113 protein-coding genes, 4 tRNA genes and 1 pseudogene (2 of these 118 only partly in view) are annotated in these 110,231 nt (G+C 69.6%); 48 read left to right on the top strand and 70 right to left on the bottom strand.

All coding sequences use genetic code 11. The features are described from left to right. Positions 1-601 carry the 3' portion of a glycosyltransferase gene (locus MRBLMI1x_RS04335; RefSeq protein ID WP_363456455.1) on the top strand. The gene continues 389 nt to the left of window position 1, outside the view, so 601 of the gene's 990 nt are visible here — the last part of the coding sequence; the start codon falls outside the window, past its left edge; it ends in the stop codon at positions 599-601. 17 nt (positions 602-618) lie between these two features. Next, complete coding sequence (locus MRBLMI1x_RS04330) at positions 619-1,407, top strand: glycosyltransferase family 2 protein (RefSeq protein WP_363457811.1); 789 nt, start codon at positions 619-621, stop codon at positions 1,405-1,407. Between the two features lie 65 nt (positions 1,408-1,472). Here MRBLMI1x_RS04330 and MRBLMI1x_RS04325 read toward each other — a convergent pair whose 3' ends face one another. The 5 genes from MRBLMI1x_RS04325 to MRBLMI1x_RS04305 all read right to left on the bottom strand — a co-directional run bounded on the left by MRBLMI1x_RS04325 (position 1,473) and on the right by MRBLMI1x_RS04305 (position 4,961). Then, a complete protein-coding gene (locus MRBLMI1x_RS04325) occupies positions 1,473-2,018 on the bottom strand; it encodes a dihydrofolate reductase family protein (protein ID WP_363456452.1) in 546 nt (181 codons plus the stop codon). Positions 2,019-2,027: 9 nt separating this feature from the next. After that, positions 2,028-3,227: a glycosyltransferase family 4 protein gene (locus MRBLMI1x_RS04320; protein ID WP_363456449.1), complete on the bottom strand. Its 1,200-nt coding sequence runs from the start codon at positions 3,225-3,227 to the stop codon at positions 2,028-2,030. After that, positions 3,224-4,066, bottom strand: a complete 843-nt coding sequence (locus MRBLMI1x_RS04315; protein ID WP_363456446.1) for an ATP-grasp fold amidoligase family protein — start codon at positions 4,064-4,066, stop codon at positions 3,224-3,226. Before MRBLMI1x_RS04315 ends, MRBLMI1x_RS04320 begins: the two co-directional genes overlap by 4 nt. A gap of 38 nt (positions 4,067-4,104) precedes the next feature. Then, positions 4,105-4,440 carry a hypothetical protein gene (locus MRBLMI1x_RS04310; RefSeq protein ID WP_363456443.1) on the bottom strand — a complete coding sequence of 112 codons (336 nt, stop codon included), beginning with the start codon at positions 4,438-4,440 and terminating at the stop codon, positions 4,105-4,107. Between the two features lie 62 nt (positions 4,441-4,502). Further along, complete coding sequence (locus MRBLMI1x_RS04305) at positions 4,503-4,961, bottom strand: GNAT family N-acetyltransferase (protein WP_363456440.1); 459 nt, start codon at positions 4,959-4,961, stop codon at positions 4,503-4,505. Positions 4,962-5,050: 89 nt separating this feature from the next. On the opposite strand from MRBLMI1x_RS04305, the gene MRBLMI1x_RS04300 reads away from it, so the two are divergent. After that, positions 5,051-5,254: a hypothetical protein gene (locus MRBLMI1x_RS04300; RefSeq protein ID WP_018185693.1), complete on the top strand. Its 204-nt coding sequence runs from the start codon at positions 5,051-5,053 to the stop codon at positions 5,252-5,254. Between the two features lie 21 nt (positions 5,255-5,275). Here MRBLMI1x_RS04300 and MRBLMI1x_RS04295 read toward each other — a convergent pair whose 3' ends face one another. Then, positions 5,276-6,664, bottom strand: a complete 1,389-nt coding sequence (locus MRBLMI1x_RS04295) for a cytochrome P450 (RefSeq protein WP_363456436.1) — start codon at positions 6,662-6,664, stop codon at positions 5,276-5,278. Positions 6,665-6,735: 71 nt separating this feature from the next. Further along, positions 6,736-7,434, bottom strand: a complete 699-nt coding sequence (locus MRBLMI1x_RS04290) for a hypothetical protein (protein ID WP_363456433.1) — start codon at positions 7,432-7,434, stop codon at positions 6,736-6,738. A 95-nt stretch (positions 7,435-7,529) separates the two neighbouring features. Here MRBLMI1x_RS04290 and MRBLMI1x_RS04285 point away from each other — a divergent pair, with 95 nt between their 5' ends. From MRBLMI1x_RS04285 to MRBLMI1x_RS04250, 8 genes are all read left to right on the top strand, one after another. Continuing rightward, positions 7,530-8,480, top strand: coding sequence for a phosphodiester glycosidase family protein (locus MRBLMI1x_RS04285; RefSeq protein WP_363456430.1), 951 nt, complete (start codon positions 7,530-7,532; stop codon positions 8,478-8,480). A gap of 4 nt (positions 8,481-8,484) precedes the next feature. Then, positions 8,485-9,624 (top strand): bifunctional glycosyltransferase family 2/GtrA family protein, encoded by a 1,140-nt coding sequence (locus MRBLMI1x_RS04280; RefSeq protein WP_363456427.1) that lies wholly within the window; start codon positions 8,485-8,487, stop codon positions 9,622-9,624. Then, positions 9,621-10,202 carry a DUF4956 domain-containing protein gene (locus tag MRBLMI1x_RS04275; protein WP_363456424.1) on the top strand — a complete coding sequence of 194 codons (582 nt, stop codon included), beginning with the start codon at positions 9,621-9,623 and terminating at the stop codon, positions 10,200-10,202. The genes MRBLMI1x_RS04280 and MRBLMI1x_RS04275 overlap by 4 nt, the downstream gene beginning before the upstream one ends. Then, complete coding sequence (locus tag MRBLMI1x_RS04270; RefSeq protein ID WP_363456421.1) at positions 10,199-11,014, top strand: polyphosphate polymerase domain-containing protein; 816 nt, start codon at positions 10,199-10,201, stop codon at positions 11,012-11,014. The genes MRBLMI1x_RS04275 and MRBLMI1x_RS04270 overlap by 4 nt, the downstream gene beginning before the upstream one ends. Continuing rightward, entirely contained in the window at positions 10,999-12,783 is a 1,785-nt protein-coding gene (locus MRBLMI1x_RS04265; RefSeq protein ID WP_363456418.1) for a carbohydrate-binding domain-containing protein, read from the top strand. The genes MRBLMI1x_RS04270 and MRBLMI1x_RS04265 overlap by 16 nt, the downstream gene beginning before the upstream one ends. A gap of 74 nt (positions 12,784-12,857) precedes the next feature. Further along, the gene (locus tag MRBLMI1x_RS04260) at positions 12,858-13,586 is read left to right on the top strand and encodes a response regulator transcription factor (RefSeq protein ID WP_336125757.1); all 729 of its coding nucleotides are present in this window, start codon (positions 12,858-12,860) and stop codon (positions 13,584-13,586) included. After that, positions 13,583-15,022, top strand: coding sequence for a sensor histidine kinase (locus tag MRBLMI1x_RS04255; RefSeq protein WP_363456415.1), 1,440 nt, complete (start codon positions 13,583-13,585; stop codon positions 15,020-15,022). Before MRBLMI1x_RS04260 ends, MRBLMI1x_RS04255 begins: the two co-directional genes overlap by 4 nt. Positions 15,023-15,099: 77 nt before the next feature. Next, the gene (locus MRBLMI1x_RS04250; RefSeq protein WP_363456412.1) at positions 15,100-16,344 is read left to right on the top strand and encodes a phosphotransferase; all 1,245 of its coding nucleotides are present in this window, start codon (positions 15,100-15,102) and stop codon (positions 16,342-16,344) included. A gap of 25 nt (positions 16,345-16,369) precedes the next feature. Here MRBLMI1x_RS04250 and MRBLMI1x_RS04245 read toward each other — a convergent pair whose 3' ends face one another. Both MRBLMI1x_RS04245 and treS read right to left on the bottom strand, forming a co-directional pair. Continuing rightward, positions 16,370-16,639: a DUF3072 domain-containing protein gene (locus MRBLMI1x_RS04245; RefSeq protein ID WP_018185705.1), complete on the bottom strand. Its 270-nt coding sequence runs from the start codon at positions 16,637-16,639 to the stop codon at positions 16,370-16,372. Positions 16,640-16,694: 55 nt separating this feature from the next. Beyond that, positions 16,695-18,983 (bottom strand): maltose alpha-D-glucosyltransferase, encoded by a 2,289-nt coding sequence (gene treS / locus MRBLMI1x_RS04240; RefSeq protein ID WP_363456409.1) that lies wholly within the window; start codon positions 18,981-18,983, stop codon positions 16,695-16,697. Between the two features lie 196 nt (positions 18,984-19,179). Here treS and MRBLMI1x_RS04235 point away from each other — a divergent pair, with 196 nt between their 5' ends. After that, entirely contained in the window at positions 19,180-20,286 is a 1,107-nt protein-coding gene (locus MRBLMI1x_RS04235; protein WP_018185707.1) for an NAD(P)-dependent alcohol dehydrogenase, read from the top strand. A gap of 89 nt (positions 20,287-20,375) precedes the next feature. Here MRBLMI1x_RS04235 and MRBLMI1x_RS04230 read toward each other — a convergent pair whose 3' ends face one another. After that, positions 20,376-22,895 (bottom strand): polynucleotide kinase-phosphatase, encoded by a 2,520-nt coding sequence (locus MRBLMI1x_RS04230; protein WP_363456405.1) that lies wholly within the window; start codon positions 22,893-22,895, stop codon positions 20,376-20,378. Further along, a complete protein-coding gene (locus tag MRBLMI1x_RS04225) occupies positions 22,892-24,244 on the bottom strand; it encodes a 3' terminal RNA ribose 2'-O-methyltransferase Hen1 (RefSeq protein ID WP_363456402.1) in 1,353 nt (450 codons plus the stop codon). The genes MRBLMI1x_RS04230 and MRBLMI1x_RS04225 overlap by 4 nt, the downstream gene beginning before the upstream one ends. Positions 24,245-24,395: 151 nt before the next feature. Between MRBLMI1x_RS04225 and MRBLMI1x_RS04220 the strand changes: the two genes are divergently transcribed. Then, a complete protein-coding gene (locus MRBLMI1x_RS04220; RefSeq protein ID WP_363456399.1) occupies positions 24,396-24,776 on the top strand; it encodes a hypothetical protein in 381 nt (126 codons plus the stop codon). A 47-nt stretch (positions 24,777-24,823) separates the two neighbouring features. On the opposite strand, the gene MRBLMI1x_RS04215 is transcribed toward MRBLMI1x_RS04220, so the two are convergent. Then, positions 24,824-24,914, bottom strand: a tRNA-Ser gene (locus MRBLMI1x_RS04215). Positions 24,915-25,056: 142 nt separating this feature from the next. Here MRBLMI1x_RS04215 and MRBLMI1x_RS04210 point away from each other — a divergent pair. Genes MRBLMI1x_RS04210 through MRBLMI1x_RS04200 form a run of 3 tightly spaced genes read left to right on the top strand, consistent with a single transcriptional unit; the run spans position 25,057 to position 27,796 of the window. Next, positions 25,057-25,350, top strand: coding sequence for a DUF429 domain-containing protein (locus tag MRBLMI1x_RS04210; RefSeq protein WP_363456396.1), 294 nt, complete (start codon positions 25,057-25,059; stop codon positions 25,348-25,350). 59 nt (positions 25,351-25,409) lie between these two features. After that, positions 25,410-26,789, top strand: a complete 1,380-nt coding sequence (locus MRBLMI1x_RS04205) for an MFS transporter (RefSeq protein WP_363456393.1) — start codon at positions 25,410-25,412, stop codon at positions 26,787-26,789. 53 nt (positions 26,790-26,842) lie between these two features. After that, complete coding sequence (locus MRBLMI1x_RS04200; RefSeq protein WP_363456390.1) at positions 26,843-27,796, top strand: L-lactate dehydrogenase; 954 nt, start codon at positions 26,843-26,845, stop codon at positions 27,794-27,796. 10 nt (positions 27,797-27,806) lie between these two features. Here the strand turns inward: MRBLMI1x_RS04200 and MRBLMI1x_RS04195 are convergent, their stop codons facing one another. Together MRBLMI1x_RS04195 and MRBLMI1x_RS04190 are read right to left on the bottom strand one after the other, a co-directional pair. After that, entirely contained in the window at positions 27,807-28,457 is a 651-nt protein-coding gene (locus MRBLMI1x_RS04195) for a trimeric intracellular cation channel family protein (RefSeq protein WP_363456387.1), read from the bottom strand. A gap of 30 nt (positions 28,458-28,487) precedes the next feature. Continuing rightward, a complete protein-coding gene (locus MRBLMI1x_RS04190; RefSeq protein WP_311868864.1) occupies positions 28,488-29,180 on the bottom strand; it encodes an alpha/beta fold hydrolase in 693 nt (230 codons plus the stop codon). 142 nt (positions 29,181-29,322) lie between these two features. Between MRBLMI1x_RS04190 and radA the strand changes: the two genes are divergently transcribed. Further along, the gene (gene radA / locus MRBLMI1x_RS04185) at positions 29,323-30,681 is read left to right on the top strand and encodes a DNA repair protein RadA (protein WP_018185714.1); all 1,359 of its coding nucleotides are present in this window, start codon (positions 29,323-29,325) and stop codon (positions 30,679-30,681) included. Positions 30,682-30,723: 42 nt separating this feature from the next. Here the strand turns inward: radA and MRBLMI1x_RS04180 are convergent, their stop codons facing one another. From MRBLMI1x_RS04180 to MRBLMI1x_RS04170, 3 genes are all read right to left on the bottom strand, one after another. Further along, positions 30,724-31,125, bottom strand: a complete 402-nt coding sequence (locus tag MRBLMI1x_RS04180; protein ID WP_018185715.1) for a hypothetical protein — start codon at positions 31,123-31,125, stop codon at positions 30,724-30,726. 307 nt (positions 31,126-31,432) lie between these two features. Beyond that, positions 31,433-32,161: a hypothetical protein gene (locus tag MRBLMI1x_RS04175; RefSeq protein ID WP_363456382.1), complete on the bottom strand. Its 729-nt coding sequence runs from the start codon at positions 32,159-32,161 to the stop codon at positions 31,433-31,435. 46 nt (positions 32,162-32,207) lie between these two features. Further along, the gene (locus MRBLMI1x_RS04170; RefSeq protein ID WP_363456379.1) at positions 32,208-32,720 is read right to left on the bottom strand and encodes an amino-acid N-acetyltransferase; all 513 of its coding nucleotides are present in this window, start codon (positions 32,718-32,720) and stop codon (positions 32,208-32,210) included. An 86-nt stretch (positions 32,721-32,806) separates the two neighbouring features. Between MRBLMI1x_RS04170 and MRBLMI1x_RS04165 the strand changes: the two genes are divergently transcribed. Both MRBLMI1x_RS04165 and MRBLMI1x_RS04160 read left to right on the top strand, forming a co-directional pair. Beyond that, positions 32,807-35,317, top strand: a complete 2,511-nt coding sequence (locus MRBLMI1x_RS04165; protein WP_363456376.1) for a circularly permuted type 2 ATP-grasp protein — start codon at positions 32,807-32,809, stop codon at positions 35,315-35,317. Further along, complete coding sequence (locus MRBLMI1x_RS04160) at positions 35,314-36,195, top strand: transglutaminase family protein (protein WP_363456373.1); 882 nt, start codon at positions 35,314-35,316, stop codon at positions 36,193-36,195. Before MRBLMI1x_RS04165 ends, MRBLMI1x_RS04160 begins: the two co-directional genes overlap by 4 nt. A 45-nt stretch (positions 36,196-36,240) precedes the next feature. On the opposite strand, the gene MRBLMI1x_RS04155 is transcribed toward MRBLMI1x_RS04160, so the two are convergent. From MRBLMI1x_RS04155 to MRBLMI1x_RS04130, 6 genes are all read right to left on the bottom strand, one after another. Beyond that, positions 36,241-37,725 (bottom strand): hypothetical protein, encoded by a 1,485-nt coding sequence (locus tag MRBLMI1x_RS04155; RefSeq protein WP_363456370.1) that lies wholly within the window; start codon positions 37,723-37,725, stop codon positions 36,241-36,243. Between the two features lie 161 nt (positions 37,726-37,886). Next, positions 37,887-38,600, bottom strand: a complete 714-nt coding sequence (locus MRBLMI1x_RS04150) for a FadR/GntR family transcriptional regulator (RefSeq protein WP_363456367.1) — start codon at positions 38,598-38,600, stop codon at positions 37,887-37,889. Then, the gene (locus MRBLMI1x_RS04145) at positions 38,597-39,370 is read right to left on the bottom strand and encodes a 3-oxoacyl-ACP reductase (RefSeq protein WP_116227981.1); all 774 of its coding nucleotides are present in this window, start codon (positions 39,368-39,370) and stop codon (positions 38,597-38,599) included. Before MRBLMI1x_RS04145 ends, MRBLMI1x_RS04150 begins: the two co-directional genes overlap by 4 nt. A gap of 19 nt (positions 39,371-39,389) precedes the next feature. Beyond that, the gene (locus tag MRBLMI1x_RS04140; RefSeq protein WP_363456363.1) at positions 39,390-40,745 is read right to left on the bottom strand and encodes an aldehyde dehydrogenase family protein; all 1,356 of its coding nucleotides are present in this window, start codon (positions 40,743-40,745) and stop codon (positions 39,390-39,392) included. Beyond that, entirely contained in the window at positions 40,742-41,512 is a 771-nt protein-coding gene (locus tag MRBLMI1x_RS04135; RefSeq protein WP_116227979.1) for a gamma-glutamyl-gamma-aminobutyrate hydrolase family protein, read from the bottom strand. The genes MRBLMI1x_RS04140 and MRBLMI1x_RS04135 overlap by 4 nt, the downstream gene beginning before the upstream one ends. Next, positions 41,493-42,848, bottom strand: coding sequence for a glutamine synthetase family protein (locus MRBLMI1x_RS04130; RefSeq protein WP_336125723.1), 1,356 nt, complete (start codon positions 42,846-42,848; stop codon positions 41,493-41,495). Before MRBLMI1x_RS04130 ends, MRBLMI1x_RS04135 begins: the two co-directional genes overlap by 20 nt. Positions 42,849-43,019: 171 nt before the next feature. On the opposite strand from MRBLMI1x_RS04130, the gene MRBLMI1x_RS04125 reads away from it, so the two are divergent. Next, complete coding sequence (locus tag MRBLMI1x_RS04125; protein WP_363456357.1) at positions 43,020-44,564, top strand: amino acid permease; 1,545 nt, start codon at positions 43,020-43,022, stop codon at positions 44,562-44,564. Between the two features lie 109 nt (positions 44,565-44,673). On the opposite strand, the gene MRBLMI1x_RS04120 is transcribed toward MRBLMI1x_RS04125, so the two are convergent. Continuing rightward, positions 44,674-45,159 (bottom strand): GNAT family N-acetyltransferase, encoded by a 486-nt coding sequence (locus tag MRBLMI1x_RS04120; protein ID WP_018185727.1) that lies wholly within the window; start codon positions 45,157-45,159, stop codon positions 44,674-44,676. An 81-nt stretch (positions 45,160-45,240) separates the two neighbouring features. On the opposite strand from MRBLMI1x_RS04120, the gene MRBLMI1x_RS04115 reads away from it, so the two are divergent. Beyond that, positions 45,241-45,669: a GNAT family N-acetyltransferase gene (locus tag MRBLMI1x_RS04115; protein WP_363456354.1), complete on the top strand. Its 429-nt coding sequence runs from the start codon at positions 45,241-45,243 to the stop codon at positions 45,667-45,669. Between the two features lie 53 nt (positions 45,670-45,722). Here the strand turns inward: MRBLMI1x_RS04115 and MRBLMI1x_RS04110 are convergent, their stop codons facing one another. Next, positions 45,723-48,248, bottom strand: a complete 2,526-nt coding sequence (locus tag MRBLMI1x_RS04110) for an ATP-dependent Clp protease ATP-binding subunit (protein WP_026302767.1) — start codon at positions 48,246-48,248, stop codon at positions 45,723-45,725. Between the two features lie 171 nt (positions 48,249-48,419). Between MRBLMI1x_RS04110 and MRBLMI1x_RS04105 the strand changes: the two genes are divergently transcribed. The 4 genes from MRBLMI1x_RS04105 to MRBLMI1x_RS04090 are packed head-to-tail and all read left to right on the top strand — an operon-like array spanning position 48,420 to position 50,743. Then, positions 48,420-49,163 (top strand): hypothetical protein, encoded by a 744-nt coding sequence (locus MRBLMI1x_RS04105; protein ID WP_363456351.1) that lies wholly within the window; start codon positions 48,420-48,422, stop codon positions 49,161-49,163. A gap of 1 nt (position 49,164) precedes the next feature. Then, positions 49,165-49,932: a hypothetical protein gene (locus MRBLMI1x_RS04100; RefSeq protein WP_363456348.1), complete on the top strand. Its 768-nt coding sequence runs from the start codon at positions 49,165-49,167 to the stop codon at positions 49,930-49,932. After that, entirely contained in the window at positions 49,932-50,516 is a 585-nt protein-coding gene (locus tag MRBLMI1x_RS04095; protein ID WP_363456345.1) for a hypothetical protein, read from the top strand. The genes MRBLMI1x_RS04100 and MRBLMI1x_RS04095 overlap by 1 nt, the downstream gene beginning before the upstream one ends. Further along, complete coding sequence (locus tag MRBLMI1x_RS04090; RefSeq protein WP_018185733.1) at positions 50,513-50,743, top strand: helix-turn-helix domain-containing protein; 231 nt, start codon at positions 50,513-50,515, stop codon at positions 50,741-50,743. Before MRBLMI1x_RS04095 ends, MRBLMI1x_RS04090 begins: the two co-directional genes overlap by 4 nt. A gap of 344 nt (positions 50,744-51,087) precedes the next feature. On the opposite strand, the gene MRBLMI1x_RS04085 is transcribed toward MRBLMI1x_RS04090, so the two are convergent. From MRBLMI1x_RS04085 to MRBLMI1x_RS04075, 3 genes are all read right to left on the bottom strand, one after another. Continuing rightward, on the bottom strand, positions 51,088-51,993 hold the full coding sequence (locus tag MRBLMI1x_RS04085) for an endonuclease domain-containing protein (RefSeq protein WP_363456342.1): 906 nt from the start codon (positions 51,991-51,993) through the stop codon (positions 51,088-51,090). A 91-nt stretch (positions 51,994-52,084) separates the two neighbouring features. Next, on the bottom strand, positions 52,085-53,554 hold the full coding sequence (gene cls / locus MRBLMI1x_RS04080) for a cardiolipin synthase (protein WP_363456339.1): 1,470 nt from the start codon (positions 53,552-53,554) through the stop codon (positions 52,085-52,087). Between the two features lie 27 nt (positions 53,555-53,581). Next, complete coding sequence (locus MRBLMI1x_RS04075; RefSeq protein WP_020097796.1) at positions 53,582-53,782, bottom strand: hypothetical protein; 201 nt, start codon at positions 53,780-53,782, stop codon at positions 53,582-53,584. 129 nt (positions 53,783-53,911) lie between these two features. Here MRBLMI1x_RS04075 and MRBLMI1x_RS04070 point away from each other — a divergent pair, with 129 nt between their 5' ends. Next, on the top strand, positions 53,912-55,006 hold the full coding sequence (locus MRBLMI1x_RS04070) for a DUF4192 family protein (RefSeq protein ID WP_363456335.1): 1,095 nt from the start codon (positions 53,912-53,914) through the stop codon (positions 55,004-55,006). Positions 55,007-55,040: 34 nt separating this feature from the next. Here MRBLMI1x_RS04070 and MRBLMI1x_RS04065 read toward each other — a convergent pair whose 3' ends face one another. The 7 genes from MRBLMI1x_RS04065 to MRBLMI1x_RS04035 all read right to left on the bottom strand — a co-directional run bounded on the left by MRBLMI1x_RS04065 (position 55,041) and on the right by MRBLMI1x_RS04035 (position 63,742). Next, on the bottom strand, positions 55,041-57,047 hold the full coding sequence (locus MRBLMI1x_RS04065) for a hypothetical protein (protein ID WP_363456332.1): 2,007 nt from the start codon (positions 57,045-57,047) through the stop codon (positions 55,041-55,043). A 100-nt stretch (positions 57,048-57,147) separates the two neighbouring features. After that, on the bottom strand, positions 57,148-58,215 hold the full coding sequence (locus tag MRBLMI1x_RS04060; RefSeq protein ID WP_336126457.1) for a glycosidase: 1,068 nt from the start codon (positions 58,213-58,215) through the stop codon (positions 57,148-57,150). 2 nt (positions 58,216-58,217) lie between these two features. Continuing rightward, positions 58,218-59,057 carry a carbohydrate ABC transporter permease gene (locus MRBLMI1x_RS04055; RefSeq protein ID WP_018185740.1) on the bottom strand — a complete coding sequence of 280 codons (840 nt, stop codon included), beginning with the start codon at positions 59,055-59,057 and terminating at the stop codon, positions 58,218-58,220. Then, positions 59,054-60,037: a carbohydrate ABC transporter permease gene (locus MRBLMI1x_RS04050; RefSeq protein ID WP_363456327.1), complete on the bottom strand. Its 984-nt coding sequence runs from the start codon at positions 60,035-60,037 to the stop codon at positions 59,054-59,056. Before MRBLMI1x_RS04050 ends, MRBLMI1x_RS04055 begins: the two co-directional genes overlap by 4 nt. 1 nt (position 60,038) lies before the next feature. Next, complete coding sequence (locus MRBLMI1x_RS04045; protein WP_363456324.1) at positions 60,039-61,322, bottom strand: extracellular solute-binding protein; 1,284 nt, start codon at positions 61,320-61,322, stop codon at positions 60,039-60,041. Positions 61,323-61,341: 19 nt separating this feature from the next. Further along, the gene (locus MRBLMI1x_RS04040; protein WP_363456321.1) at positions 61,342-62,400 is read right to left on the bottom strand and encodes a LacI family DNA-binding transcriptional regulator; all 1,059 of its coding nucleotides are present in this window, start codon (positions 62,398-62,400) and stop codon (positions 61,342-61,344) included. A gap of 97 nt (positions 62,401-62,497) precedes the next feature. Beyond that, positions 62,498-63,742, bottom strand: a complete 1,245-nt coding sequence (locus MRBLMI1x_RS04035) for a sensor histidine kinase (protein ID WP_363456318.1) — start codon at positions 63,740-63,742, stop codon at positions 62,498-62,500. A 155-nt stretch (positions 63,743-63,897) separates the two neighbouring features. Between MRBLMI1x_RS04035 and MRBLMI1x_RS04030 the strand changes: the two genes are divergently transcribed. After that, a complete protein-coding gene (locus tag MRBLMI1x_RS04030; protein ID WP_018185745.1) occupies positions 63,898-64,557 on the top strand; it encodes a response regulator in 660 nt (219 codons plus the stop codon). Positions 64,558-64,572: 15 nt separating this feature from the next. Here the strand turns inward: MRBLMI1x_RS04030 and MRBLMI1x_RS04025 are convergent, their stop codons facing one another. Further along, entirely contained in the window at positions 64,573-64,773 is a 201-nt protein-coding gene (locus MRBLMI1x_RS04025) for a hypothetical protein (protein WP_018185746.1), read from the bottom strand. Positions 64,774-65,085: 312 nt separating this feature from the next. Between MRBLMI1x_RS04025 and MRBLMI1x_RS04020 the strand changes: the two genes are divergently transcribed. The 5 genes from MRBLMI1x_RS04020 (at position 65,086) to MRBLMI1x_RS04000 (ending at position 69,208) form a co-directional block, all read left to right on the top strand. After that, positions 65,086-65,280, top strand: a complete 195-nt coding sequence (locus MRBLMI1x_RS04020; RefSeq protein WP_018185747.1) for an aureocin A53 family class IId bacteriocin — start codon at positions 65,086-65,088, stop codon at positions 65,278-65,280. A gap of 84 nt (positions 65,281-65,364) precedes the next feature. Next, positions 65,365-66,297 (top strand): ATP-binding cassette domain-containing protein, encoded by a 933-nt coding sequence (locus MRBLMI1x_RS04015; protein ID WP_116227964.1) that lies wholly within the window; start codon positions 65,365-65,367, stop codon positions 66,295-66,297. Beyond that, the gene (locus MRBLMI1x_RS04010) at positions 66,275-67,039 is read left to right on the top strand and encodes an ABC transporter permease (RefSeq protein WP_363456313.1); all 765 of its coding nucleotides are present in this window, start codon (positions 66,275-66,277) and stop codon (positions 67,037-67,039) included. The genes MRBLMI1x_RS04015 and MRBLMI1x_RS04010 overlap by 23 nt, the downstream gene beginning before the upstream one ends. A 178-nt stretch (positions 67,040-67,217) precedes the next feature. Further along, positions 67,218-67,736, top strand: coding sequence for a PH domain-containing protein (locus tag MRBLMI1x_RS04005; protein ID WP_363456310.1), 519 nt, complete (start codon positions 67,218-67,220; stop codon positions 67,734-67,736). Beyond that, a complete protein-coding gene (locus MRBLMI1x_RS04000; protein ID WP_363456307.1) occupies positions 67,733-69,208 on the top strand; it encodes a hypothetical protein in 1,476 nt (491 codons plus the stop codon). The genes MRBLMI1x_RS04005 and MRBLMI1x_RS04000 overlap by 4 nt, the downstream gene beginning before the upstream one ends. On the opposite strand, the gene lysS is transcribed toward MRBLMI1x_RS04000, so the two are convergent. The 13 genes from lysS to tilS all read right to left on the bottom strand — a co-directional run bounded on the left by lysS (position 69,201) and on the right by tilS (position 81,003). Next, positions 69,201-70,724, bottom strand: coding sequence for a lysine--tRNA ligase (gene lysS / locus MRBLMI1x_RS03995; protein ID WP_363456304.1), 1,524 nt, complete (start codon positions 70,722-70,724; stop codon positions 69,201-69,203). The genes MRBLMI1x_RS04000 and lysS overlap by 8 nt on opposite strands. A 213-nt stretch (positions 70,725-70,937) precedes the next feature. Beyond that, positions 70,938-71,681: a formylglycine-generating enzyme family protein gene (locus MRBLMI1x_RS03990; RefSeq protein ID WP_363456301.1), complete on the bottom strand. Its 744-nt coding sequence runs from the start codon at positions 71,679-71,681 to the stop codon at positions 70,938-70,940. Further along, a complete protein-coding gene (locus MRBLMI1x_RS03985) occupies positions 71,678-72,382 on the bottom strand; it encodes a DUF2520 domain-containing protein (RefSeq protein ID WP_363456298.1) in 705 nt (234 codons plus the stop codon). The genes MRBLMI1x_RS03990 and MRBLMI1x_RS03985 overlap by 4 nt, the downstream gene beginning before the upstream one ends. Further along, positions 72,379-74,067 (bottom strand): PH domain-containing protein, encoded by a 1,689-nt coding sequence (locus MRBLMI1x_RS03980; protein WP_363456295.1) that lies wholly within the window; start codon positions 74,065-74,067, stop codon positions 72,379-72,381. The genes MRBLMI1x_RS03985 and MRBLMI1x_RS03980 overlap by 4 nt, the downstream gene beginning before the upstream one ends. Then, positions 74,064-74,636 carry a PH domain-containing protein gene (locus tag MRBLMI1x_RS03975; protein ID WP_363456292.1) on the bottom strand — a complete coding sequence of 191 codons (573 nt, stop codon included), beginning with the start codon at positions 74,634-74,636 and terminating at the stop codon, positions 74,064-74,066. Before MRBLMI1x_RS03975 ends, MRBLMI1x_RS03980 begins: the two co-directional genes overlap by 4 nt. Continuing rightward, positions 74,581-75,072, bottom strand: a complete 492-nt coding sequence (locus MRBLMI1x_RS03970) for a DUF3180 domain-containing protein (RefSeq protein WP_018185756.1) — start codon at positions 75,070-75,072, stop codon at positions 74,581-74,583. Before MRBLMI1x_RS03970 ends, MRBLMI1x_RS03975 begins: the two co-directional genes overlap by 56 nt. After that, positions 75,069-75,605, bottom strand: a complete 537-nt coding sequence (folK, locus tag MRBLMI1x_RS03965; RefSeq protein ID WP_376716528.1) for a 2-amino-4-hydroxy-6-hydroxymethyldihydropteridine diphosphokinase — start codon at positions 75,603-75,605, stop codon at positions 75,069-75,071. The genes MRBLMI1x_RS03970 and folK overlap by 4 nt, the downstream gene beginning before the upstream one ends. After that, positions 75,602-75,970 carry a dihydroneopterin aldolase gene (gene folB / locus MRBLMI1x_RS03960; protein WP_116227958.1) on the bottom strand — a complete coding sequence of 123 codons (369 nt, stop codon included), beginning with the start codon at positions 75,968-75,970 and terminating at the stop codon, positions 75,602-75,604. The genes folK and folB overlap by 4 nt, the downstream gene beginning before the upstream one ends. Then, positions 75,967-76,776: a dihydropteroate synthase gene (gene folP / locus MRBLMI1x_RS03955; RefSeq protein WP_363456288.1), complete on the bottom strand. Its 810-nt coding sequence runs from the start codon at positions 76,774-76,776 to the stop codon at positions 75,967-75,969. Before folP ends, folB begins: the two co-directional genes overlap by 4 nt. Continuing rightward, a complete protein-coding gene (folE, locus tag MRBLMI1x_RS03950) occupies positions 76,773-77,363 on the bottom strand; it encodes a GTP cyclohydrolase I (protein WP_311858672.1) in 591 nt (196 codons plus the stop codon). Before folE ends, folP begins: the two co-directional genes overlap by 4 nt. 10 nt (positions 77,364-77,373) lie before the next feature. Then, a complete protein-coding gene (ftsH, locus tag MRBLMI1x_RS03945; protein ID WP_363456284.1) occupies positions 77,374-79,377 on the bottom strand; it encodes an ATP-dependent zinc metalloprotease FtsH in 2,004 nt (667 codons plus the stop codon). Positions 79,378-79,446: 69 nt separating this feature from the next. After that, positions 79,447-79,998: a hypoxanthine phosphoribosyltransferase gene (gene hpt, locus MRBLMI1x_RS03940; protein ID WP_018185762.1), complete on the bottom strand. Its 552-nt coding sequence runs from the start codon at positions 79,996-79,998 to the stop codon at positions 79,447-79,449. Positions 79,999-80,007: 9 nt separating this feature from the next. Next, positions 80,008-81,003 carry a tRNA lysidine(34) synthetase TilS gene (gene tilS, locus MRBLMI1x_RS03935; protein WP_363456280.1) on the bottom strand — a complete coding sequence of 332 codons (996 nt, stop codon included), beginning with the start codon at positions 81,001-81,003 and terminating at the stop codon, positions 80,008-80,010. A 172-nt stretch (positions 81,004-81,175) separates the two neighbouring features. Between tilS and MRBLMI1x_RS03930 the strand changes: the two genes are divergently transcribed. After that, the gene (locus tag MRBLMI1x_RS03930; protein ID WP_018185764.1) at positions 81,176-81,709 is read left to right on the top strand and encodes an inorganic diphosphatase; all 534 of its coding nucleotides are present in this window, start codon (positions 81,176-81,178) and stop codon (positions 81,707-81,709) included. Between the two features lie 66 nt (positions 81,710-81,775). Here MRBLMI1x_RS03930 and MRBLMI1x_RS03925 read toward each other — a convergent pair whose 3' ends face one another. After that, the gene (locus tag MRBLMI1x_RS03925; protein WP_018185765.1) at positions 81,776-83,239 is read right to left on the bottom strand and encodes a M23 family metallopeptidase; all 1,464 of its coding nucleotides are present in this window, start codon (positions 83,237-83,239) and stop codon (positions 81,776-81,778) included. Positions 83,240-83,451: 212 nt separating this feature from the next. Here MRBLMI1x_RS03925 and MRBLMI1x_RS03920 point away from each other — a divergent pair. The 3 genes from MRBLMI1x_RS03920 to MRBLMI1x_RS03910 all read left to right on the top strand — a co-directional run bounded on the left by MRBLMI1x_RS03920 (position 83,452) and on the right by MRBLMI1x_RS03910 (position 83,774). Continuing rightward, positions 83,452-83,524 (top strand) — tRNA-Glu (locus tag MRBLMI1x_RS03920). Positions 83,525-83,545: 21 nt separating this feature from the next. After that, positions 83,546-83,619: transfer RNA gene (locus MRBLMI1x_RS03915), tRNA-Asp, on the top strand. 82 nt (positions 83,620-83,701) lie between these two features. Next, positions 83,702-83,774: transfer RNA gene (locus MRBLMI1x_RS03910), tRNA-Phe, on the top strand. A 389-nt stretch (positions 83,775-84,163) separates the two neighbouring features. Here the strand turns inward: MRBLMI1x_RS03910 and MRBLMI1x_RS03905 are convergent. Further along, a complete protein-coding gene (locus MRBLMI1x_RS03905; RefSeq protein ID WP_363456276.1) occupies positions 84,164-84,424 on the bottom strand; it encodes a hypothetical protein in 261 nt (86 codons plus the stop codon). 153 nt (positions 84,425-84,577) lie between these two features. Here MRBLMI1x_RS03905 and MRBLMI1x_RS03900 point away from each other — a divergent pair, with 153 nt between their 5' ends. Beyond that, positions 84,578-85,018 (top strand): zinc ABC transporter ATPase, encoded by a 441-nt coding sequence (locus MRBLMI1x_RS03900; protein ID WP_363456273.1) that lies wholly within the window; start codon positions 84,578-84,580, stop codon positions 85,016-85,018. A 15-nt stretch (positions 85,019-85,033) separates the two neighbouring features. On the opposite strand, the gene MRBLMI1x_RS03895 is transcribed toward MRBLMI1x_RS03900, so the two are convergent. The 8 genes from MRBLMI1x_RS03895 to MRBLMI1x_RS03860 form a co-directional block, all read right to left on the bottom strand. Continuing rightward, positions 85,034-85,381 (bottom strand): hypothetical protein, encoded by a 348-nt coding sequence (locus tag MRBLMI1x_RS03895; RefSeq protein ID WP_363456270.1) that lies wholly within the window; start codon positions 85,379-85,381, stop codon positions 85,034-85,036. Next, positions 85,378-86,130: a DUF7662 domain-containing protein gene (locus MRBLMI1x_RS03890; protein WP_363456267.1), complete on the bottom strand. Its 753-nt coding sequence runs from the start codon at positions 86,128-86,130 to the stop codon at positions 85,378-85,380. Before MRBLMI1x_RS03890 ends, MRBLMI1x_RS03895 begins: the two co-directional genes overlap by 4 nt. A gap of 286 nt (positions 86,131-86,416) precedes the next feature. Continuing rightward, complete coding sequence (locus MRBLMI1x_RS03885; RefSeq protein WP_363456264.1) at positions 86,417-87,538, bottom strand: tyrosine-type recombinase/integrase; 1,122 nt, start codon at positions 87,536-87,538, stop codon at positions 86,417-86,419. Further along, on the bottom strand, positions 87,528-87,770 hold the full coding sequence (locus MRBLMI1x_RS03880) for a helix-turn-helix transcriptional regulator (protein ID WP_363456261.1): 243 nt from the start codon (positions 87,768-87,770) through the stop codon (positions 87,528-87,530). Before MRBLMI1x_RS03880 ends, MRBLMI1x_RS03885 begins: the two co-directional genes overlap by 11 nt. Next, positions 87,767-89,170: a replication initiator gene (locus MRBLMI1x_RS03875; protein WP_363456258.1), complete on the bottom strand. Its 1,404-nt coding sequence runs from the start codon at positions 89,168-89,170 to the stop codon at positions 87,767-87,769. The genes MRBLMI1x_RS03880 and MRBLMI1x_RS03875 overlap by 4 nt, the downstream gene beginning before the upstream one ends. After that, positions 89,157-89,402, bottom strand: a complete 246-nt coding sequence (locus MRBLMI1x_RS03870; RefSeq protein ID WP_363456255.1) for a hypothetical protein — start codon at positions 89,400-89,402, stop codon at positions 89,157-89,159. Before MRBLMI1x_RS03870 ends, MRBLMI1x_RS03875 begins: the two co-directional genes overlap by 14 nt. A 179-nt stretch (positions 89,403-89,581) precedes the next feature. Then, entirely contained in the window at positions 89,582-90,991 is a 1,410-nt protein-coding gene (locus MRBLMI1x_RS03865; RefSeq protein WP_363457808.1) for an FtsK/SpoIIIE domain-containing protein, read from the bottom strand. After that, positions 90,991-91,389 (bottom strand): plasmid replication, integration and excision activator, encoded by a 399-nt coding sequence (locus MRBLMI1x_RS03860; RefSeq protein WP_363456252.1) that lies wholly within the window; start codon positions 91,387-91,389, stop codon positions 90,991-90,993. Before MRBLMI1x_RS03860 ends, MRBLMI1x_RS03865 begins: the two co-directional genes overlap by 1 nt. Positions 91,390-91,522: 133 nt before the next feature. Here MRBLMI1x_RS03860 and MRBLMI1x_RS03855 point away from each other — a divergent pair, with 133 nt between their 5' ends. Further along, positions 91,523-92,068 (top strand): hypothetical protein, encoded by a 546-nt coding sequence (locus MRBLMI1x_RS03855; RefSeq protein ID WP_363456249.1) that lies wholly within the window; start codon positions 91,523-91,525, stop codon positions 92,066-92,068. Between the two features lie 130 nt (positions 92,069-92,198). Here MRBLMI1x_RS03855 and MRBLMI1x_RS03850 read toward each other — a convergent pair whose 3' ends face one another. The 3 genes from MRBLMI1x_RS03850 to MRBLMI1x_RS03840 form a co-directional block, all read right to left on the bottom strand. Further along, complete coding sequence (locus MRBLMI1x_RS03850) at positions 92,199-93,566, bottom strand: restriction endonuclease (protein ID WP_363456246.1); 1,368 nt, start codon at positions 93,564-93,566, stop codon at positions 92,199-92,201. A 63-nt stretch (positions 93,567-93,629) separates the two neighbouring features. Then, on the bottom strand, positions 93,630-94,703 hold the full coding sequence (locus tag MRBLMI1x_RS03845) for a DNA cytosine methyltransferase (protein ID WP_363456243.1): 1,074 nt from the start codon (positions 94,701-94,703) through the stop codon (positions 93,630-93,632). After that, a complete protein-coding gene (locus tag MRBLMI1x_RS03840; RefSeq protein ID WP_363456240.1) occupies positions 94,700-95,896 on the bottom strand; it encodes a DNA cytosine methyltransferase in 1,197 nt (398 codons plus the stop codon). The genes MRBLMI1x_RS03845 and MRBLMI1x_RS03840 overlap by 4 nt, the downstream gene beginning before the upstream one ends. Positions 95,897-95,975: 79 nt before the next feature. On the opposite strand from MRBLMI1x_RS03840, the gene MRBLMI1x_RS03835 reads away from it, so the two are divergent. Then, positions 95,976-96,992 carry an HNH endonuclease gene (locus tag MRBLMI1x_RS03835; RefSeq protein WP_363456237.1) on the top strand — a complete coding sequence of 339 codons (1,017 nt, stop codon included), beginning with the start codon at positions 95,976-95,978 and terminating at the stop codon, positions 96,990-96,992. Between the two features lie 16 nt (positions 96,993-97,008). Here the strand turns inward: MRBLMI1x_RS03835 and MRBLMI1x_RS03830 are convergent, their stop codons facing one another. The 6 genes from MRBLMI1x_RS03830 to MRBLMI1x_RS03805 all read right to left on the bottom strand — a co-directional run bounded on the left by MRBLMI1x_RS03830 (position 97,009) and on the right by MRBLMI1x_RS03805 (position 101,509). Then, on the bottom strand, positions 97,009-97,596 hold the full coding sequence (locus tag MRBLMI1x_RS03830) for a hypothetical protein (RefSeq protein ID WP_363456234.1): 588 nt from the start codon (positions 97,594-97,596) through the stop codon (positions 97,009-97,011). Positions 97,597-97,625: 29 nt separating this feature from the next. Further along, positions 97,626-98,522, bottom strand: a complete 897-nt coding sequence (locus MRBLMI1x_RS03825; RefSeq protein ID WP_363456231.1) for a hypothetical protein — start codon at positions 98,520-98,522, stop codon at positions 97,626-97,628. 332 nt (positions 98,523-98,854) lie between these two features. Then, entirely contained in the window at positions 98,855-99,001 is a 147-nt protein-coding gene (locus MRBLMI1x_RS03820) for a hypothetical protein (protein WP_363456228.1), read from the bottom strand. 41 nt (positions 99,002-99,042) lie between these two features. Then, positions 99,043-100,290, bottom strand: coding sequence for a GmrSD restriction endonuclease domain-containing protein (locus MRBLMI1x_RS03815; RefSeq protein WP_363456225.1), 1,248 nt, complete (start codon positions 100,288-100,290; stop codon positions 99,043-99,045). Positions 100,291-100,477: 187 nt separating this feature from the next. Further along, complete coding sequence (locus MRBLMI1x_RS03810; protein ID WP_363456222.1) at positions 100,478-101,233, bottom strand: MBL fold metallo-hydrolase; 756 nt, start codon at positions 101,231-101,233, stop codon at positions 100,478-100,480. Between the two features lie 12 nt (positions 101,234-101,245). Continuing rightward, positions 101,246-101,509 carry a hypothetical protein gene (locus MRBLMI1x_RS03805; RefSeq protein WP_363456219.1) on the bottom strand — a complete coding sequence of 88 codons (264 nt, stop codon included), beginning with the start codon at positions 101,507-101,509 and terminating at the stop codon, positions 101,246-101,248. Between the two features lie 47 nt (positions 101,510-101,556). Between MRBLMI1x_RS03805 and MRBLMI1x_RS03800 the strand changes: the two genes are divergently transcribed. Together MRBLMI1x_RS03800 and MRBLMI1x_RS03795 are read left to right on the top strand one after the other, a co-directional pair. Next, entirely contained in the window at positions 101,557-102,171 is a 615-nt protein-coding gene (locus tag MRBLMI1x_RS03800; protein WP_363456216.1) for a class I SAM-dependent methyltransferase, read from the top strand. A 7-nt stretch (positions 102,172-102,178) separates the two neighbouring features. Then, positions 102,179-102,838: a DUF4304 domain-containing protein gene (locus tag MRBLMI1x_RS03795; protein ID WP_363456213.1), complete on the top strand. Its 660-nt coding sequence runs from the start codon at positions 102,179-102,181 to the stop codon at positions 102,836-102,838. Position 102,839: 1 nt separating this feature from the next. Here MRBLMI1x_RS03795 and MRBLMI1x_RS03790 read toward each other — a convergent pair whose 3' ends face one another. Beyond that, positions 102,840-102,974 carry a hypothetical protein gene (locus tag MRBLMI1x_RS03790; RefSeq protein ID WP_256335408.1) on the bottom strand — a complete coding sequence of 45 codons (135 nt, stop codon included), beginning with the start codon at positions 102,972-102,974 and terminating at the stop codon, positions 102,840-102,842. Positions 102,975-103,018: 44 nt separating this feature from the next. On the opposite strand from MRBLMI1x_RS03790, the gene MRBLMI1x_RS03785 reads away from it, so the two are divergent. From MRBLMI1x_RS03785 to MRBLMI1x_RS03760, 6 genes and pseudogenes are all read left to right on the top strand, one after another. Next, positions 103,019-103,771 (top strand): DeoR/GlpR family DNA-binding transcription regulator, encoded by a 753-nt coding sequence (locus MRBLMI1x_RS03785; RefSeq protein WP_363456210.1) that lies wholly within the window; start codon positions 103,019-103,021, stop codon positions 103,769-103,771. Between the two features lie 61 nt (positions 103,772-103,832). Next, entirely contained in the window at positions 103,833-105,875 is a 2,043-nt protein-coding gene (locus MRBLMI1x_RS03780; protein ID WP_363456207.1) for a bifunctional aldolase/short-chain dehydrogenase, read from the top strand. A 41-nt stretch (positions 105,876-105,916) separates the two neighbouring features. Next, the gene (locus tag MRBLMI1x_RS03775; protein ID WP_116227947.1) at positions 105,917-107,161 is read left to right on the top strand and encodes an alpha-hydroxy acid oxidase; all 1,245 of its coding nucleotides are present in this window, start codon (positions 105,917-105,919) and stop codon (positions 107,159-107,161) included. A 22-nt stretch (positions 107,162-107,183) separates the two neighbouring features. Then, on the top strand, positions 107,184-107,591 hold the full coding sequence (gene arr, locus MRBLMI1x_RS03770) for an NAD(+)--rifampin ADP-ribosyltransferase (protein WP_363456203.1): 408 nt from the start codon (positions 107,184-107,186) through the stop codon (positions 107,589-107,591). Continuing rightward, complete coding sequence (locus MRBLMI1x_RS03765; protein ID WP_363456200.1) at positions 107,591-107,914, top strand: hypothetical protein; 324 nt, start codon at positions 107,591-107,593, stop codon at positions 107,912-107,914. Before arr ends, MRBLMI1x_RS03765 begins: the two co-directional genes overlap by 1 nt. A gap of 38 nt (positions 107,915-107,952) precedes the next feature. After that, positions 107,953-108,795 (top strand): annotated as a pseudogene (locus MRBLMI1x_RS03760) (NAD-dependent epimerase/dehydratase family protein); the annotation flags it as partial. Positions 108,796-108,805: 10 nt separating this feature from the next. On the opposite strand, the gene MRBLMI1x_RS03755 reads toward MRBLMI1x_RS03760, so the two are convergent. Continuing rightward, positions 108,806-109,639, bottom strand: a complete 834-nt coding sequence (locus tag MRBLMI1x_RS03755; protein ID WP_363456197.1) for a hypothetical protein — start codon at positions 109,637-109,639, stop codon at positions 108,806-108,808. A gap of 135 nt (positions 109,640-109,774) precedes the next feature. Between MRBLMI1x_RS03755 and MRBLMI1x_RS03750 the strand changes: the two genes are divergently transcribed. Then, positions 109,775-110,231 carry the 5' end (the start) of a glycosyltransferase family 2 protein gene (locus MRBLMI1x_RS03750; protein ID WP_363456194.1) on the top strand. 677 nt of this gene lie beyond the right edge of the window, so only the first 457 of its 1,134 coding nucleotides appear in the window; it begins with the start codon at positions 109,775-109,777; the stop codon falls past the right edge of the window.

Genomic DNA, 110,231 nt, shown 5'->3' with positions numbered 1-110,231 from the left:
GCCGCACATGCTCGGATTCGCGGCCGCCGACACCGTCCTCGCGCCGTGGGCCCGCGGCATCCTGTCGCCACCGCACCTCGAGGCGCTCGGCGAGAAGGTCGTGCACACCGGCGGGATCAGCCGCTTCGCCGCGCGCGGGGCCGGCGGAACCCGCACCGACGAGGTCGTCCTGTTGGCCGGGTCGGGCGGGTCGGCCGTGGGACCGGCGGCGATCCGGGATGCCGAGAAGGCGACCGGCCGGCGGTGGCGGGTGCTCGGCGAGGGCGGCGCCTGGGCGGAGGACCCGTGGGAGGCCCTCGTCTCGGCGGCGGTCGTCGTATCCTTCGCTGGGCAGAACGCGGTAGCTGACCTCGCCGCCGCACACGCGCCGGCGATCGTCGTGCCCCAGGAGCGACCGTTCGAGGAACAGCGCGAGACCGGCCGCGCGCTCCGCCGCGCGGGGCTCGCGCAGGTGTCGGACGAGTGGCCGGATGCCTCCCAGTGGCCGGGCCTGGTGGAGCGTGCCGCGACCGCGCGCCCGGAGTGGGCCCGCTGGGAGGTCGCGGGAGCGCCGCAGCGAGCCGCCGCAGCGATCGCCGACACGGTGCGCGGCGACCGATGAGCATCGCCGTCGTGAGCATGTGCTCCACCCCGCGGGTCGACCATCTGCGCGCGCAGTTGCGCGGGCTGGCGGGCGTGCCGGACGTCCGCCGCGTCGTCGTCTGGATCGGTGAGGACGAGCCGCCCGAGCTGGACGCCGACGTGATCGTCCGCATGCCGCCCGGACCGGACGGACTGCGGCTGGCCGCGGGCCGGAACGCGGGGGCCCTCGCCGCCGGCGACGCCGACCTGCTCGTCTTCCTCGACGCGGACTGCATCCCCGGTCCCGACCTGCTGCGCCGATACCGGGATGCCGCCGCGCGCCATGCTGGCGCCGTGCTGTGCGGACCGGTGACCTACCTCGCCGAGGGGATTGCGGCATCCGACCCCGCCGACCTCGTCGCCTTCACCTCTCCCCATGCGGCACGGCCGATGCCCGCGGACGACGCGGAACGCGCAGCGGGACCCGAGGATTACGCGCTGTTCTGGTCGCTCTCGTTCGCGCTGACACCGGACACGTGGCGCCGGGTCGGCGGGTTCGACGAAGAGTACGAGGGATACGGCGGCGAGGACACCGACTTCGCGTTCCGGATGCGATCGCGCGGCATCCCGCTCGTCTGGACGGGCGGCGCGCACGCGTACCACCAGTACCACCCGACGACCTCGCCGCCGTGGCAGCACGTCGACGACATCCTCCGCAACGGCGCCCTGTTCCACCGCCGGTGGGGCGAGTGGCCGATGACCGGCTGGCTCGAGGCGTTCGAGCGCGGCGGTGCGGTGGTGCGGGATGCCGCCGGATGGCGCCGTGCCGACGGCATCCGTTCGTAGATCCGACCCTCGCCGACACGGAGCGCCTGCCCTGTCAGGGCGCGCGGCGTCGGGACGGGGGCCGCTCAGCCCTTCGGGACGTAGGTCTCCGCGACCACGCCCGAGGCGAACGAGACACGATCGACGAGCTCGAGATCGAGCGGCCCCGCCAGCCCGTGGAACAGTCGCGGGCCGTGGCCGGCGATGCGCGGGTGGACGACGAAGGTGTATTCGTCGATGAGCCCCCAGCCGGCGAGCGTCGTCGCGAGCGTGACGCCCGCTGTGTACAGCCCTTCCCCCGGCATCGCCTTGAGTCGCTCGACCTCGGCGCGCAGGTCTCCCGACACGAGCTCCGCGTTCCAGTCCACGGACTCGAGCGTCGACGACACGACGTGCTTCTTCGCGGCGTCGATGGTCCGGGCGAACGGCTGCGTCCACTCCGGCATCGCATCGGATGCCGGTGGCCGCCAGGCGTCCTCCATCATCCGGTAGACGGTGCGACCGAACAGGAGGGCATCGGCGCGGGCGATCAGCTGCGCCGCATGCGCGTGGGTCTCGGGGTCGGGGACGCCGGCGAGGTGGTCGACGCACCCGTCGAGGGTGACGTTGATGGAGTAGCGAAGGGGGCGCACAGCGCGAGGCTACGCCCGGACTCCGGCCCCACGCATCAACCGATCGACCGCCGCCCGGAGGTCGGCGGCGACGGGCGCGGGATCGAAGTGAGCGACTCCGACACCGGCACGCCGCGCCCGGGCGAGCGCATCACCGGGATCGTCGAAGATCCGCATCACCGCACCAGCGAGCGCACGCGGGTCGCCCGGCGGCACCATGAGGCAGTCCACTTCATCGACACAGGAGTCGTCGAATCCGCTACCCGAAGTCACGACGAGCGGCACTCCGACGGCCTTAACCTCGACGGCCACGTTGCCGAACCCTTCCCACCGCGAGGGACACATCACGACATCGGCTGCCGCGGTCGCGCCGTAGAGATCGTCACCGGCGACGTGTCCGAGGAACGTCACCCGATTCCGCGCCGCCTGCGGCACCCTCTCGAGCAGCGCCGCGCGGGACGGCTCGAACCTGTCGTCGCCGCCCGCGCCCGCGAGCACGAGGCGGGCCGTTGGATGCCGTTCCGCGATGTGCGCGAATGCGTCGACACCGTCGATCACCCCTTTCCGCCGCTCCGCGCGCCCGAGGAAGAGGACGATCGGTCCCTCGCCACCCGGCCATCCCCGCGGACGACCGGCCCAATCGGCAGCGCGCCGGATCGCCCCGACGGCCACGCAATTGCGCACGACCTCGACCGCGGGCAGACGCCCCCAGATCCGCTCAGACCGTTCGGCCATCGCTCGTGAGATCGCCACCACTCCCGCCGATCGTCTCACCTGCCGCGCCTCCAGCGCCTCCTGCAGTCGCACCGCCGGCCGACTCCACGCGGGGAAGTCCAGCAGCCGCAGCCCCGACACCTCGTTCGCGAGCCGCATGCCGGTCGCGAGGTTCGTCACGAGCTGCGCATCCCGCGGAAGCCCAGCGCCGAGGCCCATCCACTCGGGCAGGAACACCCGGTCGTACGCGCCGCGACGGTAGGCCCGGCGCACGACGCGTGCCCGGTGGATCAGCGCGGCCAGGCGCGGCATCCCATCGGTCCGGTGGACGAAGAGCCGACGGATGCCGGGAGTCGCTCGCGCCTGTGCGGCACCGTCCGCGAAAACCATGAGGTCGATGTCAGCCCCCTGCGCCGCGAGCGCGGGAAGCAGCGCCGCGTAATGACGTCCGATGCCCCCGCTGTAGGCGGTCACCCCGGCGTACTCGGTCGTGGCGACGAGCCACCGCTCGGTCATCGGTATCGCTTCGGCACGGCCCAGTGGCTGCCGAACTCCGTGTTGAACGACTCCGGATGGAAGGGGCTGTCGCCACCTGCCGGGAAGCTCGTGAGCTCGCCGAACACGATGCGGCCATCCACGTCGTACAAATCGACGCGTACGAAGTCGGTCTCGGCGGCGAGCGCCTCGGCGATGCGGATCATCTCGCCGAGGGCAGCGGGGCGCGGCGGGGTCGGGTCGCCCCAGGGCGGACCGCCGCTCAGCGGCAGGTGGTTCCAGGATCGATCGAAGAAATCCTGCGTGCGGCCCGCGAACCGGCCGGCATCCACCTGGACGTACTGCACGCGGCCGTGGAAGACGAAGAACTTGTCGTCGTCGGGGATGCGGTCGCCGGCACCTCCCAGCATCTCCTCGACGATGATCCGGCGGGGCACCCTGCCGTAGACCCACTCACGGTTGGGACCTTGACCATAGAGCTGCGAGACCCAATCCGCCGCGATGCGGACGAGCTCTTCCCGAGGAGCGTGTTCGGGCCGCACATGGCGATACACCCAGCTGCCGTCCTTCGGCAGTCGGGCGTCGACGGGTGCCGACGGCGACACGATGATCGCGGCACCGCTGCCGTGCGTCGGTTTGAGCACGAAGGCATCGGGCAGCTCCACCGTCAGCAGCTCCGCGGGTGCGTCGACCACGACGGCGTGGGGCAGGTACTGCGCGCCCACACGCTCGGCGACGTAGTCGCGCACAGCCGCCTTGTCGGCGAAGGTGACCACGAGCGGACGGTGATCGCGGAGCATCTTGTAACGGACCTTCTCGCGGAAGGTGACCGGATGCTGCGTACGCCAGAGTCGCCCCAACCGGACGAGGCGGCTGCGCTCCCGCCACCGAGCGCGCTTCAGAACGACTCCTCGAACCAGGGGTCGTCCTCTTCGAAGGGGTACTCCCCGGGCGACGCCGGGGGATGGAGGAGCCGATCGTTGCGGCTGAGGAGGTCCATGACCGCGGACTCGTCGTCCAGCCGGACCGCGAAACCCGTGTGCGGCGTCGTGTAGAGCTGGCTCGCCGGGCCGATGAGCATCAACGAGGTCGCCGCGCCCTCGGTGGTCGAGATGGGGACGGTGATCAGGTCCGAGGCCTTGTGCTCCGCGAGGCTCTTCGCGTACCGCATCACCGCATCTGCGATCGCGTGCGTCGTCACGACGTAGCCATCGGAATAGTGCAGTTCGAGCATCACTCGATGGTGTGGCCCGTTCTCGTCACGCAGATGGGGGTCGCGCCCCCGGCATCCGTCTCTTACAATTCGGCGTCTGTGGGACGGGTCATCGGCACATGCGGGATACGGTCTTCCACGAAAGACGGCCCGCTCACGACGAATCCGAATCGGCCGTACCAGTCCGCGAGGTGCTCCTGCGCGTCGAGGACGAACGGGCGAGACGCATCCTGCGCGAGGGCGTGGTCGATCGCGAGGCTCATGAGGTCGGCGCCGACACCGCGGCCTCGGGCGGGAACGCTCGTGACGACGCGTCCGATCCGCCACCGTGTGCCCTCGTCGAGCAGACGGAGCGTCCCGAGGACCTCGCCGTCCTCCTCCGCCCACGCGAGGAGCGCACCGGGTTCGATGTCGCGTCCGTCGAGCTCGGGGTAGGCGGCCTGCTGCTCGACGACGAACACGCTGACCCGCAGCCAGAGGATCCGGTAGAGGGTCGTCGCCGGGATCTCGGCGAGCGGGGACAGATGGATGCCGACGGTCACCGCTCAACGCTACGCGAACCGGACCACCACACTCGCTCTACGCTCGCAAGCCCCTGCCCACGGCGTCGCCGGAGTCCGACCGTGGGGACATGAGCGAATCCGACGACATCCGACAGCCCCTGGACCACCTGCCCAAGAAGGAGGACCGCGACCGAGCGATCGAGATCGAGGAGCCGTCCTATCCCGGCACCGATTCCCCGCACGGCGCGTCGGCAGCGTCCCCGGCGACCGCCGCGGAACCGGACGAGCCCGCCCGCCACGGCATCGCGAAGCTCCCGCCCACCGGCCGCTGAATCGGGCGGCTGCTGCCAGCCTCAGGCGCGGTGGAAGGGGCAGCGCGCGCCACCCTCATCCCGGCCGGCCCCGCGGACGCGCCCGCCGGAGCGGGGCTTCGTCGGCATCCGGCGCTCGTTCACGTCGAGGCCCGTCGGAAGGATCGTCAGCCGCGGGTCGCTCATCGCGCTGATGGATGCCGCGAGTCCGGCGATCGCGAGCTTCTCGCCCGGGCATCGGTGCCCCGTCGTGACGTCGGCACCGCCGTGCGGGACGAACGCGGCGATCGACTCGTAATCGCGGACACCCACGAAATGCTCCGGGTCGAAGGTCCCGGCGTTCTCCCACGATCGCTCGTCGATGTCGGTCCCGAGGATGTCGAGCACGATGCGTCCACCGGCGCGGACGATGCGACCGTCGACCTCGATGTCCCGCGTCGCGAACGCGGGAAGCATCGGGATGAACGGCGACGTTCGGCGGATCTCCTGCGCGAACGCGGTCGCGAGCGGGCCGTCGACGAGCGAGCCGCGCTCGGCGACCTCGGCCGCGATCCGCGCCCGCCACTCGGGGTGCTCGTGAAGACGCTTCGCCGCGAAGGCCGTGAACCGGGCGACGGCGATCATCGGCCGGAAGCTGTTCTGCAGCTCGATGCCGGCGAGGCGCGCGGGCAGCAGTTCCCCGTCTCGGTTGCGGTGCCAAGCCCAGGCGTTCAGCGCCGTGTCGGGCTGCGCGTCGAGGCGGCCCGCGCGCACCGCTCGGATCAGGCGCTCGGCGTGACGGTCGGACCAGCGTCGATTCGCGAACGCCAGCAGGTACTCGGGCGAGTACGGCACCCCGAACCCGTCGACGATCTGCGCCTGTCGGCACGCCCACCGCGTCTTGGCGTCGCCGGTTCCCGGCAGCCCGGCCCACCGCATCACGGCCCGTCCGAGAGCGCCGACCGCCGCGTCGTACGCCGACTGCTCGCCGCCTGCGATCCAGGCGTCGACCTCGTGTCGCCACTCCCGTTCGAGGTGCGGACGCAGCCGCGCGACCTGCTCGTCCTCGTACAGCGCCGAGACGAACGTCGCTTTGCGGTGTCGATGGTCGTCGCCGTCCAGGCTGTGCACCGAGTCGTGCCCGAAGAGGGTCTCCTGAATGAAGGGCGGCATCGCGCCGTGCCGGGCGACGCGCTCCTCGTCGTAGAACGCCGCGACGCCCTCGGCGCCCCGGACGAGCAATGCATCGGAGAAGAGCAGACGCATGGGCGCCGAACGCGAGCCCTTCGGAGCACGCCTCCAGATGCGCTCACCGAACCGGTATCCGCGGGTCAGGAGGGCGGCGGAGTCGTCGCGCCAGAACGGTCGCGAGACGACTCCGAGCGAGGGGTCCGCGGAGCGCTCCGCGCGGGTCGCGGGGATGGAGGTCGAGGGCTCACCAGTAGTCGGCATGTCCCGACGCTCTCAGCGCGCTGCGGGCCCGGCCAGGGGCGTGCGTCCGCCGAGGCCGTGTGGTACCGGCGTCAGTCGCAGTCGCTGCGCGCGCCGTCGGAGTACCAGATGCCGGAATCCTCGGGCGATGCGACGGTGCGCTCCACGCCGAGCGCCGAGACGGTCACCCGGGGCGGCCTCGGCATGAAACCGGAGCACTGTTCGTAGCCGGCGGCATCCTCAGCGTTCGCCTCGAGGATGACCGTGAAGGACTGCTGATCCCCGGCGGGCACGGGCATGCCCTCGATCGCGAAGACCGCCGCGTCGTCGATGTCGGCGAGCCTCATCTGGCCGTTCGGATTCACCATCGTCGGCCGGATGAGGGAGACGAAGTCCTTCTGCATCCCCGGGAGCGCGACGGCCCGGGCATCGACCTCGCTCCAGCCGTCGTTGACGACGAAGAACCGGACCCCGCAAGTCATCCCCGGCTCGACCCCCACGACGGGCGAGTAGAACGTCTCGTCCCCCGCGAAACCGCCGTCGCTCAGGAACTCGTCCGACGCCCCCGGCGGGTCGAGCGTCACCTCGGCACCCTCGCAGGCGACCGGACGGGCGTCGTAGACGATCCGCACCGCGCCGAGCGCCGTCCATGCGGCGATCTGCCACCCGGCGACCACCACGGCGATCGCCCCGACCGCGATCGCGGCGATCAGCAGCGCCCGACGACGCGGTTCCCGTCGCTTCTTCTCCGGCACCGGCTCGAGTCGCTCCGCGACCATCGTCTCCCCCATGGCTCGATCATGGCAGTCGGCCGGCGCCGCCACCGTTAATGCCGTTCTCAGGATCGGTCAACGTCCGCCCGATGCCGCATCCGTATCCCTGAGGGATGCCGCACATCACCAGACCCCGCCGAGTCCGCACCGCCCTCCTCTCCGGCGGCCTCGCCCTCGCGCTCGCCGTCGGCGGCGCGACGGCGTGGGCCGCAGACCGCTTCCTCATCGAACACGTCGAGATCTCAGACATCTCGGCCTACGAGGCCGAGAACTCGACCGCGACCCCGACCACCGGGTCAGCGTCCACCGCCGGGACCGTCGACGGCGACACCTACTCCGACGGCGAGACGAGCGTCACCGTCTCGCAGGTCGTGACCGGCTCGGGCGACGACACCCTGACGTACTACGTCGCCGACGTCGTCCTCGCGGATGCCACCCGCCTGCGGTCCGCCTTCGCGAAGGACCAGTTCGGCGAGAACATCACCGAGACCACGAGCGGCATCGCCGAGGACAACGACGCCGTGTTCGCGATCAACGGCGACTACTACGGGTTCCGCGACACGGGGATCGTCATCCGCAACGGCGTCGTCTACCGCGACTCCCCCGCCCGGACCGGGCTCGCCTTCTACGCCGACGGCACCGTCCGGGTGTACGACGAGACCACGACGAGCGCCGACGAACTCCTGGCCGACGGCGTCTGGAACACCCTCAGTTTCGGTCCTGCGATCGTCGAGGACGGCGCGACCGTGGACGGCATCGAGGACGTCGAGGTCGACACCAACGTCGGCAACCACTCGATCCAGGGCGAACAGCCGCGCACCGCCGTCGGCGTCATCGACGACAACCACCTCGTCTTCGTCGTCGTCGACGGCCGCGCCGACGGATACAGCCGCGGCGCCACCCTGACCGAGCTCGCCGACATCATGACCGGACTGGGCGCCGAGACCGCATACAACCTCGACGGGGGCGGCTCGTCGACGATGTACTTCGACGGCGACGTCGTGAACCAGCCCTCCAACGGCGGCGAACGCGGCACCAGCGACATCCTCTACATCGGGGAGTGAGCCGGTGGTCGTCCTCATCCCCGCATACGAGCCCGGCGATGCCCTGCTCGACCTCCTCCGCGATCTCGCGTCCGCCGCACCCGGCACCCCGATCATCCTCGTCGACGACGGCAGCGGGCCGGCGTACGACGCCGTCTTCGCCGAGGCGGCATCCCTCGGCGCGACCGTGCTCGGCCACGTCCGCAACCGCGGCAAGGGAGCGGCCCTGCGCACGGGCCTGGACCATGCCGCGCAGGCCTTCCCCGGCGACGCGGTCGTCACCGCCGACGCGGACGGCCAGCACACCGCGCGCGACATCGTCCGCGTCGGTCACGCGACCGTCGCTGCCGAAGCCGGCGGCGACCCCGCGATGGTCCTCGGATGCCGCGAGGTCGATCGCCCCGGCAACCCCCTCCGCAGCCGGATCGGCAATCGGGCAGCGCGCGCCGCGTTCCGGGCGTCGGCCGGCTGGAGCCTCTCCGACACGCAGACGGGGCTGCGCGGCATCCCCGCCGTCATGCTCCCGTGGCTGCGCGCGCAGCGGGGAGACCGTTTCGAGTACGAGCAGAACATCCTCCTGCGCTGTCGACGGGACGGCTGGCGGACCCTCGAGGTCCCCATCGAGACCGTCTATCTCGCCGGCAACGCGTCGAGTCACTTCCGCCCGATCATCGACACCCTGAGGGTCGGGATGCCGCTGGTGCTGTTCGCCGCATCGTCGCTGGCCTCGTTCGCCCTCGACGCCGTCCTCCTGCTGGTCTTCCACGCCGTGACCGGCGCACTCGCGCCCTCGATCATCGCGGCCCGCGTCGTGAGCGCGAGCGTGAACTTCGCCGTCAACCGGCGGGTGGTGTTCCGAGGCGAGGCGCGGGGACCGCTGCTGCGACAAGCCGGTCGTTATGCCGCGCTCGCAGCCGTGCTCCTCGCCACGAACGTCGCGTGGATGAGCGGCCTCACCGCGCTCGGGCTCGGACTCGTGCCCGCCAAGGTCGCGACCGAGGCCGCCCTGTTCGCCCTCGGCTACCTGATCCAGCGCCGCGTCGTCTTCTCCCGCACTCCGGCGCCCGCACCGCTCGAATCGGCGGTGAATGCGCCTCTTATGAACGGTGAAGGTGCGGCGACTCGGATGGAGATCGTCACCACACGTCCTCGGAGGAACCCATGACCATCCCCTCGATCCTGCTCATCGCGATCGACATCGCCGCCGCCCTCGTCCTCAGCCTCGGGCTCTACTACCGACGCCACCGGCGCCGCGACCTCGTGGTCGCGTTCCTGGGCGTCAACGTCGGCGTCATGGCCGTCGCGAGCGTGCTGGGGACGGCGGAAGTCGCGCTCGGCCTCGGCCTCGGACTGTTCGGCGTGCTGTCGATCATCCGACTGCGGTCGTCCGAGATCTCGCAGCGCGAAGTGGCGTACTACTTCGCCGCGCTCGCGATGGGTCTCATGGCGGGGCTGCCGACCACCGACATCCGTCCCGTCACGGCGCTCATCGCCCTGATCCTCGCGGTCCTGTGGGCAGCCGACCACCCCCGCATCCTCTCGCGCAGCCGGCACCAGATCGTCCGCCTCGACCGCGCCGAGTCCGATGAGACCACCCTCCGGACGATGATCGCGGAGCGCGTCGGCGGCGAGGTCACCTCGCTGACCGTGCAGGAACTCGACTTCGTGAACGACACCACGCTCGTCGACGTCCGCTTCCGGGCGACCGCCGACGTCCGCCTCACCGCGGGAGTCGCACGATGACCGCGGCGGCCGACGCGCTCACCCGTTTCGGGGCGGTCGAGCTCGACGAGATGGTCGCCGAGGCGGCCCTGCTCGCCCGGGTGGACCGCAAGTACGTGATCCCGCAGCCGGCCCTGGAGGACCTCCTCGCCCGCGTCGACGATCGCACCCGGATCCTCGAGATTGGCGGAGCGCGCCGCTTCGCCTACGAGTCGGTCTACTTCGACACCCCCGATCTGCTGAGCTTCCACATGGCGGCCCGTCCCCGGCGCCGGCGGTTCAAGCTGCGGACCCGCACCTACATCGACACGGACGCCGCGTTCCTCGAGATCAAGACACGCGGCGCGCGGGGGACAACCGTCAAGGAGCGGTCGGAGTACGACATCGCCCACCGAGCGGTCCTGACTCCCGACGCACAGGACGACGTCGCCGCGGCATTCGAGGCGATCGGCGTCGACACCCGTCGCGTGGACGAGCTCGGCGCCACCCTGACCACGCGGTACGCCCGTGCGACGCTCCTCGCCCCTGACGGGGCATCCCGCGCCACGATCGACACCGATCTCCGGTGGGATCGCCCCGACGGGAGCGGATTCACGCTCCCCGGCCTCGCGATCCTCGAGACGAAGTCGCCCTCGTCGGCATCCGCGGTCGATCGCCTGCTGTGGCGCGCCGGACACCGTCCGGTCTCGGTCAGCAAGTACGCCACGGGGCTCGCCGCGCTCAGCCCCGACCTCCCCCGCAACCGCTGGGGTCGACTCCTCCGCGGCCCTTTCGCCGCCTCATCCCCCACCATCACCTTCCACACCGAGGAGCTGCCATGCGCCGCCGCCTGATCCTTCCCACCATTCCGCTCGCTCTCGCCGGCCTGTTGCTGACCGGATGCGCCGTCACCGGTCTGACGACGACGGGCAGCGACACCTCGTCGTCGAGCGGCGACGCGACCTCGACGACTGCCCAGGTGACGGTCGACTCCGATCTCGACGCGACCGCTGTGCTCGCCGCGGACGACGAGGCGACCGTCGTCGCCGACGACGACTGGACGGCCGACGACGCGGTCGAGATCACTCTCTCGGGCTCGACCGCCGAGGCCTCCGGCGACGGCGTCGAGGTCTCGGGCAGCACGGTCACGATCGGCGCAGCCGGCGTGTACCGCCTGAGTGGAGACCTCGACGGGTCGGTCGTCGTCGCCGCCCCCGACGACGCGCAGGTCGTCCTCATCCTCGACGGTGTCGACATCGCGAACACCGCGGGGGCAGCGATCTCCGTCACGACCGCCGACGACGTCGTCATCTCCCTCGCCGAGGGGACACAGAACACGGTGTCGGATGCCTCGTCGTACGACGACGCCGCTGCAGCCAACGCCGCGATCTACGCCGACGCGGACCTCACCCTCACCGGCTCGGGATCGCTCGACGTGACGGGGAACGGCAACGACGGCATCGCGAGCACAGACGACCTCGCGATCACGTCGGGGACGATCACGGTGGATGCCGCCGACGACGCGCTCCGCGGAAAGGACGCGCTCGTGATCTCGGGGGGCACGCTCGATCTCACGGCCGGCGGCGACGCGCTCAAGAGCGACGATGACGAGGACGCCACCCGCGGGTACGTCTGGATCTCGGACGGCACGGTCTCCGCGACCAGCGGCGACGACGGGATCTCGGCGGCGACCGATGCGGTCGTCACCGGCGGGACGGTCACGCTCCGCGCCCAGGGTGCAGCGGATGCCGGCTCCAAGGGGATCAGCGCCGGCGTCGTGGTCGCGATCGGCGGCGGGACCGTCGACGTCACCGCGACCGATGACGGGCTGCACTCCGACGGGTCGATCGGCATCACCGGCGGCACCGTGACCGTCGCCGCGGGGGACGACGGCGCGCACGCCGCGAACACCCTGGACGTCGCCGCCGGCAGCCTCACGATCGCCGAATCCACCGAAGGACTCGAGGCCACCGACATCCTCATCCGTGGCGGCGAGACGGTGGTGACGTCATCCGACGACGGCCTCAACGGCAGCGGCGACGCGGGCTCGGGCTCGACGGCCGGCGGCGGGGGCGGCGGTATGTCCGACACGGGCGAGACGATCACGATCTCGGGCGGCACTCTGACGGTGGATGCCGGTGGTGACGGCATCGACTCGAACGGATCGGTCACCGTGACCGGGGGCGACATCGTCGTCTGGGGTCCGACCATGCAGGGCAACGGCGCGCTCGACAGCAACGGCGGCTTCTCTGTCAGCGGGGGCACCCTGCTCGCCGTGGGCAGTGCCGGCATGGCCGAGACGCCCGACGCCGACGCGGCGCAGGCGTGGATCGCCGCGACGATCAGCGGGTCTGCGGGAGATGAGATCGAGATCACGGATGCCGACGGCACCGTCATCGCCTCGGCGACGGCCGCGAAGCAGTTCGAGACGGTCGTGTTCTCGTCCTCCGAGGTCGCCGCCGCCGGCACCTACACCGTGACGGTGGCGGGAGAGTCGGTCGAGGTGACCGCCGGCGAAGCCATCGCCGGGGGCATGGGCGGCGGCGGCATGGGCGGACCCGGTGGGATGGGTCAGCCCGGCGACCGGAGCGGCGCCCCGTCCGACGGCGGCGAGAACTCCTGACGCCCTCGACCGTGCGGCGTCCCCGTGGACGCCGCACGGTCGCATTCCCTCTCCGAACCAGGAAAGCTGACACCATGAACCCTTCCCGTCCCGCGCCCCTCACCCGCGTAGACGGTTCCCCCGTCCGCGTGCTCGTCGTCGACGACGAAGCGAACCTGAGCGATCTGCTGCGGATGGCGCTGCAGAACGAGGGGTGGGACGCACGCACAGCGGCAAACGGGCAGGAAGCCTTGAACCTGGTGCGGGAGTTCGCCCCCGACCTCGTCGTGCTCGACATCATGATGCCGGGGATCGACGGTATGGAGGTCCTCCGGCGCCTCCGGAGTACAGGCAACGACGTTCCCGTGCTGTTCCTGACCGCGAAGGACGCCGTCGAGGATCGCATCGCCGGCATCAGCGCCGGCGGTGACGACTACCTCACCAAGCCGTTCAACCTCGAGGAGGTCGTCGTACGGCTGCGCGGGATGGCCCGTCGACACGTCGCGGCGGCCGCAGCGGCCGAGACGCGACTGCGCGTGGGCGATCTCACGCTGGATGAGGAGACGTACGAGGTCGTGCGGGGCGGCATCCCGATCAAACTGACCGCGAAGGAGTTCGACCTGCTGCGCTACCTCATGCAGAACCAGCGCCGCGTGCTGACCCGCTCGCAAATTCTCGACCAGGTGTGGAGCTACGACTTCGGCGGGACGTCGAGCGTCGTCGAGATCTACATCTCGTACCTCCGCAAGAAGATCGACAGTCTCGGCGAACCCCTCATCCACACGGTGCGCGGCGTCGGCTACACGATCAAGTCCGCAGAATGACCGCCCGCCGTTGGACGCTGCGCCGGACGCTCGTCGTCGGCACCGGCGCCCTCGTCGCGATCGCCCTGCTCGTGACGGGCCTCGCGACGTCGCTGGCCCTCCGCACCTTCGTGTACGAGCGCCTCGATGCGCAGGTCGTCGAGTCGTTGCAGATGGCCCGTCTCGGCAGCGGCATGCAGACCGCGCCCAATCCGACGGGCGGCGACCGGGGCGACGGTCCTGCGCCGCGGGTCGGTTCGCTGTTCGTCCTGTTCGACGGCGACGGCACGGTCGTCTCGAGCTACACCGGCGACGACGGAGAGGAACGGTCCCTCGACGCCGGGCAGCTCGCCGCGGTGACGCAGGCGGATCTGTCGGCGCGGACGCCCGTCACCGTGGACGTCGGCGGCGGGCTCGGCGAGTTCCGCCTCGCCGCACGCGAGCAGAACGGTCAGAAGGTCGTCGCCGGGATGTCCGTCGAAGAGGTGACGGCCACGACCTCGGCCCTCACCGTCATCCTCGTGAGCGTCGCGGGCACCGCCCTCGCCCTCGTCCTGCTGGGACTGTCGTTCTTCGTGCGGCGGTCGCTCCGCCCGCTCGAGCGCGTCGCCGTCGTCGCCGACCGCGTCGCCGCGCGCCCCCTCTCCACCGGGGAGGTGGAGATCCCCGAGCGGGTGGACGCCTCCGACACCGATCCCACGACCGAGGTCGGCCGCGTCGGACATTCGCTCAACGTCCTCCTCGCGCACATCGAGTCGGCGTTGTCATCCCGACAGCACAGCGAGGACCAGCTGCGGCGCTTCATCGCCGACGCGAGCCACGAGCTCCGCACGCCCCTCGCGTCCATCCGCGGGTACGCGCAGCTCTCCCTCGGTGAGAACGCCCCGATGACGCCCACGCAGGAGCGCGCCTTCGACCGGATCGCGTCGGAGTCCACGCGCATGGCCGACCTCGTCGAGGACCTGCTGCTCCTCGCGCGCCTCGACGCAGGCCAGCAGCTGCGGCGTGAGCCCGTCGACCTGACGATGCTCGCGATCGACGCCGTGAGCGACGCGCATGCGTCCGACCCCTCGCGCACGTGGCTGCTCGACCTGCAGGAGGACGACGCGGTCGACGTGCTCGGCGACGAGAACCGCCTGCGACAGGTGGTCGCCAACCTGATGCGGAATGCGCGCACCCACACGCCCGCGGCGACCACCGTCACCCTCACGCTCCGGCGAGAGGGCGACGTCGCCGTCATCGAGGTCGTCGACGACGGCCCCGGCATCGTCCCCGAGATCCGCGACCGACTCTTCGAGCGTTTCGCCCGCGGTGATGTGTCACGCAACCGGGATGCCGGGAGCACCGGCCTCGGGCTCTCGATCGCGCAGGCGATCGTGGTCGCCCACGACGGTGCGATCGATGTTCGGAGCGAGCCCGGCCGCACCGCGTTCACCGTGCGCCTGCCCGCGAACTGAATCGCACGCCCCTACCGTCCGCACGAATCCCCGTCCACCCCTTCCGCGATCGAGTACCGGCACGTCACAGTGATCGTGTGCGATTCGACGACGACCTCGGCGCCTGGGTGGCGCGACAACGCTGGTACGCGGGCAAGAGCCACGACCCGCGGTTCCGCATCCTCGACTCGGAACCGGCGCCCGGTGGTGCCACGCGTTACCTGCTCATGGACGACGCCGGCGCCCTGCCGACGCTCTACAACGTCCCCCTCGCCGACGCGACCGACGCGCAGGCCGAGGAGGTCGTCACCACGACCGAGGACGGACGTCCCCTGGTCGATGCGACGCGGCATCCCGGGTTCACGGTCGGCCTCCTGGCCGAGATGGGCGTCGACACGAGCCGTGTCACCGGGTCGCGCGTGCTGACCGGCGAGCAGTCGAACACCTCGATCGTCTACGACGTCGACGGGTCGCCGACGATCATCCTCAAGCTCTTCCGGACGCTCCACCACGGCGAGAACCCCGACGTGACCGTCCAGCGCGTCCTCAGCGACGCGGGGTCCCCGTACGTGCCGACGTTCTACGGCAGTGCGGATGCCGAGTGGCCCGACGTCGGCCGCGAGTCCGGCACCGCGCAGGGCACGCTCGGGTTCGCGCAGGAGTTCCTGCCCGGTGTCCGCGACGGCTGGGCGATCGCGCTCGATGCCGCCCGCGAAGGACGCGACTTCACCGACGCGGCGCGCGACCTCGGGGTAGCGGTCGCGGGCGTGCACGGGGCCCTCGGCGACGCCCTCGAATCAGCAGATGCCACACCCGACCAGGCCGAGGCCGTGGGGCGCGCGTGGCGCCGCCGACTGGCGATCGCCTCGGCGGAGGTCCCCGCGGTCGCCGACCGGCTCGCCGCGATCGACGCCGTGTACGCGGAGGCCCTCGAGCGCCCGTGGCCGCGGCTGCAGCGGATCCATGGCGATCTGCACCTCGGTCAGGTGCTCGCCGTGCCGAACGGCGGCTGGCGCATCGTCGACTTCGAGGGCGAGCCGCTCCGGCCGATGGCCGAGCGCGCGATCCCCGACCTGCCGCCGCGCGACGTGGCCGGCATGCTGCGCTCGTTCGACTACGCGGGCGCCGTGGGAGCGGGACCGGATGCCGCGGCCTGGGCGGCGGCATGCCGGGCGGCTTTCCTCGACGCCTACGCGACGGCTCCCGGTGCGATCGACCTGGACCCTGCGCTGCTGCGAGCCCTCGTCCTCGACAAGGCGGTCTACGAGTCGATCTACGAGGCGCGGAACCGTCCGGACTGGCTGCCGGTGCCGCTCGCCGGCATCGACGCCGCCCTCGCCTGATCGGGCGAGCGCGGCGTCTGCGCGGTCAGTTCGAGGCGCCCCGACCCGTCGCCTGCTGCAGGCGGTCGATGTGCTCGGACGCCTCGGCCTTCGTGATGTTCGCGGGGATCTCCTCGCCGGCCTCGCGCGCGAGGGTGTCGAGGTAGCTGCGCTGCGCGCCCGTCATCGGCTCATCGCCGGTGACCCACTGCTCCGGGTCCTTCACCGCCGTGTCGCCGCTCGGGCCGCCCAGCATCTCGGGCGCATCGGTGTCGGGTGCGGAATCGTTCTCGGGGACGTTGCTCTGATCGGTCATGCCAGGACCGTACGCGCGGCACCCGACATCGCGCGGGGGCTTGCGTTCGCCCCGATCAGTCCTCTTCGATCTGCGGCTGCAGGACCAGGAACCGCGCACCGTAGGCGGGCAGCGACACCGAGAAGCTCTGCAGGTCGTCGACGCGTCCGACGATCTCGCCCTGAGCGGCGTCGAGGACGTCGCTCTGCGGGGTGAGGTGCTCGGAGCGCACCGTGCCCTCGATCGGCTCGGCCGAGAAGTTCAGGACGGTGACCTGGAGCGGCGCGTCGGCCTCCGGCATCCCCTCGTCGAGGCGGTGGACCAGCACGAGCATGCCCGCATGGGCGACTTCGGGGATGTCGACCGCCGACGCCGTCGCGATCCCGTACTCGCGGCGGAGGTCGAGGATCGCCGACAGCCTCGAGGCGAACGACTCGGGGTCATCGAGCTGGGCGGGGAGCGGGCCGTACAGGGCGCGGCCGCGCGGCATGCCCGAGATCGAACGCGTGGCGGCGGGGTCGACGTCGAGCAGGTCGTGCGCGCCGCGCTCGATCCAGCGGGTGTCGCCGACGCGGATGAGGTCGGCCACCTCGTCGCCGGGGAGCGTCAGCATGCCGACGAGGTCCCAGCCCGAGAGGGCGAACACCCCCGGCTGCCAGGCGTTGTAGGCGCACAGCAGCAGGTGCGCGTCGCGGATCGTCGGGATCTCGGCGTCGGTGATGTCGTCGAGGGTCGGGATGCCGCGGGTCGCCGCGATGAGCGACGTCGTCGTGCAGGCGATGCCGTTCTGCGTGAAGACGCGGTTGTAGTCACCGGCATCCACCAGCTTCTCGGTCAGCTCCGCGCGGACGACCTCGGCGAGGTCGGCACCCGTGATGGTGTCACCGCGGAAGCCGTACTCCTCGTCGGCGTGCCGCGTCGCCCAGTGGACGAGCTCGTAGGTGAGCTCGTCGTGGTTCTGCAGACCGTGCACGAGCTGTACCGGCGCGACCCCGAGCGCGAGCGACGACGTGAGCGCGAGACGCAGGAACTCGGTCTGTCCGGTGGCGAGGGCGTGGTGGTAGCCGGGGCGCCCGATGAAGTCGTACGACAGGTCGGCGCCGACGGCACCGGTGTCGCGGATGTCCTCCATCGTGAGGTTCAGCTCCTGGAACGTGAACCCACCGACCTTGCGCACCATCCCGGCGATGATGTGGTTGGCCGCGTGCGAGAGCGGATGGCCCTCCGACCACGCCGGCAGGCCCTCGGCGCTCTTCTCCACCCCGAGGAAGCCGTTCGCGTCGAGGCGCAGCGCACTCGTGCCGAGCTCGCCGAGCGAGTGCAGGGCGTCGCCGATGACGAGGCGCATGCCCGCGAACGTCGGGTCGAGCCAGTTGATCGAGGGCTGGCCCTGCTTGAAGTAGTGCAGGTACACCCAGCGGCGGGTCACGCCGTCGGGGCCGATCGACGGCGCCGTCGCGCTCCAGTTCGTCTCCTTCACGCCGGGCGTGTAGAAGATGACGCGCTGCAGGGCGCCGATGATGTAGCCGTGCTCAGCCAGGGTGTGCTCGGTCGCCGGGTCGAGGTTGACACTGTCGTAGCCCTCCGGCACGTCGGGCAGCAGGTGCCAGTCCTCGGGCGGGATCGCCACCATGTGGTAGATCCCGGGGTAGTCCTTGAAGCCCATCTCGGCGAGGCGGAAGTCCGCTCCCTTGCCGGTGTGGCCGGGCACGATGTCGTCGATGATGCTGCCGCCGTGCGAATCGGCGACGTCGCACAGGGCGCGGAACTCGTCCTCCGTGCCGAAGGTCGCATCGATCGCGGTGCTGATGCGGTCGAAGTGACCGTCGACGCTGGGCGTCTCGCCCCACCCTTCGATGCCGCCGGCCCGCTTGACGGGGCCGGTGTGGACGGCGGTGATGCCGATGCGCTCGAACACCGACCACAGCTCCTCGTCGCCGAGGGCTGAGAGGAACGACTGCCCCGGCCGCGTGATGAGCGAGATCGGGTACGCGGTGAACCACACGTCGCTGGTCGCGATGGCGCGACGCGCATCGGGACGCGCGTACGCGTTCCGCCACATCGTCGGCTGACCCGACAGCTGACGGGCGAGCACGTCGGCATCCTTCAACATCGACTGCCGCACCAGCCACTCGACGTACGACGGGTTCGTGCCGTTTGCGGTGCGCGGGTCGGTGCGGATGCGGCGCACGCTGCTGCCGCGCAGATTGTCGCGCGGGCGCAGACGCCGCGGACGTGCCGGGTAGCGCTGCTCGTCGTAGCTGATCTCGGGCATCTCGAGGTCCCCGTCTTCGGCTGCGGCGAGCGCAGCGAGGTCGATGGGTCCGGTGTAGAGATCTTCGGGTCGATCGTCGTCACGCGCCATGGAGTCCACGCTACGAACTCCGCACGCCCGGCAGGAAGGGGTGGTGCCCAGATTCTCAAAGCGTTATGGGATGCGGCATTGCCACGCCATCGGATGCGCGTCAACCCGCGGCCCCGGGATGGATTCACGTGCATAGGCTGGGGACATCCCTACGGCCCCATCGCCGCACGGGCGCGTATCGAAAGGACCATCACCCATGACCACGACCGCCCACGCCGCCGTCCTCCACGACCAGGACGCTCCGTTCACCTTCGAGGACGTCACCCTCGACGACATCCGCCCGAGCGAGATGCTCGTCAAGGTCGCCGCGACCGGCCTCTGCCACACCGACCTCGCGGTCCAGCACGGCGACATCCCCGCTCCCTTCCCCTACGTCCTCGGCCACGAGGGCGCCGGGATCGTCGAGCAGGTCGGCGACGCCGTCACCGGTTACGCCGTCGGCGACAAGGTGGCCGTCTCCTTCGCCTCGTGCGGCCACTGCGCCAAGTGCGTGAGCGGCCAGGAAGCCTACTGCCGCAACTTCATGGCCCTCAACTTCGCCGGTGCGCGCGAGGACGGATCGTCGACGATCACCGCAGCCGACGGCTCGGCCGTCCACGGCTCGTTCTTCGGACAGTCGTCCTTCGCGAGCCACCTCATCGTCGAGGCTCGCAACGCCGTCAAGCTGCCCGAGGACGCCGACGTCGAGATCGCCGGCCCCCTCGGCTGCGGTGTTCAGACCGGTGCGGGCACAGTCCTGAACTCGCTCGACGTCCCCGCGGGCGCCTCGATCATCGTCAGCGGGACCGGTGCCGTGGGCCTCTCGGCCATCATGGGCGCGAAGGTCGCCGGCGCGACGACGATCATCGCGGTCGACATCCTGCCCGAGCGTCTCGCCTTCGCAGAGAAGCTCGGCGCGACCCACACGGTCAACAGCAAGGACGAGGACGCGGTCGCCCGCATCCACGAGATCACCGGCGGCATCGGCGCGGACTACGCCGTCGACACGACCGCCGTACCGGCCGTCGTCGAGATGCTCGCCGCCGCGACCGCCTTCGGCGCGAAGATCGCCCTCGTCGGCGTTCCGAAGCCCGGTGTCACGATCCCGCTCGGCTCGATCTCGGGCGCGGGCAAGAGCTACATCGGCGCCATCGAGGGCGACGCCGTGCCGCAGACCTTCATCCCCGAGATGCTCGCCCTCCACGCCGCGGGCCGCTTCCCGTTCGACGAGCTCATCACCAAGTATGCGTTCGCCGACATCGAGCAGGCGATCGCCGACACGCAGTCCGGTAAGGCCGTCAAGGCCGTCCTCGTGATGCCCTGACACCTGTCCCCGCGTCGAGACGTCGCAGATGGTCACTCTCCTCACCGAAAGTCGACCATCTGAGACGTCTCGACGTCGTTACGGGGGGGTTAAAGGCGCGGGTCGATCGGGTCGGATTCCAGGGCGAGGACGCCGAACACCGCCTCGTGCACGCGCCAGAGCGGCTCGCCGGCGGTGAAGCGGTGGAGCGACTCGATTCCCAGCGCGTACTCGCGGGCGGCGAGCGAGCGCTTGTGCGCGACGTTGCGGTCGCGCAGGCGCGAGAGATTCGCGGGGTCGGTGTAGTCGGGCCCGTAGATGATCCGCAGGTATTCACGGCCACGCACCTTGATGCCCGGCTGCACGAGACCCTTCTCGGTGCGCGTGAGGTTGGCGAACGGCTTCACGACCATGCCCTCCCCGCCCGCGCCGGTCAGCTCCTCCCACCACGCGACCGCCGCGGTGACGGATGCCTCGTCCCCGAGATCGATCCGTCGTCGCTGCGTCGACGCCACGAGGTCGGGCGCGGCTTCGACGAGCCGGTCGGCCACCCCGAGGTGCCACCCGTGGTCGCGTGTCTCGAACGTGGCATCCCCTGCGGCCAGCACCTGGAACGGCGCGACGCGCGCGATGGACTCGTCACCGACGTACCGGCGGTAGGCCGCACGGAATCCGCGCGCACCCTCGCCGCGTGCCCGGTTCCGCGAGGCGAGGGCGCTGACATCGATCCCGGATGCCGCGGCCCGGGCCAACACGGCACCGGCGGCATCCGTCGCGGTCTCGGCCGCCGCGGCCACCGAGGCGTAGAGGTCGCGGATGAGGTCACCGGCCTTCAGCGACCAGGGCAGGATCTCGGCGTCGAGGAGGATCCACGACGAGTCGAGCTCGTCCCAGAGGCCGGCGCGCTCGATCGCCGCATCGAGACGCGCGAGCATGTCAGCTTCGACGTCGGGCGAGAAGAACGGGCGACCGGTCCGGGTGTGGATCGCGCCGCGCCATCCCTCGGGCGCCGAGAACCGCGCGGGATCGCGCGCGACAAGCACAAGGGCGCGCGAGCCCATGTGCTTCTCCTCGGCGATGAGATCGGTGACGCCGTTCGCCCGGTACGTCGCGAAGGCCTCGTCGGGGTGCTCGAGGTAGCCGTCGCGTGCCGACGTGTTCGGCGGCGACATCGTCGGCGGCAGGTGGATGAGCCAGCGCGGATCGGTCGCCCACCGGCTGATCGTCTCGAGACCTCCGGCGGACTGCTCCTCCTGGATGCCGACGCGGCCGTGCAGGCTCGTGTGGACGATGAGCCTGCCCTGTACGTCGGCGAGGTCGAGCACACCGGGGGCGCGCACGGGCGCGGCGGGCGCGAGCGGACGGATCGGCTCGTACCAGACCTGCTCGGCCGGCACCGAGACGACCTCGCGCTCGGGGTAGCGCATCGCCGAGAGGGCCCCGCCGAAGACGCAGCCGGTGTCGAGGCACGCGGTGTTGTTCACCCACTCCACCGTCGGCACCGGCGTGTGCCCGTAGAGGACGACGGCCTTACCGCGGTAGTCCTGCGCCCAGGGGTGGCGCACGGGCAGCCCGTACTCGTCGGTCTCGCCGGTCGTCTCGCCGTACAGGGCGAACGCGCGCACCCGCCCGGATGCGCGCCCGTGGTACTGCTCCTTGAGGCCGGCGTGCGCGACGACGAGCCGCCCCTCGTCGAGGATCAGGTGCGACACGAGGCCGTAGCAGAACGCCTCCACCTGCTCACGGAACTCCGCGCTCTCGCCGGCCAGCTGGGCGAGCGTCTCCTCGAGACCGTGCGAGACGGTGACCTTCGCGCCGCGGAGCGCTCGGACGAGCTTGGCCTCGTGGTTTCCCGGCACGGCGAGCGCACTGCCCGACGCGACCATCCCCATCGCAAGGCGCAGCACGCCGACGACGTCGGGCCCGCGGTCGACGAGGTCGCCGACGAAGACGACGCGACGCCGCTCGGGATGCCGCGCGTCGACCGCCCGGCCCTGCTCGTCGTGCACGAGCTCGTAGCCGAGGCGTCCGAGCAATGTCTCGAGCTCGCTGCGGCATCCGTGCACGTCGCCGATGACGTCGAACGGGCCGCGCTCGTCCGTGCGGTCGGTGAGAAGGCGCGTGCGTTCGATGGTGGCGTCCGCGACCTCGTCGGGGGTGCGGAGCACGTGCACCTTGCGGAAGCCCTCGCGCCCGAGGTGACGGAGCCCCCGGCGCAGCTGGTCGTTCTGCCGCTTCACGACGCCCGCGGGGATGTGGCGATCGGTGCGCGCCGCGTTGCGCTCGACCGAGACCGCCTCGGGCACGTCGAAGACGATCGCGACCGGCAGCACGTCGTGCGCCTTCGCGAGTTCGACGAGCTTGCGCCTCGCCTCGGGCTGCACGCTCGTCGCATCGACGACGGTGAGCAGGCCCGCGTCGAGACGCTTGCCGGCGACGTACTGCAGCGCGTCGAAGGCGGCGGCGGTCACCGACTGATCGGACTCGTCGTTGCCGACCAGTCCGCGGAAGGCGTCGCTCGAAAGCGTCTCGTACGGGCCGAAGTGCTCCCGCGCGAAGGTCGACTTGCCCGACCCGGATGCCCCGACGAGGACCACGAGCGAGAGGGCGGGGATGTCGAGGACGGTCATGCCGCGACCTCCTTCCGGAACAGGGCGAGCTGCGTGGGGGCGCCGTGGTCGGCATCCGCCTCACCGACGGGACGGTACGAAACGGTGTAGCCGTGACGGGCGGCGACCCCCTCGGCCCAGTCGCGGAACTCGTCGCGCGTCCACTCGAAGCGGTGGTCGTCGTGACGGAACGCGCCCACGGGCAGGTCGGGGTAGAGGACGTTGTAGTCCGCGTTGGGCGTCGTGACGACGACCGCGTCCGGCGCGGCCGACGCGAAGACGGCGTCTTCGAGCGCGCCGAGCCGCGACGGGTCGACGTGTTCGACGACCTCCATGAGCACCATCGCGTCGAAACCGCGCAGCCGCTCGTCGCGGTAGACGACCGAGCCGTGGAGCAGCTCGATGCGCTCCCGCTCGGCATCGGATGCCTCTGCGAGCCGCAGCATCCGTGCGGCCTGGTCGAGCGAGCGGGCCGAGACGTCGACGCCGACGATCTTGGTGAAGGAGCGGTCCTTCGCGAGGCGGGCGAGGAGGGCTCCGGGGCCGCAGCCCATGTCGACGACGCGGTGCGCGCCGACGTCCGCGAGCGCGGCGAGGACAGCGTCGGCGCGGTGCTGGCGGAGCGGTGTCGGGCGGTCCTCGCCCTCGACGGGATCGGCGAGCAGCGCGCGCTGGTGCACGAGGTAGCGCCGCGTGATGAGGTCGCGCTCAGGATGGCCTGCGAGCCATCCCTCGCCGGCGCGCTCGAGCTTGCCGATCTCGTCGTCGCCGACCCAGTAGTGCTTCGCGTCGTCGAGGACGGGCAGCAGGACGTAGAGCTGGCGCAGCGCCTCGGCCAGTCGGACCTCGCCGGTCAGGACGACCGAGCTGTACCGGGAGTCGCCCCACTCGGGGTGGTCCCCGTCGAGCGCGATGCGGGTCTGTTCGACCGACCAGCCGCACGGCTCGAACAAGCGACGCACGAGGTCGTCGTCGCCGCGGGCGGAGACCACGGGGATCTCGATCCGCAGCGGCAGAGCGGATGCCGCCAGCTCGGGGTACGAGTCGCTGCGACCGGTCATCGCGGTGCGGAACACCGTCCCGAGCGCGACGGCGAGCATGCTCGAGGCGACGTACGGGCGGTCGTTGACGTAATGGCCGAGAGCCCCGGCATCCCCCCGGAACCGCTTGTTGCGGACGAGCGCGATCGGATCGACCTCGAGCATGACCGCGACGGTCGTGCGCTCGGGGGTCGCCTCGGGATAGAAGACGTGGATGTCGCCGACCGGCGCCGAGAAGGTCTGCACCTTGGCGGGGTGTTTGTGCACCAGGAAGCCGAGCGCGGTCGCATCCTGATCGTCCGTCGGCGCATAGGTCACCGTCGCGAGCATCGTCGCCTCCCCCGTCGTGGCATCCGACTCACTCTAGGGCGGCGTGCCTGGTCTCGACCCGACGCGATGTGCGCTGACCGTGCGCGGATGGATGCCGTTCGCGTCGGCTCGCCCTGGTCCCGGCCGGGAGCACGCCGCTAGGGTCGGGGCTATGACCGCCGTCACCGCGTCCGAGGCCCGTCCCGTCGCACGCCGTCGCTACCGACCGACCCGGTGGACCGTTCTCGTCGCCGGCGTGGTCGTCGTCCCGCTCGCGCTGATGCTCGTCTTCAACAGCTGGGGCCCGCTGACGGAGGAGTCCGCCGTGCGCATGGCCTTCGCCCAGGTCGCGGGCCAGACCGTCGCGATCCTCAGCGCTCTCGCCTTCGTCGTCCTGACGATCCGCCGCGGCCTCGATTGGGCCGCCACCGCGGGTGCCCTTCTCGTCGCGGCTCTCGTCATCTCCTGGTCGGCCGCCGCGATCGATCGCGCGGCAGGCGACCTGGTCGATCGGGTCGCCACCGTCCAGAGCGTGTCCCTGCTGGACGACTGACGTCCGCCCGGAGAAACAGAAAACCCCCGCATCAGCAGGGGTTTTCATGGCGGTGACGGTGGGATTTGAACCCACGGTAGGGGGTTACCCTACACAACTTTTCGAGAGTTGCACCTTCGGCCGCTCGGACACGTCACCGTCGTCCAGCTTACGACACGAGAGCGGATGCCGCGAACCGAGCCTCGTCCTGCCTCGCCGAAGCGTCGCAGATGGCCGCTTGCCGCCCGGTTCGGCGACCATCTGCGACGTCTCGACGCACCGGCGGACGGGTAGCGTCGCGGTGTCCGGATACAAGACGGATGCCTCGGCCCGTTCGACGGCGACGGCGAACCTCCTCGCCGCAGCCCCGCGGCTCGCCGTCACCCCCGGCAATCGTGCGCTGATGGAAGCCTCCGACGACGCGTTCGACGCCGTCGTCGCCGCACTCATCGCCCGCGCACACGCGCTGGGCGCAACGCACCCCGTCCCGCCCGCCGCGCTCGACCGCGCCCGCCGGGAAGGCTGGATCGCCCTCCCCTCCACTCCCCTCGCCGGCCTCGACCCGACGCGACCTGCCGCTTCCCCGCCCGAATGACGACCGCTCCCGTCGGCTCGAGCCCCCGCTGACCTCCTCCCCGGGCGTAACGTGAGCCTGTGAGCGCTCCGACGACATCCCCCCGGTTCGGGCTGATCGTCGCGATCGCAGCGCTCGCGTCGGCTGTCGCGTTCCTCGACGGCACGGTCGTGAACGTCGCGCTCCCCGCCATCCGGGACGAGCTGGGCGGCGGCTTGTCCACGCAGCAGTGGGCGGTGGATGCCTACCTCCTCACCCTGAGCTCGCTCATCCTCTTCGCGGGGTCGGTGAGCGACGCGTTCGGTCGGGTGCTCGTCCTCCGCATCGGCCTCATCGGCTTCGGGATCGCGTCGATCGGCGTCGGCCTCGCTCCCGACCCGGTCGTCCTCATCATCGCCCGCGCGCTGCAGGGCGCGGCAGGTGCGTTCCTCGTACCGAGTTCGCTCGCCCTCATCACGTCGCTGTTGAACGGCCCGGCGCAGGCGCGGGCGATCGGCCAGTGGACGGCGTGGACAACGGGCGCGAACCTCGCGGGACCCCTCATCGGCGGCCTGTTCGTCGACCTGCTGTCGTGGCGCTTCGCCTTCCTCGTCAACATCCTCCCGATCGCCGTGACCTTCGTCCTCCTGACGCGCCTCGGCGACGTCGACCGACGGCGCGACGACGCGCACATCGACCTCGTCAGCGCGGCCCTCTGCACACTCGGCCTCGGCGGCATCGTCTTCGCGCTCATCGAACAGCCGAACCTGGGGTGGGGGCATCCGGCGATCTGGATGCCGCTGACTGCCGGCATCCTGCTGTTCGCGGCGTTCTTGCTGCGTCAGCGCACCGTGCGCTCGCCCATCCTGCCGCTCGGGATCTTCCGCGTCCGGAACTTCTGGACCGGCAACCTGGCCACCTTCTTCATCTACGCGGCCCTCTCGCTCAACGGCTTCGTCGTCGGGGTCTACCTGCAGCAGGGCGCGGGCCTCAGCGCGACACTCGCCGGGCTCTCGAGCCTGCCGACGACGCTCGCCCTGATCGCGCTCAGCTCGGTCGTGGGCGGATGGGTGAACCGGTTCGGTCCGCGCCTGTTCATGACCGTCGGCCCTCTCGTGATGGCGGTGGGAGCGCTGATGCTCCTCGCCGTCCAGAAGGACTTCGATTACTGGACGCAGGTCCTGCCCGGTCTGATCGTCTTCGGCCTGGGGCTCGGCGTCACGGTGTCGCCGCTGACCTCGACGATCCTGGGCGCGATCGGCGGCGAGCGCTCCGGCATCGCCTCGGCGACGAACAACGCCGTCTCACGCATCGCCGGACTCGTCGTCATCGCGCTGCTCGCTGTCATCATCGGCGGATCGCTGGATCTCGACGGCTTCCACCGTGCCGCGCTGATCACCGCGATCCTCATGGTGGCGGGCGCGCTCGTCTCCTTCCTCGGGATCCGCCGGCCCGCGGCGGCCGACGCGCAGCCCATCTGATTTGCACGGCTGGATCCGGGCCGCCGGCATCCGTCGACTGCCACACTGACGGTATGAGCGTCATCGAGAACTCGAAACTGACCGTCGTCGGCGCGGGCGCCGTCGGATCGAGCGTCGCCTACGCCGCGCTGATCCGCGGATCGGCCCGACACGTCGCCCTTTACGACATCGCCGCCGAGAAGGTCGAGGCGGAGGTCCTCGACCTCGCCCACGGCGCGCAGTTCACCGGGTCGAGCGACATCTCCGGCGGGTCCGACGTCTCGGTCGCCGCGGGTTCCCACGTCGTCGTCATCACCGCCGGGGCGAAGCAGAACCCCGGGCAGACCCGCACCGAGCTCGCCGGGGTGAATGCCGGCATCCTGAAGCGGATGCTGCCCGAGCTGCTCGAGGTCGCCCCGAACGCCGTGTACGTCATCGTCACGAACCCGTGCGACGTGCTCACCGTCATCGGCCAGGAGGTCACGGGGCTCCCGCCCGAGCGGATCTTCGCCTCGGGCACCGTGCTCGACACGTCGCGCCTGCGCTGGAAGCTCGCGCAGCGCGCAGGGGTGTCGACCTCGAGCGTCCACGCGTACATCGTCGGCGAGCACGGCGACACCGAGTTCCCGCACTGGTCGCGCGCGACGATCGGCACCGTCCCGATCCTGGACTGGCAGCCACTGGACGGCCAGCCGCCCTTCACGGCCCTGGAGCTCGACCGCATCGCCGTCGATGTGCGGGATGCCGCCTACACGGTCATCCGCGGCAAGGGAGCGACGAACTACGCGATCGGCTTGTCGAGCGCACGCATCGTCGAGGCGATCCTCGGCGACCAGCACGCCGTCATGCCCGTGTCGACCGTCCTGAGCGACTTCCAGGGCGTCGACGGCATCGCACTCTCGGTTCCCTCCGTCGTCAGCAGCGCGGGAGCCCGCCCGATCCTCGAGACCTCGTTCTCGGACGACGAGCTGGCGCTCTTCCACCGCTCCGCCGACGCCCTGAAGGCGGTCGCCGCCTCGCTGCGCTGACCCGAGAGGGTCAGGCCGCGCGCGAGCGTCGCAGCGAACCGGGCTCGGGGAACGTCCATACGAACGCGACGGCGACGACACGTACGGTCACCGTGACCGCGATGCAGGCCAGTCCGGAGACGAGAATCGGCACCGCGAACGCGTTCAGCACCACGAGCACGGTCACCCCCGCTGCGGCGGCGACGGCGTACAGCGTGCTGACCTGCAGGAAGGAGAACGGCAGGTTCAGTGCGACGTCGCGCAGCATCCCCCCGCCGATCGCGCCGATGACCCCGACGACGACCGCGCCGACGGGGCCGACATCGAGAGCCAGGGCCTTCGACGCCCCGATGGCGCCGAACATCCCCATGACGATCGCGTCGAGGACGGTCAGCGGCCACGTCAGTCGCGAGACGACCGCCTGCAGCCCCATCCCCACCAGAGCGCCTCCCGCCGCGACCAGCAGATACCAGTTCTGCCAGATCACGACGGGAGGCTGATTCAGGACGACGTCGCGCAGCAGGCTTCCCCCGAGTGCGACGAGAAGACCGATGACGAGCACGCCCCACACATCGATGCGCTGGTGACGGTGCTCCGCCGCGACGAGGGCGCCCTGCAGCCCGCCCAGCCCGGCGGCGAGGAGCTCGACCCACAGGGGGACGGCGAACAGGGCGACACTCATCAGACTCCTCCTCGATTCGGCAGGCGCGGATCAGCGCACGGAGCCCGCGGCATCGGTGATCACTCGAGCGACCGTCTCGGCCTGCGAGATGAACAGTGCGTGGCTGCCGGGGACGTTCGTGATCTGCGCTCCGACGCGCGAGGCCATGTGCTGGAGCATCGCCTGGTCGAACGCCTTGTCCTCCGTGGCGATGACGGCCCAGCTCGGCTTGTCGCGCCACGCCGCCGCCGTGACGGGCTCGGCGAAGACCGACATGTTGACGGGCACCTGGCTGTCGGCGAGGAAGGCGGCATCCGCTTCGGCGATGTCGGCGGCGAACCCGGCACCGAAGTGATCCCGGGCGAGGTAGCCGTAGCCGTCGTCCCGCACGTCGATGACGAACTCGGGGGTCGCGGCGAAGCCCTCGTACTGCTGACCGGAGGACTCCCCCGCATCGGGGATCAGCGCCGAGACGTACACGAGACCCGCCACGTTCGGGTGGATCCCCGCCTGCGTGATGACGGTGCCACCCCACGAGTGGCCGACGAGGATCGCTGGGCCGTCCTGCTGGTCGAGGACGCGCGTGGTCGCGGCGACGTCGGCCTCGAGCGAGGTGAGCGGGTTCTGCACGATCGACACCCGGAAGCCGCGGGCGGTGAGCAGATCGTAGACGCGGCGCCAGCCGGATCCGTCCGCGAAAGCGCCGTGGACGAGGACGACGTTGGTGATGTCTGCAGTGGTCATAAGTCTCTTCCTTCTCTGTCGGTGACCCCCAGTCGAGGTCTGGTCGAGGTAACGCCAGCGATACGCAATATATTGCATATCTATTGGACGAACAAGAGCGGTGCCCGCCGGCGATGTCGGATGCCGTGATTAGCCTGAGGACATGGCTTCACGACGACCCGCACCAACCGCGGCCTTCCGCTGCACCGAGTGCGGCTGGACGACCGCGAAATGGGTCGGCCGCTGTGGCGAGTGCCAGCAGTGGGGCACCGTCGTCGAAGCCGCCACGCAGACGGGGATCACGGCATCCGTCACCCCGATCGCCCCGACGCGGAGCGCGCGTCGCATCACCGAGATCGACACGCGTGAGACGCCGCGCCGCTCGAGCGGCGTCGGGGAGTTCGACCGCGTCCTGGGCGGCGGCATCGTCCCCGGCGCGGCGATCCTGCTCTCCGGCGAGCCGGGGGTCGGCAAATCGACCCTCCTGCTCGAGGTCGCCGCGCAGAGCGCGCGCGCCGGGCGGCGCGTCCTCTACGTCAGCGCCGAGGAGTCCCTCGGCCAGGTGCGCCTGCGCGCAGAACGCACCGGCGCGCTGCACGACGAGCTCTACCTCGCCAGCGAGACCGACCTGGCCACGACGCTCGGGCACATCGACGACGTGCGACCAGACCTGCTGATCGTCGACTCGGTGCAGACCGTCTCGTCAGGGCTCATCGACGGGGCGGCAGGGCAGCCGAGTCAGGTGCGGGAGGTGGCATCCACCCTCATCCGCGTCGCGAAAGAGCGCGACCTGCCGGTCGTGATCGTCGGACACGTCACGAAGGACGGTCAGGTCGCGGGGCCGCGCATCCTCGAACACCTCGTCGACGTCGTCTGCCACTTCGAAGGCGACCGGCAGACGTCGCTGCGCTTCGTGCGGGCGCTCAAGAACCGTTTCGGCGCCACCGACGAGGTCGGCTGCTTCGACATGGCCGGCGACGGCATCGCCGAGGTCCCCGATCCCAGCGCACTCTTCCTCAGCACGCGTCCCAGCGAGCCCGGCACGTGCGTGACCGTGGCCCTCGAGGGTCGTCGTGCGCTGCCCGTCGAGGTGCAGGCCCTGACTCTCCACACGTCGGCTCCGAACCCTCGCCGGATCGTGAGCGGTGTCGACGGTGCCCGTGTCGCGATGGTGCTCGCCGTGCTCGAGAAGCGCGCCGGCATCAAGCTGTCGGACCAGGACGTCTACGTCTCCACGGTCGGCGGGGTGCGCCTCACCGAACCGGCCGCAGACCTCGCCATCGCCCTCGCCATCGCGAGCGCTGCAGCCGAGCGGCCGAACCCCGCGAAGCTCGCGGCGATCGGCGAGCTGAGCCTGTCGGGCGAGATCCGCCGCGTCACCCAGCACGACCAGCGACGGTCCGAGGCGGCGCGACTGGGGTACAAAGCGGTCATCGATGCGAGTGCAGGCACGCTCCGGGACGCCCTCAATCAGCGAGCACGGCACCACGCACCGACGCGGGACGACCGGCCCGACTTCTGAGTCGGGTCAGGCTTCTGAGGCAGGTCGGGCTTCCGAGGCGGATCAGGCGTCGAGCGCCGCGATCAGGTCGGCCGGCGACGCCTGCATCGCGTGCGGACCGGCGATGTCGAAGAATACGGTCGTGATCTCGTCACCGTAGGTGCCGAGGAACGCCCGCAGCCACGCCGGAGACTGCAGCCCGACACCGGGCGGCAGCGATGCGGGCTTGTTCGCGGCATCGCTGAACAGGAGGAGCGCGACGTCGCCGGTGGCCGGATCGCGGTACGTCCAGACCTCACCCGAATCACGGGGGTCGTCGCGGGCGCCGGGGCGCAGCAGCGGCACGACCGTCGGTCCGTGTCGAAGGGCGAACGCGAGGGCAGCCATGTCCTGCGTCTGGAGCGCGTCCGCGAGTGCGGTGTTGCGGAACTCGAGCGGCTTCTTCTCGCGCTTCTTCCCGGCCATCCCCCCAGCCTAAGCGGGATGCCGCGCGCCGCCGATCCGCGCATCGCGGGCGCCGGCGAGCACGAAAAAGAAGGGGGCCCTCTCGAACTCCCCATTGGGGACTGGAGAAGTCGAGAGGGCCCATCGCTCGCCGGCGACCCGGGGGATCCGACGTCCCGCCTGGGGGGGGGTAGCGGGACTCCGCTGCTGGGGACCAGTGGAGGAGAGCCGCCGTGAGCTGAACCCCAGGGTACGCACACTCGAGCACCGCGGGACAGCCCATCTCTCATGAGAAATTTCTCAGAAGACGCTGTGCCGGAGCCCCTGCTCAGCGGAGGGTGAACGAGGCCGGCTCGGCGGAGCCGATCCCCCCGATCGTCACGGCCAGGTTGTACCAGCCGGGCAGGGCCTTCTGTCGGTCGCCGTCGCAGGTGTCGACGGCCGATCGTGTGCGGTCCCAGACGATCGGAGCCGAGCTCTTCACGGTCTTGCCCGCGTCGAGCTGCACGATCTGATCACTCGGCTCGGTCTGGCAGTCCGTCGACCGCCACCAGGTATCGGTGCCGCTGGTGATCTCGAACGTCTGAGCGGCCGTCCCCACGTTGATGAGACAGGGCTGGTCCGTGTCGTTGACGAGCGTGATCGAGAGCTTCGGCAGCTCACCCGTGCCGTAGGACGTCTTGTCGGTGGTGGCGGTGACCGTCACATCGCCGGTCGTGCAGGCGGGCACGTCACTCGCACTCCCGCCGTCGTCGTCACCGGGCGCACCGGTGTCGCCGTCCGCCGACGAGGTGACGCGCGGGCTCGGCGTACCCGACGGCACGGGGGTGACACCCGTCGCCGTCGGCAGCGGCGCGTCGGACGACGCGGTCGGGCCGGCGGATGCCGCCCCTTCGCCGGAGGGCCGCGATGCGGCATCCGTCATCGCCCGCCAGGGCTGACCCACGACGAGCGCGACTATGCCGCCGACGATGAGCACGGCGAGCAGCAACACGGCGAGCCGACGTCGTCGGTACACGGCCGGCGACGGCCGGCGACGAGGGGTCTGGCTGCTCACGCGTCCCAGGGTAAGCGCGGCCTCGGCGGTGGACCGTCCGGCGCGCCTACAACTGCTTGAGCATGCGGGTGTTGCCCAGGGTGTTGGGCTTCACGTGCGCGAGGTCGAGGAACTCGGCGACGCCCTCGTCGGCGCTGCGGAGCAGCTGCGAGTAGACATCGGGGTCGACGACCTGTTCGCCGATCTCCGCGAACCCGCGGCGTGAGAAGAAGGGCACCTCGAACGTGAGGCAGAACAGCCGGCTGAGACCGAGCGCCCGCGCGTTCTCCTCGAGCAGGTCGACGACGGCCCCGCCGACCCCGCGGTGCAGCCAGTCGTCGGCCACGATGAGCGTGCGGATCTCGCCGAGGTCCTCCCACATCACGTGGAGGGCGCCGCACCCCACGAGGCGGTCGCCCGCCTCGGCGACGACGAACTCCTGGACGGTCTCGTAGAGGGTGACGCGCTCCTTGCCGAGCAGGATGCGCCGCTGGACCCACGGCTCGAGGAGCTCTTGGATGCGGGGGACGTCGGATGTCCGCGCGGGGCGGACGGCGAAGGTGGAGTCCGGTCCCGTCATGCGTCCCACTGTATTCGCGTGCGACCGGTCGCACGCGCGGATCGACCGGTCGCGTGCCCCTACGCTTGACCCAGGAAGGTGACCCCGTGAGTGTGCTCCGTGACTATGCCGCGGCCGTGTCGCAACCGACGCTGTCGCTCGCGTCGACAGCGCCACGCTACGACGAGGTCGTCGACGGCGACGGCGCACTGCGTCCCGCCTGGCAGGGGCTCGCCTCACTCGCCCTCGGCCTGACCCGCGAAGAGCTCGAACGCGTCGACGGCGAGATCTCGCGGTTCCTCGCCGACGACGGCGTCTCGTACGCACGTGCGGGAGACGACCTGCGACCGTGGCAACTCGACCCGATGCCCTTCGTCCTGGATGCCGCGGGCTGGGCACGCCTCGACGTCGGCCTCGCGCAGCGCGCCGAGCTGCTGAACGCCCTCCTCGCCGACCTCTACGGACCGCAGGTCGTGCTGCACGAGCGGATCGTGCCGGCCGCGGTCATCCTCGGTCACGCCGGGTTCCTCCGCGCGATGGCGCGCGCCGGCGACGAGAACCCGCCGCCCGACCTGCTGCTCTCGGCGACCGATCTCGGTCGCGACGCCGCCGGCGAATGGCACGTGCTCGCCGACCGCGTGCAGGCGCCGTCGGGCCTCGGGTACGCCGCCGAGAACCGGCGCGTCATCTCGCAGGTGCTGCCCGACCTGCTCGACGAGGGCACCCTGCACCGCATGGACCCTTACTTCGCCGCCCTCCGTGCCGCGCTCATCGCTGCGGCCCCCGAGGGGGCGAGCAGTCCCCGGATCGTCGTCCTCTCCCCCGGCCCGCTGTCCGAGACCGCGTTCGATCAGGCCTTCCTCGCCAACGCGCTCGGCTTCCCTCTCGTACAGGGCAGCGACCTCGTCGTCCGTGACGGCGCAGTGTGGATGAAGCCCGCCGGCTGGCCGCAGCGCGCCCCACGCGAGCGCGTCGACGTCATCCTCCGACGGGTGGATGCCGAGTGGTGCGACCCGCTCGAACTCCGCTCGGGATCGCGGCTCGGCGTCGCGGGCCTCGCCGAGGCGGTGCGCCGCGGGCACGTGCGCGTCGTCAACGGACTCGGCGCCGGGGTGCTCGAGAACCCCGCGCTCCTCCCCTACCTGCCCGCCGTCTGCGAACGGCTCCTCGGTGAGCAACTGCGTCTGCCGTCCGTCCCCGCCTGGTGGCTCGGCGACCCCGACGCCCGTGCCGACGCCCTCCCGCGCCTGACCGCCGGCGACCCGACGCTCGAACTGCGCCACATCGACGACCCCCGTCGCCGCCTCGACGCGGCCGACCCCGAGCTGCGCGCCCGCCTGGTGCGCGAGCCGCACCGGTTCGCCGCGGTCGAGCAGCTGGCCCTGTCGCAGGTCCCGGTGTGGGATGCCCGTGGCGCGGCATCCGCTCTGCCCGTCACCCTGCGGGGTTTCGCGATCCGCTTCGGGTCGACGTACCGTCCGCTCGTGGGCGGCCTGGCGACGGTGCGGTCCGCACCCGAGTCGGCGCCCGTCACGAAGGACGTGTGGGTGTTGAAGTCGGACGAGGCGGAAGCCGACCAGGGGATCGTCGACGTGGCATCCCTGCCGACGACCAGAAGCGACCCGACCCTCGCGCCGCGCGCGCTGTCGGACCTGTTCTGGACGGGCCGCTACGCCGAGCGCGCCGAGGATCTCCTGCGTCTCGTGATCTCGACTCAGGCGGCGCTCGACCAGCCCGGCGCCCACCGGGCGGGCCAGGCGGGCGAGAGCGTGCGCGTGCTGCTCGCAGCGATACACACCCTCGCCGGCACGCGGGCGAGCGAACCCGAGGCGGAGTTCCGGTCGCTGCTGCTGGATGCCGCGCGTCCCGGATCGGCGGCGCACTCGATCGCGCGCCTCCGCGACGCCATGGAGGGGGTGCGCGATCAGCTCTCAGGCGACACGTGGCGCGTCTTCTCGAACATCGAACGCGCGGTGCGCGCGCTCCGGACCGCGCCGCATCCGCACCGGACGGCGGAATCCGCGGGACGGATGCTCGCCTCGATGCTGTCTCTCTACGGCGTGACGGCCAACATGATCCGCGACCCCGGCTGGCACATGATGGAGGCCGGTCGCTACCTGGAGCGCGGCCTGCAACTGACGACCCTGCTGTCGTCGGCGTTGTCGGCCAGTCGCAGTCCGCGAACCGACCGCGAAGTGCTCGAATCGCTGCTGCTGACGGCCGAGAGCGTCGTGACGCACCGCCGCCGCTACCGCGGTGCGATGCGAGCGGCCGATGTCGCCGAGCTGCTGCTGCTCGACCGCGGCAACCCTCGTTCGCTCGCGTTCTCGCTGCAGACCCTGCGCGGCCACCTGGCCGCCATGCCCGCCTCGACCGGCTCGTCGCGTGCGGAGCGTCTGCTTGACCAGCTCGAGACCGAGCTCGCCGAGATCGAGGTGCTCGAGATGACGGCGGTCGTCGGGGGACGCCGCGAGCGGCTCGTCGACGGGCTCGAGGGCGTCCGCGCTCAGCTGGAGCAGCTATCGGACGCGATCGGCGACCTGCACTTCGAGGCCGGCCCGCCGGCGGTGTCGATGACCGAGCTGTCGCTCGTCGAGCTGATGGGTGCGCGCGCATGACCCGGTACCGCGTGTGGCATCGCACGGCGTACACCTACAGCGACGCCGTGCAGGACAGCATCGGCCAGTTCCACCTGCGCCCGCGCGACCTGCCGTGGCAGCGGATCGCCGGTTCCGAGGTGACGGTCGACCCCCTCCCGGGCGACATCTCCCCCCGCACCGACTGGTTCGGCAACTCGTCGACGTACTTCCACGTGACCGATCCGCACGAGGCGCTGACGATCGAGGCGTCGAGCGAGGTGACGGTCGCGGTGCCCGAGTACGACGCCGAGGCGCTCGCGCAGTCATGGGAGCTCGCGCGGCCGCTGCGGCATCCCGAACTCGACGGCGCCGTCGAGGCCACCGAGTATGCGCTCGAGTCCGCCCGGGTCGCGCACCACGAGGCAGCCCTCGCCTACGGGGCCGAGTCACTGATACCGGGGAGGCCGATCGGTGAAGCCGCGACCGACCTGATGCAGCGGATCTTCCGCGACTTCGACTACGACAAGACCGCGACGACCGTGACGAGCACCGTGGGCGATGCGATGACGAAGCGGGCGGGCGTCTGCCAGGACTTCGCCCACGTCGCCCTCGCCTGCCTGCGCGGTCACGGCATCGCGGCGCGCTACGTCTCGGGGTACCTCGCGACGCAGCCGCCGCCCGGCAAAGCGCGCGTCTTCGGGGCGGATGCCTCGCACGCGTGGCTCGCGGTGTGGCTGCCCGGCACCGACCAGTGGCTCGCGATCGACCCGACGAACAATCAGTGGGCGAACGATCGGTACGTCACCGTCGCGTGGGGCCGCGACTACGGCGACGTCTCACCGGTGACGGGCATCATCTTCACCGAGGCGAAGACCTCGACCCTGCGCGTGCAGGTCGACGTCGCACCGCTCGACTAGCGCGCCGCGCGTTCGCCGATGCACCGGGCACCGCCGACGCCGGGCTCAGTTGCGGGGGTCGCCCAGCGGCAGCACGCGCGAGCCGAAGTCGAGGATCGTGTAGCGACCACAGCGGACGGGCGTCGCGTCGAACGTCGAGACACCGGCGAAGGGGACGGTCGCGGCATCCTGGATCAGGAACGTCACCGGTCCGCGACGTTCGGCGCGGTTGACGAGCCAGTCGTAGGGGCGCATCGTGTTGTCGACCTGCACCAGGCGCGACGAGTCGGTGAGGGCGAGTTTCGGCGCGCGCACGGTCCAGAACTGCCCCGCACCGGTGCGGCCGGATGCCTCGACCCAGCGGGTGACGCACGCGAGATCGGCGTCCGGGCGGCCCGCGGCGGCGACGGTCACAGGAACCGCGGCGACGGCGGCGATAGCGAGCACGCCGGCAAGACTCGCGCTCAGGGCGCGAGGGACCGACAGGACGGGTGGCGCCACCGCGAGCACCACCACCGGCAGGAACACCCACGGCTGCAGATAGCGATCGGCGTCGGTGCCGGCCACGACGACGAGGGCGGTCGCCGCGATCGGCGCGACGACCGCGAGGACGCAGACGGCCGCGACGACGCCGTCACGCCGACGCCACGACCGCACCGCGACGACGACGCTCGCCGCGAACAGTGCGAGCACCACGGCGAGCCAGAGGAGTCCGTTCACGGAGACCACCGTGTCGCCGAGCACGCCGGAGAGACGGGCGAGCGCGGCACCCGCCTGGTCGGGGCGCAGGTAGTCGCTGCCGGCGGCGACGATGTTCGCCGCGAAGAACCCCCGCAGCAGGTAGCCGACCGCCGCCGCGCCCGCGACCGCGAGCAGCGTCACGAAGGCGAGACGCGGCACGATCCTGCGCCCGACAAGCAGGATGCCGACGGTCACCGCGACCGGTCCGACGCACCACACGACGAAGAGGGGATTCGTGAGGGTCGAGATCGCGACGACGCCCACCATGACGGGCACGACACGAACGGCCGGCGCGCCGTCCAGCAGCCGCCGGAACAGACCCACGGTGACAAGAGTGCCGACGACCGTCGCGGAGTAGTAGGTCGTCGTCGCCGTCAGCAGCGCGAGGTGGAACCCCGGCATCCCGTCGGGTCCTTCGAGGAGGACCAGCGCGACGAACGCCGCGAACGCCAGAACGCTCCCCGTCACGGGCCGCGAGCCCGGCCGGGAGCGCCCGGCGACCAGGCGGATCACGCCGTACACGGCGAGGAGGTTGACCACGGCGTTGAGCGTGAGCGTCCCTGTCGTGCCGAGCCCCAGGAACGACAGCGCCGCGTAGACCGTGGTCTCGGGCAGGAAGAGCACGGGTGACAGCGCCCAGTCCTGCGAGTCCCCGCGCCGCAGTGAATCCGCCATGAGCGCGACGACGACCGAATCCCCATCGCGGTACAGCAGCCACGAACTCGTCGAGGCGACGACGGCCACGGCGATGAGCGCGAGAGCCAGCGCCGCACCCCATCCGGCCGCCTCGGCGGCACGCCGCTGAATCATCCCGGGCCGCATCATCACCGCTCAGCACACCAGATTCGCCCCGGCGGCACCAGTCGGAGCGTGACGGATGCACGGCGGCCGGTGCAGACGTGACAAGACGCGGCCCCGAACGCCACATCGCCCCCAGCGGCCGGACATCCGTCACCGTGCGGGCCGCGACCTCAGCCCAAGAACCCTCGCAGCAGCGCCTCCGACCCGGCGAGGTGCTCGAGCACGGCGGCCTCGGCCGCGTCCGCCCGCCCCGCCAGGATCGCCGCGACGATCCGCTCGTGCTGCGCGTCGGAATGCTCGATGTTGCGCGGCAGCAGCGGGAACGTGTCGAGCCAGGCGTTGATGCGCGCCCGGTTCTCGACGACCAGGGGCAGCAGCGACGGGATGCCGCTTGCCTCCGCGATGGCCAGGTGCAGCAGCGAGTCGAGCCGGCGGTACTCCCCCTCTGCGGCTCCGACGGTCGCGCGGTGATGCTGCTCGAGCGCGGAGCGGGCGGCATCCGTCAACGCTTGCGACGCAGCGGCGCGCGCGGCGCCCGCTTCGAGCACGCGGCGCAGGCCCAGGATGTCTTCGAGTTCGGCCGCGTCGACCGGGCCTGCGGGCACGGGGAGGGGATCGGCCACGAACGTGCCGCCGTATCGCCCCCGCCGCCGCACCACGTAACCGGCGTCGGCGAGCTCGCCGATCGCCTGCCGCACGGTGTCACGGCTCACGCCGTAGCGCTCGGCGAGCTCGCGCTCCGAGGGGAGGGACTCCCCCGGCGCGACCACGCCGAGCCGCACGGTCTGCACGAGCCGTGCGACGGTGTCCTCGAGCGCGTTGCCGCCGCGCACCGGTCGGTAGACGGTGCGGCCGAGATCCGGCGACGACGCGGCCGCGATCACAGCGGCGTCACGTAGGCGTTGGTGATGCCGCCGTCGACGACGAACGCGTTCGCGGTGATGAACGAGGCGTCGTCCGAGGCGAGAAAGGCGACGGCGGCGGCGAGTTCTTCGGGCTCGGCGAAGCGGCCCATCGGCACGTGCACGAGCCGTCGCTGGGCGCGCTCGGGGTCGGCGGCGAACAGCTCCTGCAGCAGCGGCGTGTTCACCGGTCCGGGGCAGAGCGCGTTGACACGGATGCCCTGCCGGGCGAACTGCACGCCGAGCTCGCGGGTCATCGCGAGGACGCCGCCCTTGGAGGCGGTGTACGAGATCTGCGAGGTGGCCGAGCCCAGCAGTGCGACGAACGACGCCGTGTTGATGATCGAGCCCTTGCCCGCCGGCACCATATGGCGCAGCGCGGCGCGCGAGCAGAGGTAGACGCTCTTGAGGTTGACGTCCTGCACCTTGTCCCACGCGGGCAGCTCGGTGGTCTCGATCGAGTCGTCATCGGCGGGAGAGATGCCGGCGTTGTTGAAGGCGATGTCGACCGAACCGAGGTCGGCGGCGACGCCGTCGAAGAGCGCGTCGACGGATGCCTGGTCTGCGACGTTCACCTGGCGGAAGACGCCGCCCACCTCGTCGGCGGCCTTCTGGCCGGTCACGGGGTCGAGGTCGGCGATGACGACGCGGGCCCCCTCGGCGGCGAACCGCCGCGCGGTCGCGAGGCCGATGCCGCTGGCACCGCCGGTGATGATGGCGACGCGGTCGCGCAGGCGCTGGGTGAGATCCATTCGGGGAAGTCCTTCCGGGTCAGGAGGTGGCGTAGAAGACGTTCTTGGTCTGGGTGAAGTGCTCGGCCGCGTCGGGTCCGAGCTCGCGGCCGAGACCCGAGGCCTTCATGCCGCCGAAGGGGGTCGTGTAGCGCACCGACGAGTGCGAGTTCACGGACAGCACGCCGCTCTGCACGCCTCGGGACACGCGGATGCCGCGACCCAGGTCGCGCGTCCAGATCGAGCCCGCGAGCCCGTAGACGGTGTCGTTGGCGAGAGCGATCGCGTCGGCCTCATCGGCGAACGGCAGCACCGCGACGACGGGTCCGAAGACCTCTTCCGTCGCGATGCGGTCGCCCCGCCCGGCGAGCACGACGGTCGGAGCGAACCAGAACCCGGCACCCTCGGGGGCGGCGCCGCGGAAGGCGACGTCGGCACCATCGACGTACCCGGCGACGCGATCGCGCTGTGCGGCGGAGATGAGCGGGCCCATCTCGGTCGACTCGTCGTTCGGGTCGCCGACGCGCCATGCGGCGACGGCGGGCTCGACGAGCTCGAGGAACCGGTCGAACACCGAGCGCTCGACGAGCAGGCGGCTGCGGGCGCAGCAGTCCTGCCCGGCGTTGTCGAAGACCGAGCCGGGGACGGCCGCGGCGGCCGCCTCGAGGTCGGCGTCGGCGAACACGATGTTGGCGCTCTTGCCGCCGAGCTCGAGCGTCACGGGCTTGAGCTGGCGCGCGCAGCCCGCGGCGACCTCGGTTCCGACGCGGGTCGACCCGGTGAACACGACCTTGCGGACGTCGGGATGCGTCACGAACCGCTCCCCGACGACGGGACCGGCGCCGGGGATGACGGTGAAGACGCCGTCCGGCAGCCCCGCCTCGAGTGCCAAGTCGCCGAGGCGCATCGCGGTCAGCGGGGTCATCTCGGCGGGCTTCAGCACGACGGCGTTCCCGGCGGCGAGCGCGGGCGCGAAGCCCCACGCCGCGATCGTCATGGGGAAGTTCCACGGCACGATGATCCCGACGACCCCGTACGGCTCGTGGTAGGTCACGTCGAGCCCGCCGGCGACGGGGATCTGGCTTCCGATCAGGCGTTCCGGCGCACCGGCGTAGTAGTTGAGCACCTGCGCGACGTGCGAGGCCTCCCACCGGGCGGACGAGATCGGATGCCCCGCCTCGAGCACCTCGAGCTGGGCGAGTTCCTCGACGTGGTCCTCGACCACGCGCGCGAAGTTCCGGAGCGCATCGGCGCGGGCGACGGGGGCCAGCTCGGCCCACGCGCGCTGCGCGCGGACGGCGCGGGCGACCGCGGCATCCGTCTCCTCCACCGAGGCGAGCGCGACGTCGCGGACGGCGGCGCCGGTCGCGGGGTTGAGGACGGTGAAGGCGCTCATGCGGAGACTCCCCGGTGCGAGGCGGCGTAGGCGTCGGCGGCGGCGACCAGGCCGAGGAAGAGGCGCCGATCGGCGGAGTTCTCCTCGGGGTGCCACTGCACCGCGACGAGGTAGTCGTCGCCCGGTGTCTCGAACGCCTGCACGAGCCCGTCGTCGGTGCGGGCGGTGACGACGAGCCCCTCGCCGAGGCGGTCGACGCCCTGGTGGTGGTAGCTGTGGACGCCGTAGGGACCGGCGCCGATGAGGCCCGCGAGCTTCGTGTCGGCATCCACCTCGACGGTGTTCTCGGCGAAGACACCGCCGCCGATCTTGTAGCGCTCGGTCCCGACGGCTTCGGGAAGGTGCTGATGCAGCGTGCCGCCGTAGGCGACGTTGATGAGTTGCAGTCCGCGGCAGATGCCGAAGACCGGGATGCCGCGCTCCCGCGCGCCGGCGAGCAGGGCGAGCTCCCACTCGTCGCGGTCCGCGCGGGCAGGGTCGGTGAGCGGATGCCGGGGCGCACCGTACAGCTCGGGCTGCACGTCGAGTCCGCCGGTCAGGATGAGTCCGTCGAGTCCGTCGAGCACGACCGCCGCCGCGGCCTGGGCCGACGGCTGCGGCGGAAGCAGCACGGCGACGCCGCCCGAGGCGGTCACTGCGTCGAAGTACTGCTGCGGCAGGAAGCTCGCACGGACGTCCCACACCCCCTGCACCGCGCGCTCGAGGTAGGTGGTGAGTCCGATGACGGGGCGGCGACCGCCCGCGGGATCAGAGACGTTCGAAGCCACGGATGCGCTCCCAGTCGGTCACGGCGGCGTCGTAGGCGAGGACCTCGACTCGCGCCTGGTGCAGGTAGTGGGCCACGACCTCGTCGCCGAACGCGGCGCGGGCGATCTCGGAGGCCTCGAACAGGTCCGCCGCCTCCCGCAGCGTCGTCGGCAGGTGATCGACGTCGGAGTCGTAGGCGTTGCCGGTGAGCGGTGCGGGCAGCTCGAGCTCGTGCTCGATGCCGTGCAGACCGCCCGCGATGATCGCCGAGATGGCGAGGTAGGGGTTGACGTCGCCGCCCGGCACGCGGTTCTCGACTCGCAGCGACGGCCCCTTCCCGACGACCCGGAGCGCGCACGTGCGGTTGTCGACGCCCCACGCGATGCCCGTGGGGGCGAAGGAGCCCTTCGCGAAGCGCTTGTACGAGTTGATCGTCGGCGCGTAGAGCAGCGTGAACTCCTTCAGCGTCGCGAGGATGCCGGCGATCCAGTGCTCCATGAGCGGGCTGAACCCGTGCTCGCCGTCGCCCGCCATGACCGCTTCGCCGTCCTCGCCGCGGACCGACAGGTGGATGTGGCAGCTGTTGCCCTCGCGCTGATCGAACTTGGCCATGAAGGTCAGCGACTTGCCGTGGGCGTCGGCGATCTCCTTCGCACCGTTCTTGTAGATCGTGTGCTGGTCGGCCGTTTCGAGCACCTCGGCGAAGCGGAACGCGATCTCCTGCTGCCCGTCGTGGCACTCGCCCTTCACGCCCTCGCAGTAGAGCCCGGCACCCTCCATGCCACGGCGGATGTCGCGCAGCAGCGGCTCGAGACGGGTCGTGGCGAGCAGGTTGTAGTCGACGTTGTAGTCGGTGGATGCCTGCAGTCCGACGTAACGCTTGGCCCAGGCATCCCGGAACGAGTCGTCGAAGACGATGAACTCGAGTTCCGTACCCGAGTAGGCGACGAGTGCGCGGTCGGCGAGGCGCTGACGCTGCGCGTTCAGGATGCCGCGGGGCGACTGGATGACCGCGCCGCCGCGCACGTAGTCCAGATCCGCCATGACGAGCGCGGTCGCCGGCTGCCAGGGGATGCGGCGGAGCGTCGCCATGTCGGGGCGGAGCACGAGGTCGCCGTAGCCCTTGTCCCAGCCCGACATCTCGTAGCCGTCGATCGTGTTGACGTCGACGTCAACCGAGAGGAGGTAGTCGCAGACCTCGGCGCCGTGCCCGGCGACCTCGTCGAGCCAGAAGCGGCCCGCGACGCGCTTGCCGACGAGGCGTCCCTGCGCGTCGGGGAAGGCGACGATCACCGTGTCGATCTCGTCGGCAGCGATCGCATCGGCGAGTTCGTCCACCGTCAGGTTTCCGGGCATCCGTGGTCCTTCCGTCGTGCACTGTGCGGGATCGTCGTGGGGCTGTAACGAGAACGCTACATCCCAAAGGTAGACATGGCGTACCAATAGACGCCACACTCTTCCGCAAGGCGTGAGCCAGCGCGCCGACCCGACGGCGCGCCTCGCGCCGACCCGCAGCCAGGAGGTCTCATGACGAATCCGAGCACCACTCCCCCCGCGACCGGCGGCGTGCGCTACGCCCGAGCCGAAGAGGGCTACTTCGAGAAACGCACCCTGAAGCGCTCCGCTGGAGTCTGGGGGCTCTGGGGCCTCGCCGTCGCCGCCGTCATCTCGGGCGACTTCTCGGGGTGGAACTTCGGCATCGACTTCGCCGGTTTCGGCGGCATGCTGATCGCCTTCGCCGTGCTCGTGCTCATGTACTACGGACTCACTTTCTCGATCGGCGAGATGGCCGCCGCGATGCCGCACACCGGCGGTGCCTACTCGTTCTCGCGTTCCGCGATGGGGCCGTGGGGAGGGCTCGCGACCGGTCTCGCGGAGACGATCGAGTACGTCGCGACCACTGCCGTCGTCGTCTACTTCTCCGGCTCGTACGCCGACAAGGCGCTGAACCTGCTCACCGGTGTGAGCCTGCCGCCGTGGCTGTGGTGGGTCATCCTGTACGCGCTGTTCATCGGCCTCAATGCCGCCGGCGCGGCCGTCTCGTTCGGCTTCGCAATCGTCGTCTCGGTCATCTCGATCGGCATCATCGTCGTCTTCGGCGTGATGGCCCTCGCGTCGAACACGTTCGACTGGAACTCGCTCTGGAACATCACCCCCGATCCTGCAGCATTCGGCTCCTCGGAGTTCCTGCCGCACGGCATCGGTGCGGTGCTGCTCGCTCTGCCGTTCGCGATGTGGTTCTTCCTCGGTATCGAGGAGCTCCCGCTGGCTGCCGAAGAGTCGCACAACCCCGCCCGCGACATCCCCCGCGCCGGCCTCTGGGCCCGTGGCACGCTGATCGTGACGGGCCTCATCGTCCTGTTCCTCAACACAGGCGTCCTCGGCGCCGAGGCCACGGCGCCGTCTACGGAGCCCCTGCTCGAAGGGTTCCAGGCGTTCCTGCCCGATCAGGCCGCCGCGATCTTGTCATTGTTGGCCCTCATCGGCCTGTTCGCCTCGCTGATGGGCATCATGTTCGCCTACGGACGCAACATGTACTCCCTCTCGCGGGCCGGGTACTACCCGCGCTGGCTGTCACTGACCGGCAAGCGTCAGACCCCGTGGGTCGCGCTCACGTTCGGTGCCGTGCTCGGCTTCATCGCTCTCGTGATCCTGCAGGCCGCGGGCGGCGACGCGAGCCCGGCCGGCGCGATCGTGCTGAACATCGCGGTGTGGGGCGCCGTGGTCGCGTACTTCCTGCAGATGGTGTCGTTCATCATCCTGCGCAAGAAGTTCCCGAACGCCGCGCGGCCCTACAAGAGCCCGTGGGGGTTGTTCGGCGCTTATTCGGCGGGCATCATCGCCGCGATCGTGTTCATCGGGCTGCTGTTCAACGAGGCGTTCCTCCTCGCGATCATCGCGATCATCATCGTCTACGTCGTGATCTTCATCGGCTTCGCCGTCTACGGCCGCAAGCGCCTCATCCTCTCGCCCGAGGAGGAGTACGCGCTCTCCGGCGGCCTGCACGGAGACCCGCAGCGCGAGGGCTACGACGCCATGGAGAAGGACGTCTTCGGAGACACGCGCTCCTGATCGACCCGGACGGGCCGGGTGCTGCTGAGGGCGCACCGGTCCGTTCGCACGTGCGGCCACGTTCGGATGCCTCGCGGCGCCGGCATCCCTCGCATCCGACGACAGCGGGTCAGAGCACGAGGCGGAGGCACACGAGCCGATCGCGCGACTCCCATGACGGCGCCTCGACGAAGCCCTGCCGCGCGTAGAGGGCGAGCGCGTCGGCACGCCAGTCCCAGACCGACAGGCGAAGTCCGGTCGCACCGACGGCACGCGCGCGGTCGGCGGCATCCGTCAGCAACGTCGACCCGGCGCCGGAGCGACGCCCCGCGGGCGCGACCCAGAGCCGCTTGATCTCGAGATCCGATCCCGACCGGTGCAGCACCGCCATCCCGATCGCGCTGCCGTCGCGCTCTGCGACGATCACCTCGGCGCCTGCGAAGGCTGCCGCAGGGTCGCGCACCTCGGCCGCGTAACGCTCGGGCAACGGGCCCCGCTCGGCGAGCCCCTGTTCGACCTTCTCGCCCTCGGTCTGCGCGTGATAGTCAGCCAGCATCGCAGCGACCAGGCCGAGATCGGCACCGTCGAGGACGGCCGGGCGAACGAGGAGAGGCACCCGACCATCCTCGCCTGTCAGCGGAGGCGACGAATCGCACGCGATATCTCGGCGTCGCGCCCGCCGGGGTTGAATGGACGGATGCGCTGGACGACCCGACCTTCGACGCCCGCAGACGCGACGTGGATTGCTGAACTCCGCGCCGTCGTCATGCGCCCCGACCTCGAACGCCTCGGCGTCTTCAGCCCCGAACGAGTCCGTCAGCGCTTCCTCGCCGCGTTCGACCCCGCCCTCACCCGGGTGATCGTCGTCGACGGGGCGGATGCCGGTTGCGTCGCCGTCCGCTCGGCCCCGGACGGTACGTGGATCGAGCACTTCTATCTGGACGAGCGTGTGCAGGGGCACGGTGTGGGGACGCAGGTCCTGCAGTCGGTCCTCGCCGAAGACCACCCGAGACCTTGGCGCATCAATGTCCTGCAGCAGAGCCCGGCCCGCCGCCTCTACGAGCGTCACGGCTTCATCCTCGACAGCGAGGACGAGGTCGACGTCTTCCTGGTCCGCCGGGACTGAACGACGAAGGGGTCGGATGCCTCTCGGCATCCGACCCCTGTCGTTCGTGTCGCTTACGACCCGGCGATGATGTCCGGGCTCGCGGTGATCTCGCCCGCGGCGCCCACACCGACCGCTTCGCGGCCTTCCTGGCGGGTCGTCGCGAAGACGAAGGCGTTGTTCTGGACGTCTACCGCGACGTGGTCGCCGGCGTTCAGCTCGCCACGGAGGATGCGCTCGGAGAGCTGGTCCTCGACCTCGCGCTGCATGGCGCGGCGCAGGGGCCGGGCACCCAGGGTCGGGTCGAACCCGATCTCGATGAGGCGGTCCTTGGCGGCATCCGTCAGCTCCACCGTCATGTCACGGTCGAGCAGACGCTCGCTGAGGCGCTTCGTGAACAGCGTCACGATCTGGCGCAGCTCGGCCTTGTTGAGCTGCGGGAAGACGATGACGTCGTCGACACGGTTGAGGAACTCGGGCTTGAAGTGACGCTTCAGCTCCTCGTCGACCTTGCCCTTCATCCGCTCGTAGGTCGTCTGCGAGTTGCCCTCGACCTGGAAGCCGACCGGACCACCGGCGATCGCCGACGAACCGAGGTTCGTCGTCATGATGATCACGGTGTTCTTGAAGTCGACCACGCGGCCCTGACCATCGGTCAGTCGACCCTCTTCGAGGATCTGCAGCAGCGAGTTGAAGATGTCCGGGTGGGCCTTCTCGATCTCGTCGAAGAGGACCACGGAGAACGGCTTGCGGCGCACCTTCTCGGTGAGCTGGCCGCCCTCTTCGAAGCCGACGAACCCGGGAGGGGCACCGAACAGTCGCGAGACCGTGTGCTTCTCGCCGAACTCCGACATGTCGAGGGAGATCAGCGCGCCCTCGTCGTCGAAGAGGAACTCGGCGAGCGCCTTGGCGAGCTCGGTCTTACCGACGCCCGTGGGGCCGGCGAAGATGAACGAGCCCGAGGGGCGGTTCGGGTCCTTGAGTCCGGCACGCTGGCGACGGATCGTGCGGGAGAGGGCCGCGATGGCCTCCTCCTGACCGATGACGCGCTGGTGCAAGGCCTTCTCCATGAAGACGAGACGGCTGGTCTCCTCTTCGGTGAGCTTGAAGACGGGGATGCCGGTGGCCTGCGCCAGCACCTCGGCGATCAGACCCTCGTCGACGACCGCGTGCGACGCGACGTCACCCGAGCGCCACTGCTTCTCGAGGCGCAGACGCTCGGCCAGGAGCGACTTCTCCTCGTCGCGCAGGGAGGCTGCCTTCTCGAAGTCCTGCTCCTCGCTGGCGGCTTCCTTGTCCTCGCGGACCTTGGCGATCTTCTCGTCGAATTCGCGCAGCTCCGGCGGGCTGGACAGGATCGACAGACGCAGGCGTGCGCCGGCCTCGTCGATCAGGTCGATGGCCTTGTCGGGCAGGAAGCGGTCCGAGACGTACCGGTCGGAGAGGTTCGCCGCGGCGACGATGGCGCCGTCGGTGATCTGCACCTTGTGGTGAGCCTCGTAGCGGTCGCGCAGGCCCTTCAGGATGTTGATCGCGTGGGGAAGGCTCGGCTCCGCCACCTGGATCGGCTGGAAACGGCGCTCCAGCGCGGCATCCTTCTCGAAGTGCTTGCGGTACTCGTCGAGCGTCGTCGCACCGATCGTCTGCAGCTCACCGCGGGCGAGCAGCGGCTTCAGGATGCTGGCGGCGTCGATCGCGCCCTCGGCGGCACCCGCACCCACGAGGGTGTGGATCTCGTCGATGAAGACGATGATGTCGCCGCGCGTGCGGATCTCCTTGGTGACCTTCTTCAGGCGCTCCTCGAAGTCACCGCGGTAGCGGGAACCGGCGATGAGCGAACCGAGGTCGAGCGAGTAGACCTGCTTGTCCTTGAGCGTCTCGGGAACTTCGCCCTTGACGATCGCCTGGGCGAGGCCCTCGACGACGGCGGTCTTGCCGACACCGGGCTCACCGATGAGGACGGGGTTGTTCTTCGAGCGGCGCGACAGGATCTGCATCACGCGCTCGATCTCCTTCTCGCGCCCGATGACGGGGTCGAGCTTGTTGTCGCGCGCTGCCTGCGTGAGGTTGCGGCCGAACTGGTCGAGGACGGCGGAGCCGCCCTGCGCCGTGGCCTGGGCCTGCTCGCCGGCGCCGGAAGCGACGCCCGCGGGCTCCTTGCCCTGGTAGCCGCTGAGCAGCTGGATGACCTGCTGGCGCACCTTGTTCAGGTCGGCGCCGAGCTTGACGAGAACCTGCGCGGCGACGCCCTCACCCTCGCGGATGAGCCCGAGCAGGATGTGCTCGGTGCCGATGTAGTTGTGGCCCAGCTGCAGCGCTTCGCGCAGCGACAGCTCGAGCACCTTCTTGGCACGCGGCGTGAACGGGATGTGACCCGTCGGCTGCTGCTGCCCCTGCCCGATGATGTCCTGGACCTGCTCGCGCACGGCGTCGAGCGAGATGCCCAGGCTCTCGAGGGCCTTGGCGGCGACGCCTTCACCCTCGTGGATCAGGCCGAGGAGGATGTGCTCCGTGCCGATGTAGTTGTGGTTCAGCATCTTCGCCTCTTCTTGGGCGAGCACCACCACACGACGTGCACGGTCTGTGAATCTCTCGAACATCGTCTCCACCTCCACTCGACGCACTGGCGGCGTCTTACGTAGAGGCTAACGACGGCGGGATGCCGGTATGCCCGTGTTCGCCGTGGGCATACGGGATGCCGGGGCTTGCGGCCGCGGCATCCGTGGGCATAACGTTTGTCGATAACAACGAATGTCGTTATGGGGGCGGGAATGGTTTCTGGGACGGACATGCCGAGCGTGCTGTTGTGGGGCGCCATCGGGCTCGCGATCGTCGCGGCGATCGTCGGGCTGATGGTGTGGGATGCGCGGCGCCGGAAGTCTCCGTCGGTCCTGCTCGACGTGATCGCTGCGATGGCCCGCGTGTGGGTGGCGATCGTGGTGCTCGGGATCGTCGTGACGACCATCCGCTGGGTGTCCGGCGGCCCTTACGACCTGACTCAGATGCCTGTCACGCTCAGGTGGCCGACCGAGCTCCCGTGCCAGTCGCGCGGCGGCGGGATCACAGGTGAGGGCGCTGTGCTGCACTGCGCGGTCGCCGATTCGGCAAGCGCCACGGTCAGTGGCCTCGACGGCGGACTGCGTGCGCTGCTCGGCTTCGGGAGCGTCCTCTCTCTGCTCGTCGCGGCGGTCCCAGGAGTAGTGATCGCCGTCCTCGGCCAGCGCGCCCTGACACGAGCGCCGTTCGCCGCTCGCTCCGCGCGGTGGCTGCTCGTGAGCGCGATCGTCGTGCTCGTGGCCGGCACGCTCGGGTCTCTCCTCAACGACGTCGGCTCGTTCCTGGTTGCGCAATCCGTCCTGGCGGAGCCGATCGCCGACTCCCCGGTGACGGCGCCGAGGGCGTTCAGCCTGAACCCACCGGCATGGCCGCTCGGTGTGGCGCTGGGGCTCGGGGCGCTGAGCGTGATCTTCCAGCAGGGCGCGAGGTTGCAGCGCGAGACCGAAGGGTTGGTGTGACGTGGGCGGATTCACCTGGATGATCGGCATGGCCGCGATGCTCGTCGTGATCCTGATCGCGGCGATGATCCTCGCGTTCGTCCTTGCTGCGGGTGAGCGTCGACGCGAACAGAAGGACCCGACGTCCTTGGTGCGCGTCACCCAGATCGTGGCTGTCGTGTGGGCCGGAGTGTCGGCCGTCGGCGCACTCGTCACGCTCCTGTTCATCCTCCTCTCGCCGACAGTGTCGATCACCATGCCGATTCAAAGCTTCTGGCCAGAACTGCCCAGCCAGGTCCGTGCCGAGCCGACGGAGGCCACGCGCGTGAGCGGCGGCTTCGATTCCGTGACGCTCGACGTGGCGGGTCTGAACCCTGCCGCACGGATCACCTGGGCGATCAGTCAGGTCGCTGCCTGGCTGGTGCCCGCGTCGATCGCCGCTCTTGTCGCCGTTGCGTGCTCCCACCTCCTGTCCGGCCGCGGATTCGCTCCGGTGGTTGCGCGGATGGCTTCGGTGGCGGCCGTGTGCGTCACTGCCGGCGGCACTCTTGCGCAGGTATTCGGAGACATCGCGGGAAGCGTGGCGTCGTCGCAGGTATTCGAGGTGACGGGCAGATCCTGGAAAGACATTCCCGGGATCGAAGACCCTTTCGCCGCCTGGGTTCCGCAGGCCAACCTCCTCATCACCTTCCCGTTCTGGCCCATCGCGGCAGGCCTCGGCCTCGCTGCTCTGGCTGCGTTCTTCCGCTACGGCTCCCGCCTCCAGCGGGACGTGACGGGGCTCATCTGATGGCCGCCGGGACCCGGACCACGGGCGCGTTGGACCTCGTCGTCTACGGCGTCGCCGCCTCCCTCGCGGCGGTGGCCGTCGCTGTGTTCCGCATCACCGAGATCCTTGGCCCCGAGGGCCCTGCCGTGACGGTCGGGGCGGATGCGGCATCCGCTGCACTGGGACTCTCGGTGGGGGCGACGGTGGATACCGTGAGCGTCCGGGCGCCCGATCTCGGCGTCGGCGGCCGTTCCTGGATGATCGCGGCGGTCCTGCTCGTCGCCGTCGCGAGCGTGGTCGTGGCCGCAGCGCTCATGCGCGTCGCTCTCGCCGTGCGCCGGGGACGCGTGTTCGCCGGGGGCGCCACCCGTGCGCTTGCGGTGATCGCCGGAACGCTGACGGCGGCCGTGTTCGCGTGGCCGATCGTCGACGGGATGGGGCGACAGCACGCGATGCAATCCCTCGGAATCCGGTTCGAGACGCTGTCGATGCTCGATCTGCTGCCCCTGCTGCCGATCCTGCTGGTCGCCGTCGCCGCGGCCGTGCTGGCGAGCACCTTCGCGCAGGGCGAGCGACTGCAGCGCGACACCGAGGGGCTCGTGTGAGTCCGACCGAGGAGGACGAGCTCACCGGCATCCACTGTCGACTCGACGAACTGCTCGCGGAGCGTGGGATGACGCTGACGCGCCTGTCCGAGATCGTCGGGGTGTCGGTCGTGAACCTGTCGATCCTCAAGAACGACCGCGCCCGCGCGATCCGGTACTCGACCCTGTCGGCGATCTGCCGTGCCCTCGACTGCGAGGTCGGCGAGCTGCTCGTGCGCGCGGACTGAGCCCGCCGCGCGTCGTGTGGCGTTGCGCGTTCGGTCGCGCCGAATGGCGACCTCCGCGTCCGTGTATCCGCCATACGGCGCGACTGAACGCACGCCCCGGGATTCACTCGCGCCATGTCGCGACCTCCGCACCCGTCTACCCGCCATACGGCGCGACTGAGCTCGGGCGAGCACACCCGCACCCGCATCTCGCATGCCCGGGCAACCCACACATTCACTCGCGCCATATGGCGACCTCGAGGCTCGCGCACCCGCCATTCGCGCCCGCGCACCCGCCATTCGGCGCGACCGAACGCCCGCGCCGCGCGACCGACCACGCACCGCCGCGCACCCAGCCGCACACCTCAGGCCAGAGCCCGCCCCAGTCGCGCGAGCAGGTCACGCGGGTCTCCGAACACGTCGCCCTTCGTCACCCGCAGCACCCGCCACCCGGCCTCGACCAGTCGGTCGTAGCGCGCGAGGTCGGCGGCCCACTGCGCCGGATCGGTCAGATGATGCTCGCCCTCGTACTCGAGCGCCACGCGCCGAGCCGGGTACGCGAGATCCACCTGCGCCAACCACATCCCCCGAGCGACGACGTCATGGTTCACGGCCGGAGGCGGGAAACCGGCGTCCACCACGATCAGGCGCAGCCACGTCTCGGGCCGCGACCTCGACCGCACCGAGACCCGCGGCAACGCCTCGCGCAGACGCGCGGCGCCGACACGGCGGCCAGCCGCCACCGCCCGCTCGAGCTGCGTCCGCGTCGTGAGCGGCGGCGGATCGGCCGGGTGCATCGGCTCGCGCACAGCGGCATCCGCGGTCGCGACCAGATCGCGCACGTTCCCGAGCGCACCCCCGAGCATCGCCCAGGTCGTCGCGGGCGACGTCACCGGCACCCCGAACAGCGGATGCCGCACCACCCCCACCATCGACGGGTGCACCGCGTGTCCCACCACACCGGCCCCGGCTGGCGCGCGATGCGGCGCGCGCACGGAGACGTGCAGCGGCCCACCCGCGGAGGAGGGAAGCGGCATCCCCCACAATTCCGCGGCCGTCACGTGACTGAAGAAGACGTGCGGGCTCATCGCGCAGGCGTAGGCCGCGACCATCTGCGCAAGGTCGCCGTCGGGAACAGCCGTCGACCGTACGCCGTGGAACGGACGTGTCAGGTCCGCGGCCCGCAGTCGCGACCGGTTCACTCCCGCCGCGCGCGCCTGCGCGACCGAGAACGGCTCCCCGAGCCCGTCTGTGAGGGATCGCGCGCGCATCCCGTCACGGTCGCTGATGCGAATGGCAAACGGATGCCGCGCCCCGCCCTGTGTGCGCAACGGCGGAAATTCGCCCGCCGGGGAGGAACCCCTACTGCAGCGCCGACGTCAGCCGGGCGAGGTTGTCGAGCACGACCGATCGCATAGGCCGCTTCTCCCATTCAGCGATCGTCAGCTCGCGCGACATGCCGCGGTACTGGTCCTCGACCGTGCGGAGCTGCTCGACGAACTCCGCCCCTCGGACGAGCATCGTCACCTCGAGGTTGAGGCCGAACGAGCGCATGTCCATGTTGCTCGACCCGACCACGGCGACCTCTTCGTCGATCGACATCGACTTGGAGTGCAGGATGTAAGGCCGCTTGTACATCCAGATCTTCACACCGGTCGCGAGCAGCTGCTCGTAGTAGCTGCGCTGCGCGTGGTAGACCATCGCCTGATCGCCCTCTTCGGACACGAACAGCTCGACCTCGACGCCGCGGTGGCAGGCGGTCTGGATCGCGAGGAGCAGTCCCTCGTCGGGCACGAAGTACGGGCTGACCATGACGATCTTCTTCTTCGCGCCGAAGATGAGGCTCAGGAACAGCTTCAGGTTGTTCTCGTATTCGAACCCCGGCCCGCTCGGGACGATCTGGCAGTCGAGGTCGCCGGTCCCGGCATCCATCAGGAAGTCGGATTCGACCGCGAACACCTCGCCGGTCTCGCCGTACCAATCCGAGACGAACACGGCCGAGAGGGATGCCACGACCGGCCCGTCGACGCGGACCATCAGGTCGACCCACTGCAGCCCGCGGCGCAGGTTCGTCTTCAGGTTGTAGCTGCGGTCGGTGACGTTCTGCGAACCGACGTAGCCCACGACGCCGTCGATCACGAGCAGCTTGCGGTGGTTGCGCAGGTCGGGCCGCTGGTACTTGCCCTTCAGCGGCTGCACCGGAAGCATCAGGTGCCACTCGGCGCCCATCCGCTCGAGGCGCGCGAGTGTCGCGTGATAGTTCGGCTTCCAACGGTTCGCCCAGTGGTCGAGCAGCACTCGGACCCTCACCCCGCGGGCGGCCGCGCGCTCGAGGGCGGCGAAGAAGCCGTCGGTGGCGCCGTCGGACTGCAGGATGTAGAACTCGACGTGGACGTAGCGCTGGGCGCGGTCGATCTCGGACGCCATCGTGTCGAGGCTGCCCTGGTAGTCCGAGATGATCTGCGCCCCGTTGTCCCCGGCCATGGGGAGAGCGCCGAGCTTGCGGTTCAGGCCGACCAGCTGCGTGAACCACTCGGGGGCGTCGGGGCGGAGCGTGCCGAAGTCGAGACCCTCGCTCGCGGCACGGAAGGCGTCGTTGATCGACTCCTGCTCCTTGCGGCGCTTGCGCGGAAGACGCGGGTTGCCGATGAGGAGGAAGAGGAGGATGCCGAAGACCGGGATGAAGTAGATCGCCAGCAGCCAGGCCATCGCCGCGGTCGGGCGGCGGTTGCGCGGGATGATGAAGACCGCGATGGCGCGCACCGAGATGTCGAACAGGAGGACGAGGACGATCCACCACGTCCACGTCCAGTCGACGCTGATGCTGATCACGAGGCCCCCAGAGAGTGTGGGGTCAGCCTATCGTTTGGCGGATCGACCGGCGGTTTCGTCGCGGGGAGGAAGACCTCGCTTGCTCCGCTCCTCGGCCTCGACCTGCGCGTAGAGCTTTCGCTCGGTGCGGTCCATGCGAAGGATGCTGCGGATCACGAAGGCGAAGAGCCCGGCCACCACGATCGTGGGGATCAGTCCCCAGATGACCGCGCTCCAGACCTCATCCATGTCTCCATCGTAATGTGCCGGTGCGGCCGGACGGCGCGGAGCTCCCCTAACCGGGGGCATCCTCGGCGGATCGTCCACAGCCTCGCATCCTCGCGCCCGCGAGGGGTCCCGCCCGACGACCGTGGGGCCATGTCGACCATCGTCACCGCCGCGGATTCCGCGCACTTCCTCGCCCTCGTCCCCCGCCTGCTCGGGTTCACCCCCACCGAGAGCCTCGTCGTCGTCCCGATGACCCGCGGGCGCAGTCTCGGCGCCCTGCGCATCGACCTGCCACCCCGGGGCGCTCCGCTCGATCCCGTCGCGTCGACCGTCGTCGGCATGATCTGCCGGGTGTCGGATGCCGATGGTTTCACCGCGGTCGTCTACACGGCGGCATCCGCTCGTCACCGACTCCCCCACGGCGACCTGGCCGAGGCGCTCGAACGGGCGGCGGCGACCTGCGGACTCGGGATCGTCGACGCGCTCACCGTCGCCGGGGACGGCTGGGGCTCGCACTACGACGAGCGGCTCCCGCGCGGCGGCCGCGCGCTCGCAGAACTCGAGCGTCACCTGCCCCGCCTCGACCACGACCAGCACGACGGCGCCGCATTGCCGACCGCGGACCCCGCCATCGTCGCGGACGTCGCCGCCGCGCTGCAGTCGCTCGAGTCGGCGCTGGCCGTGCTGTGCGGCATCCCGGCTCTGGCGGATGCCCCGACGCGCATCGATCCGGCGGCGCTCGAGGCTGGCTGCGCGCTCGACGACCTGCCCGCCCTGTTCGAGACCTGCCTGACGTGGGATGCCGCACACCTCGACCCGATGCGGACGGCCGTGCTCGCGTGGTGTCTCGCACGTCCGTCGCTTCGGGACGTCGGGATCGTGCAGTGGGCGACCGACCGGGCCGGAGGGGATGCCGCCCTCGACGCGCAACGCCGGTGGGAGGACGGCGAGGAGTACCCCGCCGACCTGGCGTCGGTCATGTGGGGCGAGAGCCAACGGCCCGACCCGACCCGGCTCGAGGCGGCGCTCGAACTGGTGCGCCACGTGGCCGCCCGCACTCCCGAGGCCCACCGGGCGGGCCCGCTGGCGACGGCCGCGTGGCTCGCCTGGTCGCTCGGACGCTCCACCCACGCCGACCGCTATGCCGCGGCGGCGCTGCGCCTCGAACGCGAGCACGGACTCGGCGAGATCGTGCGATCGTTCGTGGCGCACGCCCACCTGCCCGACTGGGCCTTCCGGCGATGACCGGGCCGCGGCATCCCACGGCCCGGTCGGATCGTCACCGATCGACGATCGCGAAGCCGCCGGCGGGCAGGGTGAGGACGCCCGTGCGGTCCTTCTTGGCGCGCACTTCGCGCCCGCGGTCGTCGTAGACCGCGAGGTCGCCGGCGCCCACCCTGACCTTCTGCGGCGAGCGCGCCGCCGAGTGCACGAGTTCGGTGCGCGCACCGCCGTCGCCCTCGAGCACGAGGCGGGAGACGAACGGCCGGACGAGGATGCCGTCGAGCTGCACCTCGCCGCGCGTCGACACGACGCGCAGCTCGTCACGCGAACCGGGCAGGGCCTTCTGCAGCGTGTGCGGATGCATCGCACCCGGTGTCGGTGAGATCCCCTGCCGAGGACCGGTGAGCTGCAGGCTCCCCAGTCGGCCGCGGTCGCTCGTCCACGTCGACGACGTACGTTCGCCGACCTCCGACCAGACCACGGGCTCGATCCACCGATCCGTGCCCGCCGTACCGACGTCGAACACCGCGGTCTCACCGCGCGACAGCGTCAGCTTGTCGCCCGACCAGCTCGACTCGCCCGTCCACGACTCCGGCGTCGAGATCTCACCCGTCGTGCGGGCGGCATCCTCCGCCTCGATCCACGTGAGCCCCTCGCGGTCGCCGACCTCGGTCAGCGAGAGGGCCTGACGCCGGACGTCCGGGTGGGCGTCGAGCGCGAGCGCGGTGAGCAACCCGTGGATCGTGGACTCCGCACCACTGTTGCGGTTGACGGTGCCGTCCGGCTGCAGACCGTCGTAGGTGACGCCGGTCGCCGGGTCGTACATGCGCTGACCGGCGTGGTTGGCGCCGAAGAACCAGGCGGCCTGCATCGCCGCGAGGTCCTCGAACCCCTCCGACCCGGTCGCGTCGGCGACCGCCAGGACCGACTGCACCCGCGAGTCGGCCCCATAGGCGATCTGCACCCGGTCGACCGGGCTCGGGTTCCACCCGTTGTCGGGTCCACCCGCCGTGAGCAGGGTGGTCGTGAAGCTCGTCGCATCCGCGACGGCGGGACGAGCGAGCGCATGGTCCTTCAGGACAATGGATGCCGCGGCCAGCGCCGCCGGCATCTGCGAGCCCCACGCGTGCCAGATCGCCGGAGACTCCGCCCACGGCAGCACGGCTCGGTACGGCCACTCCCGCGTCGACCCGTCCGACATCGCGGCGATGCCCTTCGCGAGCTGGCGGAGCGCCGTCGCCGAGGCCCGGTCGGGACTCGCGGCGACACGCGCCGCCAACCCGAGCACGGCCTCAGCCGAGGCATCCGCCCCGTTCGTGATGAGCCAGGCCGGCACGCGCTTGCCGTCCGAGACCGTCCAGGTGCCGTACCTGGACAGGACCTGGCGGTTCAGCGCGCCGAGAGAGAGGTCGAAGCGGTCGTCGAGGAAGGCGGCGAAGGCGGGGTCCTCGTCCTTGAACGCGGCGTAGCCCTCGCCGAGCGCCCACAGGGTGCGGGCGAGCCAGTAGCTCGGCCCGCTGTCGGACGGGTCGGGGAGCTCGACGGGCTCGGGAGAGGGATTGAAGGTGCCGTCGGGCTGCATCCAGAGGACGACGTTGCCGGCATCCGGACCATCGGTCGTCTGGAAGTACGCGACCGAGCGGAGCAGTTCATACGCGGTGTCGCGACTGTCGTCGTCGCCGGTGAGCTCCCAGTGGCGGATGTAGACCACGGCGGCACGGGTGATGTCGTCGGCGTTGTAGGCCCCCTGGCCCCAGTAGCCGGTCTCGGGGTCGAGGGGTCCGCCGCCGACCCGCTCGAACGTTCCACCGTCCCGGGCATCGGCATAGGTCCACGGCATGACGAGCGCGGGCTCCTCGGCCTGTCGGTAGGTGCTGTGCCCGTCGACGTCGGCGGGCGGCGTCGCTGCGTCGAGCAGGAAGTCGAGGTGCGCGAGGTTCGTGACGGGAGGGTCGGCGGGCGCCGCGGCAGCGGCGGTGACGCCGAGCGGGACGGTCAGGGCGAGCGCGGCGAGCGCGGTGAGGCCGACGGTCCTCGCACGACGGTGTGCGGAGGTGTTCACGGGGGGATTCCTTTCGTTGCGGTGCCGAGTGCAGGTCCAGAGTCGGATCGGAGCGCTTCAGGGCGCCCGATGGCCGAGGGGACCTGCACTCGGCACGCGATCAGTCGGTGCGTTCGAGCAGGGCGACGCCGATCTTCGAGTCGGCCATGCCGTAGAACACGAACAGGCGACCGTCGACCTCTTCGATCGCGGTCGGGAAGACGACGTTCGGCACGATGCCGCTCCGCTCGTCGTCTGTCTCCGGTGCCAGCAGCGGCTCCGGAGTGCGGGCGACGACCGTCGAGGGGTCGTCGGCGTCGAGGATGAGCGCCCCGGCGGCGTAGTTGACCTTCTGCTGCTGCGCGAAGGCGCTCTCGAGCACGCCCGTCACACCGTGGTGCAGGACGAGCCAGCCTTCCGGGATGCGGCGCGGCGGCGGTCCCCCGCCGATCTTCAGCGCCTCGAACGGGAACTCCGGGCCGGCGACGAAGCGGTGCTGCTCCCACAGGGTCAGCGCCGCGAGGTCGTCGCGGACGTCGGCGAGGGGGATGTAGCTGATCCAGATCGACTGCCGTTCGTCCTCGACGCCCGCCGGGACGCGGACGCCCTGGCCGGGCTTCGTCTCGCCGAGGTCCCACATGGGGCGGTGGAGGACGGCGAGCGCCTGCCGTCCGTCGGGCGCGGTGACCGGCTCGGGGAAGAACACGGTGTCCTTGTTGTGGAACAGGTTCAGGTCCATGTCGAGGTCGTCCTGGTACCGGAACAGCGCCGGCCCGAGTCGGCGCCACTCGCGCAGGTCGCTCGACACCGCGATCGCCGTGCGCGGGCCGAGGGGCCCGTAGGCGACGTAGGTCATGACGTGCAGCCCGAGCGTCTCGATCCAGGTGACCCGGGGGTCCTCGACGCCGGCGTTGCCGACCCCGAGCTCCCACCCCCGGTCGGGTTCGAGGACGACGCCCTCGCGTTCGACGCGGGTCGGCACCCCGTCCTCCACGACGACGCGGGCCAGGCCCACGCGCGACACGTTGCCGTCGGCCACGAGTCGCGGCAGCAGGTAGAGCTCCCCGTCGGGGCCGCGGCCGGAACCGGGGTTCAACACCCCCTCGACCTCGTTCGGATCGCCCGCGGCGGGGGTCATCACGACCCCCATGCGGGTGAGTCGGTAGGGCACGTGGGTCTCGGTGGTCATGGTCAACCTTTCACTCCGGATCCGAGGTCGTTGGACGTGAAGTAGCGCTGGAACACGAGGAACAGCACGACGGCGGGGCCGGCCAGCACCACGGCACCGGCCATCATCGCCCCGAACGGGTTCGCGGTGGATGCCGCGATGTTCGAGATGAAATTCGCGAGAGACACCGCGAGCGGCTGCATCTCGGCATCCTTCGTGATGAGGAACGGCCACAGGAACTCGTTCCACGGCCCGATGAAGGTCAGCAGCACGACCGTCAGCAGCGCCGGTCGCACGAGGGGCAGCGCCACGCTCCACAGCAGACGGAACTCGTTCGAGCCGTCGATCCTCGCGGCGTCGAAGAGCTCCTTGGGCAGCTGCAGGAAGTACTGCCGGAAGATCACCACCGCCGTCGAGTTGATGAAGAACGGCAGGATCATGCCGAGGTAGCTGTCGGCCAGGCCGTAATCCCGGGCGATCATGACGTAGAGCGGGATCATCAGCAGCTGGAACGGTACGACCTGCACCAGGAGGGCGAGGGCGAACGTCGCCCCGCGTCCCCGCCAGCGGAGGATCGCCAGGGCGTATCCGGCCAGGACGCCGAAGACGACCGTGCCGAGGATCACCCCGCCGGTGAAGATGCCCGAGTTGGCGAGCCCCTGCAGCAGGTCGATGCGCCCGTTGATGGCGGCGTAGTTGTCGAGCGTCAGATTCGCCGGGTTGGGGAACGCCCCCGCCGGCGTCGGATCGACGTTCGTCTGCAGCGAGCCGACGATCATGTAGAAGAACGGGAACAGGAACGCGAGCGCACCGATCGACAGCGCCGTGTACATCGCGATCTTCGACCCGAGTGCGCGCTTCATCGCTCCTCACCTCCCACGAGCTTGCGCTGCAGGGCAGCGATGGCCAGGACGAACACGATCAGTACGACGCCGATCGCGGCGGCGACGTCGGGGTTCTGCTGCTCGATGCCGCGCTGGTACATGAGCAGCACGGGCGACGTCGAGGCTCCGTTGGGACCGCCGCCACCGGTCAGCAGATACGGCTCGGTGAAGAGGTTCGCCCCGGTGATCGTGGCGAGCAGGACGACGAGCAGCGTCGCCGGCCGAACGCTCGGCACCGTCACCGAGAAGAACTGCCGCATCTTCCCGCCGCCGTCCATCGACACTGATTCGTACAGCTCGCGCGGCACGTTCTGGAGGGCGGCGAGGTAGAGCAGGATGTAGAACCCGAGCCCCTTCCACGTCACGAAGATCGCGATGGTCGGCATCGCCAGCGACGAGTTCACGAGCCACGACGGATCGGGCGCGAGCGGTCCGAGCACGTTGTTGACGAGTCCGCCGCGGGCGAAGAGGAAGAGCCAGACCGCGACGACGGCGACGGATGCCGTGACGTACGGCACGTAGTAGCTCACCCGGAAGAAGGTCCGCGCCCTCGTGACGCGGTCGAGCGCCGTCGCCAGCAGGATCGACAGCACGACCGTCAGCGGCACGTTGATGATCAGGAAGATCCCGACGTTGCCGAACGACCGCCAGACCTCGGGGTCGCTGAGCGCCGTGACGTAGTTGTCGAAGCCGACGAACGGCCGGTCGACCACGGCCCCCGGGGCGGCGAAGAAGTAGTCCTGGAACGACATCCAGACGGCGAACACCACCGGGTAGGCGAAGACGACCAGGACGAAGACGATGTAGGGCGCCGAGAAGAGGAGCCCGTGCGGCTGCGCGCCGAGGAGGCGGTGGAGGATGCCGCGGCGAGGCGCGGCATCCTTCCCGTCCTTCCCGGGGGTGGCACCGCGGGTCGCGCCGGGATCGGACCCGGCGCGACCCGGGACGACGGCGGTCATCTCAGCCCGCCGCCAGCTTGTCGACCTCTGCCGCGGTGTCGGAGAGGAACTGATCGACCGGCGTCTCACCGAAGATGACCGACTTCGAGTAGCCGTCACGGAAGGCCTGCCAGATCTCCACCGATCCGACGACGTTGGGCACCTCGACGGTGCGCGCGGCCTGATCGCCGAACTGCTCGTAGGCGGGGTTGTCGGCGAAGTACTCCGGATAGGTACCCGTCAGGTCCTGACGCAGCGGCATCTGGCCGGTGGCCTTCAGCCACTCGCCGTCCTGCTCCTCACTGGTGGCGAACTTGAGGACGTCCCAGGCCGTGCCCTTGCTCTTGCACGCGGTGAACATGCCGACGTTCTTCGCGTCGCTGAACGTCCAGGTGTCACCCGCCGAGGTGCCGTCCTTCGTCGGCACCGGCACGGCTCCCCACTCGATCGAGTCGCCGTACACACTGATCGCCCACGGCCCCACGATCGCCATGGCGGCGTACCCGTCGGCGAACGCGTCGCCCTGGTACTGCTCGTTGCCGGCGAGCTTCTCCTCGTAGAGGGTCCGCCAGAAGTCGGCGACGGCCTTGCCGTTGTCGTCGTCGAACGTCGCCTTGCCGTCCTCGAGCAGCTGCGTCCCTCCGGTCTGCGCCGCGTAGAGCGGGTAGAAGTCGAACCAGGACTGGAAGAACTCGCTCGTGGGGGCGGGGTTGATCGCGTACTCGGACACGCCCTTCTCCTTGAGGGTCCGGGCGGTCTCGAGGAACTCGTCGTAGGTGGACAGCTTCGGGTTCTCGGGGTCGAGCCCGGCCTTCTCGAAGAGGGCCTTGTTGTAGAAGATCATCACCGGGTTCGACTTCCACGGCAGCTGGTAGAAATCGCCGTCGTCGGAGCGGTACTGGTCGGCGAGGTCGCCGCTGCGGGCCGTGATGTAGTCGTCGCCGTCCTCGAAGGTCGACAGGTCGACGAGGCCCCCCTGGCGCTGGAAGCCCGGCACCGCCGCGGGCGAGGTGTTGAAGACGAGGCACGGGGCGTTGCCCGCGGTGATCGCGGCCCCGATGACCTCTTCGCTCGAGGCGCCGGCGGGGATCTCCTGCGCTTTGACCTGCTCGTCGGGGTGGTCGGCGTTCCATGCCTCGACCATCTTCTTGCCCCAGCCGATCTCGGCTTCGTTGTTGGAGTACCAGATGGTGATGTCGCCTCGGCTCTCGAGGTCGCCGCCACCACCTCCGCCTCCGCCGCCGCACGCGGTGAGGGCCAGCACACCGGCTGCGCCGGCTGCCGTGATGAGGATGCGTCGTTGCATGTCCTGCTCCTTCGTTCGGTTACTCGTGCTCTCTTGCTGTCGTCGGTCGCGCGTCACGCGCCCGTGGAGGTGCCGTCGAACCCCGGACGGCGAGGGTGGGATCGGGGAGGTCGAGGTGAGTGGGCGCGTCGCCGGCGATCGCGGCGAGCAGCGTGCGCGCGGCGGCCACGCCCCAGCCGCGGGCGTCGGTCGCGACGCTCGTGAGAGCGGGGTGCACCCAGCGGCCGATCTCGGTGTCGTCGAATCCGGTGATCGAGAGGTCGTCGGGCACACTCAGCCCGCGCTGGTGGGCGATCCCCATGCCGGCGACCGCCATGCTGTCGTTCGCGTAGATGATGGCTGTCGGCGGGGTCCCCTCGTCGAGGAGGGATGCCGTGGCGCGCGCGCCGTCGGCGGCGCTGAAGTCGGTCTCCACGACGACGACGTCGAGGCCGGCGGCATCCGCGGCATCGAGGAAGGCGTCGCGGCGGCGTTGGGCGTGGAGCATGCCGGAGGGCCCTGCGACGTGCCCGACGCGGCGGTGGCCGAGGCCGGCGAGGTGCTCGACGGCGAGACGGATGCCGGCTCCGTCGTCCGTCGAGACCGAGGCGAACGGCGAGGCGACGTCGGGGACGCCGAGGGTGACGGCGGGGATCCCGACTTCGGCGAGGAGCGCGATGCGCGGGTCCGCGACGCGGATGTCGGTGAGGATGACGCCGTCCACGCGTCGGTCCGAGGCGAGCGCCCGGTAGGTGGCCTCCTCCTGACGGCCCGGGTTCGCGACGGCGAGGACGAGGGCCTGCCCGGTGACGGAGAACTCGTCTTCGAGCCCGGCGATGAAGGAGGGGAAGAAGGGGTCGGCCGCGATGACGTCGGGGCTCCGCCCGATCACCAGTCCGCAGGCGAAGGCGCGCCCGACGCTGAGGGACCGGGCACTCAGGCTCGGCGTCCAGCCGAGTTCGGCGGCGGTGTCCATGATGCGCTGTCGTGTCTCGGCGGCGACGCCGGGACGACCGTTCAGTGCGAAGGAGACGAGGCCCTTGCTGACGCCTGCCGCGCGCGCGACATCCGCGATCGTGGGGCGGGTCTCGGGGGGCATCGGTCACTCCTTCGTGGCGGACCTGATCTACTAAACCGGTTCAGGCGACGAAAAGGCAAGACCTTGACACGCGCGTCGGCGCGGGCGTAAACGCTGATCAGCGCGTGGGCAGCTCCACGCGGACGCGCCATCGACCCTCGTCAGGGCCTGCGGCGAACGTGCCGCTCAGCACCTCGACGCGCTCTCGAAGCCGGGCGAGTCCGAATGCGGGACCGGGGCGCTGACCCGACACGGGGCGATGCGGATCGTTGATCACCGACAGCACGACGGTGTGCGGTGTCACCACGAGCGACAGCTCGATCGTCATGGCCGGCGCGCCGTGCTTCACGATGTTCGTGACCGCCTCCCGCGCGGCGCGGGTGAGGGTCGTCTCGATGATGCCGGCGAGCGCCGCGTCACCGGTGACCTCCGTCCGCACCGTGTGCCCGAGGTCGCGGAGCTTCTGGGCGAGGGAGTCGATCTCTCGGCGGATGCCGGGGGCGCCGGCATCCGTCACGGCGTCCGTCCCCGTCCTGCCGTGGATGAGCTGCAGCACGCGACGTGTGTCGGTCAGCGCCTGAGCGGATGCCGCGACGATCGCGCGCTGCGAGCTGGAGCGGATCTCGGGGTCGTCCGTGCGCTCCAGGACGCGGGCGTGCATGACGGTGATGGAGATCTCGTGCGCGATGACGTCGTGGAGCTCGTCGGCGATACGGGTGCGCTCCGCCAGCAGCGCCGCGTCGAGCTGCGCCTCGTGCGCGTCGACCTGCGAGGCGAGGACGACGTTCCGGCGGACGACGCGACGCAGGCCCCGTCCGACCGTTGCCGACAGGAGCCCGACGACGAAGACGGCCACCACTCCGCCGACGTCGAGACCCGGCGGCACCGTGGCGATCGCCGCCACCCAAGCGACGGCCGCGACCCCGTACGCGGTCGAGAACACGGCGCTGCAGCAGTAGAAGACGACCCCGATGCTCATGGCGACCGCGGTCAGATACTCACCGCTCTGACCCGCGACGACGGCGACGAATCCGGCGAGCACGAGGACGATGGCTCCCCACGTGGGCCGCCAGGCCATCGCGATGATCGAGCCGTTGGTGAGCACGGAGGCGGCGATCGTCGGCCACGAGACCGACGGCCCCGATGTCAGCTGCGCCCACACGACGTCGACCGCCGCGAGCAGGGGCAGCAGAGCCAGGATGGCGCGGGCGACCTTCGGGGGGAGGACGTAGTCCCACAGCTCGCGCTGCACGGCACGGGCTGCTCCGCCCGCGCCGTGCATGCCGCGGGTCAGTTGCAGATGCGCAGCACCCGGCACAGGTGCGTCCACAGATTTGTCGGCTGACTCGCGAACGGGATCCATCGGAACATTCTTTCTCTCCCCATCTCGATTTCGTGCCGGAAGGAGCTCCCGGCACGCCCTGCGCCCATCCTGACGCGAGGAGCGCCGGGGGACGCTCCTGCTCAAGACGCAATCCCGTCACCGCAAGACGCAAAACCGGCACCTATGCTGATCGCATGGACCCCATCCGAGTTCTCATCGCCGACGATGAGGCTCTCGTCCGACGGGCTCTCCAGGTGTTCTTGAACGCAGAACCGGGGATGACGGTCGTAGGAGAGGCGAGCGACGGACCGAGCGCTGTCCGCCTGAGCCTCGAACTGAAGCCCGACGTGATCCTGATGGACATCCGGATGCCGGGAGGCGACGGCATCCGCGCGATCGAGCAGTTGTCGGTCGACCTGCCGTCCGCACGGACCATCGCGATCACGACCTACGGATCCGACGAGACGGTGGCCGGCGCCCTCCGGGTCGGCGCCGTCGGCTTCCTCGTGAAGGATTCCGAACCGGAGCACATCACGGCGGCCGTCCGCAGCGCGCACCACGGCGGCTTCGTCCTGTCGTCGGTCGCCGGCCGAGATCTCGTCCGGCGGATCGGCGCGCAGGCGGGTCAGCCCACCGTCACACTGAGCCCCGCGGAACAGGTCTCCCGTCGTGAGCTCGACGTCCTCGAGCTGCTCGCCAAGGGGATGTCGAACGCCGAGATCGGGCGGGACCTCTTCCTGTCCGAGGCGACGGTCAAGTCGCACCTGCGCCGGATCATGACGAAGTGGGGCGTGCGCGATCGGGTGCAGGTCCTCCTCTACGCCGCGACCACCGGCGTCATCCGACTCCCCTGAGCGGGGCGGCGTCCCTCAGCTGCGCGAACGGCTCCGGCGCGACACGATCGCGTAGGCCGTCGCCGCGGCGGCGATGCCGGCCACGGCGGTGATCCCCCAGCGCAGGATCACCTCGACGTCGGTGAAGACGGCCAGGCAGATGTTGACCGTCAGCGCGACGATGAAGAGTGCGGCGAATGCCGCGCCGTCCGCGGCGGTCCGCTTCTTGTCAGCCATGGGATTCCTTACGTCGCGGACGAACGGGCACCGTGTGTCTGCCGCGCGTCGATGTGGGTGGGAACGCCTCGGAGCCTAGCCGCGGCCTGCGCACCTCGATACGGCGCGAGAGCGCATTCCATCCGGGGGCGGCACCCCGGGTGGTCCCGTTGCGTCTAAAGGCGGATGCGGATTGCGTCCCCCGCACGAACGCTGGGGCCTTTCGACTCAAGAGCGGCGACCCGAGCCGTCGGTAGCGTCACTTCCGGCGCTGCGATCGCGGTCACGAACGCAGCGTCACTGACAAACACCAACGGATCGAGAGGAAACATCATGGGGGCAGTTCTGAGGTTCATCGCGTGGGTCATCGCGAACATCGGCCGCTGGGGCCGTGCCGTCGCCGGCCAGGTCGGACGCATCACCGCGTGGGCACGCAACAACTGGCGTCGCGTGCTCGAGTGGATCAACGCGGGCATCTCGTTCGCGACGATCGTCGACTACATCCTGCGGATCCTCGGCATCGGCTGAGATCTGTCCCGATGGGACGGCACCACGTGCGCGCCGTCCCATCGGGACACCACGACCACGTAAGAAGAGAAGGAGAGACGACCCATGCCGCAGACACCGGACACCGGCATCCGCGTGAGGGGCGTCTCGAAGACGTACGGCGTCAAGCGCGTCCTCGACGACGTCTCCTTCGACATCCCCGCGGGCACCGTCACGGGCCTGCTGGGTCCCAACGGCTCGGGCAAGTCGACCGCGATGCGCACGATGCTCGGGTTGACGATCGCCGACGCCGGATCGACCACGTTCGACGGTGCCCTCTTCCGCGATCTCGCGCAGCCGGGCCGTACCGTCGGAGCCCTTCTCGACCCGGGCGCCCACCACCCCGGGCGCAGTGTCGAGGACACCCTCGCGACGGCCGCCATCCTGACCGGCTCACCGCGCGAGCGGGTCGGGGAACTCATCGCCACGCTCGGCCTGGCCTCTGCCGCACGTCGCCGCTTCGGCGCGCTCTCCCTCGGGATGAAGCAGCGGGTCGCCCTCGCGGTCGCGCTCGTCGGTCGGCCTCGACACCTCATCCTCGACGAGCCCATGAACGGTCTCGACATCGAGACCGGCGACTGGCTGCGATCGACTCTGGTCCATCACGCGCACACGACGGGCGGCTGCGTCCTCGTCTCGACGCATCTCCTCCAGGAACTCCAGACCTTCGCCGATCGCATCGTCGTCCTCAGCGAGGGCGCCATCCGCTACTCCGGCGAGGTCGGCGACCTCACCGCCGAAAAGAACGCGACGGCGACCGCTGCGGACACCGACCTGCTGCGACGCGCGCTCACGACCCGCGGCATCCCGTTCAGTGTGCGTCCCGAGGACGGGCGCTTCTCGGTAGGCATCGACCCCCGCTCCCTCAGCGAGATCTGCATCGCCGACCGCATCGTGCTCGACGAGCTCGCCGAGGACCGCGAGTCGATCAGCGACCTCTACCGTCGCCTGACGCGCGGCCAGTACCGAGTGGAAGGTGACGTCTTTGATCCTCGCTGACAGCCCCCCGCAGACGGCCGGCCGCTTCGGCCGCAGCCTGCGGGCCGAACTGCGGAACGTCCGCACGACACGGGGGACGCGGTGGGCGCTGGGCCTCACCGCCGCGCTCTGGGTCGTCGTCGGCGCCGGTGTCGCCGCGATCGCGCTGCTCGTCGACGCGGAATCGGTGAGCATATCCGGCGCGCTCCTCGGCATGGGAGCGGCCGTCACCGTGTTCGTCCCCATCCTGGCGATCTTCATCATGGCCGCCGACTGGCAGTCGCGAGACGTGCTGACGACGTTCGCCCTCGAACCGCGCCGGCACATCGTCTTCCTCGCCAAGGCGCTGACGGCGCTCATCGTGTGCACCGTCCTCGTCGCCATCGCCGCCGTCCTGGCCGTCGTGTTCACCGCCGGCCTCGCGCTCGCGGCCGGGGCGACCATCGTGTGGAACGCGGATGCGGAGAGCATCGCGGTCCTGCTCTGGAGCGCCGCCGTCGGCACCGTGTCGGGCATCGCGTACGGCGCGGCGACGCAGCGCGTCGCGATCGCCATCGTGTTCTCGCTCGTGCAGGGATTCGTGATCGACCCGCTGCTCATGCTCATCCCGCACGGCATCGGCTCGTGGTTCCGGCTGACCGCCGTCACCGAGGCCGGCAGCGGCACGGGCGAGCTCGGCCCGGCTCTGACGGCCGGACTGCTGTGGCTGGTCGTCCCGCTCGCCATCGGATTCGCCCGCAATCAGCGGGCCGACGTGCAATGACCGGCGCCCCCTCTGGAAAGGGGTCTGGCTGGCGTCTCGGTCAAGACGCCAGCCAGGGGTGCTTCGAATCGGATCGAGATGAAGCGGGATCAGTTTACGCGCACCGAGGTTTCGATCTCCCGAGAATCCACGCCGGACGGATGCCCGCCGACGCCGCCGGTGCGGGAGTATCGGGATCATGACCGTCCACGCGAGCACCCCGTCCTCGGGATACCCGCCGGCGCACGGCACCCGCGGTGACTCGGTGCTGGCACCCCGCGCCCTGACCTACCTCAACGTCCGCGAGGGCGTGACGACGGTCCTCGTCACCACGGCGCTCGCCGTCGCCATCGCCTTCCTCCCCGATCCAGGGTGGCGCACGGCGCTCTGGGTGATCGTCGGCATCCTCGCCGTCGTCTCCCTGCTGATCGAACTGCCCTGGCTCAACCGCAAGCAGGTCGAGAACACGAGCTACACCGCGACCGCCGACTACGTCTACATCACGCGCGGCTGGCTCTGGCGGCGGACCACCGTCATCGCGACGGCCCAGATCCTGAACGTCGAGGTCGTGCAGGGGCCGCTGCTGCGCGCGTTCGACGCCGTGAGCGTGAGATTCACGTGCATCTCCGAGGTCGAGGGCCTCGGCCCGCTCGAACCGCGCGCGGCGGAGCGCATCCGCACGACCGTGCTCCAAGCGCAGGCGGAGCCGGCGCGGTGACCGTCCCCTCCGACGAGGTCCCCCGGCGTCTTCCGCTGCGCTACCTTCCGGCGTCGTACCTGGAGTCCTCTCCCAAACTCGTCGGCACTTTCATCGCCGGCGCCGTCTATCTCTTCGGACCGGCCGTGTGGCCGGGCGCCTGGGCGTGGCTGGCGCTCGGCCCCCTGATCGCCGTTCTCGTATGCGAACCGGTCTGGCGGTGGACCTTCACCCGGGTGGCGCTCACCCCGGAGCACCTGGTGGTGACGACCGGTGCGTTCACGCGACGCCAGCAGTCCCTCGCCTGGGCCGACATCGGAACGGTCGACAGCAGGCAGTCCTGGGCTTTCGCCCGATGGGACCTGCGCGTCCTCACCCTGTCTCAGGCCGGCGACGAGCGGACCAAGGTCCACCTGTGGGCGGTCGACGAGGACCTCCATCGCGAGGTGACGGCGCGCGCCGGGCACGCGCTCGGGACGGCTGAGGCCGAGGTGACCGCCGAGCAGACGGGCCCGGCGCCCGGCATCCTGCTCTACCGGGTGCGGCTGACGCACCTGCTGCTCGCGAGCGTCGTCTACGGCCAGTTCGCCCTCATCGGCGGTGGCGCGGCGTTGGGGGTGTCCGAGACGCTGGGCATGTTCGGCGCCGACGCGGCGCTCACCCGGTGGCTCCCGCTCCCCCCGGCCGTCTGGGCGGTGGCGATCGCCGTCGGCATCGTCGCGCTCGGCCTCGTGCTGACGGTGGTGCGCTACGCCTCGTTCGAGGTGCGACGGATGCCGGGCGACCGGATCGTGATCTCCTACGGCCTGTTCTCCACCCACACCCGGAGCGTCTCGCGGGCGACGACGATCGGCGTCGTGCTGCAGCGCAACCTCGTCGAGACGCTGCTCGGACGCGTCCGACTGTCGCTTCTGACGACGGACTCGGCCGCGCAGCTCGGCACGAACCTCCTCCTCCCGTCGCTCCCCCGCCGGGTCGTGGAACGCCTGCTGCACGAGGCGTTCGACGAGGACCCGTCGACGCGCCTGCTCACCGGCGATCGGGGTGCCCGAGCCATCGGTACGGGTGTCGTTCTGCTCGCCGGGCTGATCGCTGCCGCCGTCCTCGCCGGCTGGGTCGCCGCGTGGCTGGGGTGGCCGCCGCTGCTCGTCCTCGCGACCGGTGCGATCGTCTTCGCGATCGCCTGGCCCGTCACGGTCGTCCTCTGTTCACGACTGCGGGTCGACGCAGGTTCCAACCGGGTCGTCCTCCTCGTCAGTCACGTCGTGCAACGGCAGACGGTGCTGTCCGCCGCGGCCGTGCACATCGTGGGCACGAGCCGGCTCGCGGGGCATCCGCTCGTCGCCGACGTGTGCTTCTACGCAGGGATGCCGCGCACCTTCCGGGCACTCCGGTTCCGCCCCGCGGAGGTCGACGCGCTGTCGGCTCGGATCGCCGAGACGGTTCCGCTGGCGAGGACGCATCGTCGTGCGCCCGCGCCCTCGCTCACTTGACGAGCGGGAAGAGGATCGTCTCGCGGATGCCGAGGCCGGTGATCGCCATCAGCAGGCGGTCGATGCCCATGCCCATGCCACCGGTGGGCGGCATGCCGTGCTCGAGCGCGCGCAGGAACTCCTCGTCGACACGCATCGCCTCGTCGTCGCCGCGCGCGGCGAGCTTCGCCTGCTCGACGAAACGCTCGCGCTGGATGACGGGGTCGACGAGCTCGGAGTAGCCGGTCGCGAGCTCGAAGCCGCGGACGTAGAGGTCCCACTTCTCGACGACACCGGGAATGGTGCGGTGCTCGCGCACGAGGGGCGAGGTGTCGAGCGGGAAGTCCATGACGAATGTCGGGCGCTCGAGGCCGCCCTTCACGAAGTGCTCCCACAGCTCCTCGACGAGCTTTCCGTGGGTGGCGATCTTCTCCGGCACCTCGACGCCCGACTCGGCCGCGAAGGTCTGGAGCTCCTCGAACGAGGTCTCGGGCGTGATGCGGCGACCGGCGGCATCCGACAGCGACTCGTACATCGAGATGCGGTCCCATTGGCCGCCGAGGTCGTACTCGGTGCCGTCGGCCCACGTGACGGTGGTGGAGCCGGCGACGGCGATCGCGGCGTTCTGGATGAGCTCCTGCGTCAGGTCGGCGATGCCGTTGTAGTCGCTGTAGGACTGGTAGGCCTCGAGCATCGCGAACTCGGGGCTGTGGGTGGAGTCGGCGCCCTCGTTGCGGAAGTTGCGGTTGATCTCGTAGACCCGGTCGATGCCGCCGACGACGGCGCGCTTGAGGAAGAGCTCCGGCGCGATGCGGAGGAACAGCTCGGTGTCGAACGCGTTCGAGTGCGTCACGAACGGGCGGGCGGCGGCACCGCCGTGCTGCACCTGCAGCATCGGCGTCTCGACCTCGAGGAAGCCGTGCGCGTCGAACGTGCGCCGCAGCGACGCGTTCACCTTGGCGCGGGCGACGACGGTCTCGCGGGCGGTGTCGCGGACGATCAGGTCGAGGAAGCGCGACCGCACACGGCTCTCCTCGCTCAGCTCGGAGTGCAGGTTCGGGAGCGGCAGCAGCGCCTTCGCGGCGATCGTCCAGTCGGTGACCATGATCGACAGCTCGCCGCGGCGACTGGAGATGACCTGACCGGTGACCGAGACGTGGTCGCCGAGGTCGACGAGCTCCTTCCACGCCTGCAGCGACTCGTCGCCCACCTCGGCGAGGGAGACCATCGCCTGGATGCGGCTGCCGTCGCCGGACTGCAGGGCTGCGAAGCAGAGCTTGCCGGTGTTGCGGCTGAACACGATCCGGCCGGCGACCGACGCGGTCTCGCCGGTCTCATCGCCCGCCTCGAGCGATGCGAACCGCTCGCGCAGAGCTGAGATCGTGTCGGTGACGGGCACGGTCACGGGGTATGCGCCACCCGCGGCATCCGCTCGTTCGCTCAACAGCCGTTCCCGCTTCGCGAGACGGACCGCCTTCTGCTCGATGACGTCCTCTTCGGTCGTCTCGGCGGGCGTGGGCGCGGACGCGTCGGTCATGTTCGGGGGCTCCTCGGGGATTCGACCCTTCAGTCTATCGACGGGCTGCGGGCGGTTTCGGCGCGGGCGGCGCGGGCGCGGGGTGTGTGCGCCGGGTGTGCGCCAGGTGTGCGCGGATGCAAGAGATCCGCCCCGACACGCCGCGGCACGGCATCCCACCCCGGGGTGTCGCGCACAATCCCTTGCATCCGCGATCACCCCGCCGGCCCAGCCTCAGCGGCGCGGGGTCCAGCCGGGCGGGCGGGGGTCGCCGCCGGCCGCACGCTCGGCGTCGAACGCGGCCGACCAGCCCTGTGCGGCGTCGACCGCATCGAAGCCGCCCCGCGCCACGCGGAACCCGACATCGTCGTGCGTCATGCGGGGTCCGCCGCCGCGACGGGTGCCGGCGCGGACGTTCCACGCGTCGTCAGCGAAGCCGCCACCGCGGAACACCCGGTAGTCGTCGTAGCGCTCGGTGTCGAGGAAGTCCCAGCACCATTCCCACACGTTGCCGAGGGTGTCGAACAGCCCGTTCAGGTTGGGGAGCTTGCCGCCGACCGGCTGCGGCGAGGTCACGCCGTCACCGGCGGTCCACGCCACCTCGGGGAGTGGACCGTAGTGCGGGCCGGCCGACCCGGCGCGGCACGCGTACTCCCACTCGGCCTCCGTCGGCAGGCGGAAGCCGTCGCTGTCGACGTGCCACCGCACCTCTTCGCCGTCGACGGCATAGGCCGGATCGAGCCCCTCCCACTCCGACAGCGCGTTGCAGAACCGCACGGCGCGCAGCCAGCTCACCTCGACGGCAGGACGGCGGGGGTCGGATGCCGCCACCCCGATCACCTCTGACAGCTGCTCCTGCGTGACGGGGTAGACGCCGATCTCGAAGGGCTCGAGCGCGACGGTCCACCGCCGCCGGCGTCGAGCGTCGTGCAGTTCGACGCTGCCTGCGGGGATGCGGGCGAGCTCCACGTCGCTCACGAGAGGAGCGGCCCGTCGCCCAGCGCAGGGGCGGCGTCACTCAGCGCGCGGTCGATCGTCGTGTGGACGAGCGCCGAGAGGTACCTCGAGGGATCCTCGACGCCGGCGCCGCGGAGCAGGCCGGCCGACTGTTGCACGATCGACGACGAGAAGGCCGTCGCGGTCGAGATCGCCTCGCCGTATGCGGCACGGTCGGCGTCGGCGACCACGACCGGTTCGCACCCCATCTCGACCGCGAGCGCTTGCGCGATCGGCAGGACCGCGGCGGGCGCTGTCACGGCGGCGTACGCGTCTTTGAGGGCGCGAAGGTCCGTCGACGTGCCCGTGAAGGCGATGGCGGGATGGATGGCGACGGGTATGGCACCCCGCGCCGCGGCGGGAGCGAGCACCTGTATGCCGTGCGCGGCATCCGTGTGCATCAGGATCTGGCCCACCTGCCAGGCACCGAGTTCGGCGAGGCCCGACACGAGCCCCGGCAGCTCGTCGTGCGGCACGGCGAGGACCACGAGTTCGCTGCGTCGGACGACCTCTTCGGCGCTGACCCTCGGCACCTCGGGGAGGATCGCCTCGACCCGGTCATCGTCCGATCCCGACGTGATCCCGGTGAGCGCGTGCCCGGCCCCCGCGAGAGCGGCGGCGATGACGGGCCCGACCCGCCCGGCGCCGATCACGCCGACACCGAGGCGCCCCTCGCGGTTCATCGCTCCTCCGTCGGCGACGTCGGCGGGGCGGGCGGCACCCACAAGGGCGGCACCGGCGCAGGGGGCGCGAGCGGCGGCGCGACCGAAGCCGCTTCCGGCCACTCCACCTCGACCGCGTTCCCGTCGGTCGGCTGAGCGCTCTCGGCGGATGCCGCGGCCACCGCGGCATCCGTGATCGCCCGCCACAGCTCGTAGGCGCGAGCGTGGTCGATCGACTCGATGGTGCCGTTCACGGGTCCCATGACCGTGTGTCCCGTGATGGCGGCCAGCCCGAGGCGACGCGCGAGCGGGCCCTGCGAGAGACGCACGGACTGCATGCGGGCCAGCGGCAGGATCGTGAGCTTCGGCCACAGCCGGCCGGTCCGCATCAGCACCGCCTGCGGCAGGACGAGGATGCCGTTGCGTCGCCACGTGAGCGGGTCGATCACCCGCGCCCGGGCAGGCGACGTGACGTACCCGTCACCCTCGCGGGGACCGCGGAGACCCGCGTCGAGCATCGCGGCGTCGACGGAGAGGGACGGCAGCAGCAGTCGCAGGACCCGCTCGACGTCGGCCTGCGTACCGATGGGCAGCACGTCGCCCATCTGGGCTGCCGATGCGTCGCTCGCCGAGCGGCCCGAGAGCTTGTTCACCCGGATCCGGTACCAGCCACCCCACCGCCACAGCAGCGGCTGCCGGATGTCGACGGCGTGCACGCGACCCGGGGGCAGCGTCTCGGTGACCGTCGTGAGCAGACCGAAGGTGACGCGCACTCCCGCCGACGACGGCGCGATCGAGTAGCGGACCGTCTTGATGAACTGCCGCACCGCGTACGCGCCGAAACCGATCGCCGCGGGGATGGACGCACCGAGAGCGGGGATGATCCAGATCGGTTGCAGCACGAGCCCGACGATCGCCGCCACCACGACCAGCACGAACCAGATGGTCGAGCCTGACAACAACCCCGCGAGGATGAGACGCGATATCGGCACGCGCACGATGGACTCGGGTTCGGCACCGTCGTCGTCGACACCGTCGATGATCTCGCTGATCCCGGCGGTCACGCGAGAGGTCAGCGGCCCGCCCGCGGATGCCGGGCGGCCAGCGGCATCCTTCGTCCGGTGTCCCGACGCGAGGCGCAGGATGTCGCCGCGGACCGTCTCGGCGTTGCGGGTCGACAGGTACTCGAGCTTGACGTTCGCGTCGAGGCCGGCGCCGACCACCTCGAGCTTGGCGAGTCCGACGAGGCGGGCGAGGGCGGGGCGCGTGAGGTTGACGCCCTGCACGCGGTCGAGCGGTGCGCGACGGTGCGTGCGGAACAGCACGCCGCTGCGCACCTCGACCTCGTCGCCCGTGATGCGGAAGGTGTGGAAGCGCCAGGCCGTCCAGAAGAGGGCGATCAGGATGACGAGGCCGACCGCCACGGCGACGATGGCCTGCACCGCGATGCCGTTCTGCAAGACGAAGTCGACCGGGTCCTCCTCGCCGTAGCGGAAGTTCTCGGGCAGGAAGAACGAGATCAGTCGGTCGCGGAGGTTCGCGACCAGGATGCCGATGATCACGATGAGCGTCAGCCCGCCGCGCAGGAGCGGCGACAGGGGATGCATCCGGTGCCATTCGCCGTCGCTCATCTCGGAGCGGACCGCGGCGGGCGGCGGAGCGGACGCCTGCGCGAGCGGCGCGGGCTGGGGGTCGAGATCGCTCACAGACCGGTCCGCCGGGTCTCAGCCACCTCGATGAGCGTGTCGCGCAGCTGTTCGGCGTCGCGCTGCGGCAGGCCGGGGATCGTCACACCGGTGGATGCCGCCGCGGTGACGAGCTTCAACTGGGCGATGCCCAGCATCCGATCGAGCGGGCCGTGCGTGATGTCGACGAGCTGGAGGCGGCCGTACGGGACCGACACCATCCGCTGCCACAGGATGCCGCGTCGGAAGACGAGGTCGTCCTCGCGCAGCTGATAGCCGATCGACCGCGCCTGCCGCGGTGTGACGACGAGCGTCACGAGGAAGATCGCGAAAAGGATGCCGCCGGGGATGAACGGCCACGTCGCTTCGAACATGAGCCAGAGCGTCAGTACCGCGGCCGCGATCAGCAGGAGCACGACGACGTAGCCGATGACCTGCCCGATCACGTACTTGCGCGACAGCTGGCGCCAGGCGCCATTCCCCAGCGGGAGCCGCGAGGCACCCCGCGGTTCGAGGATCTTCGTGAACGTCTCGTCAGTCGGAGTGGGAGAGCCCGTAGCCGGGTTCGTCGGGTCCGGGCTGGTCGTCATCATCGTCCTTCCGGATGGTGCACAGGTGTTCGGCGACGAGTGCACCGGCGACGAGGAGCAACCCGCCCCCCACCGCGGCGATCACCGCACCCGTTGAGCCTAACGAGGGCGACACGGGTCGTGTGAGCACGAAGGCGAGAAGCCCTCCGCCGAATCCGGCGACGAGCGCTCCGACGATGCTCGACGCCTTGGCCAGCATCGCGATGCGGAGCGCTCGGAAGGGGTCGACGGGTGCTGCGGTTCCGGCTGTCGCCCGGCGGACCGGGATGGCAGCGAGGACGACGGCGGCACCGAGCGCGACGAGCAGGATCGGTAACAGCGGCGACGGGGTGAAGGTCGGCTGCCCCATCCCCGTGAGGACCTGGTCGACGAAGAACCCCGCGATGCCGGCAACGACGGCGACCGCGACGAGGAGGAGCGGGTTCGTACGCCTCATCCCGCACCTCCGGGCAACGCGGCGCGCAGGTCGGCGACCGTGCCCACGCCGGGGAGCACCGCGTCGGGGTCGATGCTCAGCCACGGGTCGAGCACGAAGTCGCGTTCCGCGGCACGGGGATGCGGCAGCACGAGAGCCGGGTCGTCGGAACGCACGTCGCCGTAGGTGATGAGGTCGAGGTCGAGGGTGCGGCTCCCCCACCGCTCGCGCCGCTCACGGCCGTGCCGGCCCTCGATCGCGTGCAGATAGCCGAGGAGCAGCGACGGGGCGAGACGCGTGTCGATGAGCGCGACCGTGTTCAGGTAGCGGGGGGCGTCGGCATCCGGCCCGCCGAGGGTGATCGCGACCGACTCGATCGGCTCGGCCGCGGCGACCAGCACGGTCATCGGCAGGCGGCCGAGGTCGGCGATCGCCTCGGCGATGGTGTCGGCGCGCTGACCCAGATTCGCGCCGAGGGCGACGACGGCGCGGTGGGCGGGGCCGTGCGCGCGCGGCTCCTTCTGCGGCATCCCCTCGGCCAGGCGGCGGCTCATGCGCGGGACCGCCTCACCGTGACGGCGACATCGCCGAACGGCACCGGGATCGGCGCGGCGGGTTTGTGCACGGTGACGGCGACCGCGTCGACGAGCGACCAGCCCGTGAGGACGGCGGTCGCGATGCGCTCGGCGACGGTCTCGATGAGGTCGACGGGGTCGCCCGCGAGGATCGCGGCGACGCGCTCAGCGACCTCCCCGTAGTGGACGGTGTCGGTGACGTCGTCGGTCGCCGCGGCGCGGGCCAACGACAGCGACAGGACCAGGTCGGCGACGAACTCCTGCCCGTCGCGGCGCTCGTGCTCGTAGACGCCGTGGAATCCGGTGGCACGGATGCCGGTGATCGCGATCTCGTCGGTCGTCATCCTTCACCCTCCCACGCGGTCCGCACGGCGAGGGCGAGACGCGTCGCGGCGACGTCGTGCACGCGCACCGCCCAGGCGCCGGCCTGCGCGGCGAGGACACTCGTGACGGCCGTGGCGAGGTCGAGGTCCGACTCACCGCTGAGCTCGATACCTGCACCGGACGCGGCGACCGCCAGCATCCGCTTACGGCTCGTGCCGAGGAGCACGCGATGACCACCGCCGACGAGCTCGTCGAGGCCGCGGACGACCTGCCAGTTCTGCTCGGGCGTCTTGCCGAAGCCGAAGCCCGGGTCGACGATGATGCGGTGATCCGGGATGCCGGCCGCCCGAGCGGCGGCGACGCGCTCAGCGAGTTCGCCGACCACCTCCGCGACGATGTCGTCGTAGACGGCGGTGCCGTACATGTCGTCGGAGTGCCCGCGCCAGTGCTGCACGACGACGTCCGCGTCGGTGCGGGCGACGGCGGCGAGCATGTCGGGGTCGGCGAGGCCGCCCGAGACGTCGTTCACGATCCGGGCACCGGCTGCGACCGCGGCAGCGGCAGTGCCCGCGTTCATCGTGTCGACGCTGATGACCGCCCCGTCGGCGGCGAGCGTCTCGATGACCGGCAGGATGCGCGCCTGCTCGTCGTCCTGCGCGACCCGCGTCGCGCCGGGACGAGTGGACTCCCCGCCGATGTCGAGCAGGTCAGCCCCGTCGGCGAGGAGGGCGCGGCCGTGCGCGATCGCCGCCTCGTGCGTCGCGTACCGTCCGCCATCGCTGAACGAGTCCGGCGTGACGTTCACGATGCCCATGACGAGGGTCATGTCCGGCCGCCGGTCAGCAGGGCGATCGCCTCGGCGCGCGCCACGGGGTCGGTGAACACGCCGCGGGCGGCGATGGTGACAGTGGATGCCGCGGGCTGCCGTCCCCCGCGCATAGTCACGCACTCGTGCACCGCGTCGAGCACGACGAGCACACCGCGGGTGTCGATCGAGCCGGCGATCGCGTCGGCGACCTGCTCGCCCAGGCGCTCCTGCACCTGCGGGCGCGCCGCGAGGATGTCGATCACCTTCGGCAGAGCGCCGAGTCCCACGACCTGCTCGCCGGGAAGGTAGGCGACGTGCGCGTGCCCGGCGAACGGCAGCAGGTGGTGCTCGCAGACGGAGCGGAACCGGATGTCGCGGAGCATGACCGCACCGGAGGGGAGCGTGTCGGGCGCCGGACCGCGCGTGACCGAGATCGTGTGCGCGAGCGGGGCTGCGGCATCCTCACCCACACCCGAGAAGAACTCCGCATACGCGTCCGCGACGCGCTGCGGAGTCAGCTTCAGGCCGGGACGTTCCGGGTCTTCACCGATGGCGACGAGCAGTTCCCGCACCAGTTCGGAGACGCGCTCGCGGTCGACCGCCATGCGCGCCGCCTCAGGCCGTCGCGGGTCGAGCCTGCCCGGTCGCGTGGCGCGCCGGCGAGGTCTCGGGGGCCGGCTGCTCGGCCTCGGTGTTCGCCGCGACCGGAGCCTCGGCGCGACGGGGCACCTCGACGGGCGGAAGCGTCGAGACGGGACGCTCGCTGCTCGAGAGCCACTGCGGCCGGGGCGGCAGGCGCTTGATGTCCTTGAAGATCTCGGCGAGCTCGAGGTGATCGAGCGTCTCCTTCTCGAGCAGCGCCAGGGCGAGCCGGTCGAGGACCTCGCGGTTCGCGTTCAGCACCTCGTACGCCTCGTTGTGCGCCTGCTCGATGAGTCCGCGCACCTGGGCGTCGACGCGCTCGGCGATGCGCTCGCTGAAGTCGCGGCCGTGACCCATGTCGCGTCCCATGAAGACCTCACCCGACGACGAGCCGAGCTTCACGGGCCCGACGTCGGTGGTCATGCCGTACTCGGTGACCATCTTGCGGGCGATGCCGGTCGCCTTCTCGATGTCGTTCGAGGCACCCGTGGTGGGGTCGTGGAAGACGATCTCCTCGGCGACGCGGCCGCCCATCGCATACGTCAGCTGGTCCTGCAGCTCGTTGCGGGTGATGGAGTACTTGTCGTCGAGCGGCAGCACCATCGTGTACCCGAGCGCCTTGCCACGGGGAAGGATCGTGACCTTCGTGACGGGGTCGGTGTGGTTCATCGCTGCGGCGGCGAGGGCGTGGCCGCCCTCGTGGTACGCCGTGATCAGCTTCTCCTTGTCCTTCATGACGCGCGTGCGACGCTGCGGACCGGCGATGACACGGTCGATCGCTTCGTCGAGGGCGCGCATGTCGATGAGCTGGGCATTCGAGCGGGCGGTCAGGAGCGCGGCCTCGTTCAGGACGTTGGCCAGGTCGGCGCCGGTGAAGCCGGGCGTCTTGCGCGCGATGACGGCGAGGTCGACCGAGGGCGAGAGCGGCTTGCCGCGGCCGTGCACCTCGAGGATGCGCTGGCGACCCTTCAGGTCGGGCGCGTCGACGCCGATCTGGCGGTCGAAGCGGCCCGGGCGGAGGAGCGCGGGGTCGAGGATGTCGGGGCGGTTCGTCGCCGCGATCACGAGCACCGAGACCTTCGGGTCGAAGCCGTCCATCTCGACGAGCATCTGGTTGAGCGTCTGCTCGCGCTCGTCGTGACCGCCGCCCATTCCGGCGCCGCGGTGGCGACCGACGGCGTCGATCTCGTCGATGAAGATGATGGCCGGAGCGTTCTCCTTGGCCTCCTTGAAGAGGTCGCGCACGCGGCTCGCGCCGACACCCACGAACATCTCGACGAAATCGGAACCCGAGATCGAGTAGAACGGGACGCCCGCCTCGCCGGCGACGGCGCGCGCGAGCAGGGTCTTACCGGTTCCGGGAGGGCCGTACAGCAGCACGCCCTTCGGGATGCGGGCGCCGACGGCCTGGAACTTCGCCGGGTCCTTCAGGAAGTCCTTGATCTCCTGCATCTCCTCGATGGCCTCGTCGGAGCCGGCCACGTCGGCGAAGGTGACCGTCGGGGTCTCCTTGGTCACGAGCTTGGCGCGCGACTTGCCGAACTGCATGACCTTGCTGCCGCCGCCCTGGGCGCTCGAGAGCAGCCACCAGAAGAGCAGACCGAGGATGAGGATGGGCAGGAGGATCGAGATCAGGCTGCCGAACCAGCTGGTCTGCGGCACGACGTCGTTGTAACCGTCCTTGGGGGCGGCCGAGTCGACGGCCTGCACCACCGCGTCCGCACGTTCGGTGACGTAGTAGAACTGCACGTTCGTCGAACCCTCGAACGCCTTGTCCAGCGTGAGGTCGACGCGGTTGTCGCCGTCGGTGATCGTGGCCTGCGAGACCGTCGACCCGTCGAGGAGCTTCAAGCCCTCCAGCGTGGTGATGCTCTTGGCGCCGGTGAGGTTCGAGATCAGCGTCATGCCGATGATCAAGAGCACGCCGATGAGCACCACGTAGAGGAACGGGTTGCGGGAGAGCTTCTTGACGTTCATTGTGCGTTCAGGCTACCCCCGCGGCGCTATGCGGGGTCTGTGCGTTCGTTTTGGGCGTACCGCGCGAACTCAGGAGTAGACGTGGGGCGCGAGGACCGCCACGTCGCGGAGATTGCGGTACTTCTCCGCGAAGTCCAATCCGTACCCGACGACGAACTCGACCGGGATGTCGAAACCGACGTAGCGGCAGTCGATCTCGACCTTCGCGGCCTCGGGCTTGCGGAGCAATGCGAGGACCTCGATCGAGGCCGCGCCGCGCGAGGCGAAGTTCTCGAGCAGCCAGCTCAGCGTCAGGCCGGAGTCGATGATGTCCTCGACGATCAGGACGTGCTTGCCCGAGATGTCGGTGTCGAGGTCCTTCCGGATCTGCACGACGCCGCTCGACTTCGTGCCGGCCCCGTAGGACGACACGGCCATCCAGTCCATCTCCATGGGGCGCTTCAGCGAACGGGCGAAGTCGGCCATCACCATGACCGCGCCCTTCAGCACACCGACGAGCAGCAGGTCCTTGCCCTCGTAGTCCGCCTCCACCCGACGGGCGAGCTCTTCGAGCTTCGCCTGGATCTCCTCCTCGGTGACGAGGACATCGGTGAGCTGGTCGGCGATCTCGGCTGCGCGCATTGCAGAAGTCTAAAGACCGGATCCGGCCCCCGTGAACTCGATCAGGGCGCCCGCGCGGCGGGCGCGGCATCCGGGCAGGTCGATCGGCCCCTGCCCCGCCCACTCGGTGACCAGTCGCGCCACCTCGAGCGTCTGCGTGCGGGTGAGCGAGACGTGGAACTCGCTGGCGACCACGTGCCGGATGATGCGGTGACGGAGCGCGGGAGGGTTGGCGGCGAGCGCGGCGACCGAGACCGCGATGCCGGCCTCGGCGGGTTCGACGATGTCCTCGATCGTCTCGTCGATCATCTCGTCGAAGGCCTCGGCGTCCTCGCGCAGCTGCGCCGCCGTGCGCACCAGTGCCTCGGCGATGCCGGGTCCGAGTTCGGCCTCGAGCATCGGCAGCACCGTCTCGCGGACGCGCACCCGCGCGTACTTCGGGTCGCGGTTGTGCGGGTCGTCCCACGGCTCGAGTCCCCGCGCCGCGCAGGCGTCCCGGGTGGTCGCGCGGCGCACCTCGAGCAGGGGTCGCAGCAGAGGGATGCCGTCGAGATCGGATGCCGCTGCCATTCCCTGCAGGCTGCCCGCACCGGATCCGCGTGCCAAGCCCAGGAGCACCGTCTCGGCCTGGTCGTCCAGCGTGTGCCCGAGGAGCACAGCCGCGGCACGCACGTCGCGCGCGGCATCCCGCAGCACGCCGTATCGCGCATCGCGCGCCGCCGCTTCGGGTCCGCCCTCGGTGCCGACCTCCACCCGCACGATGAGCGGATCGAGGCCGAGCGTCGCGGCGGCACGCGCAGCGGCCGAGGCGACCTCGGCGGAGTCCGGCTGCAGACCGTGGTCGACGGTGACGGATGCCGCGCGCAGCCCGAGCTTCGGCGCCTCGAAGCCGACCGCCGCGGCGAGCGCGAGCGAATCGGCGCCGCCCGAGAGCCCGACGATGACGACAGACCCCTCCGGGAGGCCGGTCAGTGCGGAGCGGACGGCACGGCGGACCTCGGCGACGGCGGGATGCAGGGACGGCACCGCTCCACCGTACCGAGCGCTCCTCCGCCACCGGGCGTGCCGAGCGCAGGAGAAACCGCCCCCTGACGGGCCGGGACCGCCGTCCACGAGCGTTTCACCCTGCGTTGGGCACACGCACCCGCGCAAGTAGGCTTGTGCCCGCATCCCACCGGACTTTCAAAGGAGCACAGGTATGGGCGCGTACGACGCCGTCATCGAGATCCCGCGCGGCAGCCGCGTGAAGTACGAGGTCGACCACGGCACGGGCCGCGTCTTCCTCGACCGCGTTCTGTTCACCCCCATGGGGTACCCCGCGAACTACGGCTTCTTCGAGAACACGCTCGGCGAGGACGGCGACCCGCTCGACGTGCTCGTCCTCCTCGACCGCGAGATCTACCCCGGCGTGCTCGCCAAGGTCCGTCCCGTCGCCGTCCTCAAGATGAGCGACGAGGCCGGCGGCGACGACAAGGTCGTCGCGGTCCTCGCGAAGGACCCGCGCTGGGCGCACATCCAGGACGTCGACGACATCGACGAGTGGACCAAGGGCGAGATCGGCCACTTCTTCGAGCGCTATAAGGACCTCGAGCCCGGCAAGTGGGTCAAGGTCGACGAGTGGGCCGGTGCCGCTGAGGCCGAGCGTCTCGTGTCCGAGGCCTTCACGCGCTTCGACGAGCACGAGGGCGAGACCCGCACGCAGGGTGAAGGTGAAGCGCCCAACAGCCTCTGAGGCTCACAACGACGAAGGTCGGATGCCGCGCGGCACCCGACCTTCGTCGTTTCGGGACGCTGAGCGTCAGACGCTGATGCCGCGGGCGCGCAGGAAGGGTGCCGGGTCGACGCGGATGCCGCCGCGGTAGACCTCGAAGTGCAGGTGGCAGCCCGTGGAGGCGCCGGTGCTGCCGATGTAGGCGATCGTCTGGCCGGCACGGACGTAGTCGCCGTATCCGACTGCGTAGCCGCCGTCGATGATGTGCGCGTAGCCGGTGATGGTGCCGTCGCTGTGGCGCACCTTGATGAAGTTCCCCCAGCCGCCGCTGTAGCCGGCGAAGACGACGGTGCCGGAGGCAGCCGCGTAGATGGGCGATCCGCACGAGCTGGCGAAGTCGATGCCGCGGTGGCCGCTGGCCGTGCAGCCGCTGGGCGTGCAGATGCTGCCGCGGACGCCGAACCAGGAGCTGATGTAGCCGTGGGCGGGGCGCACCCAGCCGGATGGCTGCACGACTCCACCGCTGCCGCCGCTGCTGCTTCCGCCACCGGAGGAACCGCCCGACGACGATCCGCCGCCGCTGGATCCGCCGCCGTTGTTGTTGTTCTTGGCCTCTTCTTCGCGGCGACGCTTCTCTTCTGCGAGGCGACGCGCTTCCTCCTCGCGGGCCCGGCGAGCGGCCTCCTCGCGGGCCTTGCGGGCGGCCTCTTCACGGCGCTTGCGCTCGGCCTCGACGCCGGCCTTGTAGGCGGTGACGGTCTTCGCGGTGGTGTCCTGCAGGGCCTGCAGCTGCGCCTCGAGCACTTCGCGGTGCTCGTTCTGCGCGGCCAGAGCAGCCTGTGCGGCCTGCGCGGCATCCTGAGCGGCCTGCATCTTCTGCTCGGCCTCGACCTTGCGCTTGTCACGCTCGTCGCGGGCGACCTGCGCCTGCGCAGCGAGGCTCTTCGCGCTGTCGCGCGCGCCGACGGCTTCGGCATAGACATCGCGGTTGGCATCGACGAGGCGATCCATCGTGCCGAGGCGGCCGAGGAGGTCGTCGGCGCTCGCGGAGGAATCCGAGAAGAAGAGCTCGAGGGTGGCATCACCCTTGCCGGAGCGGTACTGCTCGGCGGCGAGCACACCGAGCTTGCCGGCGGCGGCCTTGGCGCGCTTCTCCTCGGCGTCGGCCTGCGCCTGACGCTGATCCGCAAGCGCTGCAGCGTCTTCGTACGCGATCAGGGCGTCCTGATATTCGGCGCCCAAGCGCTCGGCCTCGGCCTGCTTGACGGTGACGTCGTTCTCGAGAGACGAGATGAGGTTCTGGATGCGGGTGATCTCGGTGCCCTTGGACGCCTCGTTCTGACGCGCCTTCTGGACGTCATCCCAGCTGGGGTAGGACGTGGCGGCGAAGGCCGGGAGGGCGAAGCCGAGACCGGTGGATGCCGCGGCCACACCGAGGACGCCGAGGCCCAGGGCGTTCCGCCGGCTGATGCGCGACGAGAACGAGCGCGTCTCTTCGGCGGTGGGCGCGCAGCCGCAGTCGGCTCCGGTCGCTTCGGGCAGGTCGGTCACTGCACACACCCTTCCCTCGGCCAGATGGCGTGCTGATCCGCCCATCACAGTAGCAACACTGTTCACATTCGTCACAGGTCGAGACCGAGACGGGCACCGCCATCATGCCCCCGATTCCCCCATCGGAACGGTGGGCGCGCCCTCGATTCGCACATTCGCGAGGGATCGCATATGCTTGACCCTCGGTAAGCGTGATCCCCCCGGGGTCGCTCGGCCCCATCGTTTAGCGGCCTAGGACGCCGCCCTTTCACGGCGGTAGCACGGGTTCGAATCCCGTTGGGGTCACTCCCACAATTTAATAAGCATGGCCCTGTAGCGCAGTTGGTTAGCGTGCCGCCCTGTCACGGCGGAGGTCGCGGGTTCAAGTCCCGTCAGGGTCGCTCCGAGCGACAGGCCCTTGTCTTCAGCTTCTGTTGAATTCACGGGCCTTTCGTCTAGGACATGGCACTTCTGATGCCATGCGGCTCTGTAGCTCAGTTGGTAGAGCGCACGACTGAAAATCGTGAGGTCACGGGATCGACGCCCGTCGGAGCCACACGGATGATCATTACGTCATCCCAGAAACCCTCGTGAGGCTTCTACTCACGGGGGTTTTGCTTTTCCCTGGTGAGCGCCGCTTTCTGCGTGATTCGCCACCGAGCAAAGCTCTGGAGGTTGAGCGGGCGGATCTAGACGAAGCGCTCCGACCGGATGCCGCTGGTGGGAACTGCCAAGTGGGTTGGGCCGGTCGTGGGCCGGTCGCCGTCGCGTGCGGTTCGAACATGCTCGGCCTGACAGTCTCCATTTGCAGGCTGGCCAAAACGCCAACGACCGTGGCCTCGTGAGTACCTCAAAACTCCGAGTTATCCATCCACGACACAAGCGCCGTCGTCGAACTGAGGGGTCACACGGTTCACGGCGATGACCTCGCCGTCGGGCCGCGATCTATGTGCGCACAAGGGCGCGGATGTCGATGGCGAAATGCCCCTTGTAGTTTCCGAACTCCATCACCACTGCTTGGCCACATTCGCACCAAGCGGTGAGGCTGACGTTCGGGGAGTACTCCTTCGTCGGCTCCAGGCTCGCGACGTGGCCTGTGGGATGCAAGGTCGACTCGCCGCATGCCGGGCAGGCGACCTTTCCGTCCATTAGTTCACCGGCGTTAAAGAAGGCTCCGTAGCTGTGCTTGCTGCTGTATCCAGGCATAGTTCGATCCTGTCGCGGCCGACGCCAGCATGTCTATGACGCCGCCACGAGTCACGACATGAACTGGATGCCTGCGTGGATCCTGTCATGCCCGCGATAGACATCCGGGATTTCTGATGAGAGGCTTCTCTGTTCTGCGTGAGGAGGTAGCTGATGGGCGACAAGGGTCAGAACGAGGACTGGGATGGCATCATCCGGAAGTTGATCGCCGATGCCACTGAGAGCGCGCCGACCGAACCCGGCGTGTACAAGATGCCCTGCGGAGAGTGCATCGTCGACTTCTTCCTCAACGCTGAAGGCCAGGAGCGGTGGCTCGTCGCCGGCGACGCACGCTCCTACACTCGCGACACGGTCGCGGTCGCCCGCCATGGCGAACACCCGTGGCAGCGGCTGTACACCCTTGCTGAGGCCGCCGCAGAGATCGCGACGCTGGCGGCGGGCCGGAACGTCGGCATTGACCGCCTGCTCGAGGAGATCAACGAGACCATCGACGGCCGGGAGACCCAGCGCATTTCACGAGACCGTGTTCGGATGGACACGGAGCCACTTCAGGACGTCGCTGACCGCTTCGGCGTCGATCTCGAAGATCTGTGAGGACGAGCGCACCCTTCACGCCAACGGCGACCTCGGTCCGCCGGCACCCTTCGTCTCGGAGCCCTCTCCATCGAGGGTTCGGACGATGCGGTCGTAGTCGCCCTCATCGATGATGTCGTTGATGAACGCATACTCGACAGCCTCGAAGCTGTTGTCGCGGAACTCCCAGTCGTCGGCGAGACCCGTTGTCCGGTACTGCGGCTCGTAATTCCAGGACAGCAGTATGCGAACCAGCTCTTCCCGCGAGACGTCGCCGCGCGCGGCAGCTCGCACCGCATCTATCGCGGTTGCGAACCGAGGGTCATAGCCACCTCGAGATTCCTTGCCAGCCCCACCGCTCGCCCCATCAGCATGCTCATTCATGTCTCGCTCCGAAAGATGCTCAGGTGCCAGCCGGGAAGCCGAACGTCCTCGGCCAGTGAACCAAGGATGGCTGACAGAGGAGGAGGAACGAGCCAATCGCTCCACCTTTCTGTCTCGCCCCGATCACCAAACGCGAACCTGTCAGGACGCTGCCACGCGTCCCAAGCGAGATCGAGCACGTGATGCTCGATGACGAGTGCGGCCCATCTGTTTGCGAGGGTCATGCGGTCGACCACGACAGCGGCCGAGCCGCCCACCGCGGCTATTCGCTTGCTGCCGACTCGAGTCAGGCCCACTTTGAACTGCGCGAACTGAGGCAGATGGAGCACGTAGACCTGATGCGGCTCCCACCACCCGAGCTCGACATGTGGATCGTCGGTCGAGCGCGGCGGGTGCGCCAGCGACGTTCGGGCATACCCCAGCCAGTCGGATCGGATTCGCTGAATGCGCTCGATCGGGTTGTTTCTGACGAAGACCTCCCAGACGAAGGTGACCGTCTCCGCGGAGAGGTCGGCTTCCGCCCGACGATCGACGCGGAGCCATGCTCTGCTCTGCGGCTGGCGGGGAATGGACTCCCACCAGTAGGGCTTCACCCGCGCCTGATCAGGCAGTGGCCGACCGATCAGGGCCTCGATCTCAGCAAACGACAGGACTGCGTCCTCCACCGGATCTACGCCGCGCAAGTAGTCGCCGAGCGGCGTATACACGAGTTCGAGCCGGGACAACGGCTGAGCGGATTCTGTAGACATGCTGTGTTCCTCTCTGTGTTGGGCGCGATTGCGCCTCATACGTATAGGCCTCGGTTTCACTCCTTCGCGGACAAACAAGATTCGAGAATCACGGCCAGCGCTCAAAGATGTCGTCGAGCGCATCGACGTATGCGACCGAGCGCTCGAGGTGCGTCAGCTCGAACTCGTCCGCGAAGTCGTCGGCGTTGCGGTGAAGCGAATTGCGCGACTCCCCCCAGTGCGTTGGCGAGGACGACGTAGCGCGCAGGGGTGGTGAGCAGCTCTTCGATCCGCTGGTGGACGTCCATCACTCCCCCTTCGCAAAGAGCGAATCGATGGCGGCCGCTGCACGGCGGGCGACGTCCGATCGGGCGCGGCTGTATCGCTCGGTCATCTGCATGCTCGAGTGTCCGAGCACCGCCTGGACGTCGTTCGCTGAGGCACCAGCATCGAAGAGCATCGTGGCGAGCGTGTGGCGGAGGTCGTGAAGCCGCAGGTCGTCGCGGTGCAGCTTCGCTCTGAGCGTCTTCCAGTCGATCGCGCGACGCACGTTAGAGGCATTGATCCGTCCCCCACGAGGACCCGTGAAGACGAGATCGCCGCGACGCTTGCCTTCCATTGCGGCGCGCAGCGGAGCGACCAGCGGCGTCGGGATCGGCACGTCCCGCTCCTTGTGGCTCTTCGGCGTCAGCTCGACTCCGCGACCGTCCGAGCCGATGCTGAATGCCCGGCGCACATGGATCGTACGATGCGCAAGATCGACGTCTTCCATGCGCAAGGCCGTTGCCTCATTGGCACGCATACCGGTGTAGACGAGAGCGGCGATATAGCGCCGATAGTGCGCGTCATCGATCGCGGCGAGCAGCGTTGGCACCTCGGCTGCCGTCAGCGCGCGCGATCGCAAGCTCGTCGACGACTCGGACTTGGGGCGACGAGCAAGACGCGCCTGATTCAGCGGCACGATGTGCGCACGAACTGCACCATCCAGTAGGCGACTCAACACCGAGAGCGCGTCAATCCGCGTCGAAGCGCTGCCCTCCCAGCCTTCAATCGCCTCTTCGATGACGCCCGCCGTGAGCTTCTCGAGCTTCACATGCCCGAGCCACGGCATCACGCGCAAGCGCCAGCCGCGTTCGTAGGCCCGCGCGGTCGAGGCGCGCACACTGCCCGCGATGACCGACCAGTGCCGCGAATGCCACTGGGCGAGGGTCATGTCGCCGTCGGGGTGGCGGCGAGTGAGCGTCTCTGCGCGCAGCTTCTTCGCCTCCGCAAGTGTCTCGGTGTAAAACGATCGTTCGCGCTGCTCACCATTCAGGCCGATCGCCCAGACCCGGACCTGGTATTTCCCGCGATCCTTGCGAAAACGGATGCCCTCAGGGAGCGGGCGCCGAGTCTTCGGATCGATCCGCTCACCCCGCTCAGTCGACACGGCGGGTACCGCCTGCCTCGAGGAACGCGGCCACCGTCGACGCACGCCAGAGCATGTGCTTGCCCATGTGCGCGTCCGGGAACGGGAATCGATTCTGCCGCCTCAGCGAGTCAAAGGTCGACAGCGGAACTCGACAAAGCGCAGCCGCCTCGCGTCGAGTCAGGTAGACATTCGGCTCGGCGCGATCGAGGACATCGGTCTCCGGGTCTTCGACGAGAGCGTTCGTGGTCATGACGTGCTCCTTTCGTTAGTTGAGGTGTTGCGATCTCGTGCGCGGTCCTGTCGCCATTGGCGCGCAGCGTCCGCGGCCTCTCTCGCGAGCGCTTTGTCGCCGTCCGTGAGCCAGCCCATGCCCGCGTATGCCCAAGAGCCGATGACCAGCACTTCGGAGGGATCAATGTCGTCAGTCGGCTTCGTTTTCGCGAGCAGATGCCTCAGACGCCACGTCCGACGTGCGCCTCGGAGCGAGCCGAGAGTGACCGAGTAGCGGCGCGACTTGGTGGAAAAGTGACCGCGGAAGCCGAGCATCCCGTCCCAGCGGTTCAGCTGGCCGTAGGGCCCCTCAGGGTCGACGACAGCGGCGAGCTCGCGCACCGTCGACTTGATCCGCTTGATGTGTTCGCGGCCGGCGCCCGTGGGCTCGAGGTCTTCCGTCGCTTTGGTCGCGTACTTCGCGATGTAAGCCGCGACCGCCCTGTCCGAGAGCGGTCCGGAGTCTAGTGATTCACTAGACTCCCCTAGATTTCCGTAGTCATCGTTTCGACGCACGATTGCTCGCGCATCGAACTGCTTGCCCCACGCAAGCGACCGCCCTCGCTCCTCCCCCATGAGCGGAGCAGCGACCAGCTGCGTCTTGCGGACGGCAGCACTGATTGCCTGCAGGAGATGTTCAGCCGTGACGTGCCTGGGCGGCGCAGGGTATGCCTCTTCAGGGTGGACGCCGTCGATCCGGACGATCGCATGGAAGTGCACGACCCCGCGGCGCTGGAACTCGGCGACCTTGGCGAACTGCAGGCGCACGACACGGGCGGCGGCTCGCTGGGTAAGTCCGAGTGAGCGGGCCAGCTCCCGCCGGAGACCGATCGTGAATCGTCGCCAGAGTTCGGGAGCGTGATATTGCCAGGTGACCTGCCCAACGTAGTCGTAGCACTCGGCACACACAGCGTCGCCGCGGCGGGGATCATCCGCCTCGTGATGGCACCTGCATCCTCTCGGATTACCGTGCTCGCAGAGGCCGGCACGATGATCGGCCGCAGTCGTGTGCACGGCGCCGAAGGACGGGGCCGTGAGGGTGAGGAAGACCATCGGATGCTCGGCGACGCCCTCGGGCACTTCCTTCATGCCGCCCGCGGCGCCAGCCATGATCATGTGCCAGGTGTCGCCCTTGTACTCGTGGCTGCACGACTCGCACCGCGTCGCGCGGCGGTTGCCGCACCGGGTGAAGGTGATGCCGTCCGGTTCGTTCGCCGAGGAGTACTCCGAAAACACCTCGCCGGTTGCCTCGTGAAGCGTCGCCGACGATCCGACGAGCCGCACCGGGTTGTGGCAGTAGCCGGTCGAGCCGACGTTGTGTATCCATCGGTCGTACGTGTCGCTGCGGAGTCGGCGCGCGACAGACTCATCGAGACGCATCGGTCACCACCAGGACGGGGACCGCGCAGCCGATCGGATACGTGAGACCCGAGATGTCATCGTCGTAGTAGGTGATGCGGCAGATGAGGTCGCTTTCGCCGGTGGATCGACGAAGCTCCTGCCATCTGATGATGTCGGCATCCGTGCACGAGCCGTTGGCGACGACCGGTCCATAGATCTCGAGCAGGCTGTCGTCGACGTCTGGGGCGTCGTAGCGCGCGACCTTGAGCATCCGGGCCTGGTCCCACTTCTCCCCCAGGTTGCACGGGGCGAGGAGATAGGCCGGGCGCGTTTCACTCGCCAGATCACTCGGCGCACTGCGAGTGGCTTCAGGCTGTGTGGCACAGCCCGAGAGTGCCAGTGCTGCGCAGACGCCAGAAACGAGGACGGGTGCGAAGGCAGGGAGCCGGTTCATGATGCTGATTCCTTTCGGGAGGTGCGCCGCTGGGCTCGGGGCGTGCGGGGTTGACGCTCTTCAGGCGTGGGCGCTTCGGGAATGACGACAGGGACTTGCCGCGGTGCGGCAAACCGGGACGCGACGTCACGGATCATGTCGTCGGTGATCAAGCCGGCACGCACACGTTCCGGAGGGCTGCCGTCCTCGGGCAGCACGTACGCGACACCCGGCGTCGTGGGAGAGATCTCATGACAGCGAGCTCCAGCGGCGACAGCTCCATCCCCGAGCACCATCGCCGTCTCCATGCGGTCGCGAAGGCGGAGGCCGACGGTCTGCGTGAACAGGCCCCGGGCGGGCAGCGTCTCCTTGCGAGGATCTTGAAGGCAGGCGAACACGATGAAACCGACCGCCCGACCCTGAGAGGCCAGCGTCGCCAGTGCGGCGTTGGCCCGCCGAAGCAGATCGCGATCGGTCTCGTACGCGGTGAGCGCAGCGAGTTCGTCGATCAACACCACGACCGTCGGGCTGTCGATGCTCGGGGTGTGCTGCCGGGTCTTGCCGGCCAGATCACTCGCGCGCTGCTGCATGGCGGCGACGGCATCCTCTAGAAGGATGACCGAGCGCTCCGCGTCGGCAGCGAAGCGTGTCAGCAACGCGCGACCGAGGGCGAGCTCCATTCCGCCCTTGCGGTCGATCCCCCAGACTTCAACGAGGCCGCGATGAATCGGCTCGGCCAGACCTAGGAGGAGACCCCAGACGAGGGAGGCTTTGCCGCTTCCAGATGAGCCCGCGACGAGAGTGTGGGGTCCGAGTCGCAGCGACCACAGCGAGCCGGTCGCATCCTTGCCCATGGGGACGGTCTTCCCGTCCCAGGCGACAGGCAACTCGAGGCTGAACGGATGCTCGAGCGCATCGGCGTACTCGAGTCGCAGCACCAGCGCACCGATGTGCTCGCCGTGAACGGTCGCGCGGCGGGCAGCGAACGCCTGCGCGAGGAGGTCAGCCTGAGCTTGAAGGTGCTCGCGACCGAGGCCCTGAGGAAGAGAGACGCAGACGGCGCAAATCCAGCCGTCCCAAACAGGTGTGCTGATCGCGGGAACCACCGGGCCGTTCCCGCCATAGCCCGAAACGCCCAGACCGACCCTCGCCGCAACTGCGGTCCAACTCGCAAGGACGTTACGGGAGACGTCCCGCTTCCATTTCTCATCTGGCCGTCGAGGCATCCGATGCGCCGTGGTCGCAACCCAGAGGCATAGGAGGGCGGCCACCGCGAGGCATCCCACGGTGAACGCGACCTGCACGGCCGGCACCGGAGGGAGCCACGACAGGACCAGGACGAGCGCGGCGATCCACCACCAGCGGCGGAACAGGAGGCCGATCTCGTCGCCCCAGCTGCGCAACTCTCGCGGGAGGGCGGGTCGCATCACTCGGCGCCCTTCGGCTTAGGCGCCGGCTTCATCTCGCGCGCCCGGAGGGAGTAGGCGACGCGAGGGCGGCCCTGCCCCTCCTTGACGTAGGGCGTCACGGTGAGTCCCTCAAACACGGCAGGCCGAAACGGCAGCCCGTGGAGCTCTGGAGGCAACTGAGGCTCGGAGATGCTCGCGATCTTGACCGTGACTTCGCCCTGCCCTTTCCGCGCATCGGGGTCCGCGTCGATAACGCGAACCTGCCAGAGCGGATGCCCCGAGTTCTTGTCGAGGTCCTGCCCCTGACGTTCGCCGTCGTCGGACCACTTGACGATCGGCTCAACCTCGCCGACGACAAACGCGCCGCGCGGGAAGAACGCGTCGAAGCTGACCGGGATTGCTGACTGGATTGCCATTGCATTGTCCTTTCGGTTGGAACTTGATGGCCCCAGATTCCCATCAACTCCCAACGTTGTCAAACATTTGTTTGTTGGTGTAATGCATGTGAGATGCACAACAGGGTCGTTACAAGTGCGGTAGCGTTACGGCATGCCTGACCCTCGCGTCGGCAGTGAACCTGTCGCTCAACACCCGAACTGGGGTCGCGTCCCGGAACCCTTTGTCGCGCTCATCCGCGCGTTCACCGAGGAAGTCCGAGCAGGCGAAGACAAGTTGCGCAGCATCCCTTGGCCAAGCGATGTCGGGGACGCGGAGCCCAGGTTGGTCGCCGCCCTCGAAGCTACGGAGCGCGTGCAGGCGGCATCTCGAGACCTTCGCAGCGCACTCAGTGCGTACGCGCACAAGATCCACCAGCCGCGCCCGCGCGTAGGCGCCATCGCCGAGGCGCAGAACACCTCTACTCAAGGCCTAATCCGCCGCTACACAAATCAAGTAGAGGACTCAGTCCGCGCGTTAATCGACGGAGGGGCAACCATCGAGCACCTGACTTCGGCATTTACATCGCTGACTCCCGAGCGAGCGCGGAGCATCATAGACATAAACCTCGGTGCCCCTACAGGGATCGAAGTCGGCCCGCTCGTCTTCCCCGGAACTCCGGCCGCCGCGCGCAGTTCTTCATCCGACGAGCAGCTGTGAGAACTTTCTTTACTCGTTCAAGGCCGACCTCCGGCCGGCGTTGCGCATCGCCCCTGCGGTGCGTCCGGTCCTCGCTCCGCTGCGGTCCGGGCGCTCCTCGCGGCGCTGTGCAACTCCATGCTCCGGCCAGCTACTCTTTGGGCACCTCGGCGAGTTGACGTCGTTTCCTGCGCAGCGCCCCTACTGCGAACTGATGCAGTTCGGCCCGTAATCCTGCTGGCCCCTTAGCGCGATAGTTCGCCAACGAATCGCCGTCGAGTAGCACTATCTGAATTGCGGTCGCCTCGGCCGCCTCCCGCGCGTAAGCGACAACCGACTTCGCAAAAGCCCCGGTAGTGAGGATGACAACTACCTGCGCACGCAACAGCGTGGCCATACCGATCTCTTTCGCGAGCACCGTCAGAGACACCGGTGCCACTTGGTTCTTGCACTGGAACAGCCACCGGGAGAAATGGAGATGTGCGCCCTCGGCGACCAGGTCGACTTCTGCCCCACCGGTCTGCGCGCTGCGCAGCCGCATTTCAGCAGGCATGAGCCCGACATCGGCAGCCACCCGAAGCGCGAGCAATTCCAGTGCGACACCCTTCACTCCGGTGTCTGCTGAGTCCAGGTCCGCCAGAATGCTGTCGGTCGAACGGTTCAACTCCGCCTGCAGGTCCGCCGGAACGTCTCCAAGCTCAAGACCATCGATGAGTGCGACGTCAAGATCCAGCGCGCGCTGGGTGAGTTGAACCGTTCCCCCCTTGCCACCCCGCCCAGCCTCCTTGAGCGTCCTCTCGATGAAGCCAGCGGCAACGAGAGGCTCATAGATCTGCTTGCCGACAAGCCCCGCGTTGAACTCGATACCGCGCTGTCGAAGCAGTTCGAGTACCTCCGCCGATTGAGCCGGCGTACGGTTTCCGAGGCCTCTCACTCTCAGGACCTCAACTATTGCCCGCTGTGGAGGCGTGAGACCCCGCCAGCTTCGAATCTCTTCTGGAGTGGCACCACCCAACTCCAGAAGAATCTGGTGATCGACGTTCCAGTACATGTCGACAACCCCCGAGGGCTCGAGCCACTGTCGCAGCTTCCCCGCGTACGAACTATTGGTCGACACTTGATACCCGCGGGCACGCAACTCATCGTCTATCTGCTTCTTTGTAACGGCACCATCGCGCGACCGCACGTCAAGCGCGATTTGGAGCAGCTCCATCCCGTAGCGTTCACGAAGGAGGAAGCTCGTGAACAATCGGTGCCCCTCGTCAGGCTCAGCCGCGAAGGCGAGCATTCTGGAGCCCAACTCCGTAAGCACCAACGGGTCGCGTGGTGTATCGAGGAGCCCGTACTGCTGCATACCAGTGACGACGTTGCTCGCGCGTTTCCGTTGCTGATGGAGTTGAGCGTTCGGGTCGTGCGCGCGTTTCGCAGCCGAGGTCGCAAACCATCTACCGCGTATCCACTCGACAACTTGCGCTCGGTTTCCCTTCATCCCGTCAATATGCTCGAGTATCTCGAACACAGCGTCAGGAGAACCCAGCTGACCTGGCGTGAACTCATTGGGTGCAGGAAGCTTGGGCACTGATCAGGCCGCTTTCCGATCCGAAGTCAACTCCTGCACGTGCGCCGCCAACTGAGTCCCAAGCGCGTTCGCCAGTTTGGGAGGTACCGCGTTTCCTACCTGGCGCCATTGCTGCTCAACGTTGCCTGCTAGAAACCAGTCGTCCGGGAATGTCTGAATGCGTTTGACTTCCTCGATGCGCAGAATGCGACTCCTCCAGTGGAACGGGCCCATGTTGTTTGAGCGCCGCGCCTGGATCGTCCACGACGGCATGTCCGGGCTTAGCTTCAGGAGAAACGACCAGTACCGTTTGCGCCACTCGAACTGCGGATCCGGATGCCCGCGTTTTGCAGTGAAGAAGAGATAGTTGTCGCCTGGAGGGATCTGCTTCAGGAGGTCCCGATGTTTCCCCCCCGCAACGTGCCCCTCATCGGACGCATTCTCTTCTGTGTCAAGATCCGCGAGAACTGAGCCCGCGGTAGCCCAGGGTCGAAGAACGCCCTCGCCCGAAGGGTCTTCGTGTGTCGGACTCGGCCAGACGAAGCCGTGACCGAGTGTTCCAACGATGAAGAATCGCTGGCGAATCTGCGGAACCCCATAGTCGGCGGCGTTCAGGACCCGGTATTCACAGCGATATCCGTAACTCTCGGCGGTCGCGATGATGTGGTCGAGTGTTTCTCTGTGCACCTTGAACGCCATACCCGCAACGTTCTCGAGCAGGAACGTCTTAGGGCGAAGCCAGCGAAGAGTCTCCAGGTAACCAGAGATGGTCACCTCTCCGACTGGATCCTCCATCGCGCGCGGTTTGTCCGTGCGGTAGAACCTGCTCTTTGAGAACGGCGGGCAAGGCGGGCCGCCGACGAGCAAGTCCACCTCCTCGAGTTTTGCCGCACCCACCATGTCGGTGACTCTCTGCTGAGTGAAGTCCGAGATGCTGCCGTTGAAAAATGCCGTCTCTGGGAAGTTCCGCTCATGACTCTTGGCGGCGTAAACATCAGTGTCGACCGCTGCGACGATCTCGAACCCGGCATCCCTCATCCCGAGGTCGAGGCCGCCTGCACCAGAGAAGAGACTTACAGCGCGCATAGGCGCGTTCATGCGGCCACCTCGGAGCGAGATACTGACGCCATGGCCGACGCGACCATCGCCTCGGCCATAACTGACGGCACGGCGTTGCCAATCTGTCGCACCTGCTCGCGTCGAGGACCTGCAAACGTGTACCCAGCCGGAAACGACTGCAGCGCAGCAAGTTCAGCGACCGACAGGCGACGGCTGTCCCAATGGAACGGCCCGGTCCACGGACCCGGGCTAGCGGGTATCGTCCACGACGGCCGGTCCGGGGAGAGCTTCAGCAAGAAGTTCCAGTAGCGCGTCTCGGCCTCGAAAGTTGGATTCGGGTGCCCTGCCCATGCCGAATGGAACTTGTAGTTCATTCCGGGTGGAATCTCCCGCAGATGTTGAGCCCAGCGACCCTCGACGGCGACTACGTCGCGTGACACAAGGACTGGGTCGACCTCGGCGAGAGCGTCACCAGCCGTGCGCCACTTCAGCAAGTCGATCGACGGAGTCTCCGCATGGGTAACCACCGGCTCGGAAGGTGTCTGCTCGAGCGAGCCCAGCAAGAAGACCCGCTGCCGCGACTGTGGCGCACCGTAGTTCGTTGCAGTGGCAACGACGGTCCGGGTGAAATAGCCCGCTGCCTCCGCGTCTGCGCGTAGTGCCTCGAAGATGTGCTTATTACGAGGGTGGAGAATGCTCGGCACGTTCTCAAACACGAACGCTGACGCATCGGTCTCGAGGACAAGGCGCAAGAACTCGTGCACCAGTGTGCGCCTACTGTCGGGACGGGCAGCCGGTGTCTCCTTCGGGCGATCTGCGGCCTCTCCGCGGGCCCGCGCGCGTCGGTATGCAGCCTCTTCACCCTTATCGACCCAGTAAGCCGCCTTGCTGAACGGTTGGCAGGGTGCTCCCCCGATCACGACTACATCCTCGCTCGCTCGCAGCCCGGCGTCCGCGCGAAGCTGACGACCAGTCAGGGTAGTCACGTCTCCAACCATCGAGCGCCCGGCATGAAGCGTCGGGTTCTGCGCCATCGTTTCGCACGAGTACGAGTCATTGTCGACGGAGAGTCGCAGATCAGCACCGGCGCGCTGCGCGCCTATACCAAGGCCGCCCGCACCTGCGAAAAGATCGATCACAGGAAGCTCATTGATCACGGGATACCTTTCGTACTGACCGGCGGGAATGCTGTGACGGTACGCGGAAGCTCCGACATCGCCCGCCAGCCACATCCGAGCGTACCTTCGGTCGCTGCGCCTGCCCGGGAGCGTCGCCAGCGGGTCGACGACGAGTCACGGTAGGGTCAGCGCCGTGGCCCCCGATGAGTCCTACCGTCTGCTGTCGCCGCACGAGTTGCACGAGTGGGTCGAGAAGAGTCTCGTCGCTTCGGGCCTATCGATCACCGCGTTGCCGCAGGAGGCCGCGAAGCCCTTTCGATACGCCATCGGAGGGAACCGCCTAGCCGAACCAGCGCTCATCCGGATCTACGCGTGGAACGTAACGCACGGAGGTGGCCAGGTACGTGCACCGGATGAGTTCCGCATTCAGTTGACGACCTACTTGCCCACACCTCGAGCCGGTGAAGTCCTGATCATCATCGGCTGGAGCGAGCAACATCATGTGTTCGTTGGGTGGGATCCCACGATCCATGATCATCGCAACTCGTACTCTCCTTCCCTCCAGGTGCGAGAGGAAGTCATGAACCGCGCAGCCGAGCGTGGATTCGCCGCGGGAACACGAGCGAGTGGCGACGTAGTGGTCGCATTCCGGCCCCAGTTCCTGGCTGCGTACTGCCTCAATGTTCAGGAACTGCATGAGAGCCAAAAACTGGCCGGCGAGTGGACAACGCCAACCGAGGTATCTGGCCCTCCGTCGCCGGACACAGGAGAACACGTTCGCTCGACCATCGAGCGAAGGCTGAAACTCGCGTTCCGGGCTTGGGACTTCAGCCACCGCATTAGAACGGCTTATCGGAATCGATGCGCGATCTGTGGACTTGGACTCGACCTCATCGAAGGCGCTCACATAGTGCCCGTTGCATGGCCAGGCAGCTCTGACGAAACCGACAATGGTCTGGCGCTGTGCAGGAACCATCACGCTGCATACGACCGCGGGATCATCTCAGTGTCGCCTCAGTACGAAATCCAGGTCTCCACCAGCGCCCGCGAACTCAACTATCTGAGCGCGCTCGACCGACGCTGGCTGGATGATCTCGACGGGCGTTTGCTGACGATCCTCCCCACTGCAGATAGGGAGCGTCCGAGTCCGCAGAATCTCACGATCGGGAGAGAAGCGCGCCGCTGGGGAAGCCAGCAACGTCGGTCTTAGGAGCGGGGATCGCGAGTCAATCTTGTTGCTCTTCCAGGATGACGAGCACGCCGACCTGCACCAACGTCTGCAGCACAACATACAGCTGAGCCACGGAGTAGAAGCCCACGAAAAGACCTGCGAAGAGGGCGGTCACGTGCGAAACGGGCAGGGGCTGCGGCTCGCCCACGAGAAGGGGGCCACCGAACAAGATCGCTGCGAAACAGACGAGCAGCACTCCAAGCTGACAGCACGAAGCCCAAAAGAAGGTGAAAACAAGGTCGCTGAGCAAGCTCTTGCCCGACCTTGCGCTCTTCATTCGCGCCCAACGACGAAGACGCTGCTCCCCGGGCAGAGCTAAGGAAAGCACGAGACCACTCAGGCACGCTGCGAGGGAAACGGAAGCGTAGGTAAGACCCACTCCCGCGATATCAGCAATCGGGGTGCTCCGCACTGGCAGCAGCACAATGCCACCCGTCGCGAGGATGGACGCCATCAGCGCGAAGAAACTGGAACCGCTCAGAACGATGGAGGACAGCCTAGGTGCGATCTGGTTGATCGCGCTCAGATCGCGAGCCGCGCCGGAGGCGGGCGAGACGGACGGATTCGGCTCTCTCTTCGGCACTAACCGTCCCCTTCCTGAATCATCTGGTCTCAGTCGATCTCTTCGAGACCGTCCTCCTCGACCTCTTTCGCCTGGTTAATGAGGACGATCGCTGAGGCTTCGACGGCCTCGAGTTGCTGCCTCGGAGAGTCTGCGTCGCGCAGCGTTGCAGTCGCTTTCAACTGGTGCTTCTTCAACGACACCGTCCGCTCCTTGCCGAACCCGGCACGAAAGCCCTTCACGACCGCGTTCAGCACTGGTGTGATGGGACTCTTCGCGAAAGAGACGATGTCCGCGACGATCCCGGAGTCCTTCTCGAGAGACTCCTTGCGCTCAGCGTTCACCTGGACGGTCGCACTCCCTGCGTTCGAGTCACGGGCAATCTGGGCAACCGCCTCCCTTGCAGACTCGGTGAAGCTATGGTTCGGGCGGCGGATCGTGATGGATGCTTCGCGGATGCGGTCGAAGCTAAGAATCTCCTCGACGAACGAGGGGCTAGGTACCGGGTTTAGCGAAACGCTCAATCGGTCGAAGCCCTCGTTTCGCCCGAACCCACTGAGATACCGCTCAAGTTGATACACCGGAACTCCGGGCCGTTTGCGTTCAAGAATCAAGATTCGCGCCTCGGGATCGACAACGACCCACGCCGAACTCACGATGAACCGCTCTCGCTCTAGTTCCACCGGAATGGTCGTGCCGGTACTCGGGTCGTATGCTTCCGCCGATTCAGCGTCATTGCCCGAGATGAATCGGAACGCCATTCGGCCACCGAGGTCAACATAGTCAACTGGACCCACAGTCTCAGTTCCGACCTTGAGGGACCGGCCGACCCCCCGCGCGGCCAGAGCGTCGAAAAAGCTCGGATAGTCAAGCAACACTTCTCCTGGCGAGCCCGCCGCGAGGTGCCCGTGGATACTGTAGGCGTCGAGAGTTCGGACTGTCGCCATCGATTAACCTCCCCCAAGTCGGTTTTTCGAAGGCTACCGTAGGCGCCCGACACGGACTCGCGGCGCCGCCTGCCGGGCCGGTCCCGGGCCGGGAACTCGGCTGAAACCATCGAGAACCAGCCATGACCAACGAGCACGACTCCCGTGGAATCACGCGGCAAACGAGCACTCGCGAGCACCCGCAAGCCCGGCGCATACAACTGAAAATCGTGAGGTCACGGGATCGACGCCCGTCGGAGCCACACGAACCGTCGTTACAACGGTTCTAGGAACCCTCGCGAAGCTTCTATTCGCGGGGGTTTCGCCTTTTCCGGGCGACGAGCCCCGGCCGCTCAGCCCGCGTCGACCCGCTGACCCTCCGTGGCGCGACGCGCTTCCTGGATGCCGTGCGCGACGGCCTTGCGGACGACCCAGTAGAGGACGTACGAGCCGGCGGCGAACACGGTGACGAAGAGCACGGCGCTCGTCAGGGGATCCATGCGACCAGTGTGGTCGCCACCGACTCGTCTGTCGACCGTCGCTACTCGCAGCCGACGCCGTCGCCGTCCCGGTCGAGGTGCTTCGCGTACCCAGGGTCGCCTCGGCGCACGGGAGCGGCCCCGGCTTCGCGGGCCGCGGTGCAGTTCTTGTAGTACACGTCCGCCGGCGGCGCAGGCTTCGCGGGCGCAGGCGCGGGCTTCGACTCATGCGTGGGCTGCGGATTCGGCGCCGGCGCGATGCTCGGGCTGGGCTTCGCCGCGGGCTCGGCGGCGATCGCCATGGCGTCCGCGGCGTAGTCCGACGTCAGCAGTCGCTCCGTCGGGCACCCCGTCAGGATGCGCTCGAGCGCGTCGCGCTCGGCATACGTGACCCACAGTTCGTACGCGACCTTCACCGACACCTGGCGCGCGACGTAGGCGCACCGGAACCCCGTGTTCTTCGGCAGCCACGTCGCGGCGTCGCTGTCGTTCTTCTGCGCGTTCGCGGCACCGTCGACGGCGAGAAGGTTGAGCGGGTCGTTCCCCAGGGTCTCGCGCTGGTGCGCGGTGAGTTGCTGCGCGCCCTTCTGCCAGGCATCCGACAAGGGAACGACGTGGTCGATCTGCACGAGCGACGAGGTGTCCTCGCCGCGCTCGAACGCGACGCGCTCGCCCGTGAACGGATCGTCCAGAATGCCCGAGGTCACGACGCATCGCCCGTCCTTCTGCACGCCCGCGAGGTCGCGGGCGAGGACGTCGTCGCGCTGCCCGCATCCGTTGTGGTCGATGTCCTTCCAGCGCTGTCCGAACTCGTCGCGGTCGTAGCCCGTCTTGGGGGCACGCCCCTTCACCTCGAGGGTCTCGAGGGCCGCCAGAGCGGTACCCGGCTCTGGCGTGACGGTGTCGGCCGGAGCCGCGTACTCCGGCTGATCTTCACCGACCGCGACCGCCTCGTCGGCGGCCGGAGATGCCGGCGCGAAGGCGACGGGCGCCTCGTCCACCGTCGTGTGCGCCCGCGGCAGGACGAGGTTCGCCATACCGGATGACAGCAGCGCGACGACGACGGAGATGATCAGCGCACGTGCGGCGGTGGCCGGCGTCCTGAACCGCAGGAACGTCGGGGTCTTCTTGCCGAGCGACACTCCTGCGGTGATCGCGACGGCGACGGCGAGGGTGCAGATGATCGGCGAGAGGACGATGATCGCGATCACCAGGACCAGTGCGAGAGCGATCCACCAAAGCTTCCTGTGACGCCCCGTCTTCACGATCGTGGTGTCCGAGGCCGCACGGGGCGGGGTCGACGAGGGCATGGTGGTGCTCCTTCGAGCGAGGGAAGACCGCACGAAGGGCGCGCGAGTACTGAGCGAACTGGCCACGGATCCGCGGCAGCGGCAGAAGCCGGAGCGTCGTCGGGTGGGACGGTCTGGCGTCGCCGGGACCGGGCTGGAACAGCCCGTCGTCCTCGACCGTATCCCGACGTTCGGGCGCCCCCGCTGATCAGACAGTCAGCGTGTCGCCGTCCTCCGGAACGTGGACGGCCGCGGTGATTCCCTGCGCCTCTGCCGTCGCGCGCACATCGGCGCGGGTCACGGTGCAGTGGTCGAGCGCCTCCATGTGGACGGCGACGATGCGGGCGTCGGGGGCGAGGCCGTGCACCCGCACGACGTCCTCGGCGCCCATGAGGATCGGGTCCAGGCCGGGGAGCACGGCTTCGCCCGTGTTCAGGACGACGACGTCCGGCCGGTGGGCGGCGAGCGCCGCCTCGACGGCCGGGTGGTAGACGGTGTCGCCGGCGACGTAGAGGGTCGGCTCCGCGGAATGCGCGATGACCACCCCCATGACCTCTCCCAGTCGCGGGGCCGCGGCGAGCGTCGCGTCGGAGCCGTGCTGCCCGCCCGTGCGCGTGAAGGTCACGCCGCCCAGCGTCGTCTGCTCGTCGAGGACGATCACCTGAGTGAAGCCGGCATCACCGATCACCGCGGCGTCCTCGGCGTGCTGGACGAGAACGGGAACCTCACGCGGCAGGAGCGCGGCGGCCGCGGCATCCCAATGATCGGAATGCGTGTGCGTCACCACCACGATGTCTGGCGCCAGCAGATCCGCAAGCGGGACGACGAGGTCGACCAGCGGATTGCGGCGCTCACTGGCGAAGCCGGGCTGCGAGCCCCTCGCCCCCAGCATGGGATCGACGAGCACGCGGATGCCGCCGACCTCGAGCAGCAGAGTGGCGTTGCGGACCTGGGTGATCTTCACTTCGGGATCGTCTCACGCATCGGCGCTGGCGATCCGCGTCACGAAGGCCGGGCGGAGCCGGCTGTGGTCGGCGATCTGCTCGGCGGTGAGTCCGGATCGAACGAGTTCGTGGACGATCGGCGTCACGCGAGCTTCGAGCGCCGAGACGTCGTGCGGCTCTCCACGAGACGCGGGCAGTTCCGCCTCCACGAGATCCAGGAGGGTCTGCTGGTGGCTGGTGAGCTGGTCGGCCTCAGGACCGGGGATGCGGATCGTCCAGTCGTAGCCGGTGCTCATACCGCCGCATCCTGACACAGGTCCGACGTGGTCGATAGCCTCGCAGGATGACCCGCACGACCGCCGCCTACGCCCACCGGGCAGCGGAGTACGTGGACGCGCTCGGATCCGTGAGCGCGATGCACCACGCGGATCGCCACCTCATCGAGACGTGGGGAACTGCGGCATCCGGTCGGCTCATCGACGCCGGCTGTGGGCCGGGTCACTGGACGCAGCACCTCGCGGAGCGGGGCGCCGAGATCCGCGGGATCGACCTCGTGCCGGAGTTCATCGACCACGCCCGCGCTGCCCACCCGGCCACCCGGTTCGACGTCGAGAGTATCGAGGCGATCGACGAACCGGATGCCGCGATCGGCGGCATCCTCGCCTGGTTCTCTACGATCCACCACCAGCCGTCCGATATCGAGGTGCCGCTGGCCGAGTTCGCGCGAGTGCTGCGGCCCGGCGGATCCCTGCTGCTCGGCTACTTCGACGCCGACGCGACCGAGGCGTTCGACCACGCGGTCACGCGTGGCTACCGCTGGCGCGCGAGCGACCTGCAGCGCGTGCTGGACGCCGCCGGGTTCGAGGTCATCGAGATCCATCGTCGGGTGGAACGCGGCAAGCGGCCAGTTGGGGCGATGCTCTGCGAACTCACGAGCCCGGCCGTGGTTCTGAAATGATCACGTCGTGACTGCCCAGATCCACCTGCGGACAGCGCTTCGTGATCAGTTCGGTCCCGCGGCGCGAGCGCAGGGCTATCGCGGCTCGGCGCCCACGTGGCGCAAGGTGAGCGAAGCCGACTACGTCGCCGTCGTGAACGTCCAGACGTCCTCTTCCAGTACGGCGTCGCGCGTGATGTGCGTGCTCAACATCTCGGTCGTCCCGGAACCATACCTTCGGTGGCAAGCAGCACGGGGGTATCCCGTGGATCCGCGGAAGGTCCCGAATGGCATGGGCCCCTACTTCGACCGATACGAGCCCTCGTCACCGGGTGCGATCCGCGCGGACTGGTGGGACGTCTACGACGACGCATCGGCGTCGACGGCCGTTCAAGACATGCTGCAGCAGATGGCGGATGGGGGATGGTCCCGCCTGGATTCGGTGATCACACCGGAGGGCATGCTCGCCAGCGTGAGGAAAGGTGACCTTGGATTCGGCTCACCCCGTTCACCCGGCGGGCCGTTGTGGAAAGCCCGTTCCCTCCTCTTGATGGATGCCGGTCCGAGTGACGAGCTCGACGAGGCCCTGGACGGGTTCCTCCACGACGCAGGACCTCACCGCGAGCACCGCGAGCGGTTCGTGTCATGGGTGCGGGAGCAGGCACACCGAGCCGAACGCCTGCGCTGACTCAGCGCGGCTCTGTCACGCGCACGAGCCCGCAGTTGAGGCACGACCACGCGACCGTGAACCGCTCGTCGTCGAGGATCTCGAACCGCAGCGGATCCCCGCAGGTGGGGCACATGACCCCCGGACGCTCGCTCACCATTCGAGCCTAAGGTCGCCGCGGCACCCGGTTACCCTGATCGCATGCCGCAGTTGCTCAGCGCCGAACGGCGGTCGCTCCTCCTCGAGATGCTCGCCGAGTCCGGCAGCGTCCGACTCGAGCCGGCCGCCGAGGCGCTCGGCGTCTCGGCGATGACCGTCCGGCGCGACCTCGACGACCTCGTCCGCGAAGGGCTCGCGCGGCGGGTCCGCGGCGGCGCGGTCGCCGCCATCGTGCCGCAGGACTTCACCGCCCGGATCGCCGCGCGCGGCGGCGCCAAGGCCGAGATCGCCCGCAAGGCGCACGACCTGCTCCCCCACGGCGGTGCCGCGGCGATGGATGCCTCCTCCACCGTCGGCGCACTCATCTCGACCCTCGACGACAGTGACGAACTGCTCGTCGTCACGAACTCGTACGACAACCTTCGCGCAGCTCAGGGGCGACCTGCCATCGACGCGATCCTCCTCGGCGGCCGCCTGGAACCCCGCACCGGAAGCTTCGTCGGCGCGCAGGCGTGCGAGAGCGCGAGCCGCTTCCACTACGACCGCTTCTTCACGAGCGCTGCCGCCCTCGACCCGTCGTTCGGCACGAGCGAGACGACCCTCGAAGAAGCCGAGGTCAAGCGCGTCCTCTCGACGCGTGCGGACGAGACCGTCGTGCTCGCGGACTCGTCGAAGCTCGAGCGCCTCGCCGTCGCGCGCGCCCTCGCCTGGACCGACGTCGACCTGCTCGTGACCGAGCTCGACCCCGCCGACGAGCGGCTCTCCGCCTTCCGGGGGCTGGTCGACATCCGCTGAGCCTGTTAGATTGTGAAAGGTTTCACAAGATCTTTCACGTCTGAGCCTCGCAGGAGAGTCGATGTCCCCCACGCCCACGGCCGCCGCCGAACTCATTGCGCGCAGCAACCGCCTCGGATCCGACCCCAGGGTCACCAACTACGCGGGCGGCAACACGTCCGCCAAGGGCACCGACACCGACCCCGTCACCGGCGAGCCCGTCGAGCTCCTGTGGGTCAAGGGCTCCGGCGGCGACCTCGGCACCCTGAAGCCGGAAGGGCTCGCCGTCCTCCGCCTCGACCGCATGCGCGCCCTCGTCGACGTCTACCCCGGCGTCGAGCGCGAGGACGAGATGGTCGCCGCCTTCGACTACTGCCTGCACGGCAAGGGCGGCGCGGCTCCCTCGATCGACACCGCCATGCACGGACTGGTGGATGCCGCCCACGTCGACCACCTCCACCCCGACGCGGGCATCGCGATCGCGACCGCCGCCGACGGCGAGAAGCTGACCGCCGAGATCTTCGGCGAGAAGGTCGCCTGGGTCCCGTGGCGCCGCCCCGGCTTCCAGCTCGGCCTCGACATCGCCGCCATCAAGGCCGAGAACCCCGACGCGATCGGCTGCATCCTCGGCGGACACGGCATCACCGCCTGGGGTGACACGTCAGAAGAGGCGGAGCGCAACAGCCTCTGGATCATCGAAACCGCCCAGGCCCACATCGACGCCCACGGTGCGCCGCAGCCCTTCGGCGGCATCCGCTCCGGCTTCGAGGCGCTGTCGGAGGAAGAGCGTCACGCGAAGGCCGCGGCGCTCGCCCCGACGATCCGCGGGCTCGCGTCGACGGACAAGCCGATGGTCGGCCACTACACCGACAGCGACGTCGTCCTCGACTTCCTCGCCTCCGAGAAGGCTCCCGCCCTCGCGGAGCTCGGCACGAGCTGCCCCGATCACTTCCTCCGCACGAAGGTCAAGCCGCTCATCCTCGACCTGCCGGCATCCGCGTCCGTCGAGGACTCGATCGCGCGCCTGCGCGACCTGCACGAGGCCTACCGCGCCGACTACCAGGCGTATTACGACGCCCACGCGACGGCGGACTCCCCCGCGATCCGCGGCGCCGACCCGCTCATCGTGCTCGTCCCCGGCGTCGGGATGTTCAGCTACGGCGCGAACAAGCAGACCGCCCGCGTCGCCGGCGAGTTCTACGTCAACGCGATCAACGTCATGCGCGGCGCCGAGGCCCTCTCGACCTACTCCCCCATCTCCGACGCCGAGAAGTTCCGCATCGAGTACTGGGCGCTCGAAGAGGCGAAACTGCAGCGGATGCCGAAGCCCAAGACCCATCAGGGGCGCATCGCGTTCGTCACGGGCGCGGCCTCGGGCATCGGCAAGGCCATCGCCACCCGTCTCGCCGCCGAAGGCGCGTGCGTCGTCGTCGCCGACCTCGACCTCGAGAAGGCACAGGCCGCCGCCGCCGAGCTCGGCGGCACGGACGTCGCCATCGGCGTGGCCGCGAACGTGGCGGATGCCGCGGGTGTGCAGGCCGCGATCGATGCGACCGTCCTCGCCTTCGGCGGTGTCGACCTCGTCGTCAACAACGCGGGCCTGTCGCTGTCGAAGCCGCTGCTCGAGACCACCGAGAAGGACTGGGACCTGCAGCACGATGTCATGGCGAAGGGCTCGTTCCTCGTCGCGAAGGCCGCCGCGAAGGCGCTCATCGAGCAGAAGATGGGCGGCGACGTGATCTACATCTCGTCGAAGAACTCCGTCTTCGCCGGCCCGAACAACATCGCCTACTCGGCGACCAAGGCCGACCAGGCCCACCAGGTGCGTCTGCTGGCCGTCGAGCTCGGCGAGCACGGCGTGCGCGTCAACGGCATCAACCCCGACGGCGTCGTCCGCGGCTCGGGCATCTTCGCCGCCGGCTGGGGCGCCAACCGCGCCGCCACGTACGGCGTCGAGGAGAAGGACCTCGGCCAGTTCTACGCGAACCGCACGATCCTCAAGCGCGAGGTCGTCCCCGAGAACGTCGCCGACGCCGTCTACGTGCTGACCGGACCGGAACTCTCACGCACGACCGGGCTCCACATCCCCGTCGACTCCGGCGTCGCCGCCGCGTTCCTGCGTTAATCCCGGCCCGCGTCGGATCACTCCAGAGGAGGATGGTTGCCATGGTGCAGCGTCAATTCCCGAAGCCGGTCGAGCTGCTCGAGCTCATGCAGTTCAAGAAGCCCGAGCTGAACGGCACGAAGCGACGGCTGGATGCCGCGTTCACGATCGCGGACCTCCGCACGATCGCGAAGCGACGCACCCCCAAGGCCGCGTTCGACTACACCGACGGCGCTGCGGAGGGCGAGACCTCGCTCGCCCGCGCGCGCCAGGCGTTTGAGGACGTCGAGTTCCACCCCGACGTCCTCCGGCCCGCCGAGAACGTCGACACGTCCGTCGAGATCCTCGGCGGACCGTCCGCGCTCCCCTTCGGCATCGCGCCGACCGGGTTCACCCGGCTCATGCAGACCGAGGGCGAGGTCGCGGGCGCGGGTGCGGCGGGGGCCGCCGGCATCCCATTCACCCTGTCGACCCTCGGCACGACCTCGATCGAGGGCGTGAAGGCGGCGAACCCGCACGGACGCAACTGGTTCCAGCTCTACGTGATGCGCGAGCGCGAAATCTCCTACGGGCTCGCGAAGCGCGCCGCCGAGGCCGGTTTCGACACCCTGCAGTTCACCGTCGACACCCCCGTGGCCGGCGCGCGTCTGCGCGACAAGCGCAACGGGTTCTCGATCCCGCCGCAGCTCACCCTCGGCACGATCGTCAACGCGATCCCGCGGCCGTGGTGGTGGATCGACTTCCTCACCACGCCGAAGCTCGAGTTCGCGTCGCTCTCAGCCACCGGCGGCACCGTCGGCGATCTGCTCAACGCGGCGATGGACCCGACGATCAGCTACGAGGACCTCGAGATCATCCGCGGCATCTGGCCCGGCAAGATCGTCATCAAGGGTGTGCAGAACGTCGCCGACGCGAAGCGCCTCATCGACCACGGCGTCGACGGCATCATCCTGTCGAACCACGGTGGGCGCCAGCTCGACCGGGCGCCGATCCCCTTCCACCTGCTGCCCACCGTGGTGCGCGAGGTCGGCAAGGACGCGACGATCATGGTCGACACCGGCATCATGAACGGCGCCGACATCGTCGCCGCGATGGCGCTCGGCGCGAAGTTCACCCTGATCGGCCGCGCCTACCTCTACGGCCTCATGGCCGGCGGGCGGGCGGGCGTCGACAAGACGATCGAGATCCTCCGCAGCGAGATCGAGCGCACCATGAAGCTGCTCGGCGTCGCCTCGATCGCCGAGCTCGAGCCGCGGCACGTCACGCAGCTCACGCGCCTCGCGCCGATGCCCCGTTCCGACGCCTGATCCGCCGCGCTACCCTGGCGCGGTGAGCGCAGCGGACGAGACCGGTCCCTTCTTCCACGGCACGAAAGCCGACCTCGACGTCGGCGATCTGCTCACGGCGGGGCGACGCTCGAACTACCGGCCGTCGATCGTGATGAACCACATCTACTTCACCGCGCAGCGCGACGGCGCCGGCCTCGCCGCCGAGCTCGCGGCGGGCGACGGTGAGCCGCGGGTCTACCGCGTCGAGCCGACCGGCCCGTTCGAGGACGACCCGAACGTGACCGACAAGAAGTTCCCCGGCAACCCCACGCGCTCGTATCGCAGCACCGATCCGCTCCGCGTCGTGGGTGAAGAGACCGGCTGGCCCCGCCTGAGTCCCGAGGCGCTCGCGGACTGGAAGCGCCGCATCGCCGACATCGAGGAGTCCGGTGGCGAGATCATCAACTGATGACAGTCCGCTTCTGCCGCAGTCGCAACGCCGGTCGCCGCTGCACGCGCCCGCTCGACCACCCGGGCCTCCACCGCCACCGCACGATCATGTGGACGGATGCCGCGGCCGACCCGTCCCGCTGCCCCGGGTCCGGCGAGCCGGGCTCCCCCGCCGCCGCGCTCGCGGACGGGTGGCCGCACGGCCGCGCCCTGTGTCCCGTCTGCCACCGCTTCGTCCCCCTCGGGGACGGCCTGCTCGAGGAGCACGTGAGCTCGGACGAGGACGAGACGGATGCCGAGGCATCCCGTCGTCGCGAATGGCTCAACACCCACGGGTGGTGACGGCCCTCGCTGTCCGACGCGCGTGCCATGCTGACGGGATGCGCATCGCCGTCACCGGTTCGTCCGGAAAACTCGGGTCTGTCGTCGCCCGCGAACTCACCGCCGCCGGCCACGAGGTGATCGGCTTCGACCAGCACGGCACCCGCGGCCCCGGCTTCGTGCAGATCGACCTCACCGACCACGGACAGGTCGTCGACGCGCTGACGGGCGTGGGCGATCAGCACGACGGCATCGACGCCCTCGTCCACCTCGCCGCGATCCCGGCCCCTGGCATCCGGCCCGATGTCGCGACCTTCCACAACAACATCACGACCACGTTCAACGTGTTCTGGGCGGCGCTCCGCCTCGGGATCACGAAGATCGTCTACGCCTCGAGCGAGACGGTTCAGGGACTGCCGTTCGACGTGCCGCCGCCCTACATCCCGGTCGACGAGGACTACCCGGCGCGACCCGAATCGGTCTACTCCCTGGTGAAGCACCTCGAGGAGCAGATGGCCGTCGAGCTGACGCGGTGGTACCCGGCGGCATCCATCACAGCCCTCCGGTTCTCGAACGTCATGTGGCCCGAGGACTACGCGGAGTTCCCCTCGTTCGACGCCGACGCGCGGCAGCGCAAGTGGAACCTGTGGAGCTACATCGACGCCCGCGACGGATCGCAGGCCATCGAACGCGCGCTCGAGGTCGCCGGCCCCGGCTTCGACCACTTCCTCATCGCCGCGGCCGACACCGTCATGAGCCGCCCGAACGACGAGCTGGTCGCCGAGGTGTTCCCCGGCGTCGAGCTCCGCGGCGACCTCGGGGTCAACGACTCGCTGTTCTCGACCGCGAAGGCGCAGCGGGTGCTCGGTTACCGGCCGCAGCACTCGTGGCGCGACTCCGTGGGCTCAGCGCTCAGCCGCCGAATTCGGCGAGGACGTACACCTCGCTGTGGTTCACCGCGCAGATCTCGGCGATCGGGTTCTGGGCGTCCCAGAACTCCCGCACCTCGGTCATCCCACCGGGGATCGGCGAGCGCTCCGCGAGAACCGTGTGGATCGACCGCAGGTACGGCGCGAGAGTGGTCGTCGACGACGCGGCGAGCGTGTCCGCCGCATCCGCCGCGGCATCCACCCGGCGGTTCCACTCGTCGGCGCCGATGGCCGCGTAGAAGCCGTAGCCCTCGTCGGCGTTCGTGACCTGGCTGTAGACGCCCGAGAACAGCTCGCACTCCTCGGCGAGCGCGGCGTCCTGCGGGAACGGGGCCGATGAATACGAGACGGATGCCGCCCACTCGGCCTCCGGGGCCAGGCCGAGCGTGAGCTCCGGCGCCGACCGGGCTTCCCACGGCCAGGCGAGGACGCGATCGGGATCGCAGGATCCGGACTGCGGCGCCTGCCCGAGCATCATCGAGTCGCCGAGCTCCGCCGTGAATCGCTCCGCGGGGTCGCACGTCAGCTGGACGAGCACCGACTGGGTGCCGGCCGGCACGTCGAGGGCGACGGGGCCGGGCCCGGTGCCCGAGAACGCCTGCGTCGCGATCACCGACGGGCCCGACGAAGCCGGCTCGGCCGTCGGTGACGCCGGCGCGGGCGCGACCACCGGCGCCTCCACCGTCGGTCGGGCTTCTCCCGCGGGCTCCACGACCGTCGACACGCATCCCGCCGACAGCATCACCACCGCGGCCGCGATCACGGCCGCCTTCGCGCCTCGACGCGTGCGCGGCGCACCGGCATCCCCCCAGATCATCTGATCTGTCTATCAGACGGCCCGGGACCCCGTCAGCGGATCCCTGTCGTTCGCCGGGGACATCCTCAGTCCGGTGCGCCCGGTCCCGGCTAGGCTGAGACGTCCCCGTGCCCGCCGAGCATCGCGAGCCCCGCCATGGATCTGTCGATCATCGTCCCGACCTTCAACGAGGGTCCGAACATCGACGAGCTGTTGCGTCGCATCGGGGAGAGCCTCGAGGGGCGCGTGTTCGAGGTCGTCTTCGTCGACGACTCGACGGACGACACCCCGCAGGTCATCGCGGCCGCGGCGGAGGGCGCCCCGTTCCCCGTGCGCCTCATCCACCGGGAGAACGCCGATGCAGGCCTCGGCGGCGCGGTCGTCGCGGGATTCCAGGCGGCCACCTCGCGCTGGTGCCTCGTCATGGACGGCGACCTGCAGCATCCGCCCGAAGACATCCCCCGGCTGATCGAGCGGGCCGACCGAGGCGACGTCGACGTCGTCGTCGCCTCGCGCTACGCGTCCGGGGGCACGTCGAAGGGCCTCGCCGATGCGACCCGCACCGCCGTCTCGCGCGCCTCGACCGCGCTGACCAAGGCGATGTTCCCGCGGA

It is taken from the genome of Microbacterium sp. LMI1x-1-1.1 (assembly GCF_040676205.1).
In the GTDB taxonomy this organism is placed as follows: Bacteria; Actinomycetota; Actinomycetes; order Actinomycetales; family Microbacteriaceae; genus Microbacterium; species Microbacterium aquilitoris.
The sequence above is the reverse complement of the archived record's forward strand: the minus strand, read 5'-3'. Positions and strand labels throughout refer to the sequence as shown.

Coding starts and splice junctions, on each gene's coding strand:
- MRBLMI1x_RS04330 (WP_363457811.1), top strand. CDS start 619: ATGTGCTCCACCCCGCGGGTCGACCATCTGCGCGCGCAGTTGCGCGGG.
- MRBLMI1x_RS04320 (WP_363456449.1), bottom strand. CDS start 3,227: ATGACCGAGCGGTGGCTCGTCGCCACGACCGAGTACGCCGGGGTGACC.
- MRBLMI1x_RS04310 (WP_363456443.1), bottom strand. CDS start 4,440: ATGCTCGAACTGCACTATTCCGATGGCTACGTCGTGACGACGCACGCG.
- MRBLMI1x_RS04300 (WP_018185693.1), top strand. CDS start 5,051: ATGAGCGAATCCGACGACATCCGACAGCCCCTGGACCACCTGCCCAAG.
- MRBLMI1x_RS04295 (WP_363456436.1), bottom strand. CDS start 6,664: ATGCCGACTACTGGTGAGCCCTCGACCTCCATCCCCGCGACCCGCGCG.
- MRBLMI1x_RS04290 (WP_363456433.1), bottom strand. CDS start 7,434: ATGGGGGAGACGATGGTCGCGGAGCGACTCGAGCCGGTGCCGGAGAAG.
- MRBLMI1x_RS04285 (WP_363456430.1), top strand. CDS start 7,530: ATGCCGCACATCACCAGACCCCGCCGAGTCCGCACCGCCCTCCTCTCC.
- MRBLMI1x_RS04275 (WP_363456424.1), top strand. CDS start 9,621: ATGACCATCCCCTCGATCCTGCTCATCGCGATCGACATCGCCGCCGCC.
- MRBLMI1x_RS04270 (WP_363456421.1), top strand. CDS start 10,199: ATGACCGCGGCGGCCGACGCGCTCACCCGTTTCGGGGCGGTCGAGCTC.
- MRBLMI1x_RS04265 (WP_363456418.1), top strand. CDS start 10,999: ATGCGCCGCCGCCTGATCCTTCCCACCATTCCGCTCGCTCTCGCCGGC.
- MRBLMI1x_RS04260 (WP_336125757.1), top strand. CDS start 12,858: ATGAACCCTTCCCGTCCCGCGCCCCTCACCCGCGTAGACGGTTCCCCC.
- MRBLMI1x_RS04255 (WP_363456415.1), top strand. CDS start 13,583: ATGACCGCCCGCCGTTGGACGCTGCGCCGGACGCTCGTCGTCGGCACC.
- MRBLMI1x_RS04245 (WP_018185705.1), bottom strand. CDS start 16,639: ATGACCGATCAGAGCAACGTCCCCGAGAACGATTCCGCACCCGACACC.
- treS (WP_363456409.1), bottom strand. CDS start 18,983: ATGGCGCGTGACGACGATCGACCCGAAGATCTCTACACCGGACCCATC.
- MRBLMI1x_RS04235 (WP_018185707.1), top strand. CDS start 19,180: ATGACCACGACCGCCCACGCCGCCGTCCTCCACGACCAGGACGCTCCG.
- MRBLMI1x_RS04230 (WP_363456405.1), bottom strand. CDS start 22,895: ATGACCGTCCTCGACATCCCCGCCCTCTCGCTCGTGGTCCTCGTCGGG.
- MRBLMI1x_RS04225 (WP_363456402.1), bottom strand. CDS start 24,244: ATGCTCGCGACGGTGACCTATGCGCCGACGGACGATCAGGATGCGACC.
- MRBLMI1x_RS04220 (WP_363456399.1), top strand. CDS start 24,396: ATGACCGCCGTCACCGCGTCCGAGGCCCGTCCCGTCGCACGCCGTCGC.
- MRBLMI1x_RS04200 (WP_363456390.1), top strand. CDS start 26,843: ATGAGCGTCATCGAGAACTCGAAACTGACCGTCGTCGGCGCGGGCGCC.
- MRBLMI1x_RS04195 (WP_363456387.1), bottom strand. CDS start 28,457: ATGAGTGTCGCCCTGTTCGCCGTCCCCCTGTGGGTCGAGCTCCTCGCC.
- MRBLMI1x_RS04190 (WP_311868864.1), bottom strand. CDS start 29,180: ATGACCACTGCAGACATCACCAACGTCGTCCTCGTCCACGGCGCTTTC.
- radA (WP_018185714.1), top strand. CDS start 29,323: ATGGCTTCACGACGACCCGCACCAACCGCGGCCTTCCGCTGCACCGAG.
- MRBLMI1x_RS04180 (WP_018185715.1), bottom strand. CDS start 31,125: ATGGCCGGGAAGAAGCGCGAGAAGAAGCCGCTCGAGTTCCGCAACACC.
- MRBLMI1x_RS04170 (WP_363456379.1), bottom strand. CDS start 32,720: ATGACGGGACCGGACTCCACCTTCGCCGTCCGCCCCGCGCGGACATCC.
- MRBLMI1x_RS04160 (WP_363456373.1), top strand. CDS start 35,314: ATGACCCGGTACCGCGTGTGGCATCGCACGGCGTACACCTACAGCGAC.
- MRBLMI1x_RS04155 (WP_363456370.1), bottom strand. CDS start 37,725: ATGATTCAGCGGCGTGCCGCCGAGGCGGCCGGATGGGGTGCGGCGCTG.
- MRBLMI1x_RS04145 (WP_116227981.1), bottom strand. CDS start 39,370: ATGGATCTCACCCAGCGCCTGCGCGACCGCGTCGCCATCATCACCGGC.
- MRBLMI1x_RS04140 (WP_363456363.1), bottom strand. CDS start 40,745: ATGAGCGCCTTCACCGTCCTCAACCCCGCGACCGGCGCCGCCGTCCGC.
- MRBLMI1x_RS04130 (WP_336125723.1), bottom strand. CDS start 42,848: ATGCCCGGAAACCTGACGGTGGACGAACTCGCCGATGCGATCGCTGCC.
- MRBLMI1x_RS04125 (WP_363456357.1), top strand. CDS start 43,020: ATGACGAATCCGAGCACCACTCCCCCCGCGACCGGCGGCGTGCGCTAC.
- MRBLMI1x_RS04115 (WP_363456354.1), top strand. CDS start 45,241: ATGCGCTGGACGACCCGACCTTCGACGCCCGCAGACGCGACGTGGATT.
- MRBLMI1x_RS04110 (WP_026302767.1), bottom strand. CDS start 48,248: ATGTTCGAGAGATTCACAGACCGTGCACGTCGTGTGGTGGTGCTCGCC.
- MRBLMI1x_RS04105 (WP_363456351.1), top strand. CDS start 48,420: ATGGTTTCTGGGACGGACATGCCGAGCGTGCTGTTGTGGGGCGCCATC.
- MRBLMI1x_RS04095 (WP_363456345.1), top strand. CDS start 49,932: ATGGCCGCCGGGACCCGGACCACGGGCGCGTTGGACCTCGTCGTCTAC.
- MRBLMI1x_RS04085 (WP_363456342.1), bottom strand. CDS start 51,993: ATGCGCGCGCGATCCCTCACAGACGGGCTCGGGGAGCCGTTCTCGGTC.
- MRBLMI1x_RS04075 (WP_020097796.1), bottom strand. CDS start 53,782: ATGGATGAGGTCTGGAGCGCGGTCATCTGGGGACTGATCCCCACGATC.
- MRBLMI1x_RS04070 (WP_363456335.1), top strand. CDS start 53,912: ATGTCGACCATCGTCACCGCCGCGGATTCCGCGCACTTCCTCGCCCTC.
- MRBLMI1x_RS04060 (WP_336126457.1), bottom strand. CDS start 58,215: ATGACCACCGAGACCCACGTGCCCTACCGACTCACCCGCATGGGGGTC.
- MRBLMI1x_RS04055 (WP_018185740.1), bottom strand. CDS start 59,057: ATGAAGCGCGCACTCGGGTCGAAGATCGCGATGTACACGGCGCTGTCG.
- MRBLMI1x_RS04050 (WP_363456327.1), bottom strand. CDS start 60,037: ATGACCGCCGTCGTCCCGGGTCGCGCCGGGTCCGATCCCGGCGCGACC.
- MRBLMI1x_RS04045 (WP_363456324.1), bottom strand. CDS start 61,322: ATGCAACGACGCATCCTCATCACGGCAGCCGGCGCAGCCGGTGTGCTG.
- MRBLMI1x_RS04040 (WP_363456321.1), bottom strand. CDS start 62,400: ATGCCCCCCGAGACCCGCCCCACGATCGCGGATGTCGCGCGCGCGGCA.
- MRBLMI1x_RS04035 (WP_363456318.1), bottom strand. CDS start 63,742: ATGGATCCCGTTCGCGAGTCAGCCGACAAATCTGTGGACGCACCTGTG.
- MRBLMI1x_RS04030 (WP_018185745.1), top strand. CDS start 63,898: ATGGACCCCATCCGAGTTCTCATCGCCGACGATGAGGCTCTCGTCCGA.
- MRBLMI1x_RS04025 (WP_018185746.1), bottom strand. CDS start 64,773: ATGGCTGACAAGAAGCGGACCGCCGCGGACGGCGCGGCATTCGCCGCA.
- MRBLMI1x_RS04020 (WP_018185747.1), top strand. CDS start 65,086: ATGGGGGCAGTTCTGAGGTTCATCGCGTGGGTCATCGCGAACATCGGC.
- MRBLMI1x_RS04015 (WP_116227964.1), top strand. CDS start 65,365: ATGCCGCAGACACCGGACACCGGCATCCGCGTGAGGGGCGTCTCGAAG.
- MRBLMI1x_RS04005 (WP_363456310.1), top strand. CDS start 67,218: ATGACCGTCCACGCGAGCACCCCGTCCTCGGGATACCCGCCGGCGCAC.
- lysS (WP_363456304.1), bottom strand. CDS start 70,724: ATGACCGACGCGTCCGCGCCCACGCCCGCCGAGACGACCGAAGAGGAC.
- MRBLMI1x_RS03985 (WP_363456298.1), bottom strand. CDS start 72,382: ATGAACCGCGAGGGGCGCCTCGGTGTCGGCGTGATCGGCGCCGGGCGG.
- MRBLMI1x_RS03975 (WP_363456292.1), bottom strand. CDS start 74,636: ATGACGACCAGCCCGGACCCGACGAACCCGGCTACGGGCTCTCCCACT.
- MRBLMI1x_RS03970 (WP_018185756.1), bottom strand. CDS start 75,072: ATGAGGCGTACGAACCCGCTCCTCCTCGTCGCGGTCGCCGTCGTTGCC.
- folK (WP_376716528.1), bottom strand. CDS start 75,605: ATGAGCCGCCGCCTGGCCGAGGGGATGCCGCAGAAGGAGCCGCGCGCG.
- folB (WP_116227958.1), bottom strand. CDS start 75,970: ATGACGACCGACGAGATCGCGATCACCGGCATCCGTGCCACCGGATTC.
- folP (WP_363456288.1), bottom strand. CDS start 76,776: ATGACCCTCGTCATGGGCATCGTGAACGTCACGCCGGACTCGTTCAGC.
- folE (WP_311858672.1), bottom strand. CDS start 77,363: ATGGCGGTCGACCGCGAGCGCGTCTCCGAACTGGTGCGGGAACTGCTC.
- ftsH (WP_363456284.1), bottom strand. CDS start 79,377: ATGAACGTCAAGAAGCTCTCCCGCAACCCGTTCCTCTACGTGGTGCTC.
- hpt (WP_018185762.1), bottom strand. CDS start 79,998: ATGCGCGCAGCCGAGATCGCCGACCAGCTCACCGATGTCCTCGTCACC.
- MRBLMI1x_RS03930 (WP_018185764.1), top strand. CDS start 81,176: ATGGGCGCGTACGACGCCGTCATCGAGATCCCGCGCGGCAGCCGCGTG.
- MRBLMI1x_RS03905 (WP_363456276.1), bottom strand. CDS start 84,424: ATGCCTGGATACAGCAGCAAGCACAGCTACGGAGCCTTCTTTAACGCC.
- MRBLMI1x_RS03900 (WP_363456273.1), top strand. CDS start 84,578: ATGGGCGACAAGGGTCAGAACGAGGACTGGGATGGCATCATCCGGAAG.
- MRBLMI1x_RS03895 (WP_363456270.1), bottom strand. CDS start 85,381: ATGAATGAGCATGCTGATGGGGCGAGCGGTGGGGCTGGCAAGGAATCT.
- MRBLMI1x_RS03890 (WP_363456267.1), bottom strand. CDS start 86,130: ATGTCTACAGAATCCGCTCAGCCGTTGTCCCGGCTCGAACTCGTGTAT.
- MRBLMI1x_RS03880 (WP_363456261.1), bottom strand. CDS start 87,770: ATGACCACGAACGCTCTCGTCGAAGACCCGGAGACCGATGTCCTCGAT.
- MRBLMI1x_RS03875 (WP_363456258.1), bottom strand. CDS start 89,170: ATGCGTCTCGATGAGTCTGTCGCGCGCCGACTCCGCAGCGACACGTAC.
- MRBLMI1x_RS03870 (WP_363456255.1), bottom strand. CDS start 89,402: ATGCTCAAGGTCGCGCGCTACGACGCCCCAGACGTCGACGACAGCCTG.
- MRBLMI1x_RS03865 (WP_363457808.1), bottom strand. CDS start 90,991: ATGCGACCCGCCCTCCCGCGAGAGTTGCGCAGCTGGGGCGACGAGATC.
- MRBLMI1x_RS03860 (WP_363456252.1), bottom strand. CDS start 91,389: ATGGCAATCCAGTCAGCAATCCCGGTCAGCTTCGACGCGTTCTTCCCG.
- MRBLMI1x_RS03855 (WP_363456249.1), top strand. CDS start 91,523: ATGCCTGACCCTCGCGTCGGCAGTGAACCTGTCGCTCAACACCCGAAC.
- MRBLMI1x_RS03845 (WP_363456243.1), bottom strand. CDS start 94,703: ATGAACGCGCCTATGCGCGCTGTAAGTCTCTTCTCTGGTGCAGGCGGC.
- MRBLMI1x_RS03840 (WP_363456240.1), bottom strand. CDS start 95,896: ATGTGGCTGGCGGGCGATGTCGGAGCTTCCGCGTACCGTCACAGCATT.
- MRBLMI1x_RS03825 (WP_363456231.1), bottom strand. CDS start 98,522: ATGGCGACAGTCCGAACTCTCGACGCCTACAGTATCCACGGGCACCTC.
- MRBLMI1x_RS03820 (WP_363456228.1), bottom strand. CDS start 99,001: ATGGATCCCCTGACGAGCGCCGTGCTCTTCGTCACCGTGTTCGCCGCC.
- MRBLMI1x_RS03815 (WP_363456225.1), bottom strand. CDS start 100,290: ATGCCCTCGTCGACCCCGCCCCGTGCGGCCTCGGACACCACGATCGTG.
- MRBLMI1x_RS03805 (WP_363456219.1), bottom strand. CDS start 101,509: ATGAGCACCGGCTACGACTGGACGATCCGCATCCCCGGTCCTGAGGCC.
- MRBLMI1x_RS03800 (WP_363456216.1), top strand. CDS start 101,557: ATGACCCGCACGACCGCCGCCTACGCCCACCGGGCAGCGGAGTACGTG.
- MRBLMI1x_RS03785 (WP_363456210.1), top strand. CDS start 103,019: ATGCCGCAGTTGCTCAGCGCCGAACGGCGGTCGCTCCTCCTCGAGATG.
- MRBLMI1x_RS03780 (WP_363456207.1), top strand. CDS start 103,833: ATGTCCCCCACGCCCACGGCCGCCGCCGAACTCATTGCGCGCAGCAAC.
- MRBLMI1x_RS03775 (WP_116227947.1), top strand. CDS start 105,917: ATGGTGCAGCGTCAATTCCCGAAGCCGGTCGAGCTGCTCGAGCTCATG.
- MRBLMI1x_RS03765 (WP_363456200.1), top strand. CDS start 107,591: ATGACAGTCCGCTTCTGCCGCAGTCGCAACGCCGGTCGCCGCTGCACG.
- MRBLMI1x_RS03755 (WP_363456197.1), bottom strand. CDS start 109,639: ATGATCTGGGGGGATGCCGGTGCGCCGCGCACGCGTCGAGGCGCGAAG.